This window comes from Candidatus Thiothrix phosphatis, assembly GCF_035668035.1.
In the GTDB taxonomy this organism is placed as follows: Bacteria; Pseudomonadota; Gammaproteobacteria; order Thiotrichales; family Thiotrichaceae; genus Thiothrix; species Thiothrix phosphatis.
Genome location: NZ_JAYMYJ010000047.1, coordinates 2,995 through 96,557, shown reverse-complemented (window position 1 = coordinate 96,557; position 93,563 = coordinate 2,995). Strand labels below are relative to the sequence as shown.

Here is a 93,563-nt window from a genome sequence, read left to right as displayed (position 1 = left end):
TCAAACTATGCACGTCTCCCCGGCAAAGCCGGGGGATTTCCCAATAGATTAAATTCCCTGCGGAAGGAGTAAAACCCGGTGCTATCGTTATATCTGCGCGAAAACGCTCTGGAAACTGCCAGACTGAGCTTTCAAGGCCGACGCATCGCCAAAATAAGCCACGTCATGCCCAAAGCCGTCGACATCACCGGCAGTGTCGGCCCCGATCGACTCAGGGTGGAAGGCTTCATCCAAACCATCTTTCGTGATGCGTACCAGGCAAGCATCCAGATCCACTACCCCTACCTGATCAGCGTCAGTCAGTAATCAGGACGGCGAAATCCTCGCCGCCGCAGGCTTCCGTTACGCACACCAACAACCGTTGTTTCTAGAGCAATACACCGCTGCACCCATTGAACAGGAACTTGCCACCCTATACGGTCAGGCGGTCACACGTCGTGAAATCGTGGAAATCGGCGCGCTAGCGTCCGCAGGGGGCGGCTCATCCGTTTTTCTGTTTGCCGCACTCGCGTCATACCTGGACTTCCGCAACGTCCGTTACACGGTAGTCACCGGCACGCTGGACCTGCGCCGCCACTTGAAAATGCTGGGTTTGCAGCCGCAAACCCTCTGTGAGGCCCGACCCTCGCTACTGGCACCGACCGATGATGACTGGGGCAATTATTATGCAACCCGCCCCTATGTGCTGGCGGGCTCGGTAGCGCACGGCGTCGAGTGCCTGCAACGCACCCTGGGGTCGGTCTATGAAAACCAGGAGCCGTTTTGCTACCACACGGGAAGCCCGTCATGAGCCTATTGCTGGAAACCCTCAGGCGGCACGCCAGCGCCCGACCGGAACAGATTGCCCTGTCCGATGACCACCGGCATATCACTTACGCAGAGCTGCCTGCCCTCGTCGCTGATAAGGCGGAGCAATTGCACGACAGCCACTGCCGTGTGCTTGGCATCCAAGCAGACAACAGTGCAGACTGGGTTTTGTGGGATTTGGCGACGATGGCGGCAGGCGTAACTTGTGTGCCGTTACCCGACTTTTTCACCCGCCAGCAAACCGCCCACGTCATCCAGAGCGCCGGTATCGACCATCTCGTTACCGCCCAGGGGCTGGAGCCCACCGGCATCACCGATGCAGTGGAATTTCCACCCGAAACAGCAAAAATCACCTTTACGTCGGGCACCACCGGAACCCCCAAAGGCGTCTGCCTGAGCCAGCACGGCGTGGAGCAGGTCGCGCAAAGCCTGCTGACCGTGATCGGCGCGCAACATGCGGCGGATCACCTGTCCGTCCTGCCACTGGCCATCCTGCTGGAAAATGTGGCTGGGGTATATTCCACCCTGCTGGCGGGTGCCCGCTGCCATCTCTACAGCCTGCCGCAGATCGGCATGGGCAATCCATTCCAGCCCGATTTCCACAGCCTGATCCTGAACATGACGAAACACCGGATCACCTCGGCCATTCTCGTGCCTGAATTGTTGCGCGGCCTGACCTGGACGCTGAAACAGATTGAAATGCGGCTTCCTGGCCTGCGGTTCCTGGCGGTAGGCGGCTCTAAAGTATCCCCCGCCTTGTTGTTGCAGGCGCAGGCGCTGGGTCTGCCGGTCTACGAAGGCTACGGCCTGAGCGAATGCGGCTCGGTTGTGTCCCTCAACACCCCAGCCAGCGCCGCAATCGGCTCCACCGGCAAGGTATTGCCACACATCCGCCTGCACTGCGACAACGCTGGGGAAATCATCATCGACAACCCCGCCCTGCTCGGCTACCTGCATGGCGACAGGCAAACCGGCGCATTCGCCACCGGCGACCTCGGCCACCTTGACGCCAATGGCTTCCTGCACATTTCCGGGCGCAGAAAAAATCTGCTGATCACCTCGTTCGGGCGCAATGTGTCGCCGGAATGGGTGGAAAGCGCCCTCCTCAATCAGCCAGAAATCGCCCAGGCAGTGGTTTACGGCGACGCCCAGCCGTGGCTGGGGGCCCTGCTCGTCCCCAGCGCGCCGCAGGCCGACCTGAACGCCGTTGTGCAACGGGCAAACGCCTCACTGCCCGAATACGCCAAAGTACGGGCCTTTCACCCCATCGCTCCGCTGACACCGGAAGACGGCATGCTCACCGGCACTGGCCGCCCACGCCGGGAAGCGATCGCCAACCGATACCGCGACTTGATACAACAAGAGGAACAACAAGCATGAATTTTTACGACCGCCTCGTACAGGAAACCGCTGGCGCACGCCAGCAGTTGTACGCCGTGCCGCAACTGGCCAACGCACTGCGTGGTGACATCAGTGTGGAAACCTACCGCGCCTACCTGATACAGGCGTACCACCATGTCAAACATACCGTGCGCTTCCTGATGGCGATGGGCGTGCGGCTGCCCGAAGAGCATAGATGGCTGCACCACGCCATCGTCGAATACCTTGAAGAGGAAATCGGCCACGAAGAATGGATTCTGAACGACATCGCCGCCACTGGCGGTGACAAGGAGGCCGCCCGCCTCTCCACCCCGCATCTGGAAACGGAAGTGCTGGTGGCCTACAACTACGATTACATCAACCGCCGCAACCCGGTCGGTTTCCTTGGCATGGTGTTCATGCTGGAAAGCACCTCCACCCAAATCGCAGCCCAGGGCGCAAACAGCATCCAGCAGACGCTTGGCCTGCCTGCCGAAGCGTTTACCTACCTCCAGTCGCATGGCAAGTTGGACATCAGCCACATGCAGTTCTTCCGCCAACTGGTCAACCATATCGATGACCCGCTGGATCAAGCGGCCATCATTGAGGTGGCGCGCAACACTTTCCGCCTGTTCGCCAACGTGTTGGCCAGCATCCTGGTCGGCGAGGAAATGAAACATGCCGCTTAACGGAAAACATGCCGTCCTGACCGGCGGCAACGGCGGGATTGGCCAGGAACTGGCCACCATTCTGCGCGGGCAGGGCGTCAAGGTCACCGTCATCGACTGCAACCCCGGCAATGACGCCTGGGTGGTCAATCTGGCCGATGCGGAGGAACTCAGCGCCTTGTGCGGCAAATTGAACCGTTATCCGCCCGACATCCTGATAAATCTCGCTGGCATGATGTATTTCGGCCATTTGCCAGACCAGAATCCCGCCCATCTCCACAACATGCTGGCGGTCAACCTGGAAGCCCCCATCCGCCTCTCCCAGGCGGTGATCCCAAGCATGCTGGAGCGTGGCGGCGGGCAGATCGTCAATATCGGCTCGGTATTCGGCTCGCTGGCGTTCCCGCACTTCTCCACCTATTCCGCCACCAAGGCTGGGCTGGCGGGGTTTTCCGAAGCCCTGCGGCGGGAATATGCGGGCAAAGGCATTGACGTCACCCATATCGCCCCACGCGCGGTCAGCACCCCGCTGAACACCGCCATGATTGAGGAATTGCACCGGCGCACCGGCGTCGCCAACGATTCACCGGAAAAAGTTGCCGCCATCATCGCCGAGGCCATCGCGCACCGGCGCAAGCGCGTCACCATCGGCCAGCCGGAAGGTTTTTTCACACGGCTGAACGCCCTGCTGCCCGGGCTGATCGACCGGGCGCTGCTCGGCAAACGCGACATCGCCGATGACATTCTCGCCTCCTACAAACGCTGATTTTCAGGAACACATTAATGAAACTGACCCAAACCATCATTAGCCTCAGCCTGTTGGCTGCCACCATCCCCACATTCGCCAGTACGGACACCGATGTCCTCAAACTCCAGCAGGAATGGGACCGGATCAAATATCAGGTTGCGGACAAGGATGCCAAACTGCAAGCCATCCATGAACTGGAAAAAACCGCCGCCCAAACCGTTGCCGCCAACCCCAACAGTGTGGAGCCGGTCATATGGGAAGGCATCATCCTTTCCACTGACGCTGGCATTGTCAAAAGCATGTCGGCGCTGGGTACGGTGAAAAAGGCCAAAACGCTGCTTGAACAAGCCATCCAGACCAATCCGGGGGCCATGAACGGCTCCGCGCAGGCCTCCTTGGGCGTACTGTACTATCAGGTTCCCGGCTGGCCGGTTTCGTTCGGTGACGACAAAAAAGCCGAACAGTATCTGAAACAAGCCCTGCAAATCGGCCCGAACGACATCGACAACAACTATTTCTACGGTGATTTTTTACTGCGCGCCAAGCGCTATAACGAGGCGGAAACTTATCTCAACGCCGCCCTCAAAGCCCCTGCCCGTCCCAACCGGCAGATAGCGGATGCAGGCCGACGGCAGGAAATCAAACTGGCGCTGGCGGAAGCCCAGAAAAACCTGGCCAGCAAATAGGCATTCCCGCCAGATCAGGGAGCCATTGCCTGGTCTGGCGCTTCCTCACCAACAGATCCTCCGCGCCCAGCCTTTGCACATCCTCATTGGCTTGCCTAAAATCACAGTTCAATCACGACACACCCGGCAAGGCAATGTATCCACGCAAAGAAACCCTCCTGATTGCATTACTGATTATTGTCGCGGTATTGCACACCTATGGCTTCACCCTGGATCTGTACAAAGCCGACCGCAACGCCCTGCACCTGAGCGTTGACGCCATTGTCGTGCTGATTTCATTTGCCGGTGCCGGTTACCTGCTATGGGAAAACCAGCGCAAGCGGCGCGAAATTGAATCGCTCCGCCTCCAGTTGCACAGCTCCCACGCCCGCATCACCACCTTGCACCAAAAATTGCAACAGGCCGGACAGGGCTATCTGGAACTCATCCAGCAACAACTGGACGAATGGCAACTCAGCCCCACCGAAAAGGAAATCGCCCTATTGCTGCTCAAGGGCTTGAGCTTCGACGAAATCGCCGCCATCCGTCAGACCAAGGAAAAAACCGTGCGCCAGCAGGCCATTGCCGTCTACCGCAAGTCCGGCCTCAATGGCAGGCACGAATTCGCAGGCTGGTTTTTTGAAGACTTTCTCACTGACAAACCGTAGGGCATATGCCCTAAAACCCGCCGTTCAGACCTTTTGCCGACTGCCATGCATTAGGGCTGACTAATAGACTCCGCTGTATATCAGGTAATACAGCAAGAGCCCGTTAGCCTCATGTCCAAGACACTGTTTGCACTTTTTATCGCATTACCCATTGCCGCCCAAGCTGCCGACACCGTTCCGGTTCCGGCGGAACAACGCGCGGCCATGGGCATTGAATCCGCCCCGATCACCAGCAGTGCCACCGGGCTGGGGATGGAAGTCACCGCCAAAGTCATCCTCCCGCCCGACAGTGTGCGGGTGCTGGCCGCGCCGACCGACGGGCTGGTCACCACCTTACGTTATCAATCCGGTGAAACCGTCAAGGCAGGTGCGCCATTGGTAAGCCTCTCCTCCCCTGACCTGATAGAAGCCCGCCGCCAATACGTGCAGGCCACGCTCAAATACCGGCTGGCCGCCGACAATGCCTCGCGTGACAAGCGCCTTGCCGATCAGGGGCTGATTGCCAAAAACACCTGGCTGCTGACCCAGAATGAAGTCGCACTCGCCAAGTCCGATGTGGAAACCGCCGCCGCCACCATCCGCCTATTGGGTGCTAAACCCGACAGCGAAAGCAGCGAAATCACCCTTGTCTCCCCCATCAACGGCTGGGTTATCGAAACCCTGGTTGAACCTGGCCAGCGGGTTGAAGCCCCTGAAGCCCTGGTCAAAATCGGCAACCTGCTCAAATTGGGGCTGGAAATTCCCCTGCCGCTGGACAAGGCACATCAACTCAGCACGGGTCAGCGCGTGGAAGTGGCCGATACCGGCATTCAGGGTGAAATCACCGTTCTCAAGGCAGCGCTGGATGCCTCCCAAAACATGCTGGTGCGCGCCGACATTGAACAGCCAGACACCGTGCTGCACCCCGGCCAGTCGGTCAAGGTGCGCATCCTCGGCCAGAGCGGGCAAGGTTCCACCCAACACGTTCCCGCCAGCAGCATCGCCTGGGTGACGGATAAAGCCTACGTCTTCGTGGAAACCGCAGATGGCTTCATCCCCACCGCCGTCAAGGTGCAGAACCAGAATGGTGAAGACGCCAGCATCAGCGGGCTTGCACCTGACAGCAAAGTCGCCGTCAAGGGCGTGGCGGCACTCAAGGCCAAATGGCAGGAAGGCGGGGAGTAAACCATGCTCAACTGGATCACCGAATTCTCGCTGGCGCAGCGCTGGATGGTGCTGGGCGTCACCCTGCTGCTAGCTGCCCTGGGCATCCGTGCCTTCCAGCAACTGCCGATTGACGCCTTCCCGGATGTTTCCACCACCCAGGTCAAACTGATCCTGAAAGCGCCCGGCATGACCCCGGAGGAAGTCGAAACCCGCATCACCCAGCCGGTCGAAACCGAACTGCTCGGCATTCCCAACCAGACCATCCTGCGTAGCGTGTCCAAATACGCGCTGGCTGACATCACCATCGACTTTGCGGAAGGCACTGACATTTACTGGGCACGCAGCCAGGTTTCCGAGCGCTTCGCCAACGTCAAGGGCGACCTGCCGGATAATGTCGGCGGCGGGCTGGCACCCATTTCCACGCCGCTGTCGGAAATGTTCATGTTCACCATCGAAGGGCCGTTGCCGCTGGCGGAAAAGCGTACCCTACTGGACTGGACCATCCGCCCGCAACTGCGTGCCTTGCCCGGCGTGGCGGATGTGAACGCACTTGGCGGACGGGTCACCACCTTTGAAGTGACCCCCGACCTTGCCGCCCTCAACGCCCGTGGCCTCACGTTGGATGACCTGCGCACCGCACTGGAAAGCAACACCCGCAACGACGGCGCTGGCCGTGTCGATGAAGGCGAGGAAACCTGGGTGGTGCGTATCGAAGGCGGCATCAAACAACTGGACGACCTGCGCCAGATCGCCATCAAGAGCATGGACGACATCCCCGTGACGGTCGGCGATGTCGCCAAAGTCGAACTCGGCGAACTCACCCGCTACGGTGCGGTAACCCAAAACGGCAAAGGCGAAGCGGTCGAAGGGCTGGTGCTGGGTCTGCGCGGCGCGAATGCAGGCCAGTTAATCACGACGCTGAAGGCCAAACTGGCGGAAATCTCTGCCACCCTGCCGGAAGGCACGACGATCGAACCGTTCTACGACCGTGCCAATCTGGTCGACAAGGCCATCCACACCGTCAGCAAGGCACTGACCGAAGCGGCGGTGCTGGTCGGCGTCATCCTGTTTGCGTTCCTCGGCAATGTGCGTGCTGCGCTGGTGGTGGCGCTGATCCTGCCACTGTCAGTGCTTGGCACCTTTATCCTGATGCGCCAGTTTGGGCTTTCCGCCAACCTGATGAGTCTCGGCGGGCTGGCGATTGCCATCGGTTTGCTGGTGGATGCCGCCGTGGTCATCGTGGAAAACATCGTCGCCCACCTCGCCCATGACGACGAAAAGGCTAATACGCCGCAAATCCAGAAAGTGCTGTGGGCAACCCAGGAAGTTTCTGCACCGGTCAGTTCCGGCATCCTGATCATCGCCATCGTGTTCCTGCCGCTGCTGTCGCTGGAAGGGCTGGAAGGCAAACTGTTCGCCCCGGTGGCCATGACCATTGTGTTTGCGCTGTCCGCCTCGCTGTTGCTGGCGCTGACCACCATTCCGGTGATGTCCTCCTGGCTGCTGAAGAAAGCATCGCACGATGACCCGTGGCTGCTGCGCATTTCCCGCAAAATCTACATTCCGGTGCTGGATGGCGCACTGCGCTTCCCCAAATCCACCTACCTGCTGACCGCAGCACTGCTGGCGGGCGCAGTGGCGGTGTACCCCTTCATTGGCAAGACCTTCATGCCAGTGATGGATGAAGGCGACATGATTGTGCAACTGGAAAAACTGCCGTCGATCAGCCTGGAGCAAAGTGTTGCCACCGACCAGAAGGTACAGGCTGCCTTACTGGAGAAGGTTCCCGAAATCCAGCGCATTGTCGCCCGTGTCGGCTCGGACGAACTCGGCCTCGACCCAATGGGCCTGAACGACACCGACTCCTTCCTCGTCCTCAAACCGCTGGAGGAATGGCGCACCCCCGACAAGGAATGGTTGCAGGAACAAATCCGTCAGGTGCTGGACACCTTCCCCGGCATTGCCTACGGCTTCACCCAACCGATCGACATGCGCGTGTCGGAAATGCTCACCGGCAGCCGGGGCGATGTCGCCATCAAGATTTTTGGCTCCGACCTCGACAAACTCAACGGCTTTGCCCAGCAACTCGCCACTCTGCTGGAAAAAATTCCCGGCGCGACTGACGTTTACACCCAGCAAAACGATGGCGTGCAATACCTGAAAGCGGAAATCGACCGCGCCGCCGCCGGGCGCTTCGGCCTGACGGTGGATGACATTGCCGCCTTATTGCGCACCCAGCTCGAAGGCGAAATCATCGGCACCATCCAGCAGGAAGGCCGCCGCATTCCGCTGCAACTGCGCGGTTCCGCCGAATTGCGCAACGCCCCCACCGCCTTGCAAAACATCCGCCTGACGCTGCCGGATGGCCGCACCATCAGCCTCGATCAGGTGGCGAAACTGATCCGCACCGACGGGCCGGTTTCCATCAAGCGTGAAAACGCTGGCCGCTTTGTCACGGTACAAAGCAATGTCAGCGGTCGCGATCTGGTCAGCTTCGTGGAAGAAGCCCAGCAAGCCGTGGCGGAAAAACTCAAACTGCCTGCCGGTTACAATATTACCTGGGGCGGGCAATTCGAAAACCAGCAACGCGCCGCCCAACGCCTGATGGTGGTGGTGCCGCTGGCGCTGCTGCTGATTGGCCTGCTGCTATTCCTGACGTTCCGCGATGTGCGCCAGACCGTGCTGGTGATGGGGAACGTGCCACTGGCGCTGATCGGCGGGATTTTCAGCCTGGGGATTTCCGGGCAATACCTGTCGGTGCCTGCGTCGGTGGGTTTCATTGCCCTGCTGGGGATTGCGGTGCTTAACGGGGTGGTGCTGGTGACGTTCTTTAACCAGTTGCACAAACAGGGGTTCCGGGGAATTGCAGTAGTGCGTGAAGGGGCGTTGCGCCGCCTGCGCCCGGTGCTGATGACCGCCAGTATCGCCACCTGGGGGCTCGTGCCATTGCTGTTCGCCACCGGCCCCGGCTCCGAAATCCAGAAGCCGCTGGCAACGGTGGTGATCGGCGGGCTGGTCAGCTCCACCACGCTGACGCTGATCCTGCTGCCGCTGCTGTACCGCCAGTTCATCCTCAAGGGCGAAAAAACGCGGATACCGCCCAGCTCACACGAAACCAACGCCTGACCCAACCCGTTTTCAAGGAGACGACACCCATGTACAAACCTGCCGCCAACATTCTTGCCCTCTTATGGCTGCTGGGAGCCAGCGCCTGCGCAACTCCTCCTGCCACTGGCGCTGGCGTCACTTTCGCCACCGACGCCAGCACCGCGCCGGTCGCTTTCCGCTCCTTGCGGGTGGAAAACAGCGCAGATGGCCAACCAAACCTCATCAAGGGACAGATTCACCTGACCCGTTCCGAGCCGGTGCGCTTGGGGCATGTGGACTACACCGTGCTGGATGCGCAAGGCCACCCGCAGGAAAACGGCTGGGTGGAGCACTCATCCGCCATCCGCCTGCGCAATGCGCACCGCCCTTCGCTGTTCAGCATCCAGTTGCGGCAGCCTCTAACCCGTGGCGAAACAGTCCGCTTGAGCTACCATATCGGTCAGCATCCCTAAAAGCAGCAAAACCTGCTCCATTCCTCAAATATAGTGAACGGGAAGAGCCTTACACTTTTATCTCACCGGAAAAACTGCTGGAAGATTTTTTCTCAGATGTGACAGTGCTCAGGACAGGAGACAAATTATGAATCAGAACAGAAAATTGATTATCAGCATTACTTCCGAAGCTGACGTCATGCAGGATTTCAAGGCTGGTTTCCTGCAAGCCTTCAACACGGGCAGTTACCAGCCTGAACATATCTATTTTTCCTCCCCTGCCGCCCTGTTCCAGAAAATCACCCCCAAGCGTTGGGAGCTGATTGCCAAGTTGCAGGAAACCGGCACAGTCAGTATCCGCGAACTGGCAAGGTTGCTAGGGCGAGACATCCGGCGGGTGCATGATGATACGGTTGCCCTGATAGAAGAAGGTGTGGTTGAGCGGGAAGGCAACGGCGTATGTGTGCCTTTTGCCGAGATTCATACCGACTTTTCACTGAAATCAAAAGCAGCATAATGGCAAAGTCTATAATCTGCCGAAGGAATGCTCATGCGCGAATACCTTTATCCTGCCCAACCATTCAATAATTGGTTTCAAACCAAAGTAATTGACGCATGGCAATCTAGTGAAAAGCCATTCTTTGCTTTTGCTTTTTGTCTGACCATCCCCCATAAACTTACCGATCATGAAAACCAATAGAAAGATCAACAACCTTTTTGGCTTTATCTTTATTACGCAGAAACTAGAACACGGGATGTAGTTGCAGGGGGATGGAGCCCTGAAACAGACTTAGCTGTAGCCGGACATGCAATATACCGGATCAGGGTTTGCAAATTTGCGGAAAGGAATGACAATCCGTACACAGATCAATGTTATAACGCAACTCCCTGTGATAAAAGTAGCGAAAAGATTTGGTTCAAATGTGACAAGATTGAGGAAGTCAAAAAATTAGGCCAGCATGGTACACTTGAGAACCTACACTTGGATGATTTCCAACATGCTGTAGATAAAAACTTACAGTTACATTCAACAATAAGAAATTCCATTGCGCCCGTATGCAGAACTTCACCATTGATTATACGAAAGTCTTGGCAGTACACCGATGAGCCTACAAGCTGTAGCTCACAACCTTGATAAGCAAAAACGCCGCCCGAACAGGCGGCGTTTCTCTTTCAGCACAAAATAGCGTTAAACTTCGGTAGCCTCCGCCAACGCCGTAAACGTCAGGCGTCCCGCTTCCACATCCACCACGATCGTGTCTCCCGGCATAAACTTGCTGCTGAGGATTTGCTGCGCCAGCGGACATACCAATACGCACCATCATCTGCTGGTTAACCTTTTCTCTTTTAATTGACCATCTATAATCCACTGGATTAGCATCGAAGCCATGCAAACCATTGTCGAACTACCCGAATACCAACGCAGGGCATCCTCACTGCTCACCGGTGAAGAGAACACTTCCGTGATCAGCTATTTGTCAGAAAATCCTGATGCTGGAGCGGTTATGCAAGGTACGGGCGGCATCCGCAAGCTCCGTTGGGCAGCGCAAGGCAAGGGGAAAAGCGGCGGGATTCGCGTCATCTACTATTACCACAATGAAACAATCCCACTGTTTTTATTGACCGTATTTGGCAAGGGTGAAAAAGCCAACCTCAGCAAAGCAGAACGCAACAATTTAGCAAAATTCACAACAACCCTGATCAAGCACTATGGAGAGAAACAACATGGGTAGCGCATTTGCCAGCATTAAACAAGGCTTGGAAGAAGCAGTCGCCTTTGCAGAAGGTAATTGCCTGCAAGCTAAAGTGCATCAATTCTCACCCATCGATGTAAAAAATGTTCGGGCCAAGGTGGGAATGACCCAAGTGGAGTTTGCAGCAACGTTTGGCATCAGTGTCAGCACCTTGCGCCATTGGGAGCGTGGCGACCGCACCCCGCATGGGGCAGCACGGGTATTGCTGCATGTAGTGGCGAAAGAACCGCAAGCTGTGTTACGCGCCTTAGCCCACTGAAACCAACGCATTTGAAACGGTGCGCCATCTCCGACACAGCAAACAATGTTTTTGCTGACAAACCGTGTGTTTCCACAATGACACGAATAAAAATGCCGCGATAATGCGGCATTTTTACTGCTTCAACCGTATCAGTTTAGGCTTCGGTAGCTTCGGCCAACGGTGAGAAGGTCAAATGGCCATCCTGCACATCCACCACGATCGTGTCCCCCGGCATGAACTTGCTGCTGAGGATTTGCTGCGCCAGTGGATTCTCCAACTGGCTCTGGATGGCGCGCTTGAGCGGACGAGCGCCGTAAACCGGGTCGAAACCGGCGGAAGCGATGTGATCCAGCGCGGCCTCGGTCACATTGATGCCCAGTTCGCGCGCCGCCAGCCGCTTGCGCAGGTTGTTGAGCTGGATGTCGGCGATCTGGCGGATTTCGGCCTGATCCAGTGGATGGAACACCACGGTTTCATCGATGCGGTTGATGAATTCAGGGCGGAAATGCGTACCCACCACCTCCATCACCGCCGCCTTCATGCGCTCGTAGTTTTCCTCGCCCGCCATTTCCTGGATCAGGTGTGAACCGAGATTCGACGTCATGATGATCACGGTGTTGCGGAAATCGACCGTGCGCCCTTGCCCATCCGTCAGGCGGCCATCGTCCAGCACTTGCAGCAGCACGTTGAACACGTCGGCGTGCGCCTTTTCCACTTCGTCCAGCAGGATCACGGAATACGGGCGGCGGCGCACCGCTTCGGTCAGGTAACCGCCTTCCTCATAGCCGACATAGCCCGGAGGCGCGCCAATCAGACGCGCGACGGAATGCTTTTCCATGAATTCGGACATGTCGATGCGCACCATCGCCTCATCGGTGTCGAACAGGAATTGCGCCAGCGCCTTGGTCAGCTCGGTCTTGCCCACCCCGGTCGGGCCGAGGAACAGGAACGAGCCGCTCGGACGGTTCGGGTCGGAAAGCCCAGCGCGCGCGCGGCGGATGGCGTTGGAAACCGCCACCACTGCTTCATGCTGGCCGATGACGCGCTTGCCGAGCACGTCTTCCATGTGCAGCAGCTTGTCCTTCTCGGATTCGAGCATCTTGCTGACCGGAATGCCCGTCCAGCGGGACACGATGTCGGCGATCTCTTCGTCCGTCACCTTGTTCTTGAGCAGCTTGGTTTCCTGCGCACCGTTGACAGCCGCATCCGCCGCCGCCAGTTGCTGCTCCAGTTCCGGAATCCTGCCATATTGCAACTCGGCCATCCGTTGCAGGTTGCCCGCGCGTTTGGCAGTGTCGAATTCCAACCGCGCCTGGTCGAGCGCTTCCTTGATGTGGGTAGTGCCCTGCATCGCGGCTTTTTCGCCCTTCCAGATTTCTTCCAGATCGGCGAACTCGCGCTCCAGCTTGTCGATTTCAGACTGCAAGTCAGCCAGCCGCTTTTTGGAGGCATCGTCGGACTCTTTTTTCAGCGCTTCACGTTCGATCTTGAGCTGGATCAAACGGCGCTCCAGCTTGTCGAGCGCTTCGGGCTTGGAGTCGATTTCCAGCCGGATGCGGGAAGCGGCTTCGTCAATCAGGTCGATGGCCTTGTCCGGCAACTGACGGTCGGTGATGTAACGGTGCGAAAGCGTCGCCGCCGCGACCAGCGCCGGGTCGGTGATGTCCACGCCATGATGCACCTCGTACTTTTCCTGCAAGCCGCGCAGGATGGCGATGGTGTCTTCCACCGTTGGCTCGTCGACCAGCACTTTCTGGAAGCGGCGTTCGAGCGCAGCGTCCTTTTCGATGTACTGGCGGTATTCGTCCAGCGTGGTGGCACCGACGCAATGCAGTTCGCCACGCGCCAAAGCAGGCTTGAGCATATTGCCCGCATCCATCGCGCCTTCGGCCTTGCCTGCGCCGACCATGGTGTGGATTTCATCAATGAACAGGATGATATTGCCTTCGGATTTGGCAATGTCGGTCAACACGGATTTCAGCCGTTCTTCAAAGTCGCCCCGGTATTTGGAGCCAGCCAGCAGCGCACCAAGATCGAGTGAGAGCAGGCGTTTGCCCTTGACGCCTTCGGGGACTTCGCCGTTGACGATGCGTTGCGCCAGCCCTTCCACCAGCGCGGTCTTGCCGACGCCGGGTTCGCCGATCAGCACCGGGTTGTTCTTGGTGCGGCGTTGCAGGATTTGCACCATGCGGCGGATTTCTTCGTCACGCCCGATGATGGGGTCGATCTTGCCCTGCTCGGCGCGTTCGGTGAGGTCGATGGTGTATTTTTCCAGCGCTTGGCGTTGGTCTTCGGCGTTCGGGTCGTTGATGGCCTGGCCGCCGCGCATGGATTCGATGGCTTTTTCCAGCGCGCCCTTGGTTGCGCCGGTTTCACGCAGCAGGTTGCCGAGCGCACCTTTGTCCTCCAGCCCCGCCAGCACGAACAGTTCGGAAGAAATGTATTGGTCCTTGCGTTGCTGGGCAATCTTGTCGGTGACGTTCAGCAGCTTGCTGAGGTCGTTGGAGACATGCACGCTGCCCGCATCGCCGCCGGATACGGTGGAAATGCGGTCGAGCGCTTCACCCAATTTGGAGCGCAACTGGTTGACGTTGACATCGGCCTTGGTCAGCAGGCCGCGCACCCCGCCGCCTTCCTGATCCAGCAAAGCGATCATCAGGTGGACGGGTTCGATGAACTGGTGATCCCGCCCGAGGGCGAGGGACTGGGAATCCTGCAAGGCTAACTGAAATTTGCTGGTCAGTTTATCCATTCTCATGTGGGCTACCTTCTTTTTCAAATAGGGGGGCGCTGCGCGCCGGATGAGGCAAATCTGGGGTGAAGCGTGTGGAAATTCAAGGCGGGGCTGTGGATAAGTTTAGCGCCAGCGGCAAACGCAGGCAGTAATGTAAAGAAATGTTACACAAAGCACCCAGGCGCTTGGCGTCATGTTAAATTCCGGCCATTCTGTCAAATCAAGGCAAACAGCATCCGGGGTGGCGCAGAACGCGCAATTGAACGCTTTCCAGCCCGACCGACGCACCCTGCTGAGGAGAAACAGCTGACATGTTACTGATCAATCTTGGCATTATGGCAGGCGTCTATGCGGGCAAGCGCCTGCTGGATTCCCGGCAAGCCAGGGCGGCGACTGCGCTTTCCACCTTGCCCGCAACAGCGCCACAGGCAGAAGACAGCGACCCAGCGAAAAGCCTGCTACAAGCCAAAATCAGCGGCGTCTCGGTCTTGATGGTTTCCGCCAGTGCATTCCTGGCCCCGCCGTTTGCCTTGCTCGGCATCGGCGTGATCAGCTACACCCTGACGCCCATTTTGCAGCGGGCTTTCGAGACTTGGCGCACACAGAAAAAAATCACCAACGACAGCTACAGCTCCATCGTGCCCATCCTGTTGGTGGCGACCGGCAACAACTTCGCCGCCGCCATGCACAATGTGCTGTACCATTTCAGCAGCTACCTGATCAGCAAAAGCCGGGAAGACTCCAGCCAGTTGGCTGCCGCCGCCTTCCACCAGACGCCTGAAACTGTCTGGATTGCGGCAGACGGTGTGGAACAGCAGGTTCCGCTGGAGCAGGTGCAAACCGGGGATGGCGTCATTGCCAGCACCGGCGTCACCATTCCGGTGGATGGGCTGATCCTGGAAGGCTCCGCACTGGTGGACCAACAGGCGTTAACCGGCGAAGCCAACCCGCTGGAAAAAACCGTGGGCGATACGGTCATGGCGGCCACCATCGTCCTGAGCGGCCGCATTGTGATCCAGGCCGCGCACAGCGGCGCTGAAACCCGCATCAGCAAGCTGAACACGCTGTTGGGCCAGACCCGTGATTACAAGACACAGTTGCAGCTAAAAGGCGAAGCCTGGGCCAACCGCATCGCCCTGCCGATCATTGCCACCAGTGCCGCCGCCATTCCATTTGTCGGCCCCAACCCAGCCATGGCCTTGCTGTTCAGCGCCCCGCTCAACGCCGTCCGTTCCATGCTGTCGACCCAGACAGCCGCGCACATGCAAGGCGTCATGCGCCAGGGCGTCTTCATCAAGGATGGGCGCATGCTGGAAGAACTGCCGCACATCGACACCATCCTGTTTGACAAAACCGGCACCTTGACGCGGACACACCCCGAAGTCGCCGCGATCATCACCTGCGCCGACCTGGATGCCGACAGCCTGCTGGCGTTGGCGGCGGCGGCGGAACAACGGCTGGAGCATCCCATTGCCCGCGCCATTTATGACCAAGCCATTGAGCAGCAATTGACCTTGCCCACTGTGACCAACAGCCGCTATGAGCTAGGGCTGGGCGTCACCGTCAGTGTGGAGCAGCACGAAATCCGCGTCGGCAGCCAGCGTTTTATCCAGCAGGCAACCGGCCAGCACACCCTGCCCGCCCCGATTGCAGCAGCGATGCAAGCCGCCGCTGGGCATACGTTCATCCTGATTGCAGTAGATAACGGCATCCAGGGCGCGCTGGAGCTGCATCCACGCTTGCGGCCAGAAGTTCCCGCCCTGATCGGTGCCTTGCGCCAGCGCGGTTTCCAGCAATTGGCCATTGTTTCCGGCGACCAACAGGCACCGACCGAACGGCTGGCTGCCGAACTGGGGCTGGACGCTGCTTACGGTGAAGTCCTGCCACAAGACAAGGCCGCCCTGATCCAGCAGTTGCAGGAACAGGGCCACCGGGTCTGCTTTATCGGCGATGGGCTGAATGACGCCATCGCCATGAAACAGGCCAATGTATCCGTCTGTTTAAGCAGCGCTTCCGCCATTACCAGCGAGGTCGCCCAGATCCTGTTGCTGAATGACAGTTTGCAGCCGCTTGACTGCCTGTTCGGCATGGCCAGCCGCCTGCACAAACGCCTGGATAAAAACCTGTATTTGTGGATCGGTTTCAGCGCCAGCAACGCCATCGCCGTACCACTGCTGGCATTTAACCCGTTGCAATCCAGCTTGTTTTACAGCGCTGCTTATGTGGCGGGGCTGAAATTGTCCGGCAATACGCAAACCCAGGAGTGCTGACGACCCCCGCCTCCCATGCATGGTGGGCGCTTGCCACATCACGGACTTATCCTTACCATCCCAAACATGAACAGCCCGCTCCATATTTTGCCCCTGTCCGGCTCCGCGATCGCGCCGTATCTGGCTGACCTTGCCCGTTTGCGCATCACCGTGTTCCGTGAGTTTCCCTACCTCTACGATGGGACGGAGGAATACGAGGCCCGCTACCTGCAAACCTACCTCAACTCGCCTGACAGCATCGCCGTGCTGGCGCTGGATGGGGGACAGGTCGTCGGCGCTTCCACCGGCCTGCCGATGGCGCATGAAGAGGCCGATTTCCAGAAGCCGTTCGTGGCACAAGGTTATGACCCGCAAACCTTGTTTTACTGCGCCGAATCCGTGCTGCTGCCGCAATACCGTGGGCGCGGCGTCTACAAGGCGTTCTTCCAGGGGCGCGAAGAGCACGCCCGCAAACTGGGCGGTTTCAGTCACCTGACTTTCTGCGGAGTGGAGCGCCCCCCTGACCACCCGTTGCGCCCTGCTGGTTATGTCCCGCTGGACGCCATCTGGCAGCGTTTCGGCTACGAACAGCGCCCTGAACTGCGCACCACTTATGAATGGAAAGACACCAACGAAACGGCAGTTTCCCCCAAACCAATGGTGTTCTGGATGAAAGCGCTCACAAATCGGTGAATGGCGGATTTTCGGTTCCCGCAGCCCAACCTTTTTGTCTATAGTCATAGGGCTGCAAAACGCCAAAAGAAGAGGTTGGAGTGAACGGTTCAGGCAGGATGTCAAGGGGTTCTCTTGTCAAACAGCGCGGCTTTGTTTTCAAGCTGATCCATTCGCTGCTGCTGGTGGCGGGCGCAATCCTGTTGGTGTTGTTGTATCGTGCGGGCAAACTGCCTTTCGTCAATTACAAGCCCAACCTTTCCGGCTGGAGCGCCAGCATCAATCCAGACAAACATTACAACGAGGATGTTTGGGAACCCGACAACACCCACTACTACAAGACAACCCAGCGCCGTTCCGCGCCAGTCACCCGCCAGCAGGAAGAAACCAGCTATACGGACAACCGCTATGCCGTGCAAGTCGCAGCAGGCTATGACTCCAGGCAACTGTATGTCTGGCGGGACCAATTGCTCAGGGATGGTTACGACGCTTATCTAGTCAGCCTGAACACACCACGCGGGCTGATGTTCAAATTACGGGTCGGGGCATATGGCAGCCGGTTGCAGGCGGAAAACATGCGCGACAAACTGCGCAGCCACTTTCCCAGCAATTTCGGTGCCAGTTTTATAGTGGAAGGCAACTGACCCACCCCGTCACTTGGCCAGCAAATCGTACTGATAATTCTGCAAGCCCTGCGTTGCACAATAGACACTGCCCTGCATCCCGGCAGTTGAAGGGGTAACTTTCCCGTTCTTGACGACCAACCCCTGCACTTCCTGCCCGCAACGGTCACCTTTGGCGGGGGTGCCAATCACCGCGACCACCAGCGTGGTCTTGTCATGCCGGTAGACCTGCACACGCTGCCCACCCGGCGACAGCATGAAATAACACGGAGCCATCGGCTTGAGCCAGGTTGACGGGGCCGCTTGCCCAACCTGTAGTTTGCAGCCGCCACCATCATCCCATAACGCCAGATGCAAACCACCGACACTCGCCTGATCCGAAACGTGCGGCTTGTCCAAGCGTTCAGGCAAGGCCAGCGGCCTATTTTCCGGCTGCGACCCTGAATCGCAAGCCGCCAATGACCATAGTAACAGTGCGCCTGCCGCCAAACTTCCTAGTGCACGGGCCAAAACCAGACCTCCTCGGAACGCTCAAAATAATCCAGTGAACCATGCGCCATTCCCGGCCCTTCCAGACTCGCGTCCGTCGCCCGACGAACCAACCCGGTGCCATCCCACAGGTCAATATGGTCGCCTTGATTCCCTTCGCCCCAGAAATTCTGGAAACAGACGAACCCGGTGCGCCCCTTGAACGCTCCCCAGGTCACATTGCTGCGAACCTCCACCAACCCGAAACGTTCCGGATGGCGGCGCATCCACTCAGCCAGTTCCCGCGCTCGTAGGGTATGCCCCCGATGACCGGAATACCAACAAACCGACTGGTCATAACCGGACAACAGGCCGCTGCGTAACAAGCAGGAACCCATCATGATGCCGCATTGGTTGCCGAAATAGGGGTTGCCTTGCCCATCCTTACAAGGAAACACATCACCATCCGCAATTGCCGGATGGTTGTTCCACAACATACTGAAACCCAGATTGACGCCTTCCGTTGGCAAGCCCCCCTCTGCCGGTAAATCCGGCGTGAGCGGCTGCTCCCGGTCGCCTTGTGGTGTAAACACTGGCGGTGCGGGGACTGGCGCAGTTGGAGCAACCGGTTGTGCAGACGGTGGGACAGGCGCTGGCGTCACATTAGGTACAACAGTAGGCGTCTCCGTTGGAACCGCTGTATTGCGCCCGAACAACCACGCAACCAAACGGCTCCACAACGAACTCGATGCAGGCATAGGTAGATCCTTGGTGAACCAGCCCTAACTATAGGACAAAATCCGCCATTAATGGCTGCGTTCCCGCAGTTTGCTGTCGCGCGGGAAATGGGCGCTCAGGAATTCCATCTGATCAGCCAAGATATGCCGCCCCTGGAGATAGACATATTCCGCATAATTGGGTTGGAACGGGATCGCCAGCAATGGCATGTGGGCTTGTTCCGGCGTGCGCCCGCCTTTGTGGCTGTTGCAGTGCTTGCAGGCAGTGACAACGTTCGTCCACACATCGCGTCCGCCCCGAACCAGCGGCATGACATGGTCGCGGGACAAGTCCTTTTCCAGAAAATGTTCGCCGCAATACAAACAGATATGGTCGTCGCGCCGAAACAAGGTTGGATTGTTCAGCGGCGGCACATAATGTTCATACAGCGTATGCTTGCTGCCGTAAGTGGCAATGATGGAATTCAGATCAATCCGGCTGCGGTGTCCGGTTTTGGCGTTGACGCCGCCATGGATTTTAAGAATGGGCGTTCCGCAAGTGTAGGCCACCTGCTCGGTATAATAAAGTTTGACCGCTGTTTGAAAATGTATCCATTCCAGCGGCATCCCACTAACGTCCGTGCGCAGGATGAGTTGGTTTAACCTGAGCATCTCCGTTTCCTTTTGCCTGACAGACTGCCGCATAGTCTGCCCATCTCTGATGACATGCAGATGAAAGGATTCCGGTATTATTGAGACATGTCAAGATACCGGTTAATATCTTTCGGCATACTGTGCGCCACTCAGTGACTTTATTAGAGAGGAAATAACATGTTTAGTTTTGACTACGGCCTGCCAGCGGCAATCGTTGTTGCCCTTATCGTGTTCGCGTGGTTCAGCTTCTTTTCCGTTGTTTTCTCCGGTTAAGCAAGAGAAAAAGCCTAAATGGCCAGGATGAACAGTTTTCATTTTGGCCAATCACATGTATTTGCAAGTGCCTTTTGATCTTGTCAGGGTGGAGGTATTCTTTTATCCTTTCCCCTGCAAAGATTAATAGAGGTATGTAGATATGTTGAGCTGGGATTATGGCTTCCCGATGCTTCTCATTATAGGGATGATTGTTTTTGCGTGGTTCAGCTTCCTGTCGGTAGCGTTCTTCGGTTAAACGCCAGCATCTTCACCAAAAAGGCCGCTTTTGCGGCCTTTTTCTATTGTCCCAACAAGCGGCGTTTCTACCAAGCTTTACGCAGCTTCCATCACGCCCAACCGCAGTTTGTTGATGGCTGCATTTTCCAATTGACGGATACGTTCGGCAGATACATTGTATTTTTCGGCCAGTTCATGCAAGGTCGCCTTGTTTTCAACAAGCCAACGGTTGGCCAGAATATCTTGGCTGCGTGCATCCAACTTCGCCAATGCATCCTGAAAGCGTTCCCGCGTGTAAGTGTCCCACTCTTCCGCTTCCAGTGTTTCCGCCGGATCAGCATCATCCGCCGCCAAATACTGGCTGGGCGAAAAGCTGGCGGAGTCATCGTCCTCCTGATCCATGCTCAGGTCGAAAGCAACATCATTGGCGCTAAGGCGTTTCTCCATCTCCAGCACTTCAGCCGTGCTGACGCCCAAATCTTCAGCCATGGCTTGCGCCTCTTCGTGATTCAGCCAGCCCAGCCGCTGCTTGCTGCTGCGCAGATTGAAGAACAGCTTGCGCTGCGCCTTGGTGGTCGCCACTTTGACAATTTTCCAGTTGCGCAGGATAAATTCGTGAATTTCCGCCCGGATCCAATGCACAGCGAAAGAGATCAGGCGCACATTCATTTCAGGTTCGAAACGTTTGACAGCTTTCATCAAGCCAACATTACCCTCCTGCACCAAATCACCCAGTGGCAAGCCGTAGCCGCTATACCCGCGTGCCACCTTCACCACAAAACGTAGGTTGTGCAGGATCAATTGACGTGCCGCTTCCAAATCGCCTGCGTATCTCAGACGTTCCGCCAGTTCGCGCTCTTCTTCGGCTTCCAGCACGGGGATGGAATGAATCGCATGGATGTAGCTTTCCAGATTCCCTACCGGAACCGGCAAGGTTTGTCCTCTCAGCATCAATGCGTTGTTCATGTATGTAGCCTCCTGTTAGTGTTATGGCTCATATTAGCACTCTTCCTCTTAGAGTGCTAATAACCTCATGGGGTTCAGTTTTTGTGCTTGATTCATGCCTTGTTATTTTTAGCACATTATTATGCCACACAGCGAACAACCGGATAAGCTGCCGAACAGCATGACAATGAACCGCGAAGAATTGACACTGATTGAAAAAATCGAGGGCAATCGTTTCCTGACCGCTGCTGATCGCCAGACGTTGATTGACCGCTGGCGTGATGCTTATGGGCGTCTACAGGCGACAGAGGAAAAGCTGAACGAACTTGACACTGTCCTCAAACACAAAGAGCAGCTCATCGGCTCACTGGAACAAGCGCTGCGGGATCGTGACCAGCATATGGAGCGCAAGGAACAGTTGCTCCACGACAAAGAAAAGTTGTTGCAAGCCAGCCAGGGCAACGCCCAAGCATTCGAAAACCAGCTCGCCCAACGCCATACCGTTCTCCAGCAGAAAGAGGAAGTCATCCACGAACGTGACCAGATCATCCGCGAACTGGAAAACCGCGCCCGCGACATTGAGCAACTTGCCAGCCAGAAAGAAAAATATATCCTCGAACGCGAAGACCAAATCCACATCCGTAACCGCCGCCTGGAAGAAAAAGACAACCACATCAGCAAGCGTGACCGTGAGATTGAAAATCGCGACAAACAGGTCGCCAAACGGGATGAAAGCGTCCAAGAACTCAGCCAGCAGCTGGATGCCCTCAACCGTTGGGTGCGTGAGCATCAGCAACGCATCTACGTTCAAGAGCAACTCCTGCATGAACGCAACCGGCAACTGACTGACCGTGACCGCCACCTGAAGGAGCGTGACACCCAGGTTCAGCAACGCGACCTGCGCCTGCGGGATGTTGACCGCCTGTTGCAACGCCGGGATGACCTGCTCCTGGAAAAGGACTTGCAGCTCCACCAGCGCGACAAGCTGATGAGGAAAAAAATCGACCAGATCAGCCTGCGCAACGAACAGTTGGCCGAGCAAACCCGCCTGCTGCATGAAAAGGAACAGATCAGCCAGGAACGGGAACAGTTACTCATCCAAAGCGGCGTACAGTTACAGGAAAAGGAGCAATTGCTCACCGTCCGCGACCAGACCATCCATGAGCGGGAACGTAACCTGCAACGCCGGGATGAACAGATCAGCGCCCAATTCCTGCAACTTCAGGAACGCGACAAACACATCCAGCAGCGTGACCAGTCGATTTCCTCCCTGCAAGAACAAATCCTGGCGATTGACCACAGCCTGCAACAGCACCAACAGCGCATCGCCAGCCATGACGCCCATATCAAGGAAATGGAAAACCTCCTGCTTGACAAGGAAAACCGTCTGGCCGAATACGCCACCCTCACCAGCAGCAAAGACCAGTTGCTGGCGGAAAAAGACCAGTTCGTCCAACAGCAGGCGCAACAACTGGAGACAATAACCCAACAACTTGGTGAACATGACAGGGCCATGCAAGCCAAGGACCAGCACATCCTGGAGCAAGGCCGCCTGCTCAATGAACGTGACCAAGCACTAGGGACTCGGGAGGAAGAAATCCGCCTGCGGGAAGAAAGCCTGGCCGAACGCGAACGTCAGCACGCCAGCCGCGAAGCCCTGCTGTTACAGCATATGGACACGTTGGCGGCACTCACCGCAAGGCAGCAGCAGCAAGAGGCTGAACGGGACAAAGCCACACAATTGCTGCAACAGCAGGAACAAACGCTCCAGCAACGCGAAACCCACCTCAGCGACCGCGAACGCCAGTTCACCGAACGTGACACCACCTTACAAACCTTGCATACCCACCTAGCAGAACTGATCAACCAATATCAGCAGAAAGAAAGCGCACAGGAAGAAACCTTGCGCAAAATCCAGCAGCGCGCAGACGCCCTCAACGACCGTGAACGTGAATACGTGGAACGGGAAACCGCCTTGCAACAGCAACTGGAAATGCTGGCGACGCTAACCGGCAAACAACAGGCGTTGGCCACAGAACACCATAGTTATGAACACAAAATTGAGCAGCGTGACAAGGTGATCAACCTGAAGGACACCATTATCGCCCAGCTCAACCAACAATTGTTGCACAAGGAAAAAGCCCTGCAACAACGGGACGCACTGTTACAAAAACTGGGGCAACAGCTACACCTTTTCAGTTCGGCAACTGGTTGATCCTGCATAATTGACAACGGTCAATTACTCCCGTATCCACAATAGGATAATCAACCTTTTAATTTAGCCGCAAAGGCAGGCAACCATGAAAGAACAACAGGTGACACGCTTTATGTTTGCCCTGATCATCGTCGGCCTGAGCATCAGCGCCACGGGCGTAGGGCTGGTGATCTTCACAGACATTGTGACCGCACGCGGAGTGACAGGGATCGCCATTGTGGCGGGGCTGATTGCTGGCGGATTGTTCCTGTCCATTCCCGCCAAAATCTACCTGACCTTGCAATTGATGAAGCGTAACGACGCCAAAGTCAAGGCAATGCGTGAACGTGGGGAAATCCGCCAATAAAAAAAGGCTGCCTAAAGCAGCCTTTTGCAGAGAGGGGAAGCCATTATACCTTGCTAATGCCAGGCTCGTCGGTGGCATCAATTTCGAACGGATCATGCTGGGCCGCCGCCTTGTCATCGATGCGTTTCATAAAGCTGCGGTAAACGTACCAATCCAGGCTGAACCAACGGCCAGCACCCATAAAGAACAGGGCCAACAACAGAATGAAATAGACCAGATACACTTCCGTCAAATTGTTCGTCATATTGGTATAACCATGGCTCATTACCAGTTGTTCCATGGTATTGACGAAACCTGCGTCACCCATAGCAATCAGCCCCAACACCACCACCACGAACATCAACGCCAGCGTCACCCAACGCACAGCAAACCCCAGCACCAAGCAAATGGCAGCGGCAAGCTCGATGACACCCAACAAAATGACCAGCGTTTCCGCCCCCATGCCGGTGAACAGGGAGTTGTGCATACTGGCGGCACTTTGCTGGAAGGCTTCCGTATTCAACCAAGTCAGAGGGTTATAAACAACGAAATCGGAACTGGAAAAAAGACCCAAACGCTTGACCCCTGAAATCCAGAACATCGGGGCAAGGAACAAACGGATAACCAATGGCGCAATAAAATCAAAAACACGCATCCATTCGAGGCTAAAAAAGCCGACAAAAAACTTCATGGAACAACTCCTCAGGAATTGGAAATACGGGAGAAACCGAACTTTTCATAGGATTATAGTCGATTCCTGACACATCATTTGGCGACATATTGTGGCACAGGACACAAGGTTAAGCCAATGCGAATCCGCCCTCCATAACCAGCCCGCACCCGTTGCACAATGCCTGGTGCATCCAACCCGCAAGCGGCAAGCTGTTCCTCACGTTGAGCATGCTCAATATAGGCGTCTGGCAAACCCAAATTCATCACATCCACCGACAGCCCAGCTTCATGCAGGCACTCATTCACTGCGCTGCCCGCCCCACCCATCACCGCATTGTCTTCCAGCGTCACCAGCAGGCTGTGGGCTTGCGCCAGTTCCCGCAGCATGGCCTTGTCCAACGGCTTGACAAATCGCATATTGACGAGGGTTGCATCCAACTCTTCCGCCGCTGCCCGCGCTTCAGCCAGCAGCGACCCGAACAGTAAAATGGCGACATCACCGCCACCGCTACGCAACGTCAGCGCCTTGCCTACCGAGATGGCCTCCATCTTGGCTTGCGGCTCAATGCCGATGCCCTTGCCACGCGGATAGCGCACCGCCGTCGGGCAATCCAGCAAAAAAGCCGTGAACAACATCTGGCGGCATTCATTTTCATCGGCCGGGGCCATCACCACCATATTGGGTATGCAGCGCAGGTATGACAGGTCATAGTTGCCGGAATGTGTCGGCCCATCCGCCCCCACCAGCCCAGCGCGGTCAATGGCGAACAGCACCGGCAGGTTCTGGACGGCGACATCATGCAACAACTGGTCATACGCCCGTTGCAGGAAGGAAGAGTAAATTGCCACCACCGGCTTCATGCCTTCACAGGCAAGACCTGCCGCCAACGTCACCGCATGCTGCTCGGCGATGCCGACATCAAAATAACGTTGCGGGAATTGTACGGAAAAATCCACCAGACCGGAGCCTTCACGCATGGCGGGCGTAATCCCGACCAGGCGCTCGTCCTGCGCCGCCATATCACACAGCCACTGGCCGAAAACCTGCGTATAGGTTGGCGTTGATTTTTTGTTGCTGGACACCAGCCCTGTTTTTAGGTTGAACGGGGTGACACCATGGTAAGCGCAAGGATCCTCTTCAGCAGGCTCATAACCCTTGCCTTTTTGCGTCAGCACATGCAGCAGGCGCGGCCCCTTGATCTGCTTGAGGTTGTCCAGCACATGCACCAGTTCCTCCACATCATGCCCGTCAATTGGGCCGTAATACTTGAAGCCCATTTCTTCAAACAACGTGCCGGGCAGCACCATGCCTTTCATGTGTTCCTCGGTCAGTTTGGCAAGCTTGGACAGGGATTTGCTGTGCGACAGCGCTTTCTTGCCGCTTTCGCGCATGGTCGAATACATACGCCCGGAAAGCAAACGCGTCAGGTATTTACGCAATGCCCCCACATTCGGGGAAATCGACATCTCATTGTCATTCAGCACCACAATCAGGTTGGCGTCCAAATCGCCTGCGTGGTTGAGCGCCTCATACGCCATCCCTGCGGTCATGGCACCATCGCCGATAATGGCGATGGAATGGAAATCCTCGCCTTTTTGCTGCGCCGCCAACGCCATCCCCAAAGCGGCACCGATGGAAGTGCTGGAATGCCCAACCCCAAAAGTGTCGTATTCACTTTCACAACGCTTGGGAAAACCTGACAAACCATTTTTTTGCCGGATGCTGTTCATTTGGTCACGGCGGCCCGTCAGGATTTTGTGTGGATAGGCTTGGTGGCCCACGTCCCACACCAGCTTGTCATACGGCGTGTCAAACGCATAATGCAGCGCCACCGTCAGCTCAACCGTACCCAGATTGGACGAAAAATGCCCTCCCCCGGTGGACACTGAGTCCAACAAAAATTCACGCAGCTCCGCGCATAACGCCGGTAACTGACCCAGATCCAGCCGCCGCAAATCGGCGGGGGAATTGATTGTCTCAAGCACGTTTGGCCAACCCCTAAATCATCAAAGCATCAATATGGAAGTACTGCGGTAAGCATGTCCGTTTTTTTATTTATCGTATACGCTTGACCGTAAACTCGGCAATTTCGCGCAGCAAATTCGCGGATTCATCGAATGATAGCAAGGCGCTCATGGCTTCGTCATACAAATCCTGCAATTTGGCCTTGGAAGCCGCCAGCCCGATGATGGAAGGGTATGTAGGCTTGCCTGCCGCCGCGTCCACCCCACGGGTCTTACCCAGTGTCCGGGTATCGCTTTCCACATCCAGAATATCGTCCTGCACCTGGAATGCCAGCCCGATGCATTTGGCGAAATGGTCCAGTTGCTGCAAACAACGCGCATCCACCGCTTCAACACTGTAAGCCGCCATCAACACACTGGCGCGGATCAGGGCGCCGGTCTTGTGGATATGCATGTTTTCCAGTTCCACCTCGGTCAACTCCCGACCGACGGCAGCGAGATCAATTGCTTGGCCGCCAACCATGCCGCGGGAGCCAGCCGCTTGGGCAAGCTGCTCAATCATGCGCAGGCGTTGCGCAGGGGATGCATTCATCCCAGGGTGGGAAGCCAGAATCTGAAAAGCCAGCGCCTGCAACGCATCCCCCACCAGAATGGCGGTCGGCTCGTCGAACGCCTTGTGGCAGGTCGGTTTGCCACGGCGGAGATCATCATTGTCCATAGCAGGCAAATCATCATGCACCAGCGAATACACATGCACCAGCTCAATGGAAGCGGCTGGAATATCCAAATGATCCGGCGCAATCCCAAGCGCCTCGCCAGTTGCATACGTCAGCAAGGGGCGCATCCGCTTGCCACCATTCAGCACCGAATAGCGCAAAGCTTCGTGCAGCCTTGCCGGATGGGCGGATGGCGGTGGCAGGACAGCCTCCAGCACGCCTTCAATACGCTTCTGCCATGTTTGCAGACGGGTGTGGACGTTCAGCATCAGGCCTCCTCTTGTGGCGGGAAATCACGCTCCTGACCATCAGCTGCCAGCAGTTTGACCCGCTGTTCGGCTGCATTAAGGGCCTCCTGACAAAGGCGGGTCAGTTGCACCCCACGCTCAAATTCCTTTAGGGAAGCCTCCAGCGTCAATTCACCGCTTTCCATGCGTTGCACCAAGTTTTCCAACTCCGCCATGGCCGCTTCAAAATCCGGTTGTGGCGCAGCAGCCGTTTCCAGCTGTTTTTTCGGCATTTTCAATCCTGCCATTCATGGTAAATCGGGTAGTAAAGCGTAAGTTGTTGCCGGTAGCAAGCCCAACCCGCACACTCTTTGGTGAACCTTCTGCAAATACACTAAACTAAGCCTCATGCATCACATAACATGCTAATTGACTGATTACGAAGGGAGTCTCTGAACAATGCATAACGCCTGCCTAAAAATGGCCACATTCCTGCTCATCCTTGGCCCCATCTGGCAAACTGTCCAGGCTGAGGACGCCACAACCACTCCAGCCATACCTCAGGAAACAACCCAAGCTGCCCCGCAAGTTTCCCGTTCTGCATTCACAACCGGCATCAATGCGCACGAGCCCATCGACCAACTGACACGGATCAGCGCAGGGCAGGAAATTTATTACTTTACCGAACTGGCCAATCTGCAAGGGCACGTCGTCACCCATCGTTGGGAACGGGATGGCGCGCTGCAACTCGGCCTGCAATTCCCGGTCGGCGCGCAACGCTGGCGTGTGCACTCCAACAAGAACATCGGCGCCAACCTGCCCGGCACCTGGACAGTCACTGTATTGAATGATGATGGTTCAATCCTGAAGCAGGACACCCTATTAGTCGATCCTGCGTCTCCGGCAGGACAGGTTTCATCCCCTATTGTTCCTCCGCCCCATCCAACAGCAGCCGTAGTGACGGAAAAACCAGCGCAACCCGTTGAACCCGAACCAGCAAAAAAGGATCTGGAACCCAGCTCCTCCACAGCATCCCCATCAGCAAAGGAAGCGCCTGAGCCCAGTTCATCAGCGGAATCCCCATCGGCAAAAGAAGCACCTGAACCCAGTTCATCAGCGGAATCCTCACCGGAAAAAGAAACCGCCGAAACATCCCCCACCGTTACAGCACCAGAGCACAAAACCCAACCCATTTGGGAAACACTGCGCTGAAGGTGCCCACAAACAGCAAGCGGGCCAAAACGCCCGCCTGCTTAGTCATAATTCAATCAACAACCGCCTCAGAAAGCGCATAACGCCAAGGTGAAATGCACATCCTTATTGATTTGTTTGCCACGTTCAGCAAGCATGTCCGCATTTACAAAGCGCAGGGTAAAACGCTGTTTGCCAGCGCTGATTTCGGGGTAATAATCGACATTGTCCGGCAATTCCACACACATCATCTGATAAGGCTTGCGCAGTTCCAACATGGACTGGAAAAAGCCTTCTTTCGCCACTTCCTGCTGACGTTCACCAAATTCACGCATAATGGACAAAATATTGTGCGCAGCGGCATTGGCCGAGACATAAGGCGCTGCCCATTCCTGTAAATCTTCCAGACGCACGCCAATCGCCTGTTCCTGCCAATAATGGAATAAGGGGATGTCAAAGCCGTTCAAACCACCCGGCAAAGAAGAACGCTGACGCAGACTATTGAAAAACATATGATTTTTCAGATGCTGCCCCAATTGGCCACGCTGCTGGTACAACACGTCACTGTGATAATTGAGCTTTTCCAATACATTGTCCAAGCGGGCAGCATCCGCATTCCCGTTACGCAACAACAGGCGGACAGACTGACCCATACGGTCAATTTCCTTAAGAATTTCGCTTTTGACATCCAAGCGAGCAGACAAATTGTACAAATCCAACAGCAAATGCAACGCAGCCACCGTATCCTCAGGTTTTGGATCGGCGGAAACGTGATATTGAAACCGTCCCATCAACAACTCCAACCGCATAAACAAGCGAATCTTTTCGTTAAGCGGTTGCTCGTAGCTGATCATGTGAGGCTCGGAGAATCGGCGAATCTCTTCGCCCAAGGGTTGTTTATAGATGATCATAAAATGCTTCGCATGCCCTATTGGTTGGCAGTTATACCAAGAAACCAATGGGGCAATCAACTAAACATCTTTCATGTTCGCATACTTATTATGCAAATAATCAATTTCTTGATAAAAAACAGTGATTGATGATGAATTCTCAACAATATCATCTGCCCGCTGTAGCCGCTCATCACGGCTTACTTGGGATTGCATAATGGCGTCGATCACACCGTCATCACTGCCATCCCTGACCTTGACCCGGAGTTTTTGCTCTTCTGGCAAACAATCAACCACTAAAATCCGATCAAATAATTCAGTATAGCCCTTTTCAAACAACAGCGGTACATCAACCACCACATATAGACCTTGCTCACAAGCACTGATTTGGCGGAGAATTTCCAGGCGGATGAGAGGATGGAGAATGGATTCCAATTGTTGTAGGCGGTGTTCATCACTAAAAACAGCCCGTCTCAACCAGGCACGATCAAGCTTTCCGTCACCCTGCAAAGCTTGAGCCCCAAACATTTCCATAATTTCCTGCAAAGCGGGCTGCCCAGGCTCCACCACCTGGCGGGCGACAACATCAGCCTCAATGACCGTTATTCCCAATGCACGGAAATGTTTGACAGCTGTGGACTTGCCACAACCAATCCCCCCGGTCAGACCCACCTTCAACATAAGCAGGATACAAATGCAAAAGGCCGGTTCATATAAACCGGCCTTGGAAAATATACCCGATCATGTTGCCAAATCAGGCTTGTAAAGCCATGATATGCGCATTCAAACGGCTTTTATGGCGAGCCGCCTTATTCTTGTGAATAATACCCTTGTCAGCAGTGGAATCAATAATAGGCACTGCTGCCTTGTATGCATTAATAGCGGCTTCACGGTCGCCTGCTGCAATAGCATTGACCACATTCTTGATATGGGTGCGCAGACGTGAACGCAGATGCTTATTATGCATGCGACGCTTGACCGCTTGGCGTACACGCTTTCTGGCTGAGGCTATGTTAGGCAAGGGTATTCTCCCGAAAAACCAATCCGAAAAACAAGGCGCGTATTATGCAGTGACTCGCTGCCTGATTCAATACCTTGGACATAAAAATTACTGGATATGACCCAAGATCCCATCCAGTTCATCCAGGCTGTTATATTCAATGACAAGCTTCCCTTTACCCGCACGGTTGTAGCGGATGGCGACTTTTGCGCCCAGCGTATCCGTAAGCTTTTGTTCCAGTCGAAGCACATCTGGAGCTGGCTTGAAATCCTTGGCAGGTTTGTCACCACCCTCCAGCAATAGTTTGACTAGACGTTCGGTTTCGCGCACGGAAAGCTGGCGTTGGGCGACCTTCTGCGCCAACTCGACCTGTTGCGAGCCTTGTAGGGCCAACAGGGCGCGGGCATGACCCATTTCCAGTTGTCCTGCCTCCACCAACGCTTTAGTTTCATCCTGCAAATCCAGCAGGCGCAACAGGTTGGTGACCGCCGCCCGGGAGCGCCCCACTGCTTCTGCTGTCTGCTGGTGGGTAAGGCCAAACTCGTCAATCAGGCGGCGCAAGGCGTTGGCTTCTTCCAACGCATTCAGATCTTCCCGCTGGATGTTTTCGATCAGCGCCATGGCCGCCGCCGCCTGATCAGGAATTTCACGCACAACGGCCTGAATTTCATGCAAGCCAGCAAGCTGTGCGGCACGCCAGCGGCGTTCGCCAGCGATCAGTTCATATTCACCGCCGCCAAGCTTACGCACCACAACCGGCTGCACCAAACCCTGCGCCTTGATGGAATCTGCCAGCTCCTGCAGTGCATCAGGATCCATGCGGGTGCGCGGCTGGTACTGGCCAGGCCGGATGCGCTCAACCGGCAAAACCCGCAGGGATACGTCATCCGTTTGCTCGCCATGAGCGCGCGCCGAACTGAGCAGTATGTCAAGACCGCGCCCAAGAGCTGGCTTTTTCACCATGCCAGTTCCCCATTCGACACAGCCTTGGCTGCATCCTTACGCAATATTTCGGCCGCCAACGCCAGATATGCCAATGCCCCCCGTGAACTTTTGTCATATTCCAACGCTGACAAACCGTGGCTGGGCGCTTCCGCCAGACGGATATTGCGCGGAATGGCGGTGTTATAGACCTTATTGCGGAAAAAAGCGTTGATCTGCTCAGACACATCGCGGGCAAGGTTGCTGCGAGGGTCATACATCGTGCGCACCAGACCCATGACCTGCAAATCCGGATTGGCCGTCTGGGTGATGCGCTCAATCGTCCCCACCAGCGCACTCAACCCTTCCAACGCATAATATTCGCACTGCATGGGGATGATAATGCCTGTAGCCGCCACCAAGGCGTTGACCGTCAGCATGTTGAGGGAGGGTGGACAGTCAATCAGGACGTAATCATAGGCACCCTGAAGCGGAGCCAACGCCTCCTTCAAATGATATTCCCGCCGCTCCTTGCTCATCAGGGAGACTTCAGCCACCGTCAACTCTGGCGAACCTGGCAAAACATGCAGGGAACTGTCAGGCAATTTATGCAAGATTTCAGTGACATGCGCTTCCCCCAACAGGACATCGGTCAGGGTGGTCCTCTGCTCATGTTTGTCCAGGCCAATGCCAGTGGTGGCGTTGGCCTGCGGATCCATGTCCACCAACAGGATGCGGCGCTTCATGGCGGCCAGGGACGCTGCCAAGTTAACAGTAGTGGTGGTTTTACCGACGCCGCCTTTCTGGTTGGCGATGGCGATCACTCGCGTCATGAGGTCACTCTCACTAATTCTCGCTGTAGTTCCAACAGATGCCGCTCTGCATCCAGACCGGGTACGTGCAGGGAATGTTGCGCCCGCACCTTCCAACCCTCCGGCAGTGCCGCCAGTTCGCTGAGAGGGTAACGCCCCTTCATCGCGTAGAGGATAGCATTTTCACAGGCATGTTTACCCGTAAAGGTAACAAAGTCATTCAAGGAGGCGAAAGCGCGGCTGATAACTGCATCAAAACAGGCGGATGGCTGCCAACTCTCCACCCGCGCCTGAATCACCGCCACATTCTGCAAGCCCAGTTCCAGCACCGCCTGTTGCATGAAACGGGTTTTCTTGCCGTTGGTGTCAAGCAGCGTGAATTGGCGTTCAGGTTGGACAATGGCCAGGGGAATGCCGGGCAAACCTGCGCCGCTCCCCACATCCAAACAAGTTTCCCCTTGAAGATAAGGCGCAATGCTCAAACTGTCGTCGATATGCAGCACCTGCATCTGCGCCGGATCGCGCACGGCGGTCAGGTTGTAAACCTTGTTCCAACGTTGCAGCAATTGCAGATAACCCTGAAGTTTTTCCTGTTGGCTCCGCCCCATCAGGCGCTTGCCTGCAAGCCGCCGTTAGCTGCGGAGGACTTCTTCAAATGAACCAACAACAGGGAAATTGCGGCGGGCGTAATTCCCGGAATGCGCGCCGCCTGGCCGATGGTGGCCGGGCGCTGGGCTTGCAGCTTTTGGCGCACCTCATTGGAAAGGCCGCGAACCTGAGCATAATCCAGCCAATCAGGCAGGCGGGTTTCCTCATTGCGGCGCTGCTTGTGAATTTCATCCTGCTGGCGGTCAATATAGCCAGCGTATTTGCACTGGATTTCAACCTGCTCCGCCACCTTTTCATCCGCAACCGGGCTGCCAACAGCAGGCAGACTGGTCAAACCGGCGTAAGTCACATTAGGGCGGCGCAACAGCTCATACAACTTGTATTCGCGGGAAAGCGCATCGCCGAACACACGCTGGCAATCCTCTGCCGCAACATCCGCCGGATGCAGGACGGTGGCCCGCAAGCGCTGCTGTTCACGCTCAATGGCTTCCCGCTTGGTGCAGAATGCCGCCCAGCGCACCTCGTCGACCAGCCCCAGTTCATGGCCGTTTTCGGTCAGGCGCAAATCGGCATTGTCTTCGCGCAACAGCAGGCGGTGTTCCGCACGGCTGGTGAACATGCGGTAAGGCTCACGCGTCCCCAACGTGATCAAATCATCAACCAGCACGCCGAGATAAGCCTGGTCACGCAACGGATACCAGCCTTCTTTTTCCTGCGCGTACAAGCCTGCGTTCAAGCCTGCCAGCAACCCCTGCGCCGCCGCTTCCTCATAGCCAGTCGTGCCGTTGATTTGCCCGGCGAAGAACAAGCCGTGCATGGCTTTGGTTTCCAACGTTGGCTTAAGGTCGCGCGGATCAAAAAAGTCATACTCAATGGCATAACCGGGGCGGGTGATATGGGCGTTTTCCAACCCTGGAATCGAGCGCACCAACGCATGCTGCACATCGAAAGGCAGGCTGGTGGAAATCCCGTTAGGATAGACTTCGTGCGTGTCCAAACCTTCCGGCTCAATAAAAATCTGGTGGCGCTCCTTGTCAGCGAAACGCATGATCTTGTCTTCAATCGACGGGCAGTAACGCGGGCCAACGCCCTCAATCACCCCGGTGTATAATGGCGAGCGATCCAAGCCGCTACGGATAATGTCATGCGTCGTGCTGTTGGTGTAGGTGATATGGCAGGCAATCTGCTGCGGATGCTCCTGCACACTGCCAAGAAAGGAAAATACCGGCGTCGGCGCATCCCCCGGCTGGGCCTCCAGTTTGCTGAAATCAATGCTGCGGGCGTCAATGCGGGGCGGTGTTCCGGTTTTCAGGCGATCGACATTGAACGGCAGCTCACGCAAACGCTGGGCAAGCGTAATGGAGGGCGGGTCACCCGCCCTGCCTCCGGCATGATTGCTCAGGCCGATGTGGATTTTGCCGCCAAGGAAAGTCCCGCTGGTCAGCACCACCGCACGCGCGGAAAAACGCAGCCCCATCTGGGTAACGACACCCGCCACCCGATCACCTTCCACAATCAGGTCATCGGCGGCTTGCTGGAAAACTTGCAAATTGGGCTGGTTTTCAACAATGGAACGGATCGCAGCCTTGTAACGCACCCGGTCAGCCTGCGCACGGGTAGCGCGAACCGCTGCGCCCTTGCTGGAATTGAGGATACGGAACTGGATGCCACCCCGGTCGGCAGCGTGCGCCATCGCCCCACCAAGCGCATCCACTTCCTTCACCAGATGGCCCTTGCCGATGCCGCCGATGGCGGGGTTACAGCTCATCTGGCCAATTGTTTCGATGTTGTGGGTCAGCAGAAGCGTGCGCCTACCCATGCGTGCAGCGGCAAGAGCGGCTTCCGTACCAGCATGTCCGCCGCCGATAACAATCACATCATAGGGTTGTGGGTAGTTCATGTGCTGCCTACATATACGTGCCGCCGACCTGCCCCGCTTCCGCCTCAATGCCAAGACGGGCAAACAGTTGCTGGTCATGGCTTTCTTCCGGATTTTCAGCTGTCAGCAACTTGTCGCCGTAAAAAATGGAATTGGCCCCGGCGAAGAAACACCAAGCCTGCATTTCATCTGACATTTCAGTACGGCCCGCAGACAGGCGCACATAGGATTTCGGCATCATAATTCGGGCTGCCGCAACCGTGCGGATGAATTCAAATGGATCCAGCTTTTCTGCAGAACTGAGTGGCGTGCCCTCAATCCTCACCAAATCATTGATCGGCACAGACTCGGGATGGAACTTCATATTTGCAAGCTGTTGCAACAGGCGCGCACGGTCATAACGGGTTTCACCCATGCCGAGAATGCCGCCAGAACAGACATTGATGCCAGCATTGCGCACGCTTTCCAGCGTATCCAACCGATCCTGGTAAGTCCGGGTGGAAATGACATTGCCATAGAACTCAGGGGAAGTGTCCAGATTGTGATTATAATAATCCAACCCCGCCCCCTTGAGGCGCTGCGCCTGCTGATCAGTCAGCATCCCCAGCGTGACGCAGGTTTCCATCCCCAAATCCTTGACCGCCTGCACCATTTCGATGACCCGCTCCAGATTCTTATCGGTCGGGTTACGCCATGCAGCCCCCATGCAAAAACGGGTGGCCCCATGCTCCCTGGCGGCTTTTGCGGAGTCGATAACCTCCTGTAGAGGCAGCAGGCGTTCACGTTCCAGCGAGGTGTCATGTTTGGCACTTTGCGAACAATAACCGCAGTCCTCCGGGCAAGCGCCTGTCTTGATACTGAGCAGGGTGCTTACCTGCACCTGATTAACCGGAAAGTTTGCGCGATGTGCCTGATGCGCACGAAACATCAAGTCGCTAAAAGGCATCGCCAATAGTGCATTCACTTCCTCAATGCGCCAATCATGACGTAATTCAGTCATTCTTCCTCCCTCAATGAGTCTTGGTCGTATCACTCCACGCGTCGCTATTGATCCTCATGATTTGACGGATGGAGAGTGGCAATAATATTGCCGCACAAAAAATCCATAACGCCCACCACCAGTTCTTGAAAAAGTCGCCCGGCGCAAACGTCAGTACCGGCACCAATGCGCCAGCCAGACCATAATAATGGTAGGCGCCGATCTGTGTATAATAGCCCACCCGCGGATTTGGATGATGCCGAAACATTGCATACACGAACATCGATGCACCAAACCACAAAATAAACACCGGGAAAGGGATCAGGACTGAAAGGATATTGCCGTAATAGAAGATTTTGGCCGTTTTGCGGGCATCTTCTGCCTTGATAACTGTAGGAGTGTCCTGCATGGTGAATCCAATCCAAAAAATTACGCAGTCTACACATTCGATGCTGCACTGCAATGATATAAAGCAATGCGAATAAACGCAAAAAGGCCGAACACTGTCGGCCTTTCTGAAAACGGAATAATGCAGATTATTCGGCAGCGGCCTGCTCGCTGACAGCATCGCCCACTAAAGTCACATACGCCATCGGCGCATTGTCACCTGCGCGGAAACCACATTTGATAATGCTGAGGTAACCACCCGGACGGCTTTTAAAACGTGGGCCAATCTCATTAAACAGCTTGCCAACCACTTCCTTGTCACGCAAACGGGAGAAAGCGATACGACGATTGTGGACTGAGTCCTCTTTCGCACGGGTGATCAGCGGCTCCGCCACACGCCGCAACTCTTTCGCCTTGGGCAACGTTGTCTTGATCGCTTCATAGCGAATCAGTGAGTTGGTCAGGCTTTGCAGTAGGGCCTTACGATGACTGCTGTTACGGCTCAGTTGACGGCCAATATTACGATGACGCATTTTCTTTATCCTTCAAAACCCGTGGTTAACCCACTTTGCTTTCACGGTGATCAAGACCTGCTGGTGGCCAATTATCAAGCTTGGTGCCCAGCGTCAAACCATGCTGTGCCAGCACATCTTTAATTTCAGTCAGAGATTTCTTACCCAGGTTTGGCGTCTTGAGCAACTCGGTTTCGGTGCGCTGCACTAAATCGCCAATATAGAATAAATTCTCTGCTTTCAAACAATTAGCTGATCGCACAGTCAGTTCAAGATCATCAACCGGACGCAGCAATATCGGATCAATTTCTGGCTGGGATTCTTCACGACGCACAGGTTCTTCAATACGCAGATCAAAGAACACTGCCAGCTGTTGTTGCAGAATCTGCGCCGCCATACCGATGGCTTCTTCTGCATTGATGGAGCCATTGGTCTGGATTTCCAACACCAATTTATCCATATCTGTACGTTGTTCCACGCGCGCGCTATCAACATTGTAAGCAACACGCGTGATCGGGCTATAGCTTGCATCCAACACCAATGTGCCAAGAGGCAATTCTGGCGAATCTGGGCCACGGCGAACGGAAGCTGGTTGATAACCACGACCACGAGTAATGGTCAGGCTCATTTCCAGCTCCGTATCATCCTTGGTGATGTGTGCGATGACATGGCCAGGATTGATGATTTCGACATCATGATCCTGTTCAATATCAGCCGCAGTCACGACACCCTTGCCCTTCTTTTTCAGCGTAAGCGTCGCCTCATCTCGCGCATTCAGACGGATGGCCAGATTTTTGAGATTCAACAAAATCTCCACCACGTCTTCCTGCACACCTTCAATACTGGTGTATTCATGCACCACACCGGTAATTTGCACTTCTGTCACTGCGCTGCCCGGAATGGAGGACAACAAAATACGACGTAACGCATTTCCCAATGTGTGACCGAACCCACGCTCCAACGGCTCCAGAGTAATACGGTAGGTATTCAAACCCGCCTCTTGCACCTGGACGTTACGCGGCTTCAGCAATTCTGTAGTTTTCGAGGTCATACCTGTCTCTCGAAGCTGATCAATGATTACTTGGAGTACAATTCCACAATCAATGATTCATTAATTTCGGCTGGCAAATCACTACGGTCTGGTACTGACTTGAATGTACCTGTCAATCCCTTTGCGTCTACATCGACCCAAGCAGGGAAACCCATCTGCTCTGCAACAGTGACAGCATCCTGGACACGGGTTTGTTTTTTGGCTTTTTCTCGAATGGCAACCACATCACCAGGCTTGACTTGGTAAGATGGGACATTGACAGTCTGGCCATTGACACTGATTGCCTTGTGGCTAACCAGCTGACGGGCTTCAGCACGAGTGGAACCAAATCCCATCCGGTAAACAACATTGTCCAAACGGCATTCCAACAACTGCAACAGGTTTTCACCCGTAGAACCCTTACGGCGTGCAGCCTCTGTAAAATAATTGCGGAACTGACGTTCCAGTACGCCATAAATACGGCGAACCTTCTGCTTTTCGCGCAGCTGTACACCATAGTCGGACAACCGAGCCTTATTCTCGCCATGTTGACCCGGAGCTTTATCCAGCTTGCATTTCTTTTCCAGAGAAGCGCCACGGCTTTTCAGGTAAAGGTCAGTACCTTCACGTCTGCTCAGTTTGCAGGTAGGTCCAATATAACGTGCCATGACTTTCTCCCGTTACACACGACGTTTCTTAGGTGGACGGCAACCATTGTGAGGAATCGGTGTCACATCCACAATATTGTTGATCCTAAAACCAACGTTATTCAGCGCACGCACGGCAGACTCACGGCCTGGGCCAGGCCCCTTGACTTCAACATCAAGATTTTTCAGGCCATAATCCTTGGCTGCATTACCTGCACGTTCAGCTGCAACCTGTGCTGCAAACGGGGTGCTCTTACGAGAGCCACGGAAACCGGAACCGCCAGAAGTTGCCCATGCCAAAGCATTGCCCTGACGGTCAGTGATGGTCACAATTGTGTTATTGAACGATGCATGGATATGTGCAACACCATCAGTGACAGTTTTCTTGACCTTCTTGCGAAGGTTAACAGTTGCACCTTTTCTAGGCTGTCTTGCCATTACTTACTCTACCTGCAATCTCAGTATTACTTGCGAATTGGACGACGCGGGCCTTTACGGGTGCGCGCATTTGTCTTGGTACGCTGACCACGCATTGGTAGGCCGCGTCTGTGGCGGATGCCACGATAGCATCCCATGTCCATCAGGCGTTTGATGTTCATGGAGACTTCACGACGCAAATCGCCTTCAACCAGGTACTTGCCCACTTCAAGACGGATGCGCTCCACTTCATCTTCACTCAGGTCACGGATTTTAGTGCTAGCGACAACATCTGCCGCTTTGCAAATTTCAGCAGCACGCGGGCGACCAATACCGTAGATTGAGGTCAAACCAATCACAACGTGCTTGTTGACAGGAAGATTGATACCCGCAATACGAGCCATTAAAATTTCTCCAGACTACCGGGAAAACGGGCGATTTTGCCAGAACCCCTTCTAATTATCAACCTAAATGATCATTAACCCTGACGCTGTTTGTGGCGCGGGTCAGAACAGATAATACGCACAACTCCGTTCCTGCGGATGACCCGACAGTTACGGCACAACTTTTTAACTGAAGCTCTAACCTTCATGATGAAAACCTCTCGGAAAATAACTCGGGTCAGCGCAAAGCGCCGGGACGCGTCTGCGCTTTGAAATTAGCCTTTTTCATCAGGCCTTCATATTGGTGCGACATCATATGCGCCTGCAACTGGGACAGGAAATCCATGACCACAACCACGATGATTAGCAGCGACGTACCTCCGAAATAGAAAGGCACCTTAAACCACAAAATCAGAAACTCCGGCAACAAGCAAACCAGGGTAATATATATAGCGCCAATACCCGTCAGCCGAGTCATGACACCGTCAATATATTTCGCTGTTTGTTCTCCAGGACGAATCCCCGGTATAAACGCACCCGCTTTTTTCAAATTGTCAGCCGTTTCACGTGAGTTAAACACCAGAGCCGTATAGAAAAAGCTGAAAAAGACAATAGCTGCGGCATACAACAGGACATATAACGGCTGCCCAGGCTGCAACATGCTAAAAAAGCCCTGAATCCAGCTCATACCGCCAGCATCACTGAACCATTTGCCCAGCGTTGCAGGAAAAAGAATAATGCTGGAAGCAAAAATAGGTGGAATCACGCCTGCCATATTCAATTTCAGCGGCAAGTGGCTGGATTGCCCCATCATCATTTTACGCCCCTGTTGGCGATTGGCGTAATTGACTGTAATACGGCGCTGACCCCGTTCAACAAAGATAACCAGAGCAGTCACCAACAATATCAACGCCAACAAAACAATCACCAAAAACGGCGACAACTCACCTGTATTGGCCAACTCCAAAGTTCCGCCAACCGCCGCTGGCAAACCCGCCACAATACCGGAGAAAATGATCAATGAGATGCCATTTCCAATGCCACGTTCAGTGATTTGTTCACCCAGCCACATTAAAAACAAAGTGCCCGTAACCAACGTAACGACCGTTGTAATAACGAAGCTAACTCCAGGATTTAATGCAATAGTTTGACCGCCACCAATATCCTCGCCACCTAGCGCAATAGCAACACCAAAACTCTGGAACAATGCCAACAATACAGTCCCATAACGGGTGTATTGGGTAATCTTACGTCGCCCCGATTCCCCTTCTTTCTTAAGCTGCTCAAGAGAAGGAATAACCGTAGCCATCAACTGCATAATAATTGATGCCGAAATATAGGGCATAATCCCCAGCGCAAACACACTCAGGCGCTTTAATGCCCCGCCTGAAAACATGTTGAATACACCCAGAATGGTTCCACTGTTCTGGTCAAAGAAGTGTGCCATCGCCACAGGATTCACACCAGGAACAGGAATATGGGCACCAATCCGGTAAACAATTAACGCCAGCAATACAAAAACCAATCGCTGGCGAATTTCAACCATATTTCCAAAGCCCCCAAGGGAGCCTGTAGGGTTTTTGCGCATCTTGGATTATCCGTTATCGACCTTACCGCCAGCTGCCTCAATAGCCGCTTGGGCACCTTTGGTCACACCAACACCTTTAACAGTGAAAGCTTTATCAACGGAGCCAGACAATATGATCTTGGCCTGCAACGTTTGCGCATCAATCACATCAGCTTTCTTCAAGCTCAACAAATCAATGACATCACCTTCAACTTTCGCCAGCTCGCTCAGACGAACTTCAGCAGTGCGGCGTCCGATACGGGACGTAAAGCCGAATTTTGGCAAGCGGCGATGCATCGGCATCTGGCCGCCTTCGAAACCCTTACGCTGATGGAAGCCACCTTTGCGTGATTTTTGTCCTTTATGCCCACGACCAGCGGTTTTACCCAAACCAGAACCAATGCCCCGACCCACACGGACACTATCAGGACGGCTGCCCACATCAGGCTGTAGCGTATTCAATTTCATCTTTAAACTTCCTCGACCTTCAGCATGTAGGAAATTTTATTGATCATGCCTCGGTTTTCTGGGGTGTCTATGACAGTCACTGGATTATGGATCTTGCGGATACCAAGACCTCGAGCGCACTGTTGGTGAGCCTTCAAACGGCCATTCAAACTACGCACCAATGTCAGTTTGAGTTGCTTTGCGGAAGCCATACCTTACCCCTTGATCTCTGCGACGGTTTTGCCACGTTTGGCGGCAATCATCTCTGGATCCTGCATAGAAGCCAAAGCTGCTATGGTTGCACGCACTACATTGCCGGCATTACGGGTACCCATGCATTTAGACAACACATTACGCACCCCTGCAACCTCAAGCACTGCACGCATTGCGCCACCGGCGATAACACCAGTACCTTCAGAAGCTGGCTGCATATAAACACGGGCAGCACCTTTTTCATACTTGATTGGGTACTGCAAAGTGCCATCAACCAATGAAACATTAATCATATTGCGGCGTGCTTGATCCATTGCCTTTTGGATAGCGGCGGGCACTTCACGCGCCTTACCATATCCAAAACCAACACGGCCATTACCATCACCGACTACGGTCAATGCAGTAAAGCTCATGATGCGCCCACCTTTCACGGTCTTCGCAACACGGTTAACCTGCACCAGTTTCTCTTGCAGACCGTCGGACGGTGTTTGTGTATTTTCTGCCTTCGCCATTGGATTAAAACCTTTAGAATTTCAGACCGGCTTCACGAGCGCCATCTGCCAGCGCCTTGATGCGTCCATGATATTTAAAACCAGAGCGATCAAAAGCAACAGCATCAATACCTTTTGCCAACGCACGCTCAGCAATCAATTTACCTACTGCGGTAGCAGCAGCAACATTGCCTGTGTAGTCCAGACCTGAACGCAGATCCTTATCCAGTGTTGAAGCTGAAGCCAGAACTTGAGAACCATCAGAACTCACAACCTGCGCATAAATATGCATAGAGGTGCGGTGAATACTCAGACGGTTAACACGCAACTCACGCATCTTCATGCGACTGCGCTTACCACGACGAATACGGGATGTTTTTTTGTCCATCTTAGCTCACCTTACTTCTTCTTCTTGGTCTCTTTACGCAGAATCACTTCATCCACATACTTGACACCCTTACCTTTATAAGGCTCAGGTGGGCGGTACGCGCGAACTTCTGCTGCAACCTGACCAACCATTTGTTTGTCACTACCACGAATGATGATTTCCGTTTGACTTGGAGTCTCAACGCTAATCCCAACAGGCATATCATGGACGACTGGATGTGAAAATCCTAAGCTAAGATTGAGCTTATTACCCTGAGCCTGGGCACGATAACCGACCCCAACCAGTTGCAACTTCTTCTCAAAACCCTGGCTTACACCAATAACCATATTATTCGCCAACGCACGCGTAGTGCCCGCCAAAGCCCAACCACCAGCATCGTTCTCACGCTTGGCTGCAAACTTCAACACATTCTCTTCCTGGGTAACGGCTACAGCATCATGCACTGTAAAATCAAAGGAACCTTTACTTCCTTTCACTTTCAGATTCTGCCCACTAATACTGATCTCCACACCTTTGGGCAAGGTCAGTGGTTTCTTTGCAATTCTTGACATCTCAAAGTCCGCCCTTATTCAACCGTGCAAACGACTTCGCCACCCTGGCCAGAAGCACGGGCTGCGCGGTCACTCATGACGCCTTTGGAAGTGGAAACAATGGCTACGCCATATCCTCCCATCACCGTCGGCAACTCATCCTTGCCACGAAAAATGCGCAAACCAGGGCGGCTAACACGCTTCAGCTTGCTAATGACTGGCTTACCCTGAAAATATTTCAGTTTCACAGTAGTCACAGGCTTGCCTTCCACTTCACCAGTTTCAAAACTGGAGATATAGCCCTCACCCTCCAACACTTCCAAAATAGCCTTCTTCTGCTTGGAAGCAGGGAAAGAAACACTCGCCTTGCTTGCCATCTGACCATTGCGAATGCGGGTCAGCATGTCGGCGATAGGATCACTCATGCTCATATTGTTTCCCTCCCTTACCAGCTAGCCTTGCTCAGACCAGGAACATCACCCCGCATTGCAGCCTCACGCAATTTGTTACGGCACAGGCCGAATTTGCGGTAAACAGCATGTGGACGACCAGTCAAATTACAGCGGCTCATTTGGCGCGCTGCACTACTGTCACGCGGCAGCTTCTGCAATTTTTCCACAGCATCCATTACAGACTCATAAGAGCTTTCAGGATTACTAATAATGACTTTTAGTTCTTCACGCTTGGCTGCATATTTGGCAACAGCAGCAGCACGACGTGCTTCGCGTGCGATCATGGATTTTTTTGCCATTTGACCTAATCTTCCTCTTACTGCTGTCTGAAAGGAAACTTGAACGCTTCCAACAGCGCTCGACCTTCCGCATCGGTACGCGCAGTGGTGGCAACCGTAATATTCATGCCACGCAATGCATCAATTTTATCGTATTCGATTTCTGGGAAGATGATTTGCTCTTTAATACCCATATTATAATTACCACGGCCATCAAAGGCGCGCGCATTCAAACCACGAAAGTCACGAATGCGTGGAATGGAGATATTGATCAAACGATCCAGAAATTCATACATCTTTTCACCGCGTAAGGTGACCATACAACCAATTGGCCAACCATCACGAATTTTGAAACCTGCAACAGATTTGCGGCTCAGGGTAACAACAGGTTTTTGACCTGCAATTTTCGCCATATCGCCTGTGGCATGTTCAATAACCTTCTTGTCACCGACCGCCTCACCCAAACCCATGTTCAGGCTGACTTTAACCAGCTTCGGCACTTCCATTACGTTTTTATACCCGAACTTGTCAGTCAATTCTTTGATGACAGCATCGCGGTAATACTGTTGCAGTCTTGCCATTTTACACCTTAAGCGTCTACACGCTCACCATTGGACTTGAAGACACGGATTTTCTTGCCATCTTCCAGGAGCTTGAATCCAACACGGTCACCCTTACCTGTGGCAGGGTTGACCAACATTACATTTGAGGCATCCATCGGCATTTCTTTTTCGACAATGCCGCCCTGCACACCCAAATTCGGGTTTGGCTTCTGATGCTTTTTAACACGGTTAATGCCTTGCACCAGAACTTTGCCGTTCACCAACACCTGCATGACTTTGCCGCGACGGCCTTTATCCTTGCCGGTGATGACAATTATTTCGTCGTTACTGCGAATCTTGCGCATTTTATGTCACCTACTATCAATCGCGACTGCCTTACAATACTTCAGGAGCCAGTGAAATAATCTTCATGAACTTTTCACCACGCAACTCACGGGTGACAGGTCCGAAAATACGAGTGCCAATCGGGTCAAGCTTATTATTCAGCAAAACCGCGGCATTGCCGTCAAAACGAATTTTAGAGCCATCACTGCGACGAACGCCATGAGCGGTGCGCACGATAACTGCATTGTACACATCGCCTTTTTTGACCTTCCCCCGTGGGATCGCATCTTTAATACTCACCTTGATCACATCGCCAATGTTGGCGTAACGGCGGTGAGAACCACCCAGCACCTTAATGCACATGACCTTTTTGGCGCCGCTGTTGTCTGCAACCTGCAGAATGGATTGCATCTGGATCATTTTTCGTTTCCCGTCCCTTATGCTTGACTTGGCGCACGTTCAACAATTTTGATCAAGGTCCAATGCTTTGTCTTGGACAAAGGACGGCACTCCTTGAACAGCACGGTATCACCTTCACGGCATTCATTATTCTCATCGTGAACATGATATTTTTTAGAACGCTTGATAAACTTGCCATACACCGAGTGCTGAACTTGACGCTCCATCAGCACCACGATTGACTTATCCATTTTATCACTGACTACGCGCCCCATCAGACTGCGCTCGACTTTCCCTTCTTCATTCATGCTCATCGTTACTCACCTGCCGCTTGCTTTTGAGCCAGCACCGTTTTGATACGGGCAATTTGATGGCGCACACGTTTCACCTCGGAAGGACGCGACAACTGACCAGCAGCTTTTTGCATACGCAACTTAAACTGCTCCTTCAGATTTTCAACCAACTCAGCTTTGAGTTCAGTAGATGACTTTTGCTGGAGTTCTGCTGCTTTCATCACATCACCTGACGAGAAACAAATGTAGTCTTCACCGGCAGTTTAGCGGCTGCAAGGCGGAAAGCCTCACGTGCGATCTCTTCTGCCACACCTTCAATTTCATAGAGAACCTTACCAGGCTGAACCAACGCCACCCAGTATTCTACATTCCCTTTACCTTTACCTTGGCGAACTTCCAAGGGCTTTTTACTGATCGGCTTATCAGGAAACACACGAATCCAGATTTTCCCACCACGGCGCACATAACGGTTAATCGCACGGCGTGCCGATTCGATCTGACGCGCAGTCAAACGCCCACGCTCAGTAGTCTTCAAGCCAAACTCGCCAAAACTGACTTTGCTTCCTGCCAACGCCAGACCACGGTTGCGGCCTTTCATCTGCTTGCGGAATTTGGTTCTCTTGGGTTGTAACATCTCAAACCTCTATCACTTCTTCTTCCGGCCTTGGCCTTGGTTTTGAGGCTGGCTGGCGGCTTGCTGCTTTTGTTCCAAATCGAAGACTTCGCCCTTATAGATCCAGACTTTTACACCAATGATCCCATAAGTGGTCAGCGCTTCAGCCGTCGCATAATCAATATCAGCACGCAGGGTGTGAAGCGGCACACGACCTTCACGATACCACTCGGTACGGGCAATCTCAGCACCATTCAAACGGCCTGCCACACTAACTTTTACACCCAAAGCACCTAGACGCATCGCATTGCTGACCGCCCGCTTCATTGCACGACGAAACATAATGCGGCGCTCAAGCTGACTGGCTATGCTTTCTGCAACTAGTTGTGCATCCAGTTCTGGCTTGCGAATTTCTTCAATATTGAGTTTGACGTTATTAACATGCAAACCCAGCCTAGCCGCCGTTTCAGCGCGGAGCTTCTCGATGTCTTCCCCTTTTTTACCAATCACCACCCCTGGACGGGCAGTATGAATGGTGATAAAAGCGGATTTTGCCGGACGTTCAATTTGGATACGGCTGACAGAAGCTTCTTTCAACTTCTTTTTCAGAAAGGAACGGACTTCAAGATCCTTATGCAGGAACTCTGCGTAGTCCTTTCCTTCAGCGTACCACTTGGAACGCCAATCAGTGGCAATACCGAGGCGAATACCAATTGGATGTACTTTCTGACCCATACTAAAACCTTATTTCTCGCCTACAGCGACAGTAATGTGACTGGTACGCTTCAGGATGCGGTTAGCACGTCCTTTAGCACGAGGCATGATACGCTTCATCGTAGGCCCCTGATCCACAAAGACGCGTTTGACGCATAGCTCATCAACATCAGCACCTTCATTGTGTTCAGCATTGGCAATAGCCGACTCTAAAAGCTTCTTGACGATAGCAGCACCTTTTTTTGGGCTGAACGCCAGAACATTCAATGCCTTATCAACAGGCAGGCCACGAATCTGATCAGCAACCAGTCGGCATTTCTGAGGAGAAATGCGCGCAAAGCGTAATTTAGCTGCAACTTCCATTTCTACCTCTTACTTCGACTTCTTATCGGCCGCATGACCACGGTAAGAACGACTCAACGCAAACTCACCCAGCTTATGGCCAACCATGTTTTCATTTACCAACACAGGAACATGCTGCTTGCCATTATGCACTGCCAGCGTCAAACCAATCATTTCCGGCAGAATCATGGAGCGACGTGACCATGTCTTAATGGGACGACGGTCATTAGCCGCCTTAGCGGTTTCAACCTTTTTCATCAGGTGGTGGTCAACAAAAGGACCTTTCTTTAGTGAACGTGGCACTGCTTAACCCTCTTACTTCTTGTTCCGGCGACGGACAATCATTTTGTCAGTGCGTTTATTGCTACGAGTCTTGTAACCCTTGGTCGGAACACCCCAAGGTGTAACAGGATGGCGACCACCGGAAGTACGGCCTTCGCCGCCACCGTGAGGATGATCCACCGGATTCATAACCACACCACGAACAGTTGGACGCACACCACGCCAGCGTTTGGCTCCAGCTTTACCTAGCTTGGTCAGGCCATGTTCAGAATTGCCAACTTCGCCAACAGTCGCACGGCAATCAACTGGAACCTTCCGCATCTCGCCAGAACGTAAACGGATAGTCGCGTAAGCGCCCTCACGAGCCACCAACTGGGCGGAAGAGCCAGCGCTACGCACCAACTGCGCGCCTTTGCCAACTTTCAGCTCAATGCAGTGAACGACGCTACCGACAGGGATATTACGCAGCGGCAAACAATTACCAACGGAAATTGGCGCATGGACGCCAGAAATAACCTCACCACCAGCACTCAAACCTTTTGGCGCAATGATATAACGGCGCTCGCCATCGGCATATAATAAAAGGGCAATATTGGCACTTCGATTAGGGTCATACTCCAAACGCTCAACACGCGCAGGAATATCATCCTTACGACGTTTGAAATCAATAATGCGGTAATGCTGGCGATGCCCACCACCCACATGACGCGTGGTGATGCGGCCAGTATTATTACGGCCGCCGCTTTTACGCTGATCCTCAACCAAACCCTTAAGTGGGGCACCTTTGTGCAACTCTTTATTAACAACCTTAACCTGGAAACGACGCCCTGGAGAGGTTGGTTTTGCCTTAACGACTGCCATAGTTCACCTTTGCCTTATTCCGCCGCCGCATCCAAAGAAAACCCTTCAGACAGGCTGACATAAGCTTTTTTCCAATCGCTACGTTGACCAGCACGACGCCCGAAGTTTTTCTGTTTGCCTTTGACATTAATGGTGCGCACTTGGCTTACCTTAACCTCAAACAAAGCCTCGACAGCTTCCTGAATTTCTTGCTTGGTTGCATTTTTCACAACCTTAAACACATACTGATTTGCTTTTTCGGATGCACGAACAGTTTTCTCTGTCACGCGCGGGGCAATCAGGACATGATAAAGACGCTCCATACTCATGCCAGCCACTCCTGAATCTTATTGATTGCGTCAGTTGTTACAACAACCTTCTCATGCCCCACCAAACTAACCGGATTCAAACCAGCAACTGTGGAAACCTCACAATAAGGAATATTGCGTGCAGATAGCAGGAGATTAACATCATCAACATTAGATACCAGCAACACATCGTTTGAGCCGTATTCTTTCAGCTTTGCCAACATCAGCTTGGTTTTTGGTTCGGCGACCGCAATCGAATCCACCACCAAAAAACGCCCCTGACGAACCAATTCGGAAAAAATGGAGCGCATCGCCGCCCGGTACATTTTTTTATTCAGTTTCTGGGTGAAGTCACGCGGACGTGCCGCAAATGACTTACCGCCAGTACGCCACAACGGGCTACGGATACTACCCGCCCGAGCACGCCCTGTGCCCTTTTGGCGGAAAGGTTTAGATCCACCGCCACTAACATCTGAACGCGTTTTTTGCGCCTTGGTGCCAGCACGACCCGCCGCCATATATGCGACCACAGCCTGATGCACCAGACCCTCATTAAATTCGCGAGCAAAAATTTCGTCACTTACCGCAACAGACCCGCCATTTGCAACCTGTAATTCCATCGCCGCCACCCTTACGCCTTAACCGACAGCTTAACAATCACATCGCCGTTATTAGCGCCAGGGACAGACCCTTTGACCAGCAACAGATTGCGTTCAACATCCACACGCACAACTTCCAGATTTTGAGCTGTGCTCCGCACCGCACCCAGATGACCGGCCATTTTCTTTCCAGGGAACACACGCCCTGGCGTTTGGTTCTGACCAATAGAGCCAAGCGCACGATGCGAGAGAGAGTTACCATGCGTGCGGTCTTGGCCAGCAAAATGGTAGCGCTTGAGAACACCAGCAAAACCTTTGCCTTTGCTAACACCCGTCACGTCAACTTTTTGACCAGCTTCAAACATGCTCACCACCAGTTCGACACCCAGTTCATAACCACTCGCATCATCTACGCGTGACTCTCGAACATAAGTACCGGCAGGCACACCAGCTTTAGCAAAATGACCGGCCTCCGGCTTGGAAACGCGGGAAGACTTTTTCTCACCCACTGACAACTGGACAGCGCTGTAACCATCTGTTTCCAGCGTCTTGACCTGAGAAACGCGATTCGGCGCAATCTCAAGCACAGTGACAGGGGTGGAACCACCATCTTCACCGTATATCCGGGTCATACCTACTTTTCGACCCAGCAGACCGATAGTCATTTGCATACCTCTTCAATTACTCACACTGAGCAACTTTCATTCTATATGAATTCTAGAAAAGCTCGGCTCGACCTGGGTCGAGCCGTTGAAAGCCGCGCATTATAGCAGAAAATCCCCTGCCGTCTATGAACTTTTTACAAATCAGTTAAGTTTGATCTGCACATCAACGCCCGCAGCCAAATCTAGCTTCATGAGCGCATCCACTGTTTTATCGGTCGGATCAATAATATCCATCAGGCGTTTATAAGTACGAATTTCATACTGGTCACGCGCATCCTTGTTGACATGAGGAGAAATCAACACCGTGTAACGCTCTGTACGAGTCGGCAAAGGAATTGGCCCCTTGACCCGAGCACCTGTACGCTTGGCCGTTTCAACAATTTCGGTCGCAGAGCGATCAATCAAACGATGGTCGAAAGCTTTCAAGCGGATACGGATTCTTTGATCAGACATAACTATTACTCAATAATCTTTGAAACAACACCGGCACCCACAGTACGACCACCTTCGCGGATGGCAAAACGCAAACCGTCTTCCATCGCAATCGGACTGATCAGGCTAACCACCAATTTGACATTGTCACCCGGCATGACCATCTCAGTGCCTTCCGGCAGGTCGCAGGCGCCCGTCACGTCAGTGGTGCGGAAATAGAACTGTGGGCGGTAGCCTTTGAAGAATGGCGTGTGGCGGCCACCCTCCTCCTTGGACAGGACATAGACTTCCGCCTCGAATTTGGTGTGCGGCTTGATGGAGCCCGGCTTGCACAGCACCTGCCCACGCTCAACGTCGTCACGCTTGGTGCCACGCAGCAGCAGGCCCACGTTATCGCCCGCCTGGCCCTGGTCCAGCAGCTTGCGGAACATCTCAACGCCGGTGACGGTGGTTTTCTGGGTGGCGCGGATGCCGACAATCTCGATCTCATCGCCAACCTTGATGATCCCGCGCTCAATACGGCCGGTCACGACCGTGCCACGGCCGGAAATGGAGAACACGTCCTCCACCGGCATCAGGAAGGCACCGTCAATGGCGCGTTCAGGCTGGGGGATGTAGCTGTCCAGCGCCTCAATCAGGCGGCCAATGGAAGGCTCGCCGATGTCGGACTGGTCGCCATCCAGCGCCATGCGCGCGGAGCCTTTGATGATCGGGGTGTCGTCACCGGGGAACTCGTAGCTGGACAACAGCTCACGCAACTCCATCTCCACCAGCTCCAGCAACTCCTCATCATCCACCAGGTCACACTTGTTCATGTAAACCACAATGTAAGGGACGCCCACCTGGCGGGACAGCAGGATGTGCTCACGGGTCTGCGGCATCGGGCCGTCAGCGGCGGAGCACACCAGGATCGCACCGTCCATCTGCGCCGCGCCGGTGATCATGTTCTTGACGTAGTCGGCATGCCCTGGGCAGTCAACGTGGGCGTAGTGGCGGTTGTCAGACTCATATTCCACATGCGCTGTGGAAATGGTGATGCCGCGCGCTTTTTCCTCAGGGGCGGCGTCAATCTGGTCATACGCCTTGGCCTCACCGCCAAACTTGCGTGACTGCACCACCGTCAGCGCCGCCGTCAGCGTGGTCTTGCCATGGTCAACATGCCCAATCGTGCCTACGTTTACGTGCGGCTTCGTGCGCTCAAATTTACCTTTTGCCATCGTTGTCACTCACCTTTTTCTTTCCTGATGACCGCCTGAGTAATAGCCGCAGGCGCTTCCGCATATCGTGCAAATTCCATACTGTACGAGGCACGCCCTTGAGTGGCGGAACGCAGATCAGTTGCATAACCGAACATTTCGCCTAAAGGAACCTCAGCATGCACCACCATGCTGCCACTTTCCTCATCCATGCCCTGCACCAAACCACGCCGACGATTAAGGTCACCGATGACATCCCCCATATATTCTTCCGGAGTTGTCACTTCAACTTTCATCATCGGCTCAAGCAAAATTGGCCCAGCGCTCATGACGCCACTTCTGACCGCCATGGAGCCAGCGATCTTGAACGCCAGTTCACTGGAGTCCACATCATGGAATGAGCCATCGAATATCGTGACCTTCATATCGACCAATGGGAATCCAGCCAATACGCCATTACCCATTTGTTCTTGCACACCTTTATCAACGGGAGGGATAAACTCTTTCGGCACCACCCCACCGATAACTGCGTTAACAAACTCATACCCTTTACCCTCAGGCAAGGGTTCCAATCGCAGCCAGACGTGACCATACTGACCCCGCCCGCCAGATTGCCGGATAAATTTCCCTTCCGCCTCCACCGTCTTGCGGATGGTTTCACGGTACGCCACCTGTGGCGCACCCACATTGCAGCTCACCTTGAACTCACGCAGCATGCGGTCAACAATAATCTCCAGATGCAACTCACCCATGCCGGAAATAATGGTCTGACCCGTTTCCTCATCAGTACGCACCCGAAAAGACGGATCTTCCTGAGCCAGCTTGCTCAAGGCAATGCCCATTCTTTCCTGATCAGCTTTGGACTTCGGTTCAACTGCAATAGAAATAACCGGCTCTGGAAAATCCATCCGTTCCAAGGTGATGACACGGTTCATGTCACACAAGGTGTCGCCGGTCGTCACTTCTTTCAGCCCGACTGCGGCAGCGATATCACCTGCCCGGACTTCATCAATATCCTCGCGTGAATTGGCGTGCATCTGCACCAAACGGCCAATGCGCTCACGCTTGCCTTTGACCGGGTTGTACACCACGCTTTGCGAAGTCAGCACACCCGAATACACCCGAAAGAATGTCAGCGTGCCGACAAACGGATCCGTGGCAATCTTGAATGCCAACGCGGCAAACGGCTCATTATCCGATGGATGACGTTCAGCCTCAGTTTCCTCCTTATCATCAAGATGACCCTTGATGGAAGGCACATCAACTGGCGACGGCATCAGCTCCACAATCTTATCCAGCACCGCCTGGATGCCTTTATTCTTAAAAGCAGAGCCGCAGGTCATCGGCACGATTTCAAGATTAATGGTGCGTATACGCAAACCTGCAATAATATCTTCAGCAGACAAATCACCTTCGCCAAGGTATTTATCCATCAGAACTTCATCAGCTTCAGCCGCCGCCTCGACCATCCGCTCACGCCATTCGCGACAGGAATCCACCATATCAGCCGGAATATCAACAGCCTGATAGGTGACCCCTTTATCCGCCTCATTCCACATAATGGCTTTCATGCGGATCAAGTCAACGACCCCGGAGAAATGCTCTTCTGCGCCAATGGGCAGTTGGAGCGGCACCGGATTTGCGTTCAGCTTGGCTTTCAGCTGTTCGTAAACACGCAGGAAATTTGCCCCGGAACGATCCATCTTATTAACGAACGCCATTCGCGGAACGTGATATTTGTTCGCTTGACGCCAGACCGTTTCGGACTGCGGCTGCACACCACCCACGGCGCACAACACAAAAACAGCACCATCCAGCACCCGCAGGGAACGCTCCACTTCAATCGTGAAGTCCACATGCCCCGGCGTATCGATAATATTGATGCGGTGCTGCGGGAATTGCTCATCCATCCCTGACCAGAAACAGGTGGTCGCCGCAGACGTGATCGTTATGCCACGTTCACGTTCTTGCTCCATCCAATCCATGGTCGCCGCGCCATCATGAACCTCCCCGATTTTATGAGACACACCTGTATAAAACAGGATGCGCTCAGTCGCAGTTGTCTTACCAGCATCAATGTGTGCCATGATGCCGATATTACGGTACTGCTCAATAGGGGTATTACGCGCCACAGCCTGCCACTCGTGCAATTACCAACGGAAGTGGGCGAACGCCTTATTGGCTTCAGCCATGCGATGCACGTCTTCACGCTTTTTCACTGCAGTGCCGCGTTTTTCAGAAGCATCCATCAGCTCACCCGCCAACTTGCGCGCCATGGATTTCTCACCACGCTTGCGGGCAGCTTCAATCAGCCAACGCATGGCCAATGCATTTTGACGGGAGGGGCGCACTTCAACCGGAACCTGATAAGTGGCACCGCCAACACGGCGGGACTTGACTTCCACAGCAGGACGCACATTATCCAGCGCATCTTCCAGCACATCCAAGCCATCACCGCCTTTCTTGCCAGCGATTTCAGTCAATGCGCCATAAATAATCTTTTCCGCCACAGACTTTTTGCCATCCTGCATAACCGCATTCATGAACTTGGTCAGCAACTGGCTTCCGAACTTCGGATCAGGCAGAACTTCGCGCTTGGGGACTTCTCTTCTTCTAGGCATAACTCAATCTCATGCTCTCAAAATTACTTCTTAGGACGCTTGGCACCGTATTTGGAACGGGCTTGCTTGCGATCCTTGACACCCTGGGTATCCAGGCTGCCGCGAACAGTGTGATAACGCACACCTGGCAGGTCTTTCACACGACCGCCGCGAATCAGCACCACGGAGTGTTCCTGGAGGTTATGGCCTTCACCACCGATATAGCTGGTGACCTCAAAGCCATTGGTCAGACGCACACGAGCAACCTTACGCATTGCGGAGTTCGGCTTCTTCGGGGTGGTCGTATAAACACGGGTACAAACACCACGACGCTGCGGACAAGCCTCCAGCGCTGGCACCTTACTTTTCTCTACTTTGCTTTGGCGCGGCTTACGCACCAATTGGTTTACTGTCGCCATATCCTGAAAATGTCTCCTGGAATCACGAGGAACTTGCCTGGCTTGCCTAGTCCCCATAAAAGCAACAGACCGAAAATCGGTCTGTTTGAGGACGCCAGATTTTAGGGATCGGGAAACCTCCTGTCAAGGAGGTTTTTCCCATCAATCACTTAAAGTTAAACGCCTTCTGGTTATTCACCAGAATCCATATCCAGCGCCTCACCAAAACTAATGGTTTCACCGGAGTCCGGACGGCGCTCGTAGGTAAACTCATTACGCTGGCTGCGGCGATCGTCGTGGTAGGCAAGGCCAGTGCCTGCCGGAATCAAGCGGCCCACAATGACGTTTTCCTTCAGGCCCCGCAACTCATCACGCGCACCACGCACTGCTGCTTCGGTCAAGACACGGGTGGTTTCCTGGAAGGAAGCAGCAGACACGAAGGAGTCCGTCACCAGCGACGCCTTGGTGATCCCCATCAACAACCGCTCGAACACAATCTTGAGCTTGCCTTCCGCATCCAGCCGTTTGTTTTCCTCCACCACACGCCAGAAGTCAGTCTGCTCACCACGCAGGAACTTGCTATCGCCCGAATCAACGATTTCAACCTTACGCATCATCTGCCGGACGATGACCTCAATATGCTTGTCATTGATCTTCACGCCTTGCAGGCGGTAAACGTCCTGAATTTCCTTGACTTGGTATTCAGCCAGTGCGGTAGCGCCCAACAGGCGCAGGATGTCGTGCGGGTTAGGCTCACCGTCGGCGATAACCTCACCACGGTTGATCTTCTCACCTTCGAACACATCCAGATTACGCCACTTGGGGATCAGCTCTTCATGCTGCTCGCCATCCTCGTTGGTGATGACCACACGTTGCTTGCCCTTAGTTTCCTTACCAAAGGAAATCGTACCGGTCTTCTCCGCCAGGATCGCACCATCTTTTGGCTTGCGGGCTTCGAACAAGTCAGCAACACGCGGCAAACCACCCGTAATGTCACGGGTCTTGGAAGAAGCCTGCGGCAGACGCGCCACAACCTCACCAACCTGCACATTTGCACCATTGGTGGAGCTGACAATCGCCCCAGCTGGCAATGGGTATTGCACCGGAATCTTAGTGCCTTCGAAAAACACGTTTTCGCCGCCTTCATCCAACAGGCGCACGGTTGGGCGCAATTCACGGCCAGCTGTGGGGCGGTTTTTCGGATCCATGACCTCGATGGAAGACAAGCCAGTGATCTCATCAATTTTGGTCTGGACAGTCACGCCATCAATAAAGTCGCTGAAGTTGACGCGCCCAGACACCTCGGAAATGATCGGGTGGGTATGCGGGTCCCACGTAGCCACTTCCTGGCCTGCCTGCACCTGCGCATACTGGTCGACCGACAAAATGGCACCGTAAGGCAACTTGTAGCGTTCCTTATCGCGCCCGCTCTCATCGACAACCCCCAGCTCGCCGGAACGGGACACCGCCACCAGCTTGCCATCCTTATTGCGCACGGTCTTGACGTTGATCAGATGCACCTGACCCGCAGATTTGACCGAGATGCTGCTTTCCGCAGCCGCCCGGCTGGCGGCACCGCCGATGTGGAAGGTGCGCATGGTCAACTGGGTGCCTGGCTCGCCGATGGACTGAGCAGCGATAACGCCAACCGCCTCCCCCTTGTTGACAATATGCCCACGCGCCAAGTCGCGCCCATAGCACTTGGCACACACGCCGTAACGGGTTTCACACGTAATGGCGGAACGCACCACAATTTCATCCACCGCCAACGCGTCAATCTGCTTGACCCAGGATTCATCCAGGAAAGTGCCCGCAGGGATCAGCACATCATCGCCACGGGCGACGTCCTGCGCCACCACCCGGCCAAGCACACGTTCAGCCAACGCCTCCACCACGTCGCCACCCTCGATGATTGGACGCATACGGATGCCCTGCACCGTGCCGCAATCATCGATGGTGACCACCATGTCCTGCGCCACGTCAACCAGACGCCGGGTCAGATAACCGGAGTTTGCCGTTTTCAGCGCAGTATCCGCCAAACCTTTACGCGCGCCGTGGGTAGAAATGAAGTATTGGAGTACGTTCAGGCCTTCGCGGAAATTGGACGTGATCGGCGTTTCGATGATGGAACCATCCGGCTTCGCCATCAAGCCGCGCATCCCCGCCAACTGACGAATCTGGGCGGCGGAACCACGCGCCCCGGAGTCGGCCATCATGTAAATGGAATTAAAGGACTCCTGCATGATGGTCTTGCCATCCGCATCAACCGCCTCTTCCTTACCAATTTTCTCCATCATCGCCTTGGCGACTTTTTCATTGGTGCTCGCCCAAATATCGACGACCTTGTTATAGCGCTCTCCTTGGGTCACCAAGCCACTGGCAAATTGATGTTCGATTTCCAGCACTGCCTCTTCCGCTTCCGCCAATAGCCCTGCCTTCTTTTCCGGGATCATCATGTCATCGGCGCAGAACGAAACCCCAGCACGGGTGGCATAGCGGTAGCCCGTATACATCAGCTGGTCAGCAAAAATAACCGCCGCCTTCAGGCCAACACGGCGGTAGGCCTCATTGATCAGTTTGGAAATGGCCTTTTTCTTCAAAACCGTATTGAACAGCTCAAACGGCAGGCCAGCTGGCATAATGCCCGTCAACAAGGAGCGGCCCACCGTGGTGTCAAGCAAGCGGGTGCGCTTGACGAACTCACCATCTTCATCCTTGATGGTGTCAGTGATGCGCACTTTCACCTTGGCATGCAGGGAAGCATTGCCGGTATCATAGGCGCGCTGCGCTTCCGCCGGGTCAGCAAACACCATGCCCTCGCCCTTGGCATTCACCGCCTCGCGGGTCATGTAGTACAACCCCAGAACGATGTCCTGGGAAGGCACAATGATTGGTTCGCCGTTGGCCGGTGACAATACATTGTTGGTCGCCATCATCAGGGTGCGCGCTTCAAGCTGCGCCTCCAAGGACAAAGGCACATGCACCGCCATCTGGTCGCCGTCGAAGTCCGCATTGAATGCGGAGCAAACCAGCGGGTGCAGCTGGATCGCCTTGCCTTCGATCAGGGTTGGCTCGAACGCCTGGATGCCCAAACGGTGCAACGTCGGCGCACGGTTGAGCATAACAGGATGCTCGCGGATAACTTCCGCCAAAATGTCCCAAACTTCGGCCGTTTCACGCTCAACCAACTTCTTGGCGGCCTTAATGGTGGTCGCCAACCCGCGCCGTTGCAGCTTGCCGAAAATGAACGGCTTGAACAATTCCAGCGCCATTTTCTTAGGCAGGCCACACTGGTGCAGGCGCAGGGTAGGCCCAACCACGATAACGGAACGCCCTGAATAGTCGACACGCTTGCCCAGCAGGTTCTGACGGAAGCGCCCCTGCTTGCCCTTGATCATGTCAGACAGGGACTTGAGCGGACGCTTGTTCGAGCCGGTGATGGCGCGGCCACGGCGGCCGTTGTCCAGCAACGCGTCGACGGATTCCTGCAACATGCGCTTTTCATTGCGCACGATAATGTCGGGCGCATTCAACTCCAGCAGACGCTTGAGACGATTGTTACGGTTGATCACACGACGGTACAAATCATTCAGGTCGGAAGTCGCAAAACGCCCCCCATCCAAAGGCACCAACGGACGCAAGTCCGGCGGCAGCACCGGCAGCACGGTCATAATCATCCATTCAGGATGGTTGCCGGAACTTAAAAATGACTCCATCAGCTTTAGGCGCTTGCCCAAACGCTTGAGCTTGGTTTCGGAACCTGTCTCATTGATTTCTTCGCGCATCTTGGCGACTTCATCTTTGAGGTCAATGGTTTTCAGCAGCTCCAGGATAGCTTCCGCGCCCATGCTGGCCTCGAATTCGTCACCAAACTCCTCGATAGCCTCCAGGTAAGCTTCGTCACTCAGCAATTGACCACGTTCCAGGGTCGTCATGCCCGGCTCGGTGACCACGAAGGTTTCGAAATAGAGAATCCGCTCAATGTCACGCAACGTCATATCCAACATCAGACCGATGCGGGACGGCAGGGACTTCAAAAACCAGATATGCGCAACCGGGCTGGCCAAGTCAATATGCCCCATGCGCTCACGGCGCACCTTGGTCTGGGTCACCTCAACGCCGCATTTCTCGCACACGACGCCGCGATGCTTCAGGCGCTTGTACTTGCCGCACAGACATTCGTAGTCCTTGACTGGGCCAAAAATCTTGGCGCAGAACAAGCCATCACGTTCCGGCTTGAAAGTACGATAGTTGATGGTTTCCGGCTTCTTGACCTCACCATACGACCATGAACGGATGACTTCAGGCGACGCCAAACCAACCTTGATCGCATCAAAGTCCTGGCTTTCCTGTTCTTTCTTGTGGAAGTTCAATAAATCTTTCATCGCAATCCAATCCCGTGTTTAGTCGCGTTCCAGCTCGATGTTCAGACCGAGTGAGCGGATTTCCTTCATCAGCACGTTGAAGGACTCAGGCATACTGGCCTCCATGTAATGGTCGCCATCCACAATGTTTTTGTACATGCGGTTACGTCCATTGACGTCGTCCGACTTGACGGTGAGCATTTCCTGCAAGGTGTAGGCCGCGCCATACGCTTCCAGCGCCCAAACCTCCATCTCACCAAAACGCTGGCCGCCGAACTGCGCCTTACCACCCAACGGTTGTTGGGTAACAAGGCTGTATGGGCCGGTCGAACGGGCATGCATCTTGTCGTCAACCAAGTGGTTCAGCTTGAGCATATGCATGTAACCAACCGTGACTTTGCGTTCAAACCTGTCGCCTGTGCGGCCATCAAACAGCGAGGTCTGCCCACTTTCCGGCAACTCCGCCAGACGCAACAGCGCCTTGATTTCAGCTTCATCAGCACCATCGAACACCTGGGTCGCCATTGGCACACCCTTACGCAGGTTGCCTGCCAGTTCGACGACTTCCATATCGGAGAGTTCGTCCACCACCACATCCTGGCGCGGATTACCACCCGTGGCGTAAATCTCACTGATGAACTGACGCAGCTCGTCAACTTTGGCCTTGGTGTCGATCATGCGGCCAATCTTTTCGCCCAGACCTTTACCTGCCCACCCCAGATGGGTTTCCAACACCTGCCCAACGTTCATGCGGGAAGGCACGCCCAACGGGTTCAAAACGATGTCAACCGTCTGGCCATTTTCCAGATAGGGCATGTCTTCAACCGGCACAATGCGTGAAACCACACCCTTGTTGCCGTGACGGCCCGCCATCTTGTCGCCAGGCTGCATCCTGCGCTTGACCGCGATGTACACCTTGACCATTTTCAGCACGCCCGGAGCCAGATCATCACCTGCCATCAGCTTGTCACGCTGTTTGTGCAGACGGGTCTCATAGTGCTTTTTCTTCTCCTCAAGCTGATGGGCCAGGGACTCAAGTTGGGTGTTGACTTCCTCATCCTGCATGCGGATGGAGAACCAATCCTTTTTCTCCAGGTTATCCAGGTAAAATTGGGTGACCACTGTCCCATTGGTCAAGCGGTTCGGGCCACCTACCGCCTCTTTATCAAGCACCAGCTTGGCGAAACGGTCGAAAATGTCAGCCTCGTAAATACGCAGTTCGTCACGCAAGTCCTTACGGACTTTTTTCAGATCCTCTTCCTGGATCGCCAGCGCCCGGGCGTCCCTCTCCACCCCGTCGCGGGTGAAAACACGCACATCAATAACGGTGCCCGCCATACCTGTCGGCACACGCAGGGAGGTGTCCTTAACATCGGAAGCCTTCTCGCCAAAAATGGCGCGCAACAGCTTTTCTTCCGGCGTCAACTGGCTCTCGCCTTTCGGCGTCACCTTGCCAACCAGAATATCGTTAGGCTTGACCTCGGCACCCACATGGATAATGCCGCACTCATCCAACTTGGCCAGCAAGCTTTCGCTGACATTTGGAATATCAGCCGTAATTTCCTCAGGCCCCAGCTTGGTGTCCCGCGCCAGACAGGAGAGTTCCTCAATATGAATGGAGGTGTAGCGGTCTTCGTCCACCACACGCTCAGACAGCAGGATGGAGTCCTCGAAGTTGTAGCCATTCCAGGGCATGAAGGCGATGAACATGTTCTGCCCCAATGCCAGCTCACCCAAATCCGTGGAGGAACCATCCGCCAGCACATCACCGCGCGCCACCATATCACCCACTTTCACGATGGGACGCTGGTTGATGCAGGTGTTCTGGTTGGAACGGGTATATTTGATCAGGTTGTAAATATCGACGCCGCCACGCACTTCATCGGCTTCAACATCATTCACCCGCACCACGATACGGCCTGCGTCCACCGAATCGATCTTCCCGCCGCGACGCGCAGAAACCGCGGAACCGGAGTCCTGCGCCACGGCACGCTCCATGCCTGTCCCCGCCAACGGCTTGTCGGCGCGCAGGCAGGGAACCGCCTGACGCTGCATGTTGGAACCCATCAACGCGCGGTTGGCGTCGTCGTGCTCCAGGAAAGGGATCAGGGATGCCGCAACAGACACGATCTGCTTTGGCGACACATCCATATACTGGACTTTTTCCGCTGGCATCAGGGTAAATTCATTCCGATACCGGCAGGAAACGAACTCGTCCGACAAAGCGCCATCCGTATTCAATTCCGCGCTCGCCTGGGCAATCACGTAATTGGATTCCTCAATCGCCGACAAATACTCGATTTCCATGGTCGGCTTGCTGTCGATGACCTTGCGGTAAGGCGTTTCGAGGAAACCGTATTCATTGGTGCGCGCATACACCGCCAGTGAATTGATCAAACCGATGTTCGGGCCTTCCGGCGTTTCAATCGGGCAGACACGGCCATAATGGGTTGGATGCACGTCGCGGACTTCAAAGCCTGCGCGCTCACGCGTCAAACCACCCGGGCCAAGCGCAGAAATACGGCGCTTATGGGTCACTTCCGACAGCGGATTATTCTGGTCCATGAACTGGGACAACTGGCTGGAACCGAAGAACTCCTTGATCGCGGCGGAAACCGGCTTGGAATTCACCAGCTCCTGCGGCATCAGCCCTTCGCTTTCCGCCATTGTCAGGCGCTCTTTCACTGCGCGCTCGACCCGCACCAGGCCAACACGGAAGGCGTTTTCCGCCATTTCACCAACGCTTCGGACACGGCGGTTGCCAAGGTGGTCAATGTCGTCCACGTCATCCCGGCCATCACGGATGTCAATCAGTTTTCTCAGCACATCCAGAATATCGCCCTGATCCAGCACGCCGGAGCCGGTGGCCTCGTCACGCCCCAAACGGCGGTTAAACTTCATCCGGCCAACCGCAGACAAGTCATAGCGGTCTTCAGTAAAGAACAGGTTATTGAACAGGTTTTCCGCTGCCTCTTTGGTCGGCGGCTCACCCGGACGCATCATCCGGTAAATCTCGATCTGCGCCTCCAATTGGCTGGCGGTCGAATCGATCTTCAAGGTATTGGACACGAACGCGCCACGGTCAAGGTCATTGGTGTACAACACCCGAAAATTGGCAACGTCGTTATCGCGTAATTTTTCCAGCAAATCAGCAGTAAGCTCATCGTTAGCATTCGCCAGCACCTCACCTGTCGACGTGTCAATGACATTCTGCGCCAGTATTTTGCCGTTCATGTACTCCGGCGGCACCACCAGCTTGTTCAAGCCTGCCTTTTCCAACTGACGGATATGTTTGGCGGTAATGCGGCGGCCGGTTTCCACCAACAATTCCCCATCCAGCATAATGTCGAATGAAGCCAACTCACCACGCAGGCGATCTGGCGTCATTTCCATTTCAACACTGCTGTCGCTCAGGTGCACCAAGGTTTTATCGAAGAAATAATCGAGGATCTGCTCATTGTTCATGCCCAAGGCACGCAGCAGAATGGTCGCAGGCAACTTGCGGCGACGGTCGATACGCACAAAAATGGAATCTTTCGGGTCAAACTCAAAATCCAACCAAGAACCGCGGTAAGGAATGACGCGGGCGCTATGCAACAGTTTGCCTGCGGTATTGGACTTGCCCTTATCATGCTCAAAAAACACACCCGGCGAACGGTGCAATTGTGAAACGATGACACGCTCGGTGCCATTGATAATGAAAGTGCCTTTGTCCGTCATCAATGGCAATTCGCCCAGATAAACGTCCTGCTCCTTGATGGACTTGACAACATTGGCATCAGCAGGCGCATCCTTGTCGTAAATGACCAAGCGCAACTTGACACGCAGGGAAGCCTGGTAAGTCAGCCCACGCAACTGGCACTCCTGCACATCAAAAGTCGCCTCACCCAGCCTGTAGTCAGCATATTCCAGAACAGTGTAGCCGTTGTAGCTAACAATTGGAAAAACCGAGGAAAATGCAGCATGCAACCCAACATCCCGACGATTGGCGACGGGCATGCCTTCTTGCAAGAAATGCCGATAGGAATCCAACTGGATGGTAAGCAGGTCGGGCACTTCCAGAATTTGTGCGCGCTTGCCGAAGTCTTTGCGAATCCGTTTTTTTTCGGTATAACTCAGTCCCATCGTCTTTCCTCTCTGGAATCAGAACCCCGGCTTTCAACATTGCCGGATTTTCGCCTGCCGTAACAAGCGATAAAAGGCCGACAGCACAAATGCACTGTCAGCCTCAAGTTTTACAAGAACTAATCGCAGCGCAATTCGCTCTCCCTCAATCTTACTTGAGTTCGACGGCGGCGCCTGCTTCTTCCAGTTCTTTCTTGATTTTCTCAGCTTCGTCCTTGCTGGCCGCTTCCTTAACAGTAGAAGGCACGCCTTCAACCATGTCTTTGGCCTCTTTCAGACCCAAGCCAGTGATGCTGCGAATAACCTTGATGACATTGATTTTGTTAGCGCCAAAGCTGGTCATTACAACATCAAATTCGGTTTTCTCTTCAACCGCAGGAGCAGCTTCGGCGGCAGGAGCCGCAGCAACTGCAACAGCAGCAGCAGCGGTAACGCCAAACTTCTCTTCCATTGCAGAGATCAGGTCAACGATCTCCATTACAGTCATGTTGGCAATTGCATCCAACATTTCTTCTTTACTAATAGCCATGTTAAATCTCCAAAAAACCTAAGTCAGTTTGATTCCAAAAAGCATCAAGCAGCCTTGCCTTCTTTCTGGTCGCGAATTGCAGCAATTGTGCGGACAAGTTTGCCAGGCACTTCGTTGAGTGTTTGGGCGAACTTGTTGAGTGGCGCACGCAGCGTGCCAGCCAATGTGGCCAGCGCCTGTTCGCGGGTCGGCATCTTGGACAAACGCTCAAGTTCGGAAGCCGGCAACATTTTGCCGCTCATGGCGACAAATTTGACGTCAAACTTTTCGTTAGCCTTGTCCTTGATGAAGTCCTTAATCAAGCGAGCCGCCGCACCCGGGTCTTCCAAAGAAAACGCCAGAATCAGCGGGCCAACCAAACCGTCCTGGATACATTCAAAATCAGTATCCTTGACAGCGATTCTCACCAGATTATTTTTCACCACCCGTAGATACACACCATTCTTACGCGCTTCAACGCGCAGTTTGGTTAGCTTATCTACTGTCATCCCACGGTACTCTGCAGCCACCATGGAATAAGCACGTGCAGCAACCCCAGCCACTTCAGAGACAATCTGTTTTTTCTCTTCCAGTGTTAACGCCACGATTACTACTCCTGGTTCGGTGGATAAACCACCGTTGATCAATCACTTGCCTTATTATTGAAGCAAATGACGGAAACGGCGCCCCAAACCAGCATACTGACTCGGGTTACGCCATCTGCGCAGGCTCTCTACACTTTGTGCAGAACCATTAAGCTTCTGGAAAAGCGCCTGCGGTCTTTGACGACACACATCCATGCATATCTTCTTGCCTTACGGCGCCCCCCTTCCATGGGAGCCAGAAACAGGGCGCAATGCCCTTATACAACTTAGAAAGACAGTGATGCTGTATCGACAGTCAAACCTGTACCCATAGTGGTGGATACAGAAACTTTCTTCAGATAAACGCCTTTAGAGGTGGAAGGTTTCATTTTCACCAAATCCGCCACCAAGGCATTGATATTGCCCACCAACTTGTCAGTATCAAAATCGACATTGCCAACAGAGCAATGGATGATCCCCGCTTTATCAGTGCGGTAACGCACCTGACCAGCCTTTGCGTTACGGACTGCCCCTGCAACATCAGGCGTGACAGTGCCCACCTTCGGATTTGGCATCAGTCCGCGTGGACCAAGGATTTGACCTAACTGGCCAACGACGCGCATAGCATCCGGACTGGCGATCACCACATCAAAGTCCATTTTGCCAGCCTTCACCTCAGCCGCCAAATCATCGAAACCAACAATATCTGCACCAGCATCTTTTGCCGCATCAGCATTGGCACCTTGCGCAAATACCGCAACACGCACCGTTTTGCCATTGCCATTTGGCAGCACAGTAGAGCCGCGGACAACCTGGTCAGACTTACGGGGATCAACACCCAAATTGACACTCACATCGACACTTTCAGTGAACTTGGCGCGCGGCAATGATTTCAACACATCCAAAGCATCAATAACGGGATACACCTTGCTATGATTGACTTTTTCAGCAATCGCTTTCTGGCGTTTGGTCAACTTCGCCATATCACACCCCCTCCACTTCAAGACCCATACTACGGGCACTGCCCGCAATGGTGCGCACTGCCGCATCCATGCCTGCCGCTGTCAGGTCAGGCATTTTGGCTTTGGCGATTTCTTCCAACTGAGCACGGCTCACTTTACCGACCTTATTGCTATTGGGGCGGGCACTACCCGATTGGATCCCAACTGCTTTCTTCAGCAACACGGAAGCAGGCGTAGTTTTCATCACAAACGTAAAGCTTTTATCACTGTACGCTGTAATCACTACCGGCGTTGGCAAGCCCTGCTCAAGATTTTGAGTGGCTGCGTTAAACGCCTTGCAAAACTCCATGATATTCAAACCACGCTGACCTAATGCAGGGCCGACTGGAGGACTTGGATTGGCTTTGCCTGCAGGAATCTGCAGTTTGATATAGCCGATGACTTTCTTTGCCATGATATTTTCCTATGAATGGGTAATAACGCCTCACGGCTCCCCTTACCTATCAGATCAGGTTTTTTCGACCTGATAGAACTCAAGCTCGACTGGTGTCGAACGACCAAAAATCTGTACCGCAACCAACAGACGGCTTTTCTCATAATTGACTTCTTCAACCACCCCATTGAAGTCTTTAAACGGCCCATCCGTTACACGCACCACTTCTCCAGCATCGAAAAGAACCTTGGGACGCGGCTTCTCCGCCCCCTCTTCCACTCGACGCATAATAGTGTCCACTTCTTTTGGGGTAATCGGTGCTGGCTTATCCGCTTTTCCACCGATGAAACCTAGCACCTTGGGAGTTTCCTTCACCATATGCCAAGTATCATCATTCATTTCCATCTCTACCAACACGTAGCCCGGAAAGAACTTGCGCTCACTACGACGCTTCTGCCCATCCCGCATTTCCACCACTTCTTCCGTTGGCACCAGCACCTGACCAAAAGCATCCTGCAAGCCAAAACGCACAATGCGCTCTTCCAAAGAGCGCTTTACCTGATTCTCGAAACCAGAATACGCTTGAACCACAAACCAACGCTTCGCCATCAGGCGCCACCTCCTTCCAACAGACTTTTGACCCCCCAGCCCAATAAAGAATCCACGCCCCATAGGAAAATGGCAAGAATCAAAACAATCACCATCACCATCAATGTCGTCTGTATGGTTTCAGCCCTGGTCGGCCAAACCATTTTACGGACTTCAAGACGCGAATCTTTCAAAAAGCCCAGCAATTTCTTACCAGAATGGCTATTCAGCGCAATAACAGCAGCCACAACAACAACCGCCAACAAGCCCAAAACACGCAAAAGTACCGAAACCGGCTGCCCTTGCCAATTCTCAAAATAATAAAACCCTGCAATGCCTGCCATTAACAGGACAATAGCAACCAAGAGCTTTACCATATCAAGCGATGAACCCTGATCTTCGGCATGTGCTGACATTTGTTTTTCACCAAATCAGATAAGTCGAATGACTTTGGGTAATGCACTGTTATTTTACAAATAAATGCAGACATACAACCCATTATCCAAAGCCATCAAAAAGATGGCAGGCCAAGAGGGAATCGAACCCCCAACCTGCGGTTTTGGAGACCGCCGCTCTGCCAATTGAGCTATTGGCCTGTAAACAATGCAAAGAGCAGGGAGGATACTCCCTGCTCTTTTAAAATACAAGCAGATATTTACTCGAGAATTTTCGCAACAACACCAGCACCCACAGTACGACCACCTTCACGGATGGCAAAACGCAAACCGTCTTCCATCGCAATCGGACTGATCAGGCTAACCACCAATTTGACATTGTCACCCGGCATGACCATCTCAGTGCCTTCCGGCAGGTCGCAGGCGCCCGTCACGTCAGTGGTGCGGAAATAGAACTGTGGGCGGTAGCCTTTGAAGAATGGCGTGTGGCGGCCACCCTCCTCCTTGGACAGGACATAGACTTCCGCCTCGAATTTGGTGTGCGGCTTGATGGAGCCCGGCTTGCACAGCACCTGCCCACGCTCAACGTCGTCACGCTTGGTGCCACGCAGCAGCAGGCCCACGTTATCGCCCGCCTGGCCCTGGTCCAGCAGCTTGCGGAACATCTCAACGCCGGTGACGGTGGTTTTCTGGGTGGCGCGGATGCCGACAATCTCGATCTCATCGCCAACCTTGATGATCCCGCGCTCAATACGGCCGGTCACGACCGTGCCACGGCCGGAAATGGAGAACACGTCCTCCACCGGCATCAGGAAGGCACCGTCAATGGCGCGTTCAGGCTGGGGGATGTAGCTGTCCAGCGCCTCAATCAGGCGGCCAATGGAAGGCTCGCCGATGTCGGACTGGTCGCCATCCAGCGCCATGCGCGCGGAGCCTTTGATGATCGGGGTGTCGTCACCGGGGAACTCGTAGCTGGACAACAGCTCACGCAACTCCATCTCCACCAGCTCCAGCAACTCCTCATCATCCACCAGGTCACACTTGTTCATGTAAACCACAATGTAAGGGACGCCCACCTGGCGGGACAGCAGGATGTGCTCACGGGTCTGCGGCATCGGGCCGTCAGCGGCGGAGCACACCAGGATCGCACCGTCCATCTGCGCCGCGCCGGTGATCATGTTCTTGACGTAGTCGGCATGCCCTGGGCAGTCAACGTGGGCGTAGTGGCGGTTGTCAGACTCATATTCCACATGCGCTGTGGAAATGGTGATGCCGCGCGCTTTTTCCTCAGGGGCGGCGTCAATCTGGTCATACGCCTTGGCCTCACCGCCAAACTTGCGTGACTGCACCACCGTCAGCGCCGCCGTCAGCGTGGTCTTGCCATGGTCAACATGCCCAATCGTGCCTACGTTTACGTGCGGCTTCGTGCGCTCAAATTTACCTTTTGCCATTTCCGATAACTTCCCGTTAAATCTTTGCAATAACTGGTGCTCTTGGGCAGACTCGAACTGCCGACCTCGTCCTTACCAAGGACGCGCTCTACCACCTGAGCTACAAGAGCAAAACTATCAAACGACTCAGCCAGAATTTGGAGCGGGTGATGGGAATCGAACCCACACCATCAGCTTGGAAGGCTGAGGTTCTACCATTGAACTACACCCGCCTGAAGCCGTTTACCCACACCGCACCGCGTGACGATATGAATCAAGCTGAACGTGTAAACCAATATGGTGGAGGGGGAAGGATTCGAACCTTCGAAGGCAGAGCCAACAGATTTACAGTCTGTCCCCTTTGACCGCTCGGGAACCCCTCCGACTGGAAAGGCAGGCATTGTGAGTGAATCACCCATCAATGTCAACCATGTAAACTACAAATTTGGCATTATTTTTCGACAGATAAAAAAGCCCTTGCATCCGGTGTTAGCCAAGGCGGGCGAACCAAACTCAGTGTCAATCCAGGAGGCTACTGACGGAAAACCTAACGAAACTCAGGTTAGCTGGAGCCTGCCCCTGCCTTCTCCAGCCACTCCCGCACATCCCCATTGTTAACCTTGAGGTAAATGGCCTCAACGGAAACGCTTGCCCCAACCGACTCAAAGACGATCGATTGCCCAAGATAATAACTTTCAAGACGCCAGCCATTCCGTCTCCGCAATACCTGGATCTCGACAAAATCCTGTTCAATCAAGACATACTCCTGCAAGGATGGCAGGGCAAGATACTCGGTCAGCTTACTGCCCTTATCATTCTGCCGAGTGCTGCGGGAAAGCACCTCAACCAGCAATACCGGATTATCCAGATAAGTCTCATCACCGGAAAATTCACCACAAAACACCGCAACGTCAGGATAGCGGAAACGGGTCTGTGTTGTTTTGACCAGCATATCTGCAGTAAAAGGCGTGCACGAGCGGCTTGCCAAATGGTTGCCAAGCAGGCGGTAAACATTGCCACTGATCAGATTGTGGTTAACACTGCCTCCCGCCATGGCATACGCCACACCATCCACATACTCATGGCGGGCCTCACTAACCTGCTCACCCGCAAGAAAATCCTCAATGCTCAAGAACGTATGCTGTTTGGCAAGCGACATGGCGGCTACCTGCTGCTGATGGACAATCGTTACCGTGGTTACGAACCCAGTATAACCTGAATTTACCAACACCGCAGGGTGGGTTGAAAACACAACCCACCATCCCCCACGCCCAACCGCTGCTGCAAAAAGCAAAATCACTGACCGGAACGGACTAACCGCACAGCACGACCATCGTTGCGGTCACCCCCAAGGTCGGTACCGCCGTCGAAGAGGACACTCCAGGCGTAGGGTTCATATCCTGGGTAAGTCAAAGGGCTGCCACTCCATAACCCGTCATCCGATCCGGGGAAAACTTCCGTATTGAGGGCAGGGCCTACCCGGCAATATTCCACCGTGCTTTCCAGTTCTTTCAGGTTGGGTACGCGCCAGTCGTTATGGCCGCCGTCATTGGCTGCGTTGGCGGTTTGCGCTTGACCCAGGGCTTCCTGCCAGTCCAGGCCTGTTGCCGAACCAGTACAAGCATCATCCAGATAATTGCTGGGTGTGCCGTTGTCGGAAAAGGTTTGCCCCTCTAGGCAGCGCTTCCACATCAGGCCAGTGGTGTTGTCTGTCACCACGCCACCAGCGCCGAAGGTGTAGCGGCTGGTGGGGGTGCTTTCCGTCATGTTGGTGTTAGTGCAGGTTTGGGCATTTGTTGAGCCCGCCATCAATAAGCCACCCCACAGGGCGCAGGTTAAGAGTCGTTGTTTCATGGATTGTCTCCTGGTTGAAATGGTGGTGGAACCCCCTCCCCCCCCTTATTAGGGGAGGATCAAGAGGGCTTCCGGTTGTAGGGTTCAGTATTCGTTTTAGCCAGCCCCGGCTTGTTCGCTGACTTTGACCGCGCCTTGGGCGGCGCGCTCGAACTGGCCGAAATCGCGGAAGGCATGGAGTTCTTTGGCAAGACGGGCTGGCAATCTTGCTTCCACCGCTGGCGAGGGGGCAAAGCCAACCCCGCCAGCCGATGCAACGCCAATGGACAACCTCGCGCGCCCTAACCGTTTGCAAAAAGCAAAATCACTGACCGGAACGGACTAACCGCACAGAAACGCCTAAGTCGCGCCCAATCAAACCGTCGGAACCGTAGCCGAAGAAGACATACCAGGCGCTGGATGCATCCCCCGCATACGGTGTTCCTGACCAATAGAGCCACAAAACCGTATTCGGGAAATACGCCACATCAATCGCCAGACCGTTACCTGACAAATCAGCGATGGATTGCAGTTCCCCCACGGTCGGCATCCGCCAACCACTGGTTGCGCCGCACCAGCCCTCCGCATTCACCGCAACCACATAGCTGCTGGTGTCGCAAGCGCTGGTGTCGCCACAACTGCCGCCATTGGCCACGCCGTTGTCGCCACCGTTGGTTACGGTATTGGGGTCATACCAAGTGTAAGTCCAGTCCTTGTCGTGCAAGCCATCATCATCGGTCTTCACCTCCCAGATCAGGCCAGTGACATTATCCTTGACGCAAGCCCAGCTAGCGGCATCAGCTGCCAGCGCCATGCCAGTGCTGCTGATCTTGGTGAAGCTGAAACCACGATGGCCATCAGCATCATTGTTGGTGGGCTGGGTGGCGTCGCGCCCAGTTTCGCCATCCTGCTGCGGGAAACCGGCCTGCGGGCAGGCGGCATTGGCCGAAGCATTACCGCATTGGTCGGCAGTGATGCCAGTATCGTTGAGCTTGCCGGTGGGGGAAGGTTGCACTACCGCAGAAACAGCATTAACAGCCGAGGACGCCACCGCCGCGCCGGGGCCTGCGCCCGCCGCCGCCACCGGCGTGACTTCAAATGTGATGCCGTGACCCGCGTCAGCGGCCACCAGCATGTAGGTTCGCCCGGTCGCGCCCACAATCGCGCCACCGTCACGCAGCCAGCGGTATGTGGATGCTCCTTCCGCATCGTTGTCCGCGTCGCTGTAGGTGTAGTTGCCGGTCAGCGTGTCGCCAACCACCGCATCCCCGCCGTTGCCGTCGCTGATGCTGACCCCGCTGGCTGTCGGCGCGCTGTTGGTGACCAGAGGTGGGGCTGGCGGATCAGGCGTCAGATAAGATTCGCTGGCGTCCACTTCGACCAGCCCACTGCCGGGAAAATCCGTGCCATCCGGGTTTTTCACCGTGATGGTGAGCGTTTCCTTTGGATTGTTTTCACTGAGGGCGAGGTAACACAGTTCCTTGCCATCCTTATAGTCGTCAAACAGGATAAACCTGCCATTTTTCGGGGCATCATAAGCAACCGTGACATCTTGCGGCAGCGCCGCACACACGACCCCGGACGTATTGACCACCCGAAACTCCAGCCTATCGGGACGGGCTATCGAGTTGCTGGCGAGGTAAGGAGCCAAATTCGCGGGCAGGTTATCCCCCGCCACACTGCTACCCGTAGAGCCACCGCCACCGCAAGCACTCAATAGCAACGGCGCTGACAGACATAAGGCTTTTAACATCCCACTTCAGCCATCAAGGCCCCAGCGGCCCCTTGTTGGTGTCGACCTTGTAAATCAGGTCAACGCCCTGCTGAATGCCGGTCTGCGCCTCCAGTTGCAGGTGCTTGTTGATCTGGTAGGTGACCGCCACCCGCTGCAAGGAATCAAACAGGCTGACGATATAACGCACGTACAAGCGCGGCCCGAGCCGTTTGCCCAGCGCCAGCTCCCCTTGGTCAAACCTGCCGTTTTTGGCCTTGACGCCGAACTCATCCAACCCCAGCTTGCCGCCCAGTTGCTGCGCCAGCCCTTCCCCGCCTGCAATGCCAAGCCCGCTAATGGCATCCATCAGCAACGATGATTGGTCGCCACTGACGCCGGACAACGCCCGCCCAGTCAGCAGGTAACTGAGCGTGTCGCTTTGCGTTTGCTGCGGGGAAGAAAACAGCTCCGATTCCGGCCGCTGCACCGTGCCCGCCAGCGAAATGCCAACCTTGACATCGCCATCCTCCACCTCGCGCACGGCCCGCACATCCAACCCCGGATTATCCAATGGCCCATTGAAAATCAACCGCCCGCGTTCAATTTCCAGGTTTTGCCCGTAAGCCGTGTATTTGCCGTCCACCACATTCAGCACGCCCTCGGCAATGATGTCCTGGCGGGTGCGCAATACCCGCAGCTTGCCGGTCAGGCGTGCATCCAACCCAAAGCCGGTAAACTTCACCTTGTCGCCCAGCTCGATGCTGACATCCGGCGTAATATCCAACGGCGCATCTTTCACCAGCACCACCGGCTCTTTCTGCCCGGGGGATGCGCGCCCGACAATGACGACATCATCAGACAGCGGGCTGGCGGATTGCGGGATTTCACGCAGGCTGATGGTGGCAGCCGGGATCAACAACTTGCCAGCAACATCGACATCCGTAGGGCTGGCCTGAATCCTGAGGTCAGGGGAAACAGCCGCCTGCACTTCATGCGTATCCATCAACGTCAGGTTGTCACCCTTCAGGTTAACATCAGCCCGCCAATTGGGCAGGTTAGCCAATGACAGGGAACCATCCGCGTTCATCCTGCCCGCGCCCGCCCGCAAACTGCCGGTAATCGCAGCGTGCTCACTCCCATTGGCCTGCAACGTCAGGTTGATGTCATTGAGCGTCACCCCGGTTTCCGGCAGATGCACCTGCCCATCCAGCAGCCGCATGTCCCCGCTCACCGCAGGCTGGCGGAGCAGGCCAGAAATGCTCACATCCCCAGCAACCCTGCCTTGCAAATGGTCGATTTGGGGTGAAAAACGCTCCATCCAGCCAATATCCGGCATATCCGCCAGCAGATGGGCATTGATGCGGTGATTGCCATTCTGCGGCGACAGGTCGAGACGCCCATCCGCCCGCAACTTGCCATAGTGGGTCACATCCAGTTGCGCTTGCACATCCGCCTGCCGGTCATTCAGCTTCAGATCCGCCTGGGCATTGGCGTATTGCACGGTTTCCAGCTTGCCTTTGGCGTCGCGCACGCTGACTGAACTGTCCGGCAGGCGCAAGGCGACATTGGCCACAGGCTTGCCGCCGCGCTGCTCAAAACGGTAATCGGCATTGGCGACGCCCGCCAGGTTCACGTTCGGCGGCAGCCACGGACTCAGCATCACCAGTGGAATCTGTTGCAACACGCCACTGATGCTGAAGCCCGCCTGCGGCGTCCACGCAGGCTTGCCACACGCCCGTGCGCCCCGGCTCGCCAAACACAGGCTGGAACTGGCGAACGCTTTGGCGGATGCCTGCAAGCTGACAGGTTCAAGCAGTTTCCAATCACCTGCGGGCGTGTCGCGCAGGGACAAATTGGCGACCGTCCCCTGCCATTGCCCGTTGCGCCAGCCGCCATTGGCGGAGAAGTCGGCTTTCCCGGCCTGATGCGTGACTTGTGCCGTCACCCGGTGGTTTTCCAGCGTGCCCTCCCCATCCACTTTGGCGGACGGGACGACGGTTTCACCCTGTTTGAAATCTTTCAACACGCCATGGATGTCATAGCGCTCACCCGTTTGTTGCGCCTGCACATCCAGCAGGCCGAGGCGAAGATCCTGGTAACGCAAACCGTCGCCCTTGAGGTCAGCCTGAATTTCCGGCTTGGCCAATGTGCCTTTGAGCACGCCTTCGCCCGCCAGGCTGCCTGCCAGCCCTTTCCACGCCTTGGCCAGATTTTTGGCGTCCACTTTCCAGCGCAGGTCAAACGGCTCGGTCGCCTGCCCAGAAACTTCCAGCCGGTTATTGCCAGACTGGATCAGCACATCCTGCGCCGCCAACTTGGCATCCCCCCAGTCAAGCTTGCCTTTGGCGCTGAGGTCGTAACCTTCCACCTTGCCGGACAGGTCGGCCACCTCCAGTTGCAATTGCGATCCGTCCGCCTGCCCCCGCAATATGCCGGAGCCAGTGGCGCGCCCCGCGATTTTGGGGTAAAGCTGGGCCAGATTGGGCGCATCCAGCTTCCACTCCACCTCCAGTTGCTGGCTGGCGCTGCCGTTAGCCTGCAAGCGGTTATTGCCCACCTTTGCATCCAGCGCATGCAGCACCGCCTGTTTGCCATTCCAGTCGCCCTGCCCCGTGACATCCACGGGATATTCACGCAACTTGCCCTGCAAACGGGCGATGTCCAACGCAATATGGGTCTTGCCTTCCGCCCATTCGCCCTTGGAAGTGAGCGCGACCTCCAGTTTGGCGGGCCATTCGGGCGCAAACGGCGCAGGGTTGACCTGCTGGCCCTGCACATCAGCGTCCCAACTGAAACCATTCTGCCAACCAATTTTGCCGCTGGCGGCCAGCTTGCCAGCGTCGCCGTCCAGTTGCAGGCTGCTGACATCCAGATCCTCAAACGTGCCCTTGCCTTGCAACCTGCCCTGATAACGCGGGTAATCGGCATAGCGCCAGTCTGCGTTGGCATCCAGCTCATAGTGTTGCAACTCGCCGCCAAGCTGGATGACGCCTGTGCCCTTGCCCCAGTGTTGGCTATCGGAAGCGACCTTTAGGGTGGCGTCCAGCCCGTGCTGTTGATCGAGGCCAAAACTGCCCGTCAGTGCCAGATCAGCCTTGCCCGCCGCGTCATAGGCCTCCGCCTTGAGGGCTTCGACCTGCAAACGCCCGTCATGAGTCCGCCCGTTGAGAGTGACATTCCGGAAATGCAACGGTGCCGATCCGGCGTCGACTTCCAGCTCGCCAATGCTGACCGAGCGGGCGTCGACATTGAATGGCAGCACAATCGCTGGCAGCTCGAACGGCTTGTCCGCTTGCGCCGCATCAGCCGCGTTATCCAGCACCTGCACCCGCAACTTGTCGGCGCGCAGATCCGTGACCCGCAGGGTGACGGGCGTACCCAAGTCGAATTCGTTTTGCCATTTGACGCCGGAAGCTTCCACGTCAACGCTGGCGTCCCGCCACCGCAGCTTGTCCAACGTCAGGCCATGCGCCAGCGCCCCATCCACGCCTTCCAGTTGCAGTTCAGGCACGAAACGTTGGGCGTTGCCCAACAGCCAATGGGAGCCGGTGCGGGTCAACGCCAGGAAAGCGGCCAGCGCCACCAGCAGCAACGCGCCAAACAACAGCACCGCCAACGGATTCACCAGCAGATATTTCAGCCACTTCCTCACAGGTCTGGTCCCAGACTGAAGTAGTAATGGACATCGCTGGCGTTATCCTTGGGGACTGCAATATCCGCCCGCACTGGCCCCAGCGGGGATTTATAACGCACGCCTGCGCCTGCGCCGACCTTCATGTCCACGCCCCCCCAATGGTCAAAAGCGTTGCCTGCGTCAACGAAAGCCGCCGCGCTCCAGTCCTCCGCCAGCGGGTGTTCGTACTCGGCGCTGCTGGTGAGCAGATGCTTGCCGCCAATCACCTCGCCGTTTTCATTGGCGGCGCCCAGGGATTCAAAGTCATAGCCGCGCACGGAGTTCTGTCCGCCAGCGAAGAAACGCAGCGACTTGGGCATTTCATTCAGGTCATTGGTCAAGGTCGCGCCTGCCGCGCCCTGCAAAATCAGCTTGTCCTGATTGTCCAGGGTATGCAGGTACTTGCCGCCCACTTTGCTTTGCAACAGGCTCTGGTCGCTCAACATGCCTTTGACTGCGCCTTGCACTTCTGCCGCCACCTGCCAGCCGTTGGTAGGAAACAGCGGGTCGTCACTCTTGGTCTTTTTCACCCGCCCCCCCAGCAAGGTCAATTGTGAATGGATTTCCGGCTCGCCCGTCACCTGGGTGGTTTCATCCACATAATTGGTGAACACCGTCTGCTGCCAATCGTCCTTGGAGCGCCGGTTGTAATCCGACCCCAGCTTGACGCCTTTGCTTTCAATGTCGCCATTGTCGCTGTGCCGCCAGCCGGCGGACAGGCTGGTGTATTCATGTTCAGGATGCCATAGCGGCACCTTATAAGTGGCTTCCACCGACTGCTCCTGCTGGCCAACCTTGGCTGCCGATTGCAGCTGATGCCCCTTGCTGTTCACCCAATGGATGTCCATCCCGCCTTCCACCCGGAAGCCGGTGTCCGTGCCGTAACCAAGCCGACTGGTGTAGGTATAGCGCTTGCGGCGCTCGGCGTTAATTTCCACCGGCACCAGGCCGCCCTGGGCATCTTGGTAATGGCCGCTCACCTGCACGTCACTGTAGTAGCCACTGCCTTCCAGAACCTGCTGCTGCTTCAGCAAGTTTTCGGCATTGTAGGCGTCGCCCTCATGCACCCGCAGGTAACGCTTCAGGTATTTGTCGCCCAGCACATCCTGCTCCACCGTCACGCTGCCGATCTGGTAACGGTCGCCGGTATCAAAATGCAGCGCCACCTGCGCCTGACGGGTGTCCGGGTCGACCCGGATTTCACGGGTTTGGTATTCCGCATCAAAAAAACCCAGATTATTGGCGGTGCGGCTGAGGCTGGCCTTGAAGTCTTCGTAGGGTTTATGCACCAGCACATCGCCAGGCTGATAGGGAGGGGTCGCAATAATATCCTGGAAACCTTTCAGATCCTTGCCTGAGCCTGTCAGCGTAATGTCAACCTGGGTGACCGTGACCGGCTGCCCCGGCTGCACGGCGACAGCCAAGACCCAGCAATTATCCCGTTGCGCGGAAGTGACGTTGAAATGGGCGTCGTAATAGCCCATCGCCTGCGCGCCTTCCTGTAATTTTTCTTCGGCGGAGTCAATGAAGCGGGCCACCCGCTCACTGGAAGAATCACATTTGAGGTTGCGCAGTGAGGGCATAAAGGCGCGCAAATTATCCGCCAGCGCAGTGTCCGCCCCCTCAAAACTGACTTTCACTGGCGATTCTTCTTTGGCCGCCGCTTCCTCCTCAGTCTGCTGAAAAAAAGCCGCCAACCCCTGCGTACCGGCCCCCAACAAACACAAACCGCAGACGAATTGTTTTATATACGCCTTCAATGGCAAGCCTCCCGGTTTTGACCAGCAAAGATTGTAGGACACTCATCCTTTCCCTAAGCAAAATAGCAGAAAGTTGGCGTCACGGCAGAAACATGACGCCAACAATAGAATGGGTGGATACTTTTTTTGCTGGTTGCCCGCCTGATCGGGCAGGCGGGTTACGGGCGCAGGTCAGGGGCTGATGGCGTCCTTTTCCCGTTTGAGCACGTCGATTTCCTTTCCAAGCAATTCTTTTTCCCGGTATAGAAGATCAAGTTCCTGGACGGAAGATTGCACCTTGCCATCCTTGATGTCCTTCAACTTTTGTTCGAGCTTGCTGCGTTCATCTTCCTTGTGGTCGATTTCCTGTTGCTTCTCGTAGCGCTTTTTGCCTTTGGCCAGCCCCTGGTTGAACGCTTCAGCCAGCCCCGGTTTGTTGCATAAATCAGCGACCCAACGACCCTGCTCCCCGACCTCCACGCCTTTTTCATAAGTGCAGAACGCCTTGACCCCGCTATCGTAGCCGCCCATATACGCGTGCGGGTCAGGTGTCACGCCAGCCTTGGCGCAATCCTTGACGTAATCCGGCAATTGCGCCGCAGCGCCTTTCATGGCATCAGCGTAGCCAAGCCGCGCCCAATCCGCCGTTTTGCATTCTTCCGGCGACAAGGAAGCGCACGCATTCAGCGCCACTGCCACACCACACAACAATGCTGTCTTCTTCATCACATACTCCCCCAAACAACCATCCCATACGCAAGTCTTGGAAACTGCCGCAACCCGCGATGGCACCTACTGTTCGAACGCCCATTTCAGGATGTCGTCATGCAGCCTGCGCCCGCCGCCCTGCGCGTTCCCACCATTGTATTGCAACACAATCACCAGCCGTTTGCCGCTGCGGGTCAACATATAACCAGCGATAGAGGTGGCATCATTCAAGGTGCCGGTCTTCATGTGGCTGCGCCCGCGCAGGTCGCTGCCCTTGAAGCGCTCCGCCAAAGTGCCATCCTCACCCAGCAGCGGCATGGACGCCATAAATTCAGGCATGTACGGATCACGCCAGGCCGCTTCCAGCAATTCCCCCAGCTGGCGCGCCGTCAGGCGGGCATGGCGGGAAAGCCCGGCACCGTTTTCCACCACCATGCCGGTGTAATCAATGCCTGCCTCCTGCAACACACTGGCGATCGCCAAACGCCCCTTGTCGAGCGTGGCAGGCGCTCCGCCAAACTTGGCCCCCGAGGTCAACATCATGTTGCGCGCCATGACATTGTTGCTCCATTTATTGACGAAGCGGATTTGTTCGCCCAGCGTGCGTGACTCGTGGGTATGGAACAGCACATCGCCGTCCTGCACCACACCGGCTTGCAGCCCGCCGCTGAACACGCCCCCCAGGGACTGCCACATATCACGGAATGCATTGAACACATGTTCTTCCGGCGTGGACATGACCCGCAACACAAAGCTTTTCCCACAATCCGCCGAATAGACCCCCCGCACCCGCATGGAGCCGCCATCCTGCTCAAACGAAGGGTGGTAGGCCGCCTTGCTGCAACGGCCTTTCGACAACACCATGCTGTTTTCCAGTTGCAGGCCAGGAATCAGCGGGAATGGCGTAACCCCCACTTTGCCGCTGCTGTCATCCGCCTCGAACAGGAAACGGCTGGCCTGAAAATTAAACATTAACGCCGATGGGCGCGCATTGTAGACACGGGTGGGTTCATTATCGAAATCCGCCGGGTCATATTCAGGGATGCTGAAAAAGCTGTTGTCCACGACCAAGTTGCCACGAATGTCCTTCAATCCCTTGAGCTGCAAGTCGTGCAACAACTGCCAGAACGCCTCATCGGTCAGGTACGGGTCGCCGTACCCTTTGAGCACCAGGTCGCCATTGAGGACGCCATCCTTCAGCTCACCGCGCAGCCAGGCTTCGGTTTTCCAGGTATAAGCGGGGCCAAGCAGCTTGAGCGCCGTCCAGGTTGTCACCAGTTTCATGGTGGAGGCAGGATTGCGCGGAACCTTGTCGTTATGCTCCAGCATCGGCGCGTCGGCGCTGAGGTCGCGGATGTAGACGCTGAGGTTTTCCAACGGGGTATTGTACTGCTGCGCCAGCGCCGTCACTTCTTCCGGCAAATCAGCGGTCTGCCCATGGCGAACCGGGGACATCTCGGCAGGCTGGGGCAAAAGGTGGGCAGTAGCCGTTTTCGTTTGCTCCGCCGCAACGCCCAGCCCAACCCAGACACACAGCCCCGCCGTCATCAAAAATCTTTTCAACATAGTGGATTCGTTGTGTTTTTTTAACTATCAGCCAGTTCCAGAACTTCAATGCCGTCAGCCACATAACGCCAGCGCAGATCGAAATCATACAAACGCATGGCGTATACCCTGCCATTCTCACGCCCTTGTTGGTAGGACGGGCGCGGATCCTGCCGCAAAACCTGTTCGACCAATTGGCGCACATCCGTGTTCCATTGCGCCTGCTTCCGCCTGCATTGCTCACTGGCCAAGATGGAAAAACGCACAGCCAACGGCATGGAGGGCGCTTCCTGTGCAAAGCCCGCACAGGCATCAGGAATGGCGTCAGCATACGGAAGATAAGGCTTAATATCCAGCACCGGCGTGCCATCCAACAGGTCTGCGCCGCCGAGTTCGAGGAAGGTGCAGCCACCTTGCGTCCGGACGCCACGCAACTCAGCCACGGTCAGGCCAATCGGGTTGGGGCGGAAAGTGGAGCGGGTGGCGAACACCCCCATCCGGGCATTGCCGCCCAGACGCGGCGGGCGCACGGTCGGCTTCCAACCCTGCCGTTGGGTGGCGTGGAACACGAAGATGATCCAGATGTGGGAAAAGCCTTCCAGACCACGCACGGTTTCCGGCTGGTTGCAAGGCGGCAGCAACGTGAGAATGGCGCGGGCGGCTTTAACCAGACCAGGCTGGCGGGGAATGCCGAATTTTTCTTTGTAAGGGGAAGAGACCACGCCGATGGGGGTGAGGGCGACGCTTCCACCAGCTCCAGACGGAAAAGATGGCGAACCATCCAAATTCATGTTAGCTCCATTTCCATGCCAGACCGAAGCAATGCCCCAACTGTTTCAAACCTTGTCTGGCCCAATATGCGCACATTCCCGCAACCCTTCACCCGCCAGCGCAAACGCCTGCCCAAACCCCATCACAAAGCGGCCTGATTGCGGTTTCAGCCGGAACATCATGAAATCCCCCAGCCCACGCAGCACATTGACCACATTGCCAAAGCGCGCTTCCATCGCATCCAATATGAGCGGGAAAACCGCATCTTCCCGCGCCACAATCTCCGCCCCGCAACGGTAGCTTGCACGGGTGCGGGCAAAAATCTGCCGTGCATCCTGCTCATCCGCAATCACCAGCACCGCGACCTGCGGATGCCCCAGGATTTCCTGCGTGTGGCTGGAAAGCTTGCTGACAAAAATGTAGAAATTCCCTTCCGCATCCGTCACGAATGGCGCATAGCTGATCGACGGTTCACCTTCTGCGTTGAGCGTCGCCAATTGCAGGGTTTTTGCCTCAACCAGTAGTTGCCCCAGTGTCTCCTGCGGGTTCTTGCTCATGACATCTTTCCTCAAATCGAGCCATCATACAGCCCATCAGTTCAGTTTGCGTTAGGTTTGTAGGTGGGAGCATGATTGAATATTAGGATGCAACTTTCCATGCATTCATGACTCAATAAATGATAACAATAGACCCGTAGGAGTAATGCAGGCATGAAAGCATTCTTTGCTTCATTTGCAGGACAAATCTTTAGTGTTTTAGTGGTTCTCGCCATTGTCTCTGCCTGTACTTTGGATACTAGGAAAGCTGAATTGGGCGCATCTCTTGCGGGCACAAACTGGAATTTAAAATCGTTGGACAGCCAGTCAGTCAATACCGCCTACCTGCCAACCATCAGTTTCGAAACAAGCCGCATCACTGGATATGGTGGCTGCAACCGCTACTTTGGCAATTATACCAGCAGCAATGACGGCGTATTCAGCACACACCAAATTGGAGCCACCAAAATGGCTTGCAATAACGAACGTGACCGGTTGGAACAACGCTATCTGGAACAACTCAGCAAGGCAAGTTTATATGCAATTACGCGTGAACAATTGCATATACTGGACAACAACCGCAAAATACTAATGGTGTTCACCGCCGCCAAACCGGCCACCACCAACAGCAAATAATCAACACATTTTCTCATCCACACACAACGACGCCCGCATCTGCGGGCGTCGTTGTATTTGAAAAGCAAGCGCCCCTTTCAGACCGCCGCCATCAACCTCTCATATTTCAACTGCAATTGCTCTTTTGATTCCACATGATCTGGGTCATGCGGAATACATTCTACCGGACACACTTCCACGCACTGTGGTTTATCATAGTGGCCGACGCATTCAGTGCAACGGGCAGGGTCAATCACATAGATTTCATCCCCCGGCGAAATGGCGTTATTCGGACATTCTGGCTCACATACATCACAGTTAATGCACTCGTCGTTAATCATCAATGCCATAAAAATATTCCTCTCGAATTTCTGTTTCAGGCGATCTTATCAATCCAAGTGGCAAGATAACATTAACCAGTATCAAAATAGCAATATTTAGGGATCTGTTAGGCCAGACCACGCTCCTGGCGAATTTGGACAATTTTCTGTTTCAATGCATCCAGCACATGTGGCGCGACAAAGCGTGAAACGTCCCCGTTAAGAATGGCCACTTCCTTCACCAATGTGGAAGAAATAAAGGAAAAACTCTCACCGGGCATCAAAAAAACCGACTCCACCTCCGGCGCAAGGCTGCGGTTCATACTCGCCAACTGAAATTCAAACTCAAAATCGGAAACTGCCCGCATCCCACGAACCAACACCCGCGCATTCTGCTCACGCGCAAAATCCACCAACAATCCCTCGAATCCCCTGACACTTACACATCCCGTCAAGTTCATTTCCTCCAGCTCACGCCGGATCATGGCCACCCGCTCCTCCAATGCGAACAGGGGCTTCTTTTTCGGGTTGGAAGCAACCCCCACCACCACATGCGCGCACAGCTTGCTGGCACGCCTGATTAGGTCAAGATGCCCCTTGGTGACAGGATCGAATGTTCCAGGGTAGACAGCGGTAATTTCCATAAACACAGGCCACGCTAAATTGACGGTTGAACACTTAGGGAAAACCCTAAGTACCACGTTGTAGCACCATATTGTGCATCGCACAATATGTTTTTGCCGAACTGCACCAATCAGCCGCTACGCTGTGGCAACCACTGCACCAGAACGAATAAAAAACTGGCTGCAACAACAATACTGGGGCCAGTAGGCGTGTCCAGTTGCAAGGAAATCACCATCCCTAACATCAAAGCCAACACACCCAAAACGATCGCCAGCAACGCCATCCGCTCAGGGGTACGGGCGAAACGCCGCGCTGTTGCAGCTGGAATAATCAACAAAGCCGTCAACAACAGAACACCCACCACTTTCATCGCCACCGTCACCATCAACGCAATCAGCAACATATAGCTGGCGCTTACCTGCCACACCTTGACACCCTCCACCTGCGCCAGTTCGGCATGGACGCTCAACGCCAGCAAAGGCCGCCACACCCGAGCCATCACCGCCATCAGCAATAGCGCCAATCCCCAGGTCAAAGCGACATCAAACCATGTCACAGCCAGAATATCACCAAACAGATAAGCCATGAGATCAACCCTGATATTGGGCAGGAAAGTCAGGGCCACTGTGCCCAGCGCCAACGCGCTGTGCCCGATAATGCCCAGCAACGTATCGCTGCCCAGCGCAGGATTGTGTTGCACATATAACATTAGCAACGCCACCATCACGCAAATCAACATTACCCACAGATTCAAGTTCGTTCCCGTCATCAGCCCCAACGCCACCCCCAGCAATGCGGAATGCGACAAAGTGTCGCCAAAATAGGCCATCCGCCGCCACAGCAAGAACACGCCCAGCCAACCGCTCATAAGCACCACCGCAAGACCCGCCAATAATGCCCGCCAGATAAAATCATCCATGGGTTTGCCCCTTTGTGTCGGACAATGGCACGATGCAGCCATGCATATCGTGTTGGTGATCGTGATGATGGGTGTAAACCGCCAATCCGGCGGTGCGCAAATCCCCAAACAAACGTAAATATTCGGGATGGCGTGACACAGCCTCCGGCCGCCCTGAGCAACAGATGTGTTGGTTCAGGCACAGCACCTGATCTGCTGCCGCCATGACCAAATGCAGGTCGTGCGACACCATCAGCACGCCGTAGCCATGTTCCTGTTTCAAACGGTTAATAAGCTGGTAAAGCTCGCTCAGGCCAGTGACATCCACCCCCTGCCCCGGCTCATCCAGCACCAGCAACTGCGGTTCATGAAGCAGCGCACGCGCCAACAGCACACGCTGCAACTCGCCACCGGAAAGGGACTGGACAGGTTGCTCCAGCAGGCCTTCCACACCCGTCCCGACAGCACATTGACGCACAGCGGCGCTATCATGTCGGCGCAATTTCAAGCCAATAAAACGCTCAACTGTCAACGGCAACAAATGGTCAAGATGAAATTTTTGCGGCACATACCCCACCCTCAATCCAGGCATCCGCCATACCGTGCCGGAATCGGGTTTCTGCAAACCCAGCAAGACTTTCAAAATCGTGGACTTGCCTGCCCCGTTGGGGCCGATCAGGGTGAGAATGCTTTGTGGGTACACTTCAAGGCTGACATCGTGCAGAATCACCCGTTGCCTAAACCGCAACCCAACATTTTCCAGTTTTGCCAATAATGGGGTAGACATGCTCCGCCAGTATGTATGAGTAAAAAAATGTCCCGTATCTTAACGATTTTCCTATTATTATGCTTACCTGTTTTGCAATCCTGCCAGCAGCAACCGGCAGCCAAACCCCTAGTCATCAGCACCATCAAACCCATTCAGGCGCTGGTTTATGCCATTGCGGGCGGTGATGGCGGCCCATTGGAAATTCACCAGCTCCTACCCGATGGCGCCTCTCCCCACCATTTCGCCCTCAGGCCATCGGACATGCGCAGCCTGGGAAATGCCCGGGTCATTTTCCGCATCGGCAGCGGGCTGGAAACATTCCTCGACAAACCACTGGCCAATCTGCCAGCGACAACGCAAGTCATCGATTTGAGTCAAGCGAATGGCGTCAACCACCTCTATTCCCGCTCAACGCACACGGACAGAGCTGATCCAACGGACACCGAACAACACACTGGGCACAACGAAGACCTGCACATATGGTTAAATCCGCAAAACGCCATCGCCATGAGCCGCGAAATTGACAGTGCGTTAAGCGCCATCGACCCCGCGCATGCGGCACAGTACCATACAAATACGCAACAACTCATCCAGCAAATTGCAGCAACCGATGCCCGTATCCGCCAGCAACTCGCGCCTTTCAGCCATAGGCCTTACCTGAGTTTCCATGACGCATGGCAACATTTCGACAGCCACTATGGCCTGAGTTTTGCTGGAGCAGTAACCCTGGACGCATCCCGCTTGCCGGGCGCACGCCATGTATTGGACATCCGCAAAATCATTGAAAAAAAACAAGCAACTTGCCTGTTTCAGGAGCCGCAGTTTTCACCTGCGCTGGTCAAAACACTGGTGGAGGGAACTGGGATAAAGCTTGGCGAACTGGATCCATTGGGCATGCAATTGCCACTGAATGGCGGCACTTACATCACATTGTTGCAAACTGCCGCTGATGCTTTCCAGAAATGCCTGGAAAATGGGACTCAATGAATTTCCAAATCCAGCAGTTGGGCAGATTCACGGCGGCTTTCACGCAGAACCCCACCAACGTATTCATAACGCTGGACATCTCCCACATCTTTAGGTTGCGCCTGGTAAATACTGACACGAAATGCACAACCGCCGCGTAACATCACAATATTCCGATCATTCATTTTTAATTGCACATTAGCGCCACGCACCGTATGCACCATGTCATCGGCATAGACCGGATCACCCCGTTTGAGTATGCGGGATTCACCCTCCGGATTTTTTGCCGTCACCTTGCCCCGCTTGGAAAGTACGACTCCAGCGTCCCTGCGAACTGCTGTTATTGTTGGTGCTGGCATAAAACTTCCTGGCCTCCTCGAATTGGCACGTATTACTCAACATTTCTAAAACATAGACAAGCCTACATGCCACATGTTCGGTAACCCCATCAGAAAAGCATAGAATGCAAAAAAAATCCGCCAGACGGTAATGGCGGATTTTTCACAACAAAAATAACAGGGAAAATTGACTGATTAATTTATCCACTCACGGTAGCGTGGTTTCCCCCCGCAACAAGTCCTCCAAAGTTTCCCGTTGCCGGATGACATGCATGGCCTCGCCGTCCACCATGATCTCCACTGCGCGGGGCCGGGTATTGTAGTTGGACGACATGGTGAAGCCATATGCGCCGGATGAGCGCACCGCCAGCAAATCCCCCGGCTGGACATTAAGGTCACGCCCCTTGCCGAGAAAATCACCCGTCTCGCAAATCGGCCCGACAACATCGTAAGTTTCGGTTTTGCCCTCAGCCCGCGGCGTAACTGGGATAATTTCCTGCCAAGCGCCATAGAGGGCGGGTCGGATCAGGTCGTTCATGGCGGCGTCCACCACTGCGAAATTCTTGTGTTCCGCCATTTTCAGGAATTCGACCTCCGTCACCAGGATTCCGGCATTGGCGGCGATCGCCCTGCCCGGTTCGACGAAAATTTCATACTGGCGCAAGCGTCCATCCGTGAATAGCTGGCCCATATACTCCGCCGGACTTGGCGCAACCTGGCCATTTTGGTAACGCACCCCCAAGCCGCCGCCGACATCCAGGTGACGCACTTCGATGCCATGCCCGGCCAGACGCTCCGCTAACGCCAGCACCCGCTGCAATGCATCCATGAACGGCGACAGCGTGAGCAATTGCGAACCGATATGGCAGTCAATCCCCACAACCCGCAGATTCGGCATACGGGCGGCTTGCAGGTAGACAGCTTCCGCCCGGCCAATTTCAATGCCGAACTTGTTCTCCTTCAACCCGGTGGAAATATAGGGGTGCGTTTGCGCATCCACATCCGGGTTCACCCGCAGCGAAACCGGTGCCACCTTACCCATTTCTGCTGCGATGGCGTTGATGCGGCCAAGCTCGGCTTCTGATTCCACATTGAAACAGTGGATGCCCACTTCTAGTGCCCGACGAATTTCCGCCGCCTTCTTGCCAACGCCGGAAAACACCACCTTATCGGGGTCGCCGCCCGCCCTAAGCACACGCTCCAGCTCCCCGCCCGAAACGATGTCAAAACCGGAGCCCAGCCGCGCGAACAGGTTAAGGATGGCGATATTGGAATTGGCCTTCACCGCATAGCAGACCAAATGCGGTTGCGCGCCGAAAGCGTCATTGAAAGCACGCCAGTGGCGCTCCAGCGTAGCGCGGGAATAGATGTAGCACGGCGTGCCATGTGCGCGGGCAATATCGGCGACCGCCACATCTTCAGCAAACAACTGCCCGTTACGGTATTCAAAATGATCCATGGATTACTTAGCCTGTTCCTGTTTTGCTTTTGCGTCATTGGGCAAGTACAACGGCCCTTTGTTGCCGCAGCCCGCCAGTAAGGCCAAAATGATGGCCAACCCCAGCCAGTGTTTCATTTGACAAACCTCATCGACAAATCGACTGCACGGATATGTTTGGTGATGCTGCCAATGGACACAAAATCCACCCCGGTTTCAGCAATTGCCGTCACGGTTTCGGGGCTGACGCCACCCGAAGCCTCCAGCGGGATTTTCCCACCAATCACACGCACTGCTTCGCGCATTGCCGCCAGATCATAATCATCCAGCATGATAATGTCAGCCTGCGCGGCGGCGGCTTCCGCCAGCTCCTGTAGGTTTTCGGTTTCAACCTCAACCCGGATATTGGGATGCAGCTTACGCGCCTGTTGGATGGCGGCGGTAATCGAGCCTGCTGCCATGATGTGGTTTTCCTTGATCAGGACACGGTCATACAGGCCAATGCGATGGTTGGTTCCGCCACCGCACAGCACAGCGTATTTCTGTGCCGTGCGCAATCCAGGCAAAGTTTTGCGGGTATCCAGTATCCGGCACTGGGTATGTGCCACCAGATCGACATAACGGCAGGTCGCCGTCGCCGTCGCCGACAAGGTTTGCAGGAAATTCAGCGCAGTACGTTCACCGCTGAGGATAGAGCGCGCACTGCCGCGCAAGCTGCATAACAATGCGTCAGTCTGCACCCTGCCACTATCCTGACAACGCCACTCCACTGTCACTGCCGGATCAAGCTGCCGGAACACTTCGTCAAACCATGCAGTTCCGCAAATGACAGCCTCTTCACGGCAGAAAACATTGGCGACCGCCTGTCGCCCCATTGGAATCAGCCCCGCCGTCACATCGCCCGAACCGAGGTCTTCCGCCAGTGCGCGTGCGACCGTTTCCTGTAAATCGTTTGGTAAAATCATCCCTACCTCAAATAAAAATGGGAGGCGCTCAAGCCTCCCATCACTCTGCCCCTGACTCCCGCCAGTTTCTTCAGAGACGGGTAATCCCCATCATCTTCAGGATAGACTTTTCATAGAATGGCTCGGAGCTGCCTTTCTTCATCTTGCGGATGAAGTATTTCTCGAATGCAATCTTGGCCATATGCACCCACTTGCCTTTCTTGAACCAAGCGACGTTGCGGGGCGGAATCTGTGGCAGCGCCACAAAGGCCGCGCCAGTATCGCCCATGTCCGCCAAACAAATGGCGTTCCAAGTGCCAGTGGTGTGCGGTTCCTTACCCGCCAGTTCATCAGCAATGTTATGCACCAATGACGTCACCATGGACTCGATCATATAGCCGGTCTTGGGTGCGCCAGTTGGGACCGGAGTGGCTTCAACCGGCGGAATGGCGATACAAACACCAGCAGAATAGATATTCTTATATTTCGGGCTGCGATGCAGTTCATCAACAATGACGAAGCCTCGCGGATTGCACAGGCCTTCGACTGCCGCAACCGCATCAACACCTTTGAATGCTGGCAGCATCATAGCGAAATCAAAGGCAATTTCATGCTCTTTTTCCACTTCGCCCTTACCATTCAGCTCGGTGACGAACATCTTGCCTTCTTCGACCTTGGTGGTCTTGGCATTGACTACCCAATTAATGTGGTGATTGCGCAGTTCAGACTCCAGCATGCCTTTGGAATCACCTACACCACCCAAACCCAAGTGGCCAATGTAAGGTTCGGAAGAAACATAGGTCATTTTGAACTTGTTGCGCACGTTGCGCTTGCGCAGGTCGGCGTCAACAATAAAGGCGAACTCGTAAGCGGGGCCGAAACAGCTGGCGAATGGCATCGCACCTACAACGATGTGGCCGGAACCTTTTTCCAGCATTTTTTGATAATCGCCATAAGCCTTTTCCGCATGGGTCACGTCACAAACCGAGTGGGTGTGGCCACCATTCGGGCCTGCACCTTCCACTTCCTGGAAAAACAGCTTCGGCCCAGTTGCGATCACCAAATAATCGTAATTGACGGTTTGCCCATTATCCAGATGCAGGGCATTGCCTGCCGCATCAATCTTGTCGCAACGTGCGGTGATGAAGTTGATGCCTTTCTTGCCCAAGTATTTTTCAATCGGGAAAGTGATGTCGGCGCGGGTGCGCCAACCTACCGCAACCCAGGGGTTTGAAGGCACAAACTGGAAATAATCACGTTCATTGATAACGGTGACTTCGTGTGCTTTACCAAGCATCTCTTTCATCTCATAGGCAGCGGGCATTCCTCCTGTCCCGGCTCCCAGAATAACGACATGGGCCATTAGCGCGAACTCCTAACTATTGATTGACGTGGGATACTTTTTATCAGATAAACATTTGGCAGCATTCTCCCTCAGCACTTGGAATCACACCACAAATCAGGCGCAGGGTCAATGTAATCCTTGTGTTTTCAATAAATTAGATTATGCTAATATACAAGAAAAAAGATATACTTCCTTCCCCTATCAACAGCCATCACGCATTACATACGCTATGACCCAAACCAAAACCTATCTTGTCGGTGGCGCGATCCGTGACCTGCTTATGGGGGTGCCGGTAAAAGACCGCGATTGGGTGGTCACCGGAGCCACCCCTGCTGATTTATTAGCCCAAGGGTTCAAGCCGGTAGGCAATGACTTCCCGGTTTTCCTACACCCTCAGACCGGGGAGGAATACGCCCTGGCCCGCACCGAGCGCAAGACGGCCAAAGGCTATCATGGGTTCCAGTTCCACACCGCTCCAGATGTGACCCTGGAGGAGGATCTTGCCCGCCGCGACCTGACCATCAATGCCATGGCGCAGGATGACAATGGCAATATCATCGACCCGTATGGCGGACAAGCGGACTTGCAAATGCATTTGCTGCGGCATGTTTCCCCCGCATTCAGCGAAGACCCGGTGCGCATCCTGCGGGTCGCCCGGTTTGCCGCCCGCTTCGCCCCCATGGGGTTTCAGGTGGCCGGGGAAACACAACAACTGATGCGTTCTATGGTGGCCGCTGGTGAGGTAGATGCGCTGACACCCGAACGGGTCTGGCAGGAAACCGTGCGCGCACTGTCAGAGCCAAACCCGGAACAGTTTTTCCTGGTGCTGCGCGAATGTGGCGCACTGCAAGTGCTGTTCCCAGAAATTAACCGCCTGTTTGGCGTGCCACAACCGGCACAACACCACCCGGAAATTGATTGCGGCGCGCACACATTGTTAGTGTTGCAGCAAGCCGTCAAACTGAGCGCTGATCCGGAGGTACGTTTCGCAGCACTCACCCACGACCTTGGCAAAGGCCTGACGCCAGCCGACATCCTGCCCAGCCACCACGGGCATGAACTTGTCAGCCGCCGCCTGACGACAGAATTGTGCGAACGCTTGCGAGTCCCCAACCGCTTTCGTGAACTGGCTGAACATGTGGCGGCCTATCACGGTCATATCCATAAGGCCGGACAATTACGCCCGCAGACCATCCTGAAAGTGTTGGAGGCGACAGACGCCTTCCGTAAACCAGCACGGTTTGCACAACTGTTGTTGGCTTGTGAAGCGGATGCGCGTGGGCGGGCTGGCTTCGAAGACCGGCCTTATCCACAGGCAGGCATATTCCGGCAAGCATTGGCCGCCAGTCAGGAAGTTGATGTCAGGGAAATCACCTTGCAAGGCTTTCAAGGCGCACAAATCAAGGATGAAATTCACCGCCGCCGGGTGGACATGATCAAGGACACATTAGGGAATCTTGATATTGGCGGTGAGTAGCCGCATATTGAGACAATAGAACATCGTTATAGACAGACTTGAGGAATCGTCACGATGGAAGAAAAAACAGCCTCCTTCGGAATTGGCCAGTTGATCCATCACCGCCTGTTTAATTACCGGGGCGTCATCTTTGACGTGGACCCTGATTTCCAGGGGACGGAAGAATGGTTTGAGAAAAATGTCGAAGCAGGCAACCCCAGCAAAGAAGAGCCGTGGTACCACGTCCTGATTGACCAGGACGGGCGGGTAGCCTATGTGGCCGAGCGCAATCTGGAGGCGGACGCTTCCACCGAGCCTGTAGAGCATCCGTTACTGGAAAACTTTTTCACCGGATTCAACGGCGACCACTATAAAACACGGCAAACCCTGAACTGATGGCATGGGGCTGGCTCACCCATTCTGAATATCTGGCAGCGCTGGTGGTTGGGTTGTTGGGCGGAGTCCATTGCCTGGGCATGTGCGGCGGCATTGTCAGCGCCCTGACGTTCAGCTTGCCCGCCACACAACGCCACCCCCCATCCAATCTGTTGCCAATGCTGCTGGCGTACAATACTGGCCGTATCAGCGGCTATATGTTGGCCGGAGCCTTGGCTGGCGGGTTGGGCGCCACCTTTCTGTCCATCGGCGGCCTTGAAAGCATCAGCCAGTTCCTGCGGGCCTTTGCTGCACTGTTCATGATTGCGCTGGGTTTATATCTGGCCGGAATCTGGCAGGGTGTGGCCAAAGTGGAAAATGCCGGACGGGTGCTGTGGCGGCGCATTGAACCGCTGGGACGGCGTTTCATGCCGGTGGATTCCCCCGCCAAAGCACTGCCGCTTGGCTTTATCTGGGGCTGGCTGCCGTGCGGCCTGGTTTACAGCATGCTGATCTGGGCGCTATCGGCGGGCAGCATCACCAAAGGCGTCCTGCTGATGCTCTCCTTCGGGCTGGGGACATTGCCCAACCTGCTGTTGATGGGCGTGGCGGCGGCAAAGCTGGCGCAATTCACCCGCGACCCCAAGGTTAGACGGACTGCCGGATTGTTGGTCACCCTATTGGGGCTATTGTTGCTATGGAAGGCGTTTGCCAGCTAGCCCCTAATCACTGACCAGCAACTTGGCCAACCACAACCGCATGCGCAACCCCCATCCAGACGTCAGGCCAACTTCCCGAAAACGGATCATCCCTTCCGCATCCAGCACATAACTGGCCGGTACGCCATGAATGCCATATTCCGCTGCCAGCGAACCATCCGTATCAACAATGGTTACCCAATCCGTCAGTTTTTTACGCTCCAGATAACGCTGCACCTCATCTTTCCCCCCTGATTGGAAAGCGATCGTAATGACTTTCCAATCCTTGTTGATGCTGGTGATGCTATCCTGCTCCAGCTCGCACATCGGGCACCAACTGGCCCAAAAATGTAACAGGACAGGTTTGCCACGGTAGTTGTCAAGGTGAACACTTGAACCATTGAGGGCCGTGTACTCAAAATCAGGGGCTTCGCCTTCCAGCATGCCCCTGTGCTGCCAGGCACGCAGCCCGAAAATAATGACAAGAATAATGCTGATGTCGAGCAACCACCGTAGCCAGCGGCGCTTTTTAGACTGTGGCCCATCCCCCAAAATGCGAGTCTTCATCTTCGTCCGTTGTTGTTTGTCAGAGGCCGCCATTGTAGCACAGCACCTCCATCGGATTTCCAGACGCCCACAAGCGCAAGAATTAAACATCATTCCCGACGGCAACCCTTACCTTTCGCATCCCACTCATCCGCTTTTGTTGAACAGCCATCAAAATTTATTAATGATGCGAGGGAAACTTTTAGAGTGTCACCTCTCTCCCTGCCCATACCAGGGAACAAGTTACCGTACAAAATGAATAACAAATATGATAAATGAGGATTTCTTCAATGAAGGATTCAGATTTCCTGCGGCCTGTCATAGCGCCCACCGTCAAGCTTTCTAACCTAGCGTTATGCATCCGCCTGGCTCTTGGGGTAACAATAGCAAGCTGTGCGCTTACCTCGACAGCTTTTGCGGAAGGCACCAAGCAATGGTCCCCCAACTCAACAGACGGTTCTGCGCTGGGAGTCGGGGAAACCGGCAGCAGCGTCTCTGCCACCTATCCATTTGCCGGATATGACCAGCCTGCCGACAACCGCCTTTACATCCACATAGCCGACCCCAGCAATGAAAAGCTGCACATCGGCTTGTCTGATCTGGTCAGGGGAACTGGCACTGACGCCAATGTGCCCTACTATTTCCGCATCAAAGCCCCCGATGGGACTGTGGTGTTTGGCCCCTATCTCGTCGGCACAGGCGGCACAGCCCCCAACCTGACCTCATACGCGGCAGCGGCGGCAGGCCCCAGCAACATTACCGCAGGCGGCTATTCAACTTCAGGGATTTGGACATTTGACCCAGCCACCGCAGGCAAGGGCGCGGGCGACTACTACATTGAATTTGACCTGAACAACAGCACCGCCAGCGTCGGCAGCTTCAGCTACACAGAAAGCGGCTACAACTATACTGACAGCGTGATCAACATCAAATGGTTCGACCTTACCGTCGCCACCAAGGCCGCCACGCCCACCGCCATCAATGGCCGTATCTGGTCAAAAAACTGGGCAGTCCGCGCCAATGACCCGGCCACTTATCAGGCATCCCCCTTTGCCAAAGCCTTCAATGGCTCCATGTATGCCTATGACGCCAAAAACTATGTCACCAAAATTGACTTCCAGAACTCCGGGCTGCGCCCATTACAAGGCCAATTTTCATTTAACGATACTGGCACAGCTTCTACAGGGGTCAAGGCAACCGACCGCAAGTCGGTCATGAACGCCAACCAAACAACACCTTCACATAAAATTTTCCTGAACCCACCTGACACCAATGTGTACCCCTTGGGGGTTGAGGGCGTTCCCCAAAACTTGCCGTTAAAAGTGGACAGCACCGCCAATACCGCCGTCCAGGTAGACGTCACCCAGCCGGGGGCAGTGGATATTGTGCTGGACATCAATAATGATGGCACCTATACCGCTGGCCTAGACCGCCGCCTATACGCCAATGTAAACGCTGGCGTTAACCAAGTCCCTTGGGATGGCAAAAACGGGGCAGGCGCAACAGTGCCGAAAAGCCAGTATCCGATTACCGCCCTGTTGACCTATACCCAAGGTGAAACGCACTTCACCGCTTACGACGTGGAAGGGCTGGATAACGGCTTCAAGGTTTATACCCAGACAGCTGGCGGAACGGTTGGCCCCAACCTGCAATTCTGGGACGACAGCAATATCACCCAGCCCTCCGGTGTTACGCCGACCGTCCTGACCAACACCGACACTGGCGCAATTACCCGCCAGACATGGAACTATCTGACAGCCGACCAGTTAGGCGGTTACGGCAACGGCAACACGATCAATACGTGGTGGTATGCATTCCGCAATTACCAGTCAACGCTGATTGTGATGAACAATGCACCGCCAACCGCCACCAACGACAGTGCCAACACCGCTGAGGACACTGTCCTCAATGGCTCCACCGTACTGGCCAATGACAGTGACACCGATGGCGACACACTGACTGTCAGCACCACCCCAGTGACAGCCCCAACCCATGGAACCCTCGTGCTAAAGGCCGATGGAACTTACACTTATACACCGAGCGCAAACTTCAACGGGACAGACAGCTTCACCTATTCCGTCAGCGACGGCAATGGCGGCACGGCCACCGCCACAGTCACGGTCACAGTCACCCCAGTCAACGACGCGCCGGTCGCCAACGATGACGCCGCCAGCACGCCGGAAAACACCCCGCTGAATGGCACAACCTTACTGGCCAATGACGCCGACCTGGACGGCGACACGCTGACCGTCAACACCACCCCAGTGACGGCCCCGACCCACGGAACCCTGGTCTTGAACGCCAACGGAACCTATACCTATACACCGAACACCAGTTTCAACGGGACGGACAGCTTCACCTACGCCGTCAGCGATGGCAAAGGCGGCTCTGACACCGCCACCGTCACCGTCACCATCACCCCGGTCAATGATGCGCCGGTCGCCAACAACGATTCCGCCACCGT

At 54.8% G+C, this 93,563-nt stretch carries 106 protein-coding genes and 4 tRNA genes; 26 read left to right on the top strand and 84 right to left on the bottom strand.

Features of this window, described 5'->3' with window-relative positions:
• The first annotated feature begins 78 nt into the window (after positions 1–78).
• The 12 genes from VSS37_RS06590 (at position 79) to VSS37_RS06535 (ending at position 10,300) form a co-directional block, all read left to right on the top strand.
• Entirely contained in the window at positions 79–306 is a 228-nt protein-coding gene (locus tag VSS37_RS06590) for a hypothetical protein (RefSeq protein WP_324693998.1), read from the top strand.
• Between the two features lie 13 nt (positions 307–319).
• Positions 320–790, top strand: a complete 471-nt coding sequence (locus VSS37_RS06585; RefSeq protein WP_324694001.1) for a thermostable hemolysin — start codon at positions 320–322, stop codon at positions 788–790.
• Positions 787–2,187 (top strand): AMP-binding protein, encoded by a 1,401-nt coding sequence (locus VSS37_RS06580; RefSeq protein WP_324693997.1) that lies wholly within the window; start codon positions 787–789, stop codon positions 2,185–2,187. The genes VSS37_RS06585 and VSS37_RS06580 overlap by 4 nt, the downstream gene beginning before the upstream one ends.
• Positions 2,184–2,855, top strand: coding sequence for an iron-containing redox enzyme family protein (locus VSS37_RS06575; protein ID WP_324693996.1), 672 nt, complete (start codon positions 2,184–2,186; stop codon positions 2,853–2,855). The genes VSS37_RS06580 and VSS37_RS06575 overlap by 4 nt, the downstream gene beginning before the upstream one ends.
• Positions 2,845–3,600 carry an SDR family NAD(P)-dependent oxidoreductase gene (locus VSS37_RS06570; protein WP_324693995.1) on the top strand — a complete coding sequence of 252 codons (756 nt, stop codon included), beginning with the start codon at positions 2,845–2,847 and terminating at the stop codon, positions 3,598–3,600. Before VSS37_RS06575 ends, VSS37_RS06570 begins: the two co-directional genes overlap by 11 nt.
• Positions 3,601–3,617: 17 nt before the next feature.
• A complete protein-coding gene (locus VSS37_RS06565) occupies positions 3,618–4,268 on the top strand; it encodes a tetratricopeptide repeat protein (protein WP_324693994.1) in 651 nt (216 codons plus the stop codon).
• A gap of 134 nt (positions 4,269–4,402) precedes the next feature.
• Complete coding sequence (locus tag VSS37_RS06560) at positions 4,403–4,915, top strand: helix-turn-helix transcriptional regulator (RefSeq protein ID WP_324693993.1); 513 nt, start codon at positions 4,403–4,405, stop codon at positions 4,913–4,915.
• Positions 4,916–5,026: 111 nt separating this feature from the next.
• The gene (locus VSS37_RS06555) at positions 5,027–6,079 is read left to right on the top strand and encodes an efflux RND transporter periplasmic adaptor subunit (RefSeq protein WP_324693992.1); all 1,053 of its coding nucleotides are present in this window, start codon (positions 5,027–5,029) and stop codon (positions 6,077–6,079) included.
• Between the two features lie 3 nt (positions 6,080–6,082).
• The gene (locus tag VSS37_RS06550; protein WP_324693991.1) at positions 6,083–9,187 is read left to right on the top strand and encodes an efflux RND transporter permease subunit; all 3,105 of its coding nucleotides are present in this window, start codon (positions 6,083–6,085) and stop codon (positions 9,185–9,187) included.
• Positions 9,188–9,216: 29 nt separating this feature from the next.
• Positions 9,217–9,621 carry a hypothetical protein gene (locus tag VSS37_RS06545; protein ID WP_324693990.1) on the top strand — a complete coding sequence of 135 codons (405 nt, stop codon included), beginning with the start codon at positions 9,217–9,219 and terminating at the stop codon, positions 9,619–9,621.
• Positions 9,622–9,748: 127 nt separating this feature from the next.
• Positions 9,749–10,117, top strand: coding sequence for an HVO_A0114 family putative DNA-binding protein (locus VSS37_RS06540; RefSeq protein ID WP_324693989.1), 369 nt, complete (start codon positions 9,749–9,751; stop codon positions 10,115–10,117).
• Positions 10,118–10,150: 33 nt separating this feature from the next.
• The gene (locus VSS37_RS06535) at positions 10,151–10,300 is read left to right on the top strand and encodes a hypothetical protein (RefSeq protein WP_324693988.1); all 150 of its coding nucleotides are present in this window, start codon (positions 10,151–10,153) and stop codon (positions 10,298–10,300) included.
• A 489-nt stretch (positions 10,301–10,789) separates the two neighbouring features.
• Here the strand turns inward: VSS37_RS06535 and VSS37_RS06530 are convergent, their stop codons facing one another.
• Complete coding sequence (locus VSS37_RS06530) at positions 10,790–10,912, bottom strand: hypothetical protein (protein ID WP_324693987.1); 123 nt, start codon at positions 10,910–10,912, stop codon at positions 10,790–10,792.
• A gap of 76 nt (positions 10,913–10,988) precedes the next feature.
• Here VSS37_RS06530 and VSS37_RS06525 point away from each other — a divergent pair, with 76 nt between their 5' ends.
• Positions 10,989–11,333: a type II toxin-antitoxin system RelE/ParE family toxin gene (locus tag VSS37_RS06525; protein ID WP_324693986.1), complete on the top strand. Its 345-nt coding sequence runs from the start codon at positions 10,989–10,991 to the stop codon at positions 11,331–11,333.
• Complete coding sequence (gene nadS / locus VSS37_RS06520) at positions 11,326–11,613, top strand: NadS family protein (RefSeq protein WP_324693985.1); 288 nt, start codon at positions 11,326–11,328, stop codon at positions 11,611–11,613. The genes VSS37_RS06525 and nadS overlap by 8 nt, the downstream gene beginning before the upstream one ends.
• A gap of 136 nt (positions 11,614–11,749) precedes the next feature.
• On the opposite strand, the gene clpB is transcribed toward nadS, so the two are convergent.
• Positions 11,750–14,353, bottom strand: coding sequence for an ATP-dependent chaperone ClpB (gene clpB, locus VSS37_RS06515; RefSeq protein ID WP_324693984.1), 2,604 nt, complete (start codon positions 14,351–14,353; stop codon positions 11,750–11,752).
• 287 nt (positions 14,354–14,640) lie between these two features.
• Here clpB and VSS37_RS06510 point away from each other — a divergent pair, with 287 nt between their 5' ends.
• The 3 genes from VSS37_RS06510 (at position 14,641) to VSS37_RS06500 (ending at position 17,894) form a co-directional block, all read left to right on the top strand.
• Entirely contained in the window at positions 14,641–16,599 is a 1,959-nt protein-coding gene (locus tag VSS37_RS06510) for a heavy metal translocating P-type ATPase (protein WP_324693983.1), read from the top strand.
• A gap of 66 nt (positions 16,600–16,665) precedes the next feature.
• Complete coding sequence (locus VSS37_RS06505; protein WP_324693982.1) at positions 16,666–17,271, top strand: GNAT family N-acetyltransferase; 606 nt, start codon at positions 16,666–16,668, stop codon at positions 17,269–17,271.
• A 98-nt stretch (positions 17,272–17,369) separates the two neighbouring features.
• A complete protein-coding gene (locus VSS37_RS06500) occupies positions 17,370–17,894 on the top strand; it encodes an SPOR domain-containing protein (protein WP_324693981.1) in 525 nt (174 codons plus the stop codon).
• Positions 17,895–17,903: 9 nt separating this feature from the next.
• Here VSS37_RS06500 and VSS37_RS06495 read toward each other — a convergent pair whose 3' ends face one another.
• The 4 genes from VSS37_RS06495 to rpoH all read right to left on the bottom strand — a co-directional run bounded on the left by VSS37_RS06495 (position 17,904) and on the right by rpoH (position 21,169).
• On the bottom strand, positions 17,904–18,383 hold the full coding sequence (locus tag VSS37_RS06495; protein ID WP_324693980.1) for a hypothetical protein: 480 nt from the start codon (positions 18,381–18,383) through the stop codon (positions 17,904–17,906).
• Positions 18,368–19,099: a T6SS effector amidase Tae4 family protein gene (locus VSS37_RS06490; protein ID WP_324693979.1), complete on the bottom strand. Its 732-nt coding sequence runs from the start codon at positions 19,097–19,099 to the stop codon at positions 18,368–18,370. The genes VSS37_RS06495 and VSS37_RS06490 overlap by 16 nt, the downstream gene beginning before the upstream one ends.
• Before the next feature lie 48 nt (positions 19,100–19,147).
• On the bottom strand, positions 19,148–19,729 hold the full coding sequence (locus VSS37_RS06485; protein WP_324693978.1) for an HNH endonuclease: 582 nt from the start codon (positions 19,727–19,729) through the stop codon (positions 19,148–19,150).
• A 570-nt stretch (positions 19,730–20,299) separates the two neighbouring features.
• Positions 20,300–21,169 (bottom strand): RNA polymerase sigma factor RpoH, encoded by an 870-nt coding sequence (gene rpoH, locus VSS37_RS06480; protein ID WP_324693977.1) that lies wholly within the window; start codon positions 21,167–21,169, stop codon positions 20,300–20,302.
• A 160-nt stretch (positions 21,170–21,329) separates the two neighbouring features.
• Here rpoH and VSS37_RS06475 point away from each other — a divergent pair, with 160 nt between their 5' ends.
• Positions 21,330–23,363: a coiled-coil domain-containing protein gene (locus VSS37_RS06475; protein WP_324693976.1), complete on the top strand. Its 2,034-nt coding sequence runs from the start codon at positions 21,330–21,332 to the stop codon at positions 23,361–23,363.
• A gap of 85 nt (positions 23,364–23,448) precedes the next feature.
• Entirely contained in the window at positions 23,449–23,709 is a 261-nt protein-coding gene (locus VSS37_RS06470) for a hypothetical protein (RefSeq protein ID WP_324693975.1), read from the top strand.
• 43 nt (positions 23,710–23,752) lie between these two features.
• Here VSS37_RS06470 and VSS37_RS06465 read toward each other — a convergent pair whose 3' ends face one another.
• The 4 genes from VSS37_RS06465 to VSS37_RS06450 form a co-directional block, all read right to left on the bottom strand.
• Positions 23,753–24,379, bottom strand: a complete 627-nt coding sequence (locus VSS37_RS06465) for a DoxX family protein (protein WP_324693974.1) — start codon at positions 24,377–24,379, stop codon at positions 23,753–23,755.
• Positions 24,380–24,453: 74 nt separating this feature from the next.
• Positions 24,454–26,346 (bottom strand): 1-deoxy-D-xylulose-5-phosphate synthase, encoded by a 1,893-nt coding sequence (dxs, locus tag VSS37_RS06460; protein WP_324693973.1) that lies wholly within the window; start codon positions 26,344–26,346, stop codon positions 24,454–24,456.
• Between the two features lie 70 nt (positions 26,347–26,416).
• The gene (ispA, locus tag VSS37_RS06455) at positions 26,417–27,310 is read right to left on the bottom strand and encodes a (2E,6E)-farnesyl diphosphate synthase (protein ID WP_324693972.1); all 894 of its coding nucleotides are present in this window, start codon (positions 27,308–27,310) and stop codon (positions 26,417–26,419) included.
• Complete coding sequence (locus tag VSS37_RS06450; protein ID WP_324693971.1) at positions 27,310–27,561, bottom strand: exodeoxyribonuclease VII small subunit; 252 nt, start codon at positions 27,559–27,561, stop codon at positions 27,310–27,312. Before VSS37_RS06450 ends, ispA begins: the two co-directional genes overlap by 1 nt.
• A gap of 166 nt (positions 27,562–27,727) precedes the next feature.
• Here VSS37_RS06450 and VSS37_RS06445 point away from each other — a divergent pair, with 166 nt between their 5' ends.
• Positions 27,728–28,480 (top strand): DUF2914 domain-containing protein, encoded by a 753-nt coding sequence (locus VSS37_RS06445; protein ID WP_324693970.1) that lies wholly within the window; start codon positions 27,728–27,730, stop codon positions 28,478–28,480.
• Between the two features lie 68 nt (positions 28,481–28,548).
• On the opposite strand, the gene zapD is transcribed toward VSS37_RS06445, so the two are convergent.
• The 64 genes from zapD to VSS37_RS06125 form a co-directional block, all read right to left on the bottom strand.
• Positions 28,549–29,313 (bottom strand): cell division protein ZapD, encoded by a 765-nt coding sequence (gene zapD, locus VSS37_RS06440; RefSeq protein WP_324694000.1) that lies wholly within the window; start codon positions 29,311–29,313, stop codon positions 28,549–28,551.
• 117 nt (positions 29,314–29,430) lie between these two features.
• Positions 29,431–30,030: a dephospho-CoA kinase gene (gene coaE / locus VSS37_RS06435; RefSeq protein ID WP_324693969.1), complete on the bottom strand. Its 600-nt coding sequence runs from the start codon at positions 30,028–30,030 to the stop codon at positions 29,431–29,433.
• Positions 30,031–30,103: 73 nt separating this feature from the next.
• Positions 30,104–30,370 (bottom strand): 30S ribosomal protein S20, encoded by a 267-nt coding sequence (gene rpsT, locus VSS37_RS06430; protein ID WP_324693968.1) that lies wholly within the window; start codon positions 30,368–30,370, stop codon positions 30,104–30,106.
• An 87-nt stretch (positions 30,371–30,457) separates the two neighbouring features.
• Positions 30,458–31,312, bottom strand: a complete 855-nt coding sequence (locus VSS37_RS06425) for a ParB/RepB/Spo0J family partition protein (protein WP_324693967.1) — start codon at positions 31,310–31,312, stop codon at positions 30,458–30,460.
• Positions 31,306–32,103, bottom strand: coding sequence for a ParA family protein (locus VSS37_RS06420; RefSeq protein ID WP_324693966.1), 798 nt, complete (start codon positions 32,101–32,103; stop codon positions 31,306–31,308). The genes VSS37_RS06425 and VSS37_RS06420 overlap by 7 nt, the downstream gene beginning before the upstream one ends.
• Positions 32,100–32,690 carry a 16S rRNA (guanine(527)-N(7))-methyltransferase RsmG gene (rsmG, locus tag VSS37_RS06415; RefSeq protein ID WP_324693965.1) on the bottom strand — a complete coding sequence of 197 codons (591 nt, stop codon included), beginning with the start codon at positions 32,688–32,690 and terminating at the stop codon, positions 32,100–32,102. The genes VSS37_RS06420 and rsmG overlap by 4 nt, the downstream gene beginning before the upstream one ends.
• Positions 32,690–34,591: a tRNA uridine-5-carboxymethylaminomethyl(34) synthesis enzyme MnmG gene (gene mnmG, locus VSS37_RS06410; RefSeq protein WP_324693964.1), complete on the bottom strand. Its 1,902-nt coding sequence runs from the start codon at positions 34,589–34,591 to the stop codon at positions 32,690–32,692. Before mnmG ends, rsmG begins: the two co-directional genes overlap by 1 nt.
• Before the next feature lie 7 nt (positions 34,592–34,598).
• Entirely contained in the window at positions 34,599–35,570 is a 972-nt protein-coding gene (gene bioB / locus VSS37_RS06405) for a biotin synthase BioB (protein ID WP_324693963.1), read from the bottom strand.
• 10 nt (positions 35,571–35,580) lie between these two features.
• On the bottom strand, positions 35,581–35,958 hold the full coding sequence (locus VSS37_RS06400; RefSeq protein ID WP_324693962.1) for a hypothetical protein: 378 nt from the start codon (positions 35,956–35,958) through the stop codon (positions 35,581–35,583).
• A gap of 127 nt (positions 35,959–36,085) precedes the next feature.
• Positions 36,086–36,469, bottom strand: coding sequence for a 50S ribosomal protein L17 (rplQ, locus tag VSS37_RS06395; RefSeq protein WP_324693961.1), 384 nt, complete (start codon positions 36,467–36,469; stop codon positions 36,086–36,088).
• Positions 36,470–36,494: 25 nt separating this feature from the next.
• A complete protein-coding gene (locus VSS37_RS06390; RefSeq protein WP_324693960.1) occupies positions 36,495–37,499 on the bottom strand; it encodes a DNA-directed RNA polymerase subunit alpha in 1,005 nt (334 codons plus the stop codon).
• 26 nt (positions 37,500–37,525) lie between these two features.
• Positions 37,526–38,146, bottom strand: a complete 621-nt coding sequence (gene rpsD / locus VSS37_RS06385; protein ID WP_324693959.1) for a 30S ribosomal protein S4 — start codon at positions 38,144–38,146, stop codon at positions 37,526–37,528.
• Positions 38,147–38,158: 12 nt separating this feature from the next.
• The gene (gene rpsK, locus VSS37_RS06380) at positions 38,159–38,563 is read right to left on the bottom strand and encodes a 30S ribosomal protein S11 (protein WP_324693958.1); all 405 of its coding nucleotides are present in this window, start codon (positions 38,561–38,563) and stop codon (positions 38,159–38,161) included.
• Between the two features lie 26 nt (positions 38,564–38,589).
• On the bottom strand, positions 38,590–38,946 hold the full coding sequence (gene rpsM, locus VSS37_RS06375; RefSeq protein WP_324693956.1) for a 30S ribosomal protein S13: 357 nt from the start codon (positions 38,944–38,946) through the stop codon (positions 38,590–38,592).
• Between the two features lie 74 nt (positions 38,947–39,020).
• Entirely contained in the window at positions 39,021–39,134 is a 114-nt protein-coding gene (gene rpmJ / locus VSS37_RS06370) for a 50S ribosomal protein L36 (protein ID WP_002709743.1), read from the bottom strand.
• A gap of 29 nt (positions 39,135–39,163) precedes the next feature.
• Positions 39,164–40,513: a preprotein translocase subunit SecY gene (gene secY / locus VSS37_RS06365; protein WP_324693955.1), complete on the bottom strand. Its 1,350-nt coding sequence runs from the start codon at positions 40,511–40,513 to the stop codon at positions 39,164–39,166.
• Positions 40,514–40,519: 6 nt separating this feature from the next.
• Complete coding sequence (gene rplO, locus VSS37_RS06360) at positions 40,520–40,960, bottom strand: 50S ribosomal protein L15 (protein WP_324693954.1); 441 nt, start codon at positions 40,958–40,960, stop codon at positions 40,520–40,522.
• A 2-nt stretch (positions 40,961–40,962) separates the two neighbouring features.
• Entirely contained in the window at positions 40,963–41,151 is a 189-nt protein-coding gene (gene rpmD / locus VSS37_RS06355) for a 50S ribosomal protein L30 (protein WP_324693953.1), read from the bottom strand.
• A gap of 3 nt (positions 41,152–41,154) precedes the next feature.
• A complete protein-coding gene (rpsE, locus tag VSS37_RS06350) occupies positions 41,155–41,664 on the bottom strand; it encodes a 30S ribosomal protein S5 (RefSeq protein WP_324693952.1) in 510 nt (169 codons plus the stop codon).
• A 13-nt stretch (positions 41,665–41,677) separates the two neighbouring features.
• Positions 41,678–42,031, bottom strand: a complete 354-nt coding sequence (gene rplR, locus VSS37_RS06345; RefSeq protein ID WP_324693951.1) for a 50S ribosomal protein L18 — start codon at positions 42,029–42,031, stop codon at positions 41,678–41,680.
• 11 nt (positions 42,032–42,042) lie between these two features.
• The gene (gene rplF, locus VSS37_RS06340) at positions 42,043–42,582 is read right to left on the bottom strand and encodes a 50S ribosomal protein L6 (RefSeq protein ID WP_324693949.1); all 540 of its coding nucleotides are present in this window, start codon (positions 42,580–42,582) and stop codon (positions 42,043–42,045) included.
• Positions 42,583–42,596: 14 nt separating this feature from the next.
• Positions 42,597–42,992 carry a 30S ribosomal protein S8 gene (rpsH, locus tag VSS37_RS06335; RefSeq protein ID WP_324693948.1) on the bottom strand — a complete coding sequence of 132 codons (396 nt, stop codon included), beginning with the start codon at positions 42,990–42,992 and terminating at the stop codon, positions 42,597–42,599.
• A gap of 14 nt (positions 42,993–43,006) precedes the next feature.
• The gene (rpsN, locus tag VSS37_RS06330) at positions 43,007–43,312 is read right to left on the bottom strand and encodes a 30S ribosomal protein S14 (protein ID WP_324693947.1); all 306 of its coding nucleotides are present in this window, start codon (positions 43,310–43,312) and stop codon (positions 43,007–43,009) included.
• A gap of 17 nt (positions 43,313–43,329) precedes the next feature.
• Positions 43,330–43,872 carry a 50S ribosomal protein L5 gene (gene rplE / locus VSS37_RS06325; RefSeq protein ID WP_324693946.1) on the bottom strand — a complete coding sequence of 181 codons (543 nt, stop codon included), beginning with the start codon at positions 43,870–43,872 and terminating at the stop codon, positions 43,330–43,332.
• Positions 43,873–43,880: 8 nt separating this feature from the next.
• Positions 43,881–44,198 (bottom strand): 50S ribosomal protein L24, encoded by a 318-nt coding sequence (rplX, locus tag VSS37_RS06320; RefSeq protein ID WP_324693945.1) that lies wholly within the window; start codon positions 44,196–44,198, stop codon positions 43,881–43,883.
• Positions 44,199–44,229: 31 nt separating this feature from the next.
• Positions 44,230–44,598 carry a 50S ribosomal protein L14 gene (gene rplN, locus VSS37_RS06315; RefSeq protein ID WP_324693944.1) on the bottom strand — a complete coding sequence of 123 codons (369 nt, stop codon included), beginning with the start codon at positions 44,596–44,598 and terminating at the stop codon, positions 44,230–44,232.
• A gap of 17 nt (positions 44,599–44,615) precedes the next feature.
• Positions 44,616–44,885 (bottom strand): 30S ribosomal protein S17, encoded by a 270-nt coding sequence (rpsQ, locus tag VSS37_RS06310; protein ID WP_324693999.1) that lies wholly within the window; start codon positions 44,883–44,885, stop codon positions 44,616–44,618.
• An 8-nt stretch (positions 44,886–44,893) separates the two neighbouring features.
• Positions 44,894–45,091, bottom strand: coding sequence for a 50S ribosomal protein L29 (gene rpmC, locus VSS37_RS06305; protein WP_324693942.1), 198 nt, complete (start codon positions 45,089–45,091; stop codon positions 44,894–44,896).
• The gene (gene rplP / locus VSS37_RS06300; RefSeq protein ID WP_324693941.1) at positions 45,091–45,504 is read right to left on the bottom strand and encodes a 50S ribosomal protein L16; all 414 of its coding nucleotides are present in this window, start codon (positions 45,502–45,504) and stop codon (positions 45,091–45,093) included. The genes rpmC and rplP overlap by 1 nt, the downstream gene beginning before the upstream one ends.
• 12 nt (positions 45,505–45,516) lie before the next feature.
• Complete coding sequence (gene rpsC / locus VSS37_RS06295) at positions 45,517–46,218, bottom strand: 30S ribosomal protein S3 (protein WP_324693940.1); 702 nt, start codon at positions 46,216–46,218, stop codon at positions 45,517–45,519.
• A 9-nt stretch (positions 46,219–46,227) separates the two neighbouring features.
• Positions 46,228–46,560: a 50S ribosomal protein L22 gene (rplV, locus tag VSS37_RS06290; RefSeq protein ID WP_324693939.1), complete on the bottom strand. Its 333-nt coding sequence runs from the start codon at positions 46,558–46,560 to the stop codon at positions 46,228–46,230.
• A gap of 9 nt (positions 46,561–46,569) precedes the next feature.
• Positions 46,570–46,842, bottom strand: coding sequence for a 30S ribosomal protein S19 (gene rpsS, locus VSS37_RS06285; protein ID WP_324693938.1), 273 nt, complete (start codon positions 46,840–46,842; stop codon positions 46,570–46,572).
• A gap of 12 nt (positions 46,843–46,854) precedes the next feature.
• On the bottom strand, positions 46,855–47,682 hold the full coding sequence (rplB, locus tag VSS37_RS06280; RefSeq protein WP_324693937.1) for a 50S ribosomal protein L2: 828 nt from the start codon (positions 47,680–47,682) through the stop codon (positions 46,855–46,857).
• Between the two features lie 14 nt (positions 47,683–47,696).
• On the bottom strand, positions 47,697–47,990 hold the full coding sequence (rplW, locus tag VSS37_RS06275; protein ID WP_324693936.1) for a 50S ribosomal protein L23: 294 nt from the start codon (positions 47,988–47,990) through the stop codon (positions 47,697–47,699).
• Entirely contained in the window at positions 47,987–48,589 is a 603-nt protein-coding gene (gene rplD, locus VSS37_RS06270) for a 50S ribosomal protein L4 (RefSeq protein ID WP_324693935.1), read from the bottom strand. Before rplD ends, rplW begins: the two co-directional genes overlap by 4 nt.
• A gap of 11 nt (positions 48,590–48,600) precedes the next feature.
• Positions 48,601–49,233 (bottom strand): 50S ribosomal protein L3, encoded by a 633-nt coding sequence (gene rplC / locus VSS37_RS06265; RefSeq protein WP_324693934.1) that lies wholly within the window; start codon positions 49,231–49,233, stop codon positions 48,601–48,603.
• 141 nt (positions 49,234–49,374) lie between these two features.
• Positions 49,375–49,686 (bottom strand): 30S ribosomal protein S10, encoded by a 312-nt coding sequence (gene rpsJ / locus VSS37_RS06260; RefSeq protein WP_002709721.1) that lies wholly within the window; start codon positions 49,684–49,686, stop codon positions 49,375–49,377.
• Positions 49,687–49,691: 5 nt separating this feature from the next.
• Positions 49,692–50,882, bottom strand: a complete 1,191-nt coding sequence (tuf, locus tag VSS37_RS06255; protein WP_324693933.1) for an elongation factor Tu — start codon at positions 50,880–50,882, stop codon at positions 49,692–49,694.
• 5 nt (positions 50,883–50,887) lie between these two features.
• Positions 50,888–52,993: an elongation factor G gene (gene fusA / locus VSS37_RS06250; protein ID WP_324693932.1), complete on the bottom strand. Its 2,106-nt coding sequence runs from the start codon at positions 52,991–52,993 to the stop codon at positions 50,888–50,890.
• 18 nt (positions 52,994–53,011) lie between these two features.
• Positions 53,012–53,482 (bottom strand): 30S ribosomal protein S7, encoded by a 471-nt coding sequence (rpsG, locus tag VSS37_RS06245; protein WP_324693931.1) that lies wholly within the window; start codon positions 53,480–53,482, stop codon positions 53,012–53,014.
• Positions 53,483–53,505: 23 nt separating this feature from the next.
• A complete protein-coding gene (gene rpsL, locus VSS37_RS06240; RefSeq protein ID WP_002709718.1) occupies positions 53,506–53,880 on the bottom strand; it encodes a 30S ribosomal protein S12 in 375 nt (124 codons plus the stop codon).
• A gap of 170 nt (positions 53,881–54,050) precedes the next feature.
• Positions 54,051–58,244 (bottom strand): DNA-directed RNA polymerase subunit beta', encoded by a 4,194-nt coding sequence (gene rpoC / locus VSS37_RS06235; protein ID WP_324693930.1) that lies wholly within the window; start codon positions 58,242–58,244, stop codon positions 54,051–54,053.
• Between the two features lie 18 nt (positions 58,245–58,262).
• Positions 58,263–62,348: a DNA-directed RNA polymerase subunit beta gene (gene rpoB, locus VSS37_RS06230; RefSeq protein ID WP_324693929.1), complete on the bottom strand. Its 4,086-nt coding sequence runs from the start codon at positions 62,346–62,348 to the stop codon at positions 58,263–58,265.
• Between the two features lie 151 nt (positions 62,349–62,499).
• Positions 62,500–62,877: a 50S ribosomal protein L7/L12 gene (rplL, locus tag VSS37_RS06225; RefSeq protein WP_324693928.1), complete on the bottom strand. Its 378-nt coding sequence runs from the start codon at positions 62,875–62,877 to the stop codon at positions 62,500–62,502.
• 44 nt (positions 62,878–62,921) lie between these two features.
• On the bottom strand, positions 62,922–63,461 hold the full coding sequence (gene rplJ / locus VSS37_RS06220) for a 50S ribosomal protein L10 (protein ID WP_324693927.1): 540 nt from the start codon (positions 63,459–63,461) through the stop codon (positions 62,922–62,924).
• A gap of 266 nt (positions 63,462–63,727) precedes the next feature.
• Positions 63,728–64,423 carry a 50S ribosomal protein L1 gene (gene rplA / locus VSS37_RS06215; RefSeq protein ID WP_324693926.1) on the bottom strand — a complete coding sequence of 232 codons (696 nt, stop codon included), beginning with the start codon at positions 64,421–64,423 and terminating at the stop codon, positions 63,728–63,730.
• A gap of 1 nt (position 64,424) precedes the next feature.
• Positions 64,425–64,856: a 50S ribosomal protein L11 gene (rplK, locus tag VSS37_RS06210; protein ID WP_324693925.1), complete on the bottom strand. Its 432-nt coding sequence runs from the start codon at positions 64,854–64,856 to the stop codon at positions 64,425–64,427.
• 54 nt (positions 64,857–64,910) lie between these two features.
• Complete coding sequence (gene nusG / locus VSS37_RS06205) at positions 64,911–65,444, bottom strand: transcription termination/antitermination protein NusG (protein ID WP_324693924.1); 534 nt, start codon at positions 65,442–65,444, stop codon at positions 64,911–64,913.
• The gene (secE, locus tag VSS37_RS06200) at positions 65,444–65,839 is read right to left on the bottom strand and encodes a preprotein translocase subunit SecE (protein ID WP_324693923.1); all 396 of its coding nucleotides are present in this window, start codon (positions 65,837–65,839) and stop codon (positions 65,444–65,446) included. The genes nusG and secE overlap by 1 nt, the downstream gene beginning before the upstream one ends.
• A gap of 104 nt (positions 65,840–65,943) precedes the next feature.
• A tRNA-Trp gene (locus tag VSS37_RS06195) sits at positions 65,944–66,019 on the bottom strand.
• A gap of 59 nt (positions 66,020–66,078) precedes the next feature.
• On the bottom strand, positions 66,079–67,269 hold the full coding sequence (gene tuf / locus VSS37_RS06190; protein ID WP_324693922.1) for an elongation factor Tu: 1,191 nt from the start codon (positions 67,267–67,269) through the stop codon (positions 66,079–66,081).
• 34 nt (positions 67,270–67,303) lie between these two features.
• Positions 67,304–67,379: transfer RNA gene (locus VSS37_RS06185), tRNA-Thr, on the bottom strand.
• A 28-nt stretch (positions 67,380–67,407) separates the two neighbouring features.
• A tRNA-Gly gene (locus VSS37_RS06180) sits at positions 67,408–67,481 on the bottom strand.
• Positions 67,482–67,546: 65 nt separating this feature from the next.
• A tRNA-Tyr gene (locus VSS37_RS06175) sits at positions 67,547–67,631 on the bottom strand.
• 179 nt (positions 67,632–67,810) lie between these two features.
• The gene (locus tag VSS37_RS06170) at positions 67,811–68,407 is read right to left on the bottom strand and encodes a Uma2 family endonuclease (protein ID WP_324693920.1); all 597 of its coding nucleotides are present in this window, start codon (positions 68,405–68,407) and stop codon (positions 67,811–67,813) included.
• Between the two features lie 137 nt (positions 68,408–68,544).
• A complete protein-coding gene (locus VSS37_RS06165; protein ID WP_324693918.1) occupies positions 68,545–69,102 on the bottom strand; it encodes an Lcl C-terminal domain-containing protein in 558 nt (185 codons plus the stop codon).
• A gap of 96 nt (positions 69,103–69,198) precedes the next feature.
• A complete protein-coding gene (locus tag VSS37_RS06160; RefSeq protein WP_324693917.1) occupies positions 69,199–69,372 on the bottom strand; it encodes a hypothetical protein in 174 nt (57 codons plus the stop codon).
• Between the two features lie 34 nt (positions 69,373–69,406).
• A complete protein-coding gene (locus VSS37_RS06155; RefSeq protein WP_324693916.1) occupies positions 69,407–70,834 on the bottom strand; it encodes an Lcl domain-containing protein in 1,428 nt (475 codons plus the stop codon).
• Positions 70,835–70,847: 13 nt separating this feature from the next.
• Positions 70,848–74,447: a translocation/assembly module TamB domain-containing protein gene (locus tag VSS37_RS06150; RefSeq protein ID WP_324693915.1), complete on the bottom strand. Its 3,600-nt coding sequence runs from the start codon at positions 74,445–74,447 to the stop codon at positions 70,848–70,850.
• Entirely contained in the window at positions 74,444–76,270 is a 1,827-nt protein-coding gene (locus tag VSS37_RS06145) for an autotransporter assembly complex protein TamA (protein ID WP_324693914.1), read from the bottom strand. The genes VSS37_RS06150 and VSS37_RS06145 overlap by 4 nt, the downstream gene beginning before the upstream one ends.
• A 129-nt stretch (positions 76,271–76,399) precedes the next feature.
• Positions 76,400–76,933, bottom strand: coding sequence for a DUF2799 domain-containing protein (locus VSS37_RS06140; protein ID WP_324693912.1), 534 nt, complete (start codon positions 76,931–76,933; stop codon positions 76,400–76,402).
• Positions 76,934–76,999: 66 nt separating this feature from the next.
• Entirely contained in the window at positions 77,000–78,481 is a 1,482-nt protein-coding gene (gene dacB, locus VSS37_RS06135; RefSeq protein ID WP_324693911.1) for a D-alanyl-D-alanine carboxypeptidase/D-alanyl-D-alanine endopeptidase, read from the bottom strand.
• Between the two features lie 20 nt (positions 78,482–78,501).
• A complete protein-coding gene (gene tsaA, locus VSS37_RS06130) occupies positions 78,502–79,251 on the bottom strand; it encodes a tRNA (N6-threonylcarbamoyladenosine(37)-N6)-methyltransferase TrmO (protein WP_324693910.1) in 750 nt (249 codons plus the stop codon).
• Positions 79,252–79,296: 45 nt separating this feature from the next.
• Complete coding sequence (locus VSS37_RS06125) at positions 79,297–79,788, bottom strand: HugZ family pyridoxamine 5'-phosphate oxidase (protein ID WP_324693909.1); 492 nt, start codon at positions 79,786–79,788, stop codon at positions 79,297–79,299.
• Between the two features lie 153 nt (positions 79,789–79,941).
• Here VSS37_RS06125 and VSS37_RS06120 point away from each other — a divergent pair, with 153 nt between their 5' ends.
• Complete coding sequence (locus tag VSS37_RS06120) at positions 79,942–80,403, top strand: META domain-containing protein (protein ID WP_324693908.1); 462 nt, start codon at positions 79,942–79,944, stop codon at positions 80,401–80,403.
• A 77-nt stretch (positions 80,404–80,480) separates the two neighbouring features.
• On the opposite strand, the gene VSS37_RS06115 is transcribed toward VSS37_RS06120, so the two are convergent.
• The 4 genes from VSS37_RS06115 to znuC form a co-directional block, all read right to left on the bottom strand.
• On the bottom strand, positions 80,481–80,732 hold the full coding sequence (locus tag VSS37_RS06115; RefSeq protein ID WP_324693907.1) for a YfhL family 4Fe-4S dicluster ferredoxin: 252 nt from the start codon (positions 80,730–80,732) through the stop codon (positions 80,481–80,483).
• A 98-nt stretch (positions 80,733–80,830) separates the two neighbouring features.
• Positions 80,831–81,346, bottom strand: a complete 516-nt coding sequence (gene coaD / locus VSS37_RS06110; protein WP_324693906.1) for a pantetheine-phosphate adenylyltransferase — start codon at positions 81,344–81,346, stop codon at positions 80,831–80,833.
• Positions 81,347–81,456: 110 nt separating this feature from the next.
• Positions 81,457–82,245 carry an iron chelate uptake ABC transporter family permease subunit gene (locus tag VSS37_RS06105; RefSeq protein WP_324693905.1) on the bottom strand — a complete coding sequence of 263 codons (789 nt, stop codon included), beginning with the start codon at positions 82,243–82,245 and terminating at the stop codon, positions 81,457–81,459.
• The gene (gene znuC / locus VSS37_RS06100) at positions 82,238–83,011 is read right to left on the bottom strand and encodes a zinc ABC transporter ATP-binding protein ZnuC (RefSeq protein ID WP_324693904.1); all 774 of its coding nucleotides are present in this window, start codon (positions 83,009–83,011) and stop codon (positions 82,238–82,240) included. Before znuC ends, VSS37_RS06105 begins: the two co-directional genes overlap by 8 nt.
• Before the next feature lie 27 nt (positions 83,012–83,038).
• Here znuC and VSS37_RS06095 point away from each other — a divergent pair, with 27 nt between their 5' ends.
• Positions 83,039–83,980 carry a zinc ABC transporter substrate-binding protein gene (locus tag VSS37_RS06095; RefSeq protein ID WP_324693903.1) on the top strand — a complete coding sequence of 314 codons (942 nt, stop codon included), beginning with the start codon at positions 83,039–83,041 and terminating at the stop codon, positions 83,978–83,980.
• Here the strand turns inward: VSS37_RS06095 and VSS37_RS06090 are convergent.
• The 5 genes from VSS37_RS06090 to VSS37_RS06070 form a co-directional block, all read right to left on the bottom strand.
• Positions 83,974–84,318 (bottom strand): FecR family protein, encoded by a 345-nt coding sequence (locus VSS37_RS06090; RefSeq protein ID WP_324693902.1) that lies wholly within the window; start codon positions 84,316–84,318, stop codon positions 83,974–83,976. The genes VSS37_RS06095 and VSS37_RS06090 overlap by 7 nt on opposite strands.
• Positions 84,319–84,505: 187 nt before the next feature.
• Positions 84,506–85,756, bottom strand: coding sequence for a diaminopimelate decarboxylase (lysA, locus tag VSS37_RS06085; protein WP_324693901.1), 1,251 nt, complete (start codon positions 85,754–85,756; stop codon positions 84,506–84,508).
• Between the two features lie 3 nt (positions 85,757–85,759).
• A complete protein-coding gene (lptM, locus tag VSS37_RS06080; protein WP_324693900.1) occupies positions 85,760–85,873 on the bottom strand; it encodes an LPS translocon maturation chaperone LptM in 114 nt (37 codons plus the stop codon).
• Positions 85,870–86,700: a carboxylating nicotinate-nucleotide diphosphorylase gene (gene nadC / locus VSS37_RS06075; RefSeq protein WP_324693899.1), complete on the bottom strand. Its 831-nt coding sequence runs from the start codon at positions 86,698–86,700 to the stop codon at positions 85,870–85,872. The genes lptM and nadC overlap by 4 nt, the downstream gene beginning before the upstream one ends.
• Before the next feature lie 70 nt (positions 86,701–86,770).
• Positions 86,771–88,042: an NAD(P)/FAD-dependent oxidoreductase gene (locus VSS37_RS06070; RefSeq protein WP_324693897.1), complete on the bottom strand. Its 1,272-nt coding sequence runs from the start codon at positions 88,040–88,042 to the stop codon at positions 86,771–86,773.
• Between the two features lie 211 nt (positions 88,043–88,253).
• Here VSS37_RS06070 and VSS37_RS06065 point away from each other — a divergent pair, with 211 nt between their 5' ends.
• Genes VSS37_RS06065 through VSS37_RS06055 form a run of 3 tightly spaced genes read left to right on the top strand, consistent with a single transcriptional unit; the run spans position 88,254 to position 90,574 of the window.
• A complete protein-coding gene (locus tag VSS37_RS06065; RefSeq protein ID WP_324693895.1) occupies positions 88,254–89,501 on the top strand; it encodes a multifunctional CCA addition/repair protein in 1,248 nt (415 codons plus the stop codon).
• 54 nt (positions 89,502–89,555) lie between these two features.
• Complete coding sequence (gene hspQ, locus VSS37_RS06060) at positions 89,556–89,876, top strand: heat shock protein HspQ (RefSeq protein WP_324693893.1); 321 nt, start codon at positions 89,556–89,558, stop codon at positions 89,874–89,876.
• Positions 89,876–90,574, top strand: a complete 699-nt coding sequence (locus VSS37_RS06055; RefSeq protein ID WP_324693891.1) for a sulfite exporter TauE/SafE family protein — start codon at positions 89,876–89,878, stop codon at positions 90,572–90,574. The genes hspQ and VSS37_RS06055 overlap by 1 nt, the downstream gene beginning before the upstream one ends.
• Before the next feature lie 3 nt (positions 90,575–90,577).
• Here the strand turns inward: VSS37_RS06055 and VSS37_RS06050 are convergent, their stop codons facing one another.
• Positions 90,578–91,153, bottom strand: a complete 576-nt coding sequence (locus tag VSS37_RS06050) for a protein disulfide oxidoreductase (RefSeq protein ID WP_324693890.1) — start codon at positions 91,151–91,153, stop codon at positions 90,578–90,580.
• A 236-nt stretch (positions 91,154–91,389) separates the two neighbouring features.
• Here VSS37_RS06050 and VSS37_RS06045 point away from each other — a divergent pair.
• Positions 91,390–93,563 (top strand): tandem-95 repeat protein (locus VSS37_RS06045; protein ID WP_324693888.1); only part of this gene is annotated, 2,174 nt, incomplete at its 3' end.

What these genes read in the sequence shown, in the direction of transcription:
- secE (WP_324693923.1), bottom strand. Translation starts at nt 65,839, where the DNA reads ATGTCAGCACATGCCGAAGATCAGGGTTCATCGCTTGATATGGTAAAG.
- rpsH (WP_324693948.1), bottom strand. Translation starts at nt 42,992, where the DNA reads ATGAGCATGAGTGATCCTATCGCCGACATGCTGACCCGCATTCGCAAT.
- VSS37_RS06390 (WP_324693960.1), bottom strand. Translation starts at nt 37,499, where the DNA reads ATGACCTCGAAAACTACAGAATTGCTGAAGCCGCGTAACGTCCAGGTG.
- rplA (WP_324693926.1), bottom strand. Translation starts at nt 64,423, where the DNA reads ATGGCGAAGTTGACCAAACGCCAGAAAGCGATTGCTGAAAAAGTCAAT.
- secY (WP_324693955.1), bottom strand. Translation starts at nt 40,513, where the DNA reads ATGCGCAAAAACCCTACAGGCTCCCTTGGGGGCTTTGGAAATATGGTT.
- VSS37_RS06575 (WP_324693996.1), top strand. Translation starts at nt 2,184, where the DNA reads ATGAATTTTTACGACCGCCTCGTACAGGAAACCGCTGGCGCACGCCAG.
- VSS37_RS06155 (WP_324693916.1), bottom strand. Translation starts at nt 70,834, where the DNA reads ATGTTAAAAGCCTTATGTCTGTCAGCGCCGTTGCTATTGAGTGCTTGC.
- rpsL (WP_002709718.1), bottom strand. Translation starts at nt 53,880, where the DNA reads ATGGCGACAGTAAACCAATTGGTGCGTAAGCCGCGCCAAAGCAAAGTA.
- rplQ (WP_324693961.1), bottom strand. Translation starts at nt 36,469, where the DNA reads ATGCGTCATCGTAATATTGGCCGTCAACTGAGCCGTAACAGCAGTCAT.
- rpmD (WP_324693953.1), bottom strand. Translation starts at nt 41,151, where the DNA reads ATGGCTTCCGCAAAGCAACTCAAACTGACATTGGTGCGTAGTTTGAAT.
- rpoB (WP_324693929.1), bottom strand. Translation starts at nt 62,348, where the DNA reads ATGGGACTGAGTTATACCGAAAAAAAACGGATTCGCAAAGACTTCGGC.
- coaD (WP_324693906.1), bottom strand. Translation starts at nt 81,346, where the DNA reads ATGGAAATTACCGCTGTCTACCCTGGAACATTCGATCCTGTCACCAAG.
- lptM (WP_324693900.1), bottom strand. Translation starts at nt 85,873, where the DNA reads ATGAAACACTGGCTGGGGTTGGCCATCATTTTGGCCTTACTGGCGGGC.
- VSS37_RS06055 (WP_324693891.1), top strand. Translation starts at nt 89,876, where the DNA reads ATGGCATGGGGCTGGCTCACCCATTCTGAATATCTGGCAGCGCTGGTG.
- tuf (WP_324693933.1), bottom strand. Translation starts at nt 50,882, where the DNA reads ATGGCAAAAGGTAAATTTGAGCGCACGAAGCCGCACGTAAACGTAGGC.
- rpsQ (WP_324693999.1), bottom strand. Translation starts at nt 44,885, where the DNA reads ATGAATGAAGAAGGGAAAGTCGAGCGCAGTCTGATGGGGCGCGTAGTC.
- rsmG (WP_324693965.1), bottom strand. Translation starts at nt 32,690, where the DNA reads ATGGGGCGGAGCCAACAGGAAAAACTTCAGGGTTATCTGCAATTGCTG.
- VSS37_RS06170 (WP_324693920.1), bottom strand. Translation starts at nt 68,407, where the DNA reads ATGTCGCTTGCCAAACAGCATACGTTCTTGAGCATTGAGGATTTTCTT.
- rpoC (WP_324693930.1), bottom strand. Translation starts at nt 58,244, where the DNA reads ATGAAAGATTTATTGAACTTCCACAAGAAAGAACAGGAAAGCCAGGAC.
- rplP (WP_324693941.1), bottom strand. Translation starts at nt 45,504, where the DNA reads ATGTTACAACCCAAGAGAACCAAATTCCGCAAGCAGATGAAAGGCCGC.
- rplO (WP_324693954.1), bottom strand. Translation starts at nt 40,960, where the DNA reads ATGAAATTGAATACGCTACAGCCTGATGTGGGCAGCCGTCCTGATAGT.
- hspQ (WP_324693893.1), top strand. Translation starts at nt 89,556, where the DNA reads ATGGAAGAAAAAACAGCCTCCTTCGGAATTGGCCAGTTGATCCATCAC.
- VSS37_RS06580 (WP_324693997.1), top strand. Translation starts at nt 787, where the DNA reads ATGAGCCTATTGCTGGAAACCCTCAGGCGGCACGCCAGCGCCCGACCG.
- rplE (WP_324693946.1), bottom strand. Translation starts at nt 43,872, where the DNA reads ATGGCAAGACTGCAACAGTATTACCGCGATGCTGTCATCAAAGAATTG.
- rpoH (WP_324693977.1), bottom strand. Translation starts at nt 21,169, where the DNA reads ATGAACAACGCATTGATGCTGAGAGGACAAACCTTGCCGGTTCCGGTA.
- VSS37_RS06570 (WP_324693995.1), top strand. Translation starts at nt 2,845, where the DNA reads ATGCCGCTTAACGGAAAACATGCCGTCCTGACCGGCGGCAACGGCGGG.
- ispA (WP_324693972.1), bottom strand. Translation starts at nt 27,310, where the DNA reads ATGCTGAACGTCCACACCCGTCTGCAAACATGGCAGAAGCGTATTGAA.
- nusG (WP_324693924.1), bottom strand. Translation starts at nt 65,444, where the DNA reads ATGGCGAAGCGTTGGTTTGTGGTTCAAGCGTATTCTGGTTTCGAGAAT.
- mnmG (WP_324693964.1), bottom strand. Translation starts at nt 34,591, where the DNA reads ATGAACTACCCACAACCCTATGATGTGATTGTTATCGGCGGCGGACAT.
- rpsM (WP_324693956.1), bottom strand. Translation starts at nt 38,946, where the DNA reads ATGGCTCGTATTGCGGGTATCAATCTTCCTGTCAACAAGCACGTTGTG.
- rplW (WP_324693936.1), bottom strand. Translation starts at nt 47,990, where the DNA reads ATGAGTATGGAGCGTCTTTATCATGTCCTGATTGCCCCGCGCGTGACA.
- VSS37_RS06500 (WP_324693981.1), top strand. Translation starts at nt 17,370, where the DNA reads ATGTCAAGGGGTTCTCTTGTCAAACAGCGCGGCTTTGTTTTCAAGCTG.
- rplK (WP_324693925.1), bottom strand. Translation starts at nt 64,856, where the DNA reads ATGGCAAAGAAAGTCATCGGCTATATCAAACTGCAGATTCCTGCAGGC.
- tuf (WP_324693922.1), bottom strand. Translation starts at nt 67,269, where the DNA reads ATGGCAAAAGGTAAATTTGAGCGCACGAAGCCGCACGTAAACGTAGGC.
- rpsK (WP_324693958.1), bottom strand. Translation starts at nt 38,563, where the DNA reads ATGGCAAGACAGCCTAGAAAAGGTGCAACTGTTAACCTTCGCAAGAAG.
- VSS37_RS06425 (WP_324693967.1), bottom strand. Translation starts at nt 31,312, where the DNA reads ATGGTGAAAAAGCCAGCTCTTGGGCGCGGTCTTGACATACTGCTCAGT.
- VSS37_RS06070 (WP_324693897.1), bottom strand. Translation starts at nt 88,042, where the DNA reads ATGGCCCATGTCGTTATTCTGGGAGCCGGGACAGGAGGAATGCCCGCT.
- VSS37_RS06140 (WP_324693912.1), bottom strand. Translation starts at nt 76,933, where the DNA reads ATGAAGAAGACAGCATTGTTGTGTGGTGTGGCAGTGGCGCTGAATGCG.
- VSS37_RS06105 (WP_324693905.1), bottom strand. Translation starts at nt 82,245, where the DNA reads ATGGATGATTTTATCTGGCGGGCATTATTGGCGGGTCTTGCGGTGGTG.
- VSS37_RS06540 (WP_324693989.1), top strand. Translation starts at nt 9,749, where the DNA reads ATGAATCAGAACAGAAAATTGATTATCAGCATTACTTCCGAAGCTGAC.
- rplF (WP_324693949.1), bottom strand. Translation starts at nt 42,582, where the DNA reads ATGTCAAGAATTGCAAAGAAACCACTGACCTTGCCCAAAGGTGTGGAG.
- rplB (WP_324693937.1), bottom strand. Translation starts at nt 47,682, where the DNA reads ATGGCAGTCGTTAAGGCAAAACCAACCTCTCCAGGGCGTCGTTTCCAG.
- VSS37_RS06050 (WP_324693890.1), bottom strand. Translation starts at nt 91,153, where the DNA reads ATGGCGGCCTCTGACAAACAACAACGGACGAAGATGAAGACTCGCATT.
- znuC (WP_324693904.1), bottom strand. Translation starts at nt 83,011, where the DNA reads ATGTCTACCCCATTATTGGCAAAACTGGAAAATGTTGGGTTGCGGTTT.
- rpmJ (WP_002709743.1), bottom strand. Translation starts at nt 39,134, where the DNA reads ATGAAGGTTAGAGCTTCAGTTAAAAAGTTGTGCCGTAACTGTCGGGTC.
- VSS37_RS06465 (WP_324693974.1), bottom strand. Translation starts at nt 24,379, where the DNA reads ATGAAGTTTTTTGTCGGCTTTTTTAGCCTCGAATGGATGCGTGTTTTT.
- VSS37_RS06565 (WP_324693994.1), top strand. Translation starts at nt 3,618, where the DNA reads ATGAAACTGACCCAAACCATCATTAGCCTCAGCCTGTTGGCTGCCACC.
- VSS37_RS06445 (WP_324693970.1), top strand. Translation starts at nt 27,728, where the DNA reads ATGCATAACGCCTGCCTAAAAATGGCCACATTCCTGCTCATCCTTGGC.
- VSS37_RS06125 (WP_324693909.1), bottom strand. Translation starts at nt 79,788, where the DNA reads ATGAGCAAGAACCCGCAGGAGACACTGGGGCAACTACTGGTTGAGGCA.
- VSS37_RS06505 (WP_324693982.1), top strand. Translation starts at nt 16,666, where the DNA reads ATGAACAGCCCGCTCCATATTTTGCCCCTGTCCGGCTCCGCGATCGCG.
- VSS37_RS06475 (WP_324693976.1), top strand. Translation starts at nt 21,330, where the DNA reads ATGACAATGAACCGCGAAGAATTGACACTGATTGAAAAAATCGAGGGC.
- VSS37_RS06065 (WP_324693895.1), top strand. Translation starts at nt 88,254, where the DNA reads ATGACCCAAACCAAAACCTATCTTGTCGGTGGCGCGATCCGTGACCTG.
- dacB (WP_324693911.1), bottom strand. Translation starts at nt 78,481, where the DNA reads ATGTTGAAAAGATTTTTGATGACGGCGGGGCTGTGTGTCTGGGTTGGG.
- rpsD (WP_324693959.1), bottom strand. Translation starts at nt 38,146, where the DNA reads ATGGCACGTTATATTGGACCTACCTGCAAACTGAGCAGACGTGAAGGT.
- rplN (WP_324693944.1), bottom strand. Translation starts at nt 44,598, where the DNA reads ATGATCCAGATGCAATCCATTCTGCAGGTTGCAGACAACAGCGGCGCC.
- VSS37_RS06490 (WP_324693979.1), bottom strand. Translation starts at nt 19,099, where the DNA reads ATGCCTGCATCGAGTTCGTTGTGGAGCCGTTTGGTTGCGTGGTTGTTC.
- clpB (WP_324693984.1), bottom strand. Translation starts at nt 14,353, where the DNA reads ATGAGAATGGATAAACTGACCAGCAAATTTCAGTTAGCCTTGCAGGAT.
- rpsC (WP_324693940.1), bottom strand. Translation starts at nt 46,218, where the DNA reads ATGGGTCAGAAAGTACATCCAATTGGTATTCGCCTCGGTATTGCCACT.
- rpsJ (WP_002709721.1), bottom strand. Translation starts at nt 49,686, where the DNA reads ATGTCTGATCAAAGAATCCGTATCCGCTTGAAAGCTTTCGACCATCGT.
- VSS37_RS06115 (WP_324693907.1), bottom strand. Translation starts at nt 80,732, where the DNA reads ATGGCATTGATGATTAACGACGAGTGCATTAACTGTGATGTATGTGAG.
- VSS37_RS06535 (WP_324693988.1), top strand. Translation starts at nt 10,151, where the DNA reads ATGCGCGAATACCTTTATCCTGCCCAACCATTCAATAATTGGTTTCAA.
- VSS37_RS06560 (WP_324693993.1), top strand. Translation starts at nt 4,403, where the DNA reads ATGTATCCACGCAAAGAAACCCTCCTGATTGCATTACTGATTATTGTC.
- VSS37_RS06090 (WP_324693902.1), bottom strand. Translation starts at nt 84,318, where the DNA reads ATGCCAGCACCAACAATAACAGCAGTTCGCAGGGACGCTGGAGTCGTA.
- coaE (WP_324693969.1), bottom strand. Translation starts at nt 30,030, where the DNA reads ATGTTGAAGGTGGGTCTGACCGGGGGGATTGGTTGTGGCAAGTCCACA.
- rpsE (WP_324693952.1), bottom strand. Translation starts at nt 41,664, where the DNA reads ATGGCGAAGGCAGAAAATACACAAACACCGTCCGACGGTCTGCAAGAG.
- lysA (WP_324693901.1), bottom strand. Translation starts at nt 85,756, where the DNA reads ATGGATCATTTTGAATACCGTAACGGGCAGTTGTTTGCTGAAGATGTG.
- VSS37_RS06555 (WP_324693992.1), top strand. Translation starts at nt 5,027, where the DNA reads ATGTCCAAGACACTGTTTGCACTTTTTATCGCATTACCCATTGCCGCC.
- VSS37_RS06400 (WP_324693962.1), bottom strand. Translation starts at nt 35,958, where the DNA reads ATGCAGGACACTCCTACAGTTATCAAGGCAGAAGATGCCCGCAAAACG.
- rplL (WP_324693928.1), bottom strand. Translation starts at nt 62,877, where the DNA reads ATGGCTATTAGTAAAGAAGAAATGTTGGATGCAATTGCCAACATGACT.
- VSS37_RS06525 (WP_324693986.1), top strand. Translation starts at nt 10,989, where the DNA reads ATGCAAACCATTGTCGAACTACCCGAATACCAACGCAGGGCATCCTCA.
- rplR (WP_324693951.1), bottom strand. Translation starts at nt 42,031, where the DNA reads ATGGACAAAAAAACATCCCGTATTCGTCGTGGTAAGCGCAGTCGCATG.
- VSS37_RS06450 (WP_324693971.1), bottom strand. Translation starts at nt 27,561, where the DNA reads ATGCCGAAAAAACAGCTGGAAACGGCTGCTGCGCCACAACCGGATTTT.
- VSS37_RS06545 (WP_324693990.1), top strand. Translation starts at nt 9,217, where the DNA reads ATGTACAAACCTGCCGCCAACATTCTTGCCCTCTTATGGCTGCTGGGA.
- rpsN (WP_324693947.1), bottom strand. Translation starts at nt 43,312, where the DNA reads ATGGCAAAAAAATCCATGATCGCACGCGAAGCACGTCGTGCTGCTGCT.
- VSS37_RS06165 (WP_324693918.1), bottom strand. Translation starts at nt 69,102, where the DNA reads ATGAAACAACGACTCTTAACCTGCGCCCTGTGGGGTGGCTTATTGATG.
- nadS (WP_324693985.1), top strand. Translation starts at nt 11,326, where the DNA reads ATGGGTAGCGCATTTGCCAGCATTAAACAAGGCTTGGAAGAAGCAGTC.
- rplD (WP_324693935.1), bottom strand. Translation starts at nt 48,589, where the DNA reads ATGGAATTACAGGTTGCAAATGGCGGGTCTGTTGCGGTAAGTGACGAA.
- VSS37_RS06095 (WP_324693903.1), top strand. Translation starts at nt 83,039, where the DNA reads ATGTCCCGTATCTTAACGATTTTCCTATTATTATGCTTACCTGTTTTG.
- VSS37_RS06420 (WP_324693966.1), bottom strand. Translation starts at nt 32,103, where the DNA reads ATGACGCGAGTGATCGCCATCGCCAACCAGAAAGGCGGCGTCGGTAAA.
- VSS37_RS06510 (WP_324693983.1), top strand. Translation starts at nt 14,641, where the DNA reads ATGTTACTGATCAATCTTGGCATTATGGCAGGCGTCTATGCGGGCAAG.
- tsaA (WP_324693910.1), bottom strand. Translation starts at nt 79,251, where the DNA reads ATGAATTTGGATGGTTCGCCATCTTTTCCGTCTGGAGCTGGTGGAAGC.
- rpmC (WP_324693942.1), bottom strand. Translation starts at nt 45,091, where the DNA reads ATGAAAGCAGCAGAACTCCAGCAAAAGTCATCTACTGAACTCAAAGCT.
- rplX (WP_324693945.1), bottom strand. Translation starts at nt 44,198, where the DNA reads ATGCGCAAGATTCGCAGTAACGACGAAATAATTGTCATCACCGGCAAG.
- rpsG (WP_324693931.1), bottom strand. Translation starts at nt 53,482, where the DNA reads ATGCCTAGAAGAAGAGAAGTCCCCAAGCGCGAAGTTCTGCCTGATCCG.
- VSS37_RS06550 (WP_324693991.1), top strand. Translation starts at nt 6,083, where the DNA reads ATGCTCAACTGGATCACCGAATTCTCGCTGGCGCAGCGCTGGATGGTG.
- VSS37_RS06470 (WP_324693975.1), top strand. Translation starts at nt 23,449, where the DNA reads ATGAAAGAACAACAGGTGACACGCTTTATGTTTGCCCTGATCATCGTC.
- VSS37_RS06485 (WP_324693978.1), bottom strand. Translation starts at nt 19,729, where the DNA reads ATGCTCAGGTTAAACCAACTCATCCTGCGCACGGACGTTAGTGGGATG.
- bioB (WP_324693963.1), bottom strand. Translation starts at nt 35,570, where the DNA reads ATGACTGAATTACGTCATGATTGGCGCATTGAGGAAGTGAATGCACTA.
- rplC (WP_324693934.1), bottom strand. Translation starts at nt 49,233, where the DNA reads ATGACTATCGGTCTGCTGGGTCGAAAAGTAGGTATGACCCGGATATAC.
- VSS37_RS06120 (WP_324693908.1), top strand. Translation starts at nt 79,942, where the DNA reads ATGAAAGCATTCTTTGCTTCATTTGCAGGACAAATCTTTAGTGTTTTA.
- rplV (WP_324693939.1), bottom strand. Translation starts at nt 46,560, where the DNA reads ATGGAAGTTGCAGCTAAATTACGCTTTGCGCGCATTTCTCCTCAGAAA.
- zapD (WP_324694000.1), bottom strand. Translation starts at nt 29,313, where the DNA reads ATGATCAGCTACGAGCAACCGCTTAACGAAAAGATTCGCTTGTTTATG.
- nadC (WP_324693899.1), bottom strand. Translation starts at nt 86,700, where the DNA reads ATGATTTTACCAAACGATTTACAGGAAACGGTCGCACGCGCACTGGCG.